Source organism: [Muricauda] lutisoli (nom. illeg.) (assembly GCF_017313105.1).
In the GTDB taxonomy this organism is placed as follows: Bacteria; Bacteroidota; Bacteroidia; order Flavobacteriales; family Flavobacteriaceae; genus Flagellimonas; species Flagellimonas lutisoli.
Genome location: NZ_JAFLND010000003.1, coordinates 552,222 through 634,323, shown reverse-complemented (window position 1 = coordinate 634,323; position 82,102 = coordinate 552,222). Strand labels below are relative to the sequence as shown.

The 82,102-nt window shown below is 41.7% G+C and carries 83 protein-coding genes and 1 tRNA gene (1 of these 84 running past the window's edge); 43 read left to right on the top strand and 41 right to left on the bottom strand.

The window, feature by feature from the left end; genetic code table 11:
- The 5 genes from J0X13_RS13760 to J0X13_RS13740 all read left to right on the top strand — a co-directional run.
- Positions 1-766: hypothetical protein (locus J0X13_RS13760; RefSeq protein WP_207071961.1), on the top strand; the 766-nt coding region annotated here is incomplete at its 5' end.
- A gap of 4 nt (positions 767-770) precedes the next feature.
- Positions 771-1,937, top strand: coding sequence for a T9SS type B sorting domain-containing protein (locus J0X13_RS13755; protein WP_207071960.1), 1,167 nt, complete (start codon positions 771-773; stop codon positions 1,935-1,937).
- A gap of 78 nt (positions 1,938-2,015) precedes the next feature.
- A complete protein-coding gene (locus tag J0X13_RS13750; protein ID WP_207071959.1) occupies positions 2,016-2,750 on the top strand; it encodes a M15 family metallopeptidase in 735 nt (244 codons plus the stop codon).
- Between the two features lie 38 nt (positions 2,751-2,788).
- On the top strand, positions 2,789-3,553 hold the full coding sequence (locus J0X13_RS13745; RefSeq protein ID WP_207071958.1) for a M48 family metalloprotease: 765 nt from the start codon (positions 2,789-2,791) through the stop codon (positions 3,551-3,553).
- A gap of 113 nt (positions 3,554-3,666) precedes the next feature.
- Positions 3,667-3,834, top strand: coding sequence for a DUF6747 family protein (locus tag J0X13_RS13740; RefSeq protein ID WP_207071957.1), 168 nt, complete (start codon positions 3,667-3,669; stop codon positions 3,832-3,834).
- Positions 3,835-3,936: 102 nt separating this feature from the next.
- On the opposite strand, the gene J0X13_RS13735 is transcribed toward J0X13_RS13740, so the two are convergent.
- Positions 3,937-4,329, bottom strand: a complete 393-nt coding sequence (locus J0X13_RS13735; protein WP_207071956.1) for an ankyrin repeat domain-containing protein — start codon at positions 4,327-4,329, stop codon at positions 3,937-3,939.
- A 207-nt stretch (positions 4,330-4,536) separates the two neighbouring features.
- Here J0X13_RS13735 and gpmI point away from each other — a divergent pair, with 207 nt between their 5' ends.
- The 4 genes from gpmI to J0X13_RS13715 are packed head-to-tail and all read left to right on the top strand — an operon-like array spanning position 4,537 to position 8,133.
- Complete coding sequence (gpmI, locus tag J0X13_RS13730; protein ID WP_207071955.1) at positions 4,537-6,054, top strand: 2,3-bisphosphoglycerate-independent phosphoglycerate mutase; 1,518 nt, start codon at positions 4,537-4,539, stop codon at positions 6,052-6,054.
- Positions 6,055-6,098: 44 nt separating this feature from the next.
- Positions 6,099-6,917, top strand: a complete 819-nt coding sequence (gene map, locus J0X13_RS13725; RefSeq protein ID WP_207071954.1) for a type I methionyl aminopeptidase — start codon at positions 6,099-6,101, stop codon at positions 6,915-6,917.
- Positions 6,918-6,966: 49 nt separating this feature from the next.
- Positions 6,967-7,341: a GxxExxY protein gene (locus J0X13_RS13720; protein WP_207071953.1), complete on the top strand. Its 375-nt coding sequence runs from the start codon at positions 6,967-6,969 to the stop codon at positions 7,339-7,341.
- A gap of 27 nt (positions 7,342-7,368) precedes the next feature.
- Entirely contained in the window at positions 7,369-8,133 is a 765-nt protein-coding gene (locus J0X13_RS13715; protein WP_207071952.1) for a class I SAM-dependent methyltransferase, read from the top strand.
- Here J0X13_RS13715 and J0X13_RS13710 read toward each other — a convergent pair whose 3' ends face one another.
- The 8 genes from J0X13_RS13710 to J0X13_RS13675 form a co-directional block, all read right to left on the bottom strand.
- On the bottom strand, positions 8,134-9,138 hold the full coding sequence (locus tag J0X13_RS13710; RefSeq protein ID WP_207071951.1) for an FAD:protein FMN transferase: 1,005 nt from the start codon (positions 9,136-9,138) through the stop codon (positions 8,134-8,136).
- Positions 9,139-9,498 carry a DUF8840 domain-containing protein gene (locus J0X13_RS13705; protein ID WP_207071950.1) on the bottom strand — a complete coding sequence of 120 codons (360 nt, stop codon included), beginning with the start codon at positions 9,496-9,498 and terminating at the stop codon, positions 9,139-9,141. It abuts the gene before it with no gap.
- A gap of 87 nt (positions 9,499-9,585) precedes the next feature.
- Positions 9,586-10,896, bottom strand: a complete 1,311-nt coding sequence (nqrF, locus tag J0X13_RS13700; RefSeq protein WP_207071949.1) for an NADH:ubiquinone reductase (Na(+)-transporting) subunit F — start codon at positions 10,894-10,896, stop codon at positions 9,586-9,588.
- A 6-nt stretch (positions 10,897-10,902) separates the two neighbouring features.
- On the bottom strand, positions 10,903-11,643 hold the full coding sequence (nqrE, locus tag J0X13_RS13695) for an NADH:ubiquinone reductase (Na(+)-transporting) subunit E (protein WP_207029828.1): 741 nt from the start codon (positions 11,641-11,643) through the stop codon (positions 10,903-10,905).
- Positions 11,644-11,654: 11 nt separating this feature from the next.
- A complete protein-coding gene (locus J0X13_RS13690; RefSeq protein ID WP_207029829.1) occupies positions 11,655-12,302 on the bottom strand; it encodes an NADH:ubiquinone reductase (Na(+)-transporting) subunit D in 648 nt (215 codons plus the stop codon).
- 1 nt (position 12,303) lies between these two features.
- Positions 12,304-13,053, bottom strand: a complete 750-nt coding sequence (locus tag J0X13_RS13685; RefSeq protein WP_207071948.1) for a Na(+)-translocating NADH-quinone reductase subunit C — start codon at positions 13,051-13,053, stop codon at positions 12,304-12,306.
- Between the two features lie 2 nt (positions 13,054-13,055).
- On the bottom strand, positions 13,056-14,303 hold the full coding sequence (locus J0X13_RS13680; protein ID WP_207071947.1) for an NADH:ubiquinone reductase (Na(+)-transporting) subunit B: 1,248 nt from the start codon (positions 14,301-14,303) through the stop codon (positions 13,056-13,058).
- Between the two features lies 1 nt (position 14,304).
- Positions 14,305-15,657, bottom strand: coding sequence for a Na(+)-translocating NADH-quinone reductase subunit A (locus J0X13_RS13675; RefSeq protein ID WP_207071946.1), 1,353 nt, complete (start codon positions 15,655-15,657; stop codon positions 14,305-14,307).
- 148 nt (positions 15,658-15,805) lie between these two features.
- Here J0X13_RS13675 and J0X13_RS13670 point away from each other — a divergent pair, with 148 nt between their 5' ends.
- From J0X13_RS13670 to J0X13_RS15670, 6 genes are all read left to right on the top strand, one after another.
- Complete coding sequence (locus J0X13_RS13670) at positions 15,806-17,053, top strand: type IX secretion system plug protein (protein ID WP_207071945.1); 1,248 nt, start codon at positions 15,806-15,808, stop codon at positions 17,051-17,053.
- 30 nt (positions 17,054-17,083) lie between these two features.
- Positions 17,084-18,334, top strand: coding sequence for a DUF3667 domain-containing protein (locus tag J0X13_RS13665; RefSeq protein WP_207071944.1), 1,251 nt, complete (start codon positions 17,084-17,086; stop codon positions 18,332-18,334).
- 5 nt (positions 18,335-18,339) lie between these two features.
- Positions 18,340-18,726, top strand: coding sequence for a Co2+/Mg2+ efflux facilitator ApaG/CorD (gene apaG / locus J0X13_RS13660; RefSeq protein WP_207071943.1), 387 nt, complete (start codon positions 18,340-18,342; stop codon positions 18,724-18,726).
- A 71-nt stretch (positions 18,727-18,797) separates the two neighbouring features.
- Positions 18,798-20,426 carry an L-glutamate gamma-semialdehyde dehydrogenase gene (pruA, locus tag J0X13_RS13655; protein WP_207071942.1) on the top strand — a complete coding sequence of 543 codons (1,629 nt, stop codon included), beginning with the start codon at positions 18,798-18,800 and terminating at the stop codon, positions 20,424-20,426.
- Between the two features lie 73 nt (positions 20,427-20,499).
- Positions 20,500-21,264 (top strand): creatininase family protein, encoded by a 765-nt coding sequence (locus tag J0X13_RS13650; RefSeq protein ID WP_207071941.1) that lies wholly within the window; start codon positions 20,500-20,502, stop codon positions 21,262-21,264.
- A gap of 148 nt (positions 21,265-21,412) precedes the next feature.
- Positions 21,413-21,535: a hypothetical protein gene (locus tag J0X13_RS15670; RefSeq protein WP_262896931.1), complete on the top strand. Its 123-nt coding sequence runs from the start codon at positions 21,413-21,415 to the stop codon at positions 21,533-21,535.
- 1 nt (position 21,536) lies between these two features.
- Here J0X13_RS15670 and rsmG read toward each other — a convergent pair whose 3' ends face one another.
- Positions 21,537-22,172, bottom strand: a complete 636-nt coding sequence (rsmG, locus tag J0X13_RS13645; RefSeq protein WP_207071940.1) for a 16S rRNA (guanine(527)-N(7))-methyltransferase RsmG — start codon at positions 22,170-22,172, stop codon at positions 21,537-21,539.
- Between the two features lie 113 nt (positions 22,173-22,285).
- Between rsmG and J0X13_RS13640 the strand changes: the two genes are divergently transcribed.
- On the top strand, positions 22,286-23,389 hold the full coding sequence (locus J0X13_RS13640; protein WP_207071939.1) for a fatty acid desaturase family protein: 1,104 nt from the start codon (positions 22,286-22,288) through the stop codon (positions 23,387-23,389).
- 13 nt (positions 23,390-23,402) lie between these two features.
- Positions 23,403-24,587 (top strand): pyridoxal phosphate-dependent aminotransferase, encoded by a 1,185-nt coding sequence (locus tag J0X13_RS13635; protein WP_207071938.1) that lies wholly within the window; start codon positions 23,403-23,405, stop codon positions 24,585-24,587.
- 80 nt (positions 24,588-24,667) lie between these two features.
- Here J0X13_RS13635 and J0X13_RS13630 read toward each other — a convergent pair whose 3' ends face one another.
- Positions 24,668-26,158 (bottom strand): TrkH family potassium uptake protein, encoded by a 1,491-nt coding sequence (locus J0X13_RS13630; RefSeq protein ID WP_207071937.1) that lies wholly within the window; start codon positions 26,156-26,158, stop codon positions 24,668-24,670.
- Positions 26,158-27,507, bottom strand: a complete 1,350-nt coding sequence (gene trkA / locus J0X13_RS13625; RefSeq protein ID WP_207029843.1) for a Trk system potassium transporter TrkA — start codon at positions 27,505-27,507, stop codon at positions 26,158-26,160. The genes J0X13_RS13630 and trkA overlap by 1 nt, the downstream gene beginning before the upstream one ends.
- A gap of 195 nt (positions 27,508-27,702) precedes the next feature.
- Here trkA and ubiE point away from each other — a divergent pair, with 195 nt between their 5' ends.
- Together ubiE and porT are read left to right on the top strand one after the other, a co-directional pair.
- Positions 27,703-28,431 (top strand): bifunctional demethylmenaquinone methyltransferase/2-methoxy-6-polyprenyl-1,4-benzoquinol methylase UbiE, encoded by a 729-nt coding sequence (ubiE, locus tag J0X13_RS13620; RefSeq protein WP_207071936.1) that lies wholly within the window; start codon positions 27,703-27,705, stop codon positions 28,429-28,431.
- Positions 28,432-28,435: 4 nt separating this feature from the next.
- Entirely contained in the window at positions 28,436-29,134 is a 699-nt protein-coding gene (gene porT, locus J0X13_RS13615) for a type IX secretion/gliding motility protein PorT/SprT (RefSeq protein ID WP_207071935.1), read from the top strand.
- 1 nt (position 29,135) lies between these two features.
- Here the strand turns inward: porT and J0X13_RS13610 are convergent, their stop codons facing one another.
- Entirely contained in the window at positions 29,136-29,855 is a 720-nt protein-coding gene (locus J0X13_RS13610) for a TrmH family RNA methyltransferase (RefSeq protein WP_207071934.1), read from the bottom strand.
- 24 nt (positions 29,856-29,879) lie between these two features.
- Here J0X13_RS13610 and tamL point away from each other — a divergent pair, with 24 nt between their 5' ends.
- From tamL to J0X13_RS13560, 10 genes are all read left to right on the top strand, one after another.
- Entirely contained in the window at positions 29,880-32,465 is a 2,586-nt protein-coding gene (gene tamL, locus J0X13_RS13605) for a translocation and assembly module lipoprotein TamL (RefSeq protein ID WP_207072066.1), read from the top strand.
- A 52-nt stretch (positions 32,466-32,517) separates the two neighbouring features.
- A complete protein-coding gene (gene fbaA, locus J0X13_RS13600; RefSeq protein WP_207029846.1) occupies positions 32,518-33,585 on the top strand; it encodes a class II fructose-bisphosphate aldolase in 1,068 nt (355 codons plus the stop codon).
- 27 nt (positions 33,586-33,612) lie between these two features.
- On the top strand, positions 33,613-34,473 hold the full coding sequence (gene accD / locus J0X13_RS13595) for an acetyl-CoA carboxylase, carboxyltransferase subunit beta (protein WP_207029847.1): 861 nt from the start codon (positions 33,613-33,615) through the stop codon (positions 34,471-34,473).
- A gap of 167 nt (positions 34,474-34,640) precedes the next feature.
- On the top strand, positions 34,641-34,910 hold the full coding sequence (gene rpsO, locus J0X13_RS13590; protein ID WP_207071933.1) for a 30S ribosomal protein S15: 270 nt from the start codon (positions 34,641-34,643) through the stop codon (positions 34,908-34,910).
- A gap of 221 nt (positions 34,911-35,131) precedes the next feature.
- Positions 35,132-37,354 carry a polyribonucleotide nucleotidyltransferase gene (locus J0X13_RS13585; RefSeq protein WP_207071932.1) on the top strand — a complete coding sequence of 741 codons (2,223 nt, stop codon included), beginning with the start codon at positions 35,132-35,134 and terminating at the stop codon, positions 37,352-37,354.
- Positions 37,355-37,510: 156 nt separating this feature from the next.
- Positions 37,511-38,374, top strand: coding sequence for a sigma-70 family RNA polymerase sigma factor (locus tag J0X13_RS13580; protein WP_100817395.1), 864 nt, complete (start codon positions 37,511-37,513; stop codon positions 38,372-38,374).
- Positions 38,375-38,561: 187 nt separating this feature from the next.
- Positions 38,562-39,221 carry a ribulose-phosphate 3-epimerase gene (rpe, locus tag J0X13_RS13575; protein WP_207071931.1) on the top strand — a complete coding sequence of 220 codons (660 nt, stop codon included), beginning with the start codon at positions 38,562-38,564 and terminating at the stop codon, positions 39,219-39,221.
- Positions 39,221-40,207, top strand: a complete 987-nt coding sequence (locus tag J0X13_RS13570) for a YpdA family putative bacillithiol disulfide reductase (RefSeq protein WP_207071930.1) — start codon at positions 39,221-39,223, stop codon at positions 40,205-40,207. The genes rpe and J0X13_RS13570 overlap by 1 nt, the downstream gene beginning before the upstream one ends.
- 82 nt (positions 40,208-40,289) lie before the next feature.
- Complete coding sequence (locus tag J0X13_RS13565) at positions 40,290-40,715, top strand: DoxX family protein (RefSeq protein ID WP_207071929.1); 426 nt, start codon at positions 40,290-40,292, stop codon at positions 40,713-40,715.
- Between the two features lie 5 nt (positions 40,716-40,720).
- Complete coding sequence (locus tag J0X13_RS13560) at positions 40,721-41,194, top strand: glutathione peroxidase (RefSeq protein ID WP_207071928.1); 474 nt, start codon at positions 40,721-40,723, stop codon at positions 41,192-41,194.
- A gap of 6 nt (positions 41,195-41,200) precedes the next feature.
- Here the strand turns inward: J0X13_RS13560 and J0X13_RS13555 are convergent, their stop codons facing one another.
- The 4 genes from J0X13_RS13555 to J0X13_RS13540 all read right to left on the bottom strand — a co-directional run bounded on the left by J0X13_RS13555 (position 41,201) and on the right by J0X13_RS13540 (position 43,945).
- Positions 41,201-42,241 carry an ATP-grasp domain-containing protein gene (locus tag J0X13_RS13555; protein ID WP_207071927.1) on the bottom strand — a complete coding sequence of 347 codons (1,041 nt, stop codon included), beginning with the start codon at positions 42,239-42,241 and terminating at the stop codon, positions 41,201-41,203.
- A gap of 5 nt (positions 42,242-42,246) precedes the next feature.
- Positions 42,247-42,963: an NRDE family protein gene (locus J0X13_RS13550; RefSeq protein ID WP_207071926.1), complete on the bottom strand. Its 717-nt coding sequence runs from the start codon at positions 42,961-42,963 to the stop codon at positions 42,247-42,249.
- The gene (locus J0X13_RS13545) at positions 42,951-43,436 is read right to left on the bottom strand and encodes a DinB family protein (protein WP_207071925.1); all 486 of its coding nucleotides are present in this window, start codon (positions 43,434-43,436) and stop codon (positions 42,951-42,953) included. The genes J0X13_RS13550 and J0X13_RS13545 overlap by 13 nt, the downstream gene beginning before the upstream one ends.
- A 65-nt stretch (positions 43,437-43,501) precedes the next feature.
- Entirely contained in the window at positions 43,502-43,945 is a 444-nt protein-coding gene (locus J0X13_RS13540) for a YHS domain-containing (seleno)protein (RefSeq protein ID WP_207071924.1), read from the bottom strand.
- A 242-nt stretch (positions 43,946-44,187) separates the two neighbouring features.
- Here J0X13_RS13540 and J0X13_RS13535 point away from each other — a divergent pair, with 242 nt between their 5' ends.
- Positions 44,188-46,587 (top strand): hybrid sensor histidine kinase/response regulator, encoded by a 2,400-nt coding sequence (locus J0X13_RS13535; RefSeq protein WP_207071923.1) that lies wholly within the window; start codon positions 44,188-44,190, stop codon positions 46,585-46,587.
- 488 nt (positions 46,588-47,075) lie between these two features.
- Positions 47,076-47,636 carry a hypothetical protein gene (locus J0X13_RS13530; RefSeq protein ID WP_207071922.1) on the top strand — a complete coding sequence of 187 codons (561 nt, stop codon included), beginning with the start codon at positions 47,076-47,078 and terminating at the stop codon, positions 47,634-47,636.
- 120 nt (positions 47,637-47,756) lie between these two features.
- Here the strand turns inward: J0X13_RS13530 and J0X13_RS13525 are convergent.
- From J0X13_RS13525 to J0X13_RS13455, 15 genes are all read right to left on the bottom strand, one after another.
- A tRNA-Arg gene (locus J0X13_RS13525) sits at positions 47,757-47,830 on the bottom strand.
- Positions 47,831-47,841: 11 nt separating this feature from the next.
- A complete protein-coding gene (locus J0X13_RS13520; protein WP_207071921.1) occupies positions 47,842-48,294 on the bottom strand; it encodes a GatB/YqeY domain-containing protein in 453 nt (150 codons plus the stop codon).
- Between the two features lie 99 nt (positions 48,295-48,393).
- Positions 48,394-50,415 carry a cell division protein FtsZ gene (ftsZ, locus tag J0X13_RS13515; RefSeq protein ID WP_207071920.1) on the bottom strand — a complete coding sequence of 674 codons (2,022 nt, stop codon included), beginning with the start codon at positions 50,413-50,415 and terminating at the stop codon, positions 48,394-48,396.
- 27 nt (positions 50,416-50,442) lie between these two features.
- A complete protein-coding gene (gene ftsA / locus J0X13_RS13510; RefSeq protein ID WP_207029861.1) occupies positions 50,443-51,774 on the bottom strand; it encodes a cell division protein FtsA in 1,332 nt (443 codons plus the stop codon).
- A gap of 3 nt (positions 51,775-51,777) precedes the next feature.
- Positions 51,778-52,497: a cell division protein FtsQ/DivIB gene (locus tag J0X13_RS13505; RefSeq protein WP_207071919.1), complete on the bottom strand. Its 720-nt coding sequence runs from the start codon at positions 52,495-52,497 to the stop codon at positions 51,778-51,780.
- Positions 52,487-53,836: a UDP-N-acetylmuramate--L-alanine ligase gene (gene murC, locus J0X13_RS13500; RefSeq protein WP_207071918.1), complete on the bottom strand. Its 1,350-nt coding sequence runs from the start codon at positions 53,834-53,836 to the stop codon at positions 52,487-52,489. The genes J0X13_RS13505 and murC overlap by 11 nt, the downstream gene beginning before the upstream one ends.
- Positions 53,833-54,921: an undecaprenyldiphospho-muramoylpentapeptide beta-N-acetylglucosaminyltransferase gene (gene murG, locus J0X13_RS13495; RefSeq protein ID WP_207071917.1), complete on the bottom strand. Its 1,089-nt coding sequence runs from the start codon at positions 54,919-54,921 to the stop codon at positions 53,833-53,835. The genes murC and murG overlap by 4 nt, the downstream gene beginning before the upstream one ends.
- Positions 54,908-56,113, bottom strand: a complete 1,206-nt coding sequence (locus tag J0X13_RS13490; protein ID WP_207071916.1) for an FtsW/RodA/SpoVE family cell cycle protein — start codon at positions 56,111-56,113, stop codon at positions 54,908-54,910. Before J0X13_RS13490 ends, murG begins: the two co-directional genes overlap by 14 nt.
- A gap of 3 nt (positions 56,114-56,116) precedes the next feature.
- On the bottom strand, positions 56,117-57,451 hold the full coding sequence (gene murD, locus J0X13_RS13485) for a UDP-N-acetylmuramoyl-L-alanine--D-glutamate ligase (RefSeq protein ID WP_207071915.1): 1,335 nt from the start codon (positions 57,449-57,451) through the stop codon (positions 56,117-56,119).
- A 2-nt stretch (positions 57,452-57,453) separates the two neighbouring features.
- Positions 57,454-58,674: a phospho-N-acetylmuramoyl-pentapeptide-transferase gene (mraY, locus tag J0X13_RS13480; protein WP_207071914.1), complete on the bottom strand. Its 1,221-nt coding sequence runs from the start codon at positions 58,672-58,674 to the stop codon at positions 57,454-57,456.
- 8 nt (positions 58,675-58,682) lie between these two features.
- The gene (locus J0X13_RS13475) at positions 58,683-60,146 is read right to left on the bottom strand and encodes a UDP-N-acetylmuramoyl-L-alanyl-D-glutamate--2,6-diaminopimelate ligase (RefSeq protein WP_207071913.1); all 1,464 of its coding nucleotides are present in this window, start codon (positions 60,144-60,146) and stop codon (positions 58,683-58,685) included.
- On the bottom strand, positions 60,143-62,152 hold the full coding sequence (locus tag J0X13_RS13470) for a penicillin-binding protein (RefSeq protein WP_207071912.1): 2,010 nt from the start codon (positions 62,150-62,152) through the stop codon (positions 60,143-60,145). Before J0X13_RS13470 ends, J0X13_RS13475 begins: the two co-directional genes overlap by 4 nt.
- Positions 62,152-62,469 (bottom strand): FtsL-like putative cell division protein, encoded by a 318-nt coding sequence (locus J0X13_RS13465; protein ID WP_207029870.1) that lies wholly within the window; start codon positions 62,467-62,469, stop codon positions 62,152-62,154. The genes J0X13_RS13470 and J0X13_RS13465 overlap by 1 nt, the downstream gene beginning before the upstream one ends.
- Positions 62,470-62,559: 90 nt before the next feature.
- A complete protein-coding gene (gene rsmH, locus J0X13_RS13460; RefSeq protein WP_207071911.1) occupies positions 62,560-63,462 on the bottom strand; it encodes a 16S rRNA (cytosine(1402)-N(4))-methyltransferase RsmH in 903 nt (300 codons plus the stop codon).
- A complete protein-coding gene (locus J0X13_RS13455; protein ID WP_207029872.1) occupies positions 63,455-63,910 on the bottom strand; it encodes a division/cell wall cluster transcriptional repressor MraZ in 456 nt (151 codons plus the stop codon). The genes rsmH and J0X13_RS13455 overlap by 8 nt, the downstream gene beginning before the upstream one ends.
- Positions 63,911-64,176: 266 nt before the next feature.
- Here J0X13_RS13455 and J0X13_RS13450 point away from each other — a divergent pair, with 266 nt between their 5' ends.
- The 5 genes from J0X13_RS13450 (at position 64,177) to J0X13_RS13430 (ending at position 67,862) form a co-directional block, all read left to right on the top strand.
- Positions 64,177-64,941: an alpha/beta fold hydrolase gene (locus J0X13_RS13450; RefSeq protein WP_207071910.1), complete on the top strand. Its 765-nt coding sequence runs from the start codon at positions 64,177-64,179 to the stop codon at positions 64,939-64,941.
- A 108-nt stretch (positions 64,942-65,049) separates the two neighbouring features.
- Complete coding sequence (yihA, locus tag J0X13_RS13445) at positions 65,050-65,667, top strand: ribosome biogenesis GTP-binding protein YihA/YsxC (RefSeq protein ID WP_207071909.1); 618 nt, start codon at positions 65,050-65,052, stop codon at positions 65,665-65,667.
- A gap of 88 nt (positions 65,668-65,755) precedes the next feature.
- A complete protein-coding gene (locus J0X13_RS13440; RefSeq protein WP_207071908.1) occupies positions 65,756-66,484 on the top strand; it encodes a pirin family protein in 729 nt (242 codons plus the stop codon).
- Positions 66,485-66,617: 133 nt separating this feature from the next.
- Positions 66,618-67,283 (top strand): SH3 domain-containing protein, encoded by a 666-nt coding sequence (locus tag J0X13_RS13435; protein WP_207071907.1) that lies wholly within the window; start codon positions 66,618-66,620, stop codon positions 67,281-67,283.
- A gap of 99 nt (positions 67,284-67,382) precedes the next feature.
- Positions 67,383-67,862 (top strand): hypothetical protein, encoded by a 480-nt coding sequence (locus tag J0X13_RS13430; protein ID WP_207071906.1) that lies wholly within the window; start codon positions 67,383-67,385, stop codon positions 67,860-67,862.
- A gap of 29 nt (positions 67,863-67,891) precedes the next feature.
- Here the strand turns inward: J0X13_RS13430 and gldC are convergent, their stop codons facing one another.
- Together gldC and gldB are read right to left on the bottom strand one after the other, a co-directional pair.
- A complete protein-coding gene (gene gldC / locus J0X13_RS13425; protein ID WP_207029878.1) occupies positions 67,892-68,227 on the bottom strand; it encodes a gliding motility protein GldC in 336 nt (111 codons plus the stop codon).
- Entirely contained in the window at positions 68,228-69,217 is a 990-nt protein-coding gene (gene gldB, locus J0X13_RS13420) for a gliding motility lipoprotein GldB (protein WP_207071905.1), read from the bottom strand.
- Between the two features lie 66 nt (positions 69,218-69,283).
- Between gldB and nadE the strand changes: the two genes are divergently transcribed.
- Together nadE and J0X13_RS13410 are read left to right on the top strand one after the other, a co-directional pair.
- Positions 69,284-70,072 carry an NAD(+) synthase gene (nadE, locus tag J0X13_RS13415; RefSeq protein WP_207071904.1) on the top strand — a complete coding sequence of 263 codons (789 nt, stop codon included), beginning with the start codon at positions 69,284-69,286 and terminating at the stop codon, positions 70,070-70,072.
- 157 nt (positions 70,073-70,229) lie between these two features.
- Positions 70,230-70,859 (top strand): response regulator, encoded by a 630-nt coding sequence (locus J0X13_RS13410; protein WP_207071903.1) that lies wholly within the window; start codon positions 70,230-70,232, stop codon positions 70,857-70,859.
- A 66-nt stretch (positions 70,860-70,925) separates the two neighbouring features.
- On the opposite strand, the gene dnaG is transcribed toward J0X13_RS13410, so the two are convergent.
- Positions 70,926-72,899, bottom strand: a complete 1,974-nt coding sequence (gene dnaG / locus J0X13_RS13405) for a DNA primase (protein WP_207071902.1) — start codon at positions 72,897-72,899, stop codon at positions 70,926-70,928.
- Positions 72,900-73,028: 129 nt separating this feature from the next.
- On the opposite strand from dnaG, the gene J0X13_RS13400 reads away from it, so the two are divergent.
- The 4 genes from J0X13_RS13400 to J0X13_RS13385 all read left to right on the top strand — a co-directional run bounded on the left by J0X13_RS13400 (position 73,029) and on the right by J0X13_RS13385 (position 76,505).
- Entirely contained in the window at positions 73,029-74,858 is a 1,830-nt protein-coding gene (locus tag J0X13_RS13400; RefSeq protein ID WP_207071901.1) for a Xaa-Pro dipeptidyl-peptidase, read from the top strand.
- Between the two features lie 3 nt (positions 74,859-74,861).
- A complete protein-coding gene (locus J0X13_RS13395) occupies positions 74,862-75,566 on the top strand; it encodes a hypothetical protein (protein ID WP_207071900.1) in 705 nt (234 codons plus the stop codon).
- An 85-nt stretch (positions 75,567-75,651) separates the two neighbouring features.
- A complete protein-coding gene (locus J0X13_RS13390; protein WP_207071899.1) occupies positions 75,652-76,185 on the top strand; it encodes a flavodoxin domain-containing protein in 534 nt (177 codons plus the stop codon).
- A gap of 8 nt (positions 76,186-76,193) precedes the next feature.
- Positions 76,194-76,505 carry a phosphoribosylpyrophosphate synthetase gene (locus J0X13_RS13385; RefSeq protein ID WP_207071898.1) on the top strand — a complete coding sequence of 104 codons (312 nt, stop codon included), beginning with the start codon at positions 76,194-76,196 and terminating at the stop codon, positions 76,503-76,505.
- Here the strand turns inward: J0X13_RS13385 and J0X13_RS13380 are convergent, their stop codons facing one another.
- The gene (locus J0X13_RS13380) at positions 76,506-77,135 is read right to left on the bottom strand and encodes a 2OG-Fe(II) oxygenase (protein ID WP_242535732.1); all 630 of its coding nucleotides are present in this window, start codon (positions 77,133-77,135) and stop codon (positions 76,506-76,508) included.
- Between the two features lie 108 nt (positions 77,136-77,243).
- Between J0X13_RS13380 and J0X13_RS13375 the strand changes: the two genes are divergently transcribed.
- Positions 77,244-77,486, top strand: a complete 243-nt coding sequence (locus tag J0X13_RS13375; RefSeq protein ID WP_207071897.1) for a zinc-ribbon domain-containing protein — start codon at positions 77,244-77,246, stop codon at positions 77,484-77,486.
- 49 nt (positions 77,487-77,535) lie between these two features.
- Here the strand turns inward: J0X13_RS13375 and J0X13_RS13370 are convergent, their stop codons facing one another.
- The 5 genes from J0X13_RS13370 to rlmN form a co-directional block, all read right to left on the bottom strand.
- Positions 77,536-78,606, bottom strand: a complete 1,071-nt coding sequence (locus tag J0X13_RS13370) for a hypothetical protein (protein ID WP_207071896.1) — start codon at positions 78,604-78,606, stop codon at positions 77,536-77,538.
- 85 nt (positions 78,607-78,691) lie between these two features.
- On the bottom strand, positions 78,692-79,423 hold the full coding sequence (locus J0X13_RS13365; protein ID WP_207071895.1) for a hypothetical protein: 732 nt from the start codon (positions 79,421-79,423) through the stop codon (positions 78,692-78,694).
- Positions 79,424-79,428: 5 nt separating this feature from the next.
- Positions 79,429-80,004, bottom strand: coding sequence for an RNA polymerase sigma factor (locus tag J0X13_RS13360; protein WP_207071894.1), 576 nt, complete (start codon positions 80,002-80,004; stop codon positions 79,429-79,431).
- Between the two features lie 111 nt (positions 80,005-80,115).
- Positions 80,116-81,090 carry a polyprenyl synthetase family protein gene (locus J0X13_RS13355; protein WP_207071893.1) on the bottom strand — a complete coding sequence of 325 codons (975 nt, stop codon included), beginning with the start codon at positions 81,088-81,090 and terminating at the stop codon, positions 80,116-80,118.
- A gap of 199 nt (positions 81,091-81,289) precedes the next feature.
- Positions 81,290-82,102 carry the 3' portion of a dual-specificity RNA methyltransferase RlmN gene (gene rlmN / locus J0X13_RS13350; RefSeq protein WP_207071892.1) on the bottom strand. Its footprint extends 228 nt past the window's final position, so the window shows 813 of its 1,041 coding nt (coding positions 229-1,041); its start codon lies beyond the right edge, outside the window — the gene reads right to left on this strand; its stop codon occupies positions 81,290-81,292.

The window sequence follows — 82,102 nt, the reverse complement described above, 5'->3', positions numbered from 1 at the left end:
CAGCATTGGAGGCGCGGGAACACCGAACCAAACAGTGGAGGTCGCCATATCCGGAGGCACGAACGCACTTGTGGATATCCGTGACGGGGATTCAGACCCCACAAATGAAAACCAGACGGTTTCTGCGAGCACGGGAATATCAGTGTCCCAAACTGGACAGGACTTCCAGGTCACAAATACAGCACCCGACCAAACTGTTTCCCTTGCAGATGGAGGAAACGGAAATGTTACAATAGGAGGGGCCTATCCAAACTTTACAATCGATGTGCCTGACAATACCGACAGTCAGAACCTCAGCATTGGAGGCGCGGGAACACCGAACCAAACAGTGGAGGTCGCCATATCCGGAGGCACGAACGCACTTGTGGATATCCGTGACGGGGATTCAGACCCCACAAATGAAAACCAGACGGTTTCAGCCGGTAACGGAATGACAGTGACCCCATCTGGCCAAGATTTTGAAGTTGCTGTTACGAACCCTGTTATTGCCATGGGAAGGTTTGGTCTTAGTGGAAGTCAAAATACTGTAGGATCGAGTATATCAACAATTGGTTCAGGTCAGTATAGAGTCACCTTGACTTCGACTCCCTTACCTGCAGATTATATTGTCCAACTTACAATATTAAACCCCGGAACACCAGGACCTTCTAATTTTAGAACTATTCAAGTTATTGATCAAACTGCTAACTATTTTGACGTCCAAGTATATAACTCAAGTGGATCAGCTGCACCATCCGATTGGTATTACACTGTAACCGCATTTTAAATTAATGAAACCCCTCCTCCACATAGCGTTTTTATTGTCGGTCAGCTTTGCTGTGGGCCAAACCGGGCTGTTCAACAACGGTAACCTGCAAATGCACAACAATGCCAACCTGGGGCTGCACACCGACTTTATCAACAATGCCAGTTTTGAACAGACCTCGGGATTGGTCGGATTTTACGGTAACGGTGTCATAATCGTTTCCGGAAGTTTCTCACCAACCTTATGGGATACGGAAATTATGAACAGTAGCAATGTATTTTTACAAAATCCTGTACTCGTTCGAAACAACGTAAATTTTATCGATGGTGATTTTTTGACCCCATCAAACAACCAAGCAGTATACCTCAACTTTATGGGCCAAGGCTTTTTCACCGGCGAAAGCAATACCTCCAAGATCACGGGTTTTGCTGCGGTGAACGACCGGGATGTATTTTCATTTCCCGTAGGGGACCAACAACAATTAAGGCCTTTGACATTGCTTTCGCAAAGCACTACCCCTTTGGCCATCTGTGCCTATTTTTTTGAGGACCCTTCCAACCCATCCTCCATCTTGGAAGGCTTTGATACGGACGAGAAAGAACAAGAGATAGGCACGGTATCAGATCGCGAGTTTTGGATTATTCAGAGCGATGTTCCCGCCCAAGTCACCATATCTTGGAACCCACGTAGTGCCCTGGCCGCCATACCCAATGCCACACCCGAATCCGTTATTGTGGTCGGATGGAGCAAAGCAGCAAACGAATGGGTGATTATTGGCAATTCGGCACAAAGTGGGGATCTCACCCAAGGTTTTATTACTTCAGAAACTTTTTTACCTAGCGATTATGCTGCCATTACCTTTGGTACCATCCCGCTGCCAAGTGATACTTTTGCCGTGAACAATCCCACTTTGGGCAATTATTTTTTGAGTCCGAATGGCGATGGAACCAACGATTTTTGGATTATTGACGGTTTGGAGGAATCGCCCAATAACAGTGTCCGTGTTTTTAACCGATATGGACAAAAGGTGTTTGAACAGATCAATTACACCAACGAGTTCAAGGGGATTGCCAATACCGGAACCCTTATTACAAACCAAAGTGCTGGACTACACGAAGGCGTCTACTTTTACCTAGTTACCATGGACGACCTGGAGCTGGAATATTCCGGTTTCCTGTTCTTGGACCGATAGCATTCGGCGGAGTTCTTCCCTCAATTTTCAAATTCAAGAATTAAAAATACTTCTTAACTTGGGACAAAAATTTGTTTCATGAAAAGAAGGACTTTTATCAAAACTGCTTCTGTGTCGGGCCTGGCCTGTACCATCCCCCCTATTTTCCCCAACCTTTACGATCTTGATTATTCAACAGCCGAACTTATGGGCAAAGCTGATATCGAACTTTTTGGGGAAGGCATCAATCTAAGGGAAGAAGCATACGAATCCTTCTTGGCCATGAAAAAAGCGGCCTATTCGGATGGTTTTGATATAAAGCTGATATCCAGTTTCCGTGATTTTTATCATCAGGAACGCATTTGGGAGCGCAAATACCTAAGTTTCACGGAAGATGAAGGACTGACCCCTTTGGAGGCCATAGACAAAATCATTGAATATTCCACGATACCTGGAACAAGCAGACATCATTGGGGCACCGACATTGATATTATCGATGCAAACCCAAAAGTCTCTGGAGATGTTCTTGAGGCCGAAAAATTTGAAGCTGGTGGCCCTTTCGAAGGATTAAAACTTTGGTTGGATGAAAATTCCGAGAAATATGGGTTTTATTTAGTGTATACCGACAACTCCAGACGAAGGGGCTTTAAATACGAACCATGGCACTATAGCTATGCGCCAATTTCCATCCCCATGCTGACCGCGTACCGAAAACTCAATATGCTAAAGCTTCTGCAAAAGGAACAGTTTTTAGGGATTGAACACTTTACCAATGGCTTTGTAAAGACCTACTTGCAGGACAATATTTTGGATATCAACCCAGTACTGCTATAGCGTTTTTTTGTATCTTCAACTATACAGAACACTAACCCATGAGACGAGGAAGTTGGAGAATACGTATCCTTATAGGTTTGGCCATCGTTGCCTTCGCTTTTGTTCGTAGGTGCAGTAACCAAGAGGAAAATCCATATACCGGCAGGACCCAAAACATCAACATGACCGCCGAGCAAGAAATTGCCATTGGGTTGCAAAGCGCACCAGAAATGGCACAACAACATGGTGGTCTGTATCCCGACGAACGCATGCAGGCATTGGTAGATGCCGTGGGCAATAAATTGGTGCAAAAAAGTATAGCTCGGGAAACCCCTTATCCATATGAATTTCATTTATTGGCCGATGACAGCACCATCAATGCATTTGCGCTGCCCGGAGGTCAAATTTTTATAACCTATGCCCTCTTCTCCCAACTGAACGAACCACAACTGGCCGGGGTTTTGGGCCACGAAATAGGCCATGTAATCGGCAGACACTCCGCAGAACGGATTGCAGAGAGTAATTTTTGGCAAACCCTCGCAACGGGTGCTTCCGTAGGAGTAGATATGGGAAATTTAGTCGCTGGAATAGGTCAGAACACACTGCTTAAAAATGGCAGGGGCGACGAATTGGAAAGTGATGAATTAGGAGTTTTGTTTATGATTCAATCCGGGTACGACCCCTACGAAATGATAGCGGTGATGGAAATCCTAAAGGCTGCTGCGGGGCCCAACAGCGTTCCTGAGTTTCAGAGTACACACCCCGACCCCGAGAACAGAATAGATAAAATCAAAGAAGCGATACAACAATATTCAGGTCGATAGAATTGACTGTTTATCGATTAAACAAGGCAGTTGACTTAATTTCTGTACCTTTGGACTAACCCCGAATCCTACTTGTTCCCTTAATCTTTTTATGCGGTAAAAAGAGAGAACATATGGGAACACTATTACATTTTAAAAATCTCTATCTAGAGGCATTCGACGATTGCAAACCTAGCTTTGTAGTGCTCTTTTTAAAAGGGTATTCCATATTTTGTGCGGTTATGTTTTTTATGGCCGTGTATGGATTTTTATACAGAGCTTTTACGGGCTTTGAGTTCTAAGCCACGAGACACACTCTTTTGCAAGGACACTAAATATGTAAATGAGCAAAAAGGCCCATCCTTTCGGATGGGCCTTTTTCGTTAGACGAATAAACTCCTTTTCTATTTTTTCATAGCTGCTTTTAGCACCGCCATTGCATCTTTGGCATGGGAAAGTTCTGCATATTTCATCGCCGTCATACCGCCATCACAACGTTTTTTAAGGTCTGCACCATTATCGATAAGTACTTTCAAGACCTCGGCCTTGTTATATCGTGCGGCATAATGGATAGGTGCCTTACCAAGGGATTTTTGGTTGACATCCTCTCCAAGTTCAATGAATTTTTTTACGGTATCCACATCGCCCTGCATTACTGCTTTACAAAAAGCGCTAAGGTCATCCGGTGAAACCATTTCAATGGTTGCTTCTGTTTCAATGGTTTTCAGCTCGTTTGCAGAAATACCGCTTAGGGCCAACATGGATACAGCGGCCACTGTGAAGATTGTTTTTTTCATGATGATTGTTTTTGATTAATGAAATTACTTGTTATAAAAATAGACTTCTTAAAACAGTCGGTGTTACATTATTAACAGTTAAATAACTAAATTTTAACAAGTATTCAATTTTAGCTTAAAATTATTAACAACTTCATAATTAGAATTTTAACAAAAAACTAGGGCATCCAACCAGATCACTTTATTTTTGTAGTACAATATTTCGTTATGAGCAAAAAGGTTATTCTTATGATTTTGGATGGCTGGGGAAAATCTCCAGATCCAAATGTTTCGGCAATTGAAAAAGCCAATACCCCATTTATTGATTCACTTTACACCAAATATCCCGATGCGGATTTGCACACCGATGGAATGAACGTTGGTCTGCCTGAAGGGCAAATGGGAAACAGTGAGGTAGGCCATATGAACCTTGGCGCTGGTAGAATTGTCTACCAAGACCTTGCTAAAATCAATAAAGCCGTAAAAGAAGACACCTTAAAGAACGAGAAAGTACTCCAAGAGGCATTTGAATACGCCAAAGCCAACAACAAACCTGTCCACTTTTTGGGATTGGTCAGCGATGGAGGGGTGCACAGTCACATTGATCACCTCAAGGCATTGATAAAAGCCGCTGACGAAAGTGGTGTAGAAAATTCCTTTGTGCACGCATTTACCGATGGTCGTGATGTGGACCCTAAAAGTGGAAAAGGCTTTTTGGTAGATCTGGACAACTACTGTGCGGACAAAAAGACCCAATTGGCCACTGTGATCGGCAGATACTACGCCATGGATCGTGACAAGCGTTGGGAGCGTGTTAAAATGGCATACGATGTTATCGTGAACGCCGAAGGTGAAGCAACTCAAAATATCGGCGAAGCGATGCAAAAAAGTTATGATGACGGCGTTACCGACGAGTTCATCAAACCATTGGTGTTGACCGATTCAAATAACGAGCCCGTTGCCAAGGTCAAGGATGGCGACGTAATTATATTTTTCAATTTCAGGACCGACCGCGGCCGTGAATTGACACAAGCTCTGAGCCAACAGGATTTTCATGAGCAAAATATGCACAAACTGGATCTGTACTATGTTACCATGACCAATTATGATGAATCCTTTAAGGGTATCAAAATCATATTCAACAAAGAAAATATAAAAGATACCTTGGGCGAGACCCTTGCCAAAAACGGTAAAAAACAAATACGAATCGCGGAAACCGAAAAATATCCGCATGTTACCTTTTTCTTTAATGGAGGTCGAGAAGAACCTTTTGAAGGGGAACAACGCATTCTTTGCCCATCGCCGAAAGTGGCCACCTATGATCTTCAGCCCGAGATGAGCGCATACGATATCCGGGATGCCATTATTCCCGAATTGAAAAAAGGAGATGCCGACTTTGTATGCCTCAATTTTGCAAACCCAGATATGGTAGGGCATACCGGTGTGATGGAAGCCGCAATCAAAGCTTGTGAAACCGTCGATGAATGTGCAAAAGATGTCATCACCGCTGGATTGGAAAATGGATATTCCACGATTGTAATTGCAGACCATGGCAACTGCGACACCATGATAAACCCCGATGGCAGCCCTAACACAGCGCATACCACCAACCCCGTTCCACTTATTTTGGTGGACAATGATATCAAAGAGGTAAAAAGTGGCGTTTTAGGTGATATTGCACCTACCATTCTTAAATTATTGGGCGTTCCACAACCTGATCTTATGACGCAAAAACCATTGGTTTAAGCCAAATGTGCTTAAATCCATAGAATCAATTTATCTTTGCAGCTATGATTAAAGTAAAGACAGCTGAGGAAATTGAGTTGATGCGTGAAAGCGCTTTGGTTGTATCCAAAACTTTGGGCATGTTGGCCAAAGAAATCAAGCCTGGGGCCAATCCATTAAAGTTGGATAAGATGGCCGAGGAATTTATTCGGGAACAAGGAGCAGTACCTGGCTTTTTGGGCATGTACGACTTTCCAAATACTTTAAACTGGAGTCCGAACGCACAAGTAGTGCACGGTATACCTGGTAACGAACCTTTAAAGGAGGGTGATATTGTTTCAGTCGATTGCGGGGCCATTAAAAATGGATTTCACGGTGACCATGCTTACACATTTGAAGTTGGTGAAGTGGCAGAAGAAACCAAAAAATTGCTTAAGGTGACCAAAGAATCGCTTTATATAGGTATTCGAGAGTTCAAATTGGGCAATCGTGTGGGTGATGTCGGCTATGCCATTCAAAAATACACGGAAGACCATGGATATGGCGTGGTACGTGAATTGGTGGGCCACGGTTTGGGAAGGGAACTGCATGAAGACCCTCAAATGCCCAATTATGGGAAAAGAGGCCGTGGCAAAAAGTTTGTCAACGGTATGGTGGTAGCCATTGAGCCCATGATCAATATGGGCACCAAACGAATAAAACAGCTAAGGGATGGCTGGACCATACTCACTGCCGATGGCAAGCCAAGCGCTCACTTTGAGCACGATGTGGCACTTGTGGACGGAAAACCCGAACTCTTATCTACTTTCCAATATATTTATGAGGCTTTGGGAATCAAAAGCAACGAAGAAGATGAGTTCCGCAGCAAGAAGTTGGTGCTTTAGTGATCAGTAATTTTTATATTGACACAAATTTCACCAATTACTCAGATAAATGTCCCAAATCATTTATAAAAATGAGTCCTACTTTGTTATCGGTTTATGCATGGATATCCATAATGAACGTGGTAAAGGATTCAGCGAAGTAGTGTATAGCGATGCTCCAGAAATTGAACTAAAATCAAATGGCGTTCCATTTAAAAAAGAAGTCAAATTCGATATCATCTACAAAGGAAAGAAATTAAAGCATCATTATTATGCTGATTATTTAGTGGATGACAAAATTATCCTAGAACTTAAGGCAGTTGAAAAAATCAGTAGCGCTCATGTGAAACAAACATTGAACTACTTGGCCGCATCAAAGATGAAGTTAGGATTAAGCATAAATTTTGGCGAGGATAGTTTATCCTATAAAAGAGTAATATTGTAGATCAATTGGTAAATATTCGTTTAATCCGTGTCAAAACTCTTTAAGTTTTTTCTAAATCTAATTCCAAGGCCCTTGCTTATTAAATTAAGCTATTGGGTTCGACCATTGATTGCCTTTTCCCTAAAAGGAAATAAGTTTACGGACCCGATAGATGGAAAATCCTTCAGGTCCTTTTTACCCTATGGTTATGAAAATCCAAGAGAGAACGTACTCTCCCCCTCTACCCTATCGCTGGAACGGCATCGGCTGTTGTGGCTGTATTTAAAGAATGAAACCGGGTTCTTCAAACAGCCTTTAAAATTGCTCCACTTTGCTCCGGAACAAGCCTTTTACAATCGTTTTAAAAAGTTGGACAATTTGGAATACACCACCACCGACCTCAATTCGCCCTTGGCGGATGTAAAAGCGGATATTTGTAAGCTACCTTTTCAGGACAATACTTTTGACGTGATTTTATGCAACCATGTTTTGGAACATATCCCCAACGACACCAAGGCCATGCAAGAACTTTACCGAGTAATGAAACCAGGTGGATGGGGCATATTTCAAATTCCACAGGATTTGAAAAGGGAGAAAACATTTGAGGACGACTCCATTACCGACAGGAAGGAACGCTCCCGTATTTTTGGTCAGTACGACCATGTCCGCATCTATGGCAGGGATTATTTTGACAAGCTTCGCAGCGTTGGCTTTATGGTTGAAGAAGTAGATTACACCAATATACTTCCAAAGGAAATGGTTGAAAAATATCGCTTGGCCCAAGGTGAAATCATCCCCTTTGTAAAGAAATGATCAGTTTTTGATCAAAGCTTCAAAACCTGGCGTGAAAAATTCTTGGGTCGTCCCGTTTTCATCCAAATAAATAATATAGGCTTCCAGCTCATTATGGTCCTGAAGCACTTGTTTGGAATCCTCCAAATCCATCGCCATAAAAGTAGTGGCAAAAGCATCAGCTAAGGCACAAGTTTTTGCTACTACGCTTGTTGCCAAAACATTGGAATTTTTGGTGTACCCAGTTTTAGGGTTGATGGTATGCACATACCTCTCTCCTGTTTCTGGATCTACCCTAAATTTTCTATAGTTTCCTGATGAGGCCATGGCCATATCCTTCAAGGTTACAATTTGTTTGAGATGGCGACCTGTTTCCACTTGAGGATCGTCAATTCCAACGGTCCATTGCTTTCCAGAATCCAGATTGGTGCCTTTGGCCAGTACTTCACCCCCCACTTCCACCAAGTAGTTTTTAATCCCCTTTGCGTCCAACATGGCCCCCAATCGGTCTATGGCATAACCTTTGGCTACGGCATTAAAATCAAATCTGATGGATGGGTATGTTTTGGATATCGTATGATCATCATTAAGATGTACCTTTTCCCAACCCACATAATGCAACAAACTATCTACACGAAGGCTATCGAGTTCGATTTGTTCTCCTGGTCCAAATCCCCATGCATTGGCCAAAACACCAATGGTGGGGTCAAAATAACCCTTAGATGCTTTATGAACTTCACTTGAAACATCAAATACCTCTTTGAACATATCATCCACCACAACGGTAGAATCCCCCTCGTTGATCTTGGAGATATCGGAAGAGGGAATATAAGTGGACATGGACTGGTTGAGTACTTGAAAAACGGAGTCTATTTCCTTTTGATAGTCCAACTCCTCATCGGCAATGTAAATAATGGAATATGTGGTGCCCAGGGCATTGCCCCATGTTTGGTTTTTAACCTGTTCTTTCGGAGCACAGTGCAAAAACAATACCACCAATCCCAACAATAATGCTTTGTTATTCATTTATATTTCTATTAAACCTTGATAATCCACTACGTATTCTTCATCCAGGTACAATGGCTCTGTTCTATCCGCCGCATTGGAAAGACCGACTCCCGCAAAATAGGTGCGAGCCTCAAATTTCTCGGCATGATTCTTTACAGTTCGCATTAATTCTTCATCGTACTCTCTAGGATTTAGGGGAAATTCCACATTCCGCACCACAATAAAGTGGAGCACTTTTTCCTTGAGACATACATACTGTGGGTTTTTTTTGAGCTTACTGTTGATGGCCATGAACTCAAAACCATCGGCCTCCAGCTCTCGACCCACAATATTCATGGCCAAGTTGTGCAGTTCCTGTTCTGTTAGTTCTCTTCGCATAAGTAACAAAAAAACCGATGCAGAAGCATCGGTTTGGTTTTATTGATACCTCTCGACACTGCTCGAGGTGATTTTTATTTTTGGCTTTTATCCTCCAAAGTCATCAAACCTGATATTCTCATCTGGAATACCAAAGTCTTCTCCCATTTTTTGAACAGCTTTGTTCATCAATGGTGGACCACAAAAATAGAGTTCAATATCCTCTGGCGTTTCGTGATGGTCCAAATAGTTATCTATCACACAATTGTGAATAAAACCAACAAAACCATCGCCCTCTTCATCATTGATATCTTTCTTCACCTTCCAATTGTCCTCTTCCAATGGCTCGGAAAGTGCCATGTAGAACTTAAAGTTAGGGAATTCCTTCTCCAATTGTTTAAAGTGGTCAATATAGAAGAGCTCTCTCTTGGAACGTCCACCGTACCAATAAGTAACTTTTCTATCGGTCTTCAATGTTTTGAACAAGTGGTACAAGTGGGAACGCATCGGGGCCATTCCGGCACCACCACCTACGTAAAGCATTTCTGCATCGGACTCGTTGATAAAGAATTCACCGAATGGTCCAGAAATAGTTACCGGGTCTCCTTCTTTTAAACTAAAGATATATGAAGAGGCAATACCTGGATTTACGTCCATCCATCCATTTTTGGAACGATCCCATGGTGGGGTCGCAATACGAACGTTCAACATAATCTCTCTTCCTTCAGCTGGGTAAGAGGCCATAGAATAGGCTCTTTCAACAGTTTCAGGGTTTTTCATGACCAATGGCCACAAGTTGAATTTATCCCACTCCGCTTGGAACTTGTCCGGAGTTTCGTGCTCTTCTGGGTGAGCGGTAATATCAATATCGGAATATTTTACCTCGCAAGGTGGAATCTCAATTTGGATATATCCACCTGCCTTGTAGTTCATCTCTTCAGGGATTTCCACCACAAACTCTTTAATAAAAGAGGCAACGTTGTAATTACGCACCACTTTGGCATCCCATTTTTTGATACCAAATACCTCTTCTGGAATGGTGATTTCCATATCCTGTTTTACCTTAACCTGACAGGCCAAGCGTGCCCCTTCTTGCAGTTCCTTTTTTGAAAAGTGGGGAGTTTCCGTAGGCAATGCCTCTCCTCCTCCGGATAGTACGTGGCATTCACATTGGATACAGGTTCCACCACCACCACAAGCGGATGGCAAGAATATTTTTTGATTACCTAACGTTGACAACAAAGATCCTCCAGAACCAACTTCCAATTCCTTTTCACCATTAATGGTGATGGTTACAGGTCCTGATGGGGACAGTTTTTCTTTAGTGAACAGCAATAATGCCACCAACACTAACAACAAAACAAGAAATGCAACTACAGTAATTAAGATAGTACCTCCGGTACTTGCGGCTAATATCATCTTCTTCTATTTGTTTATGGCTTCGTTATAAGAGATTGCCTTTTCCTTATCCTCAATCTCTTTTTTGATTTCTTTTTCTTCCTGGTTTTCAACGGTAGTGTTCTGAGTATCCTCTGGTGGTTCGTTGTCTCCTGTGAGCATACCACCAAAACTTTGGAACCCGATTCCCATTAAACCTGTGATTATAAAAGTAATTCCCAAACCACGCAATGGTGCGGGAACATTGGAATATCTAATTTTCTCCCTAATGGCAGCTATGGCCAAAATGGCCAAGAACCATCCTATACCAGAGCTAATCCCATAATTTAAGGCCAGCCCAATGTTTGGGATTTCCCTTGTCTGCATAAATAGCGAACCACCAAGGATTGCACAGTTTACCGCAATCAAAGGCAAGAAAATACCCAATGAGTTGTATAGGGATGGGGAAAATTTTTCAACTACGATTTCTACCAATTGTACCATTGTTGCAATGGTGGCAATAAATAGAATAAAGGATAGGAAGCTAAGATCGTAATCCGCATACTCCGGACCTAACCAAACCAAAGCTCCATCTTGTAATAAATATTTATCCAATAACCAGTTCAACGGCACGGTAACACCCAAAACGAATATTACGGCAGCTCCCAAACCTACAGCGGTAGAAACTTTTTTGGATACGGCCAAATAGGAACACATTCCCAAAAAGACCGCAAACACCATATTGTCTACGAAGATTGATCTAAAAAATAGTTCTAAATGCTCTAACATGCTTCCTTAGTTTATGCTTCTTCAATTAATGCTCTGTTTCTGGAGCGTTGTACCCAAATGATGATTCCCACAACGATCAATGCTGCTGGAGGAATAATCATAAAGCCATTGTTCTCATATCCGATGGAGTACAATCCCGTTTTGCTTACAGGGTCTCCCAATACTTTCATTCCGAAAAGAGTACCTGAACCCAATAGTTCCCTAAAGAAACCTACAATTACAAGGATTACTCCATATCCCAATGCATTACCTATACCATCCAAGAAAGATTTCCAAGGACCATTACCCAAGGCAAAAGCTTCGAATCGTCCCATGATGATACAGTTTGTAATGATCAACCCAACGAATACCGATAGCGTTTTACTTAATTCATAAGCAAAGGCCTTCAATACTTGGTCCACAATAATCACCAAAGAGGCAACTACGACCAACTGTACAATAATTCGGATTTTAGCGGGTATGATATTACGTATGAGCGATATTACTACGTTACCCACACCCAACACGAACAATACGGATATTGCCATAACCACAGAGGCTTTAAGCTCTGCAGTAATCGCCAAGGCCGAACAAATACCCAATACCTGAATGGTAATAGGGTTGTTGTCCGCTAACGGGTCTTTTATCAGATTTGCATCTTTTTTTGATAGTAGCGCCATATTAATTGGATCTAATAGTTTGTAAATAAGGTTTGTAGAGTTTCAGGCTTTCTTTAATCATTGCGGTAACACCGTTACCGGTAATTGTAGCTCCTGCCAAAGCATCTACTTGATTATCTTCTTTATCGTTGTTCAAAGGATCATTGTTTCCTTTTGCCACCTCTACTCCTACATAAGAATTATCGTCCATAATGGATTCTCCTTTAAAGTCATCCATAAAAAAACGTTGCTTGATGTTGGCTCCCAGACCGGGAGTTTCTCCACGGTGATCAAAATAAACTCCTTTAATCTCCATGTTCTCGCCTACGGACATATATCCCCAAATAGCATCCCAAAGACCTTTACCGTACATTGGAATGATGTAGAATTTTTCACCGTCCTTTTCCCCGATCAACAATGGAAGCTCTGCTTTTTCACCACTTTTGGCCTTGGCCAATGCCTTTTCCACATTGATCAAGTAAGCATTGTCCTTCTCAACGGCCTCACTGCCTTCCAAAACCAACTGTTGCGTTATATATTGAGAGAATTCATCCTCTACCTCGGTAGTGGGAACAAAGGAAACATCACCATCTCCTTCATTTTCGTTTACTCCCATGGCATAAAGAATGTTCTGTTGCTTTTCAAAGCGTTCATTCTCATCGATCATTGGCTTAAGGCCAGATGCAACAAATGCCAATAACGATCCTACAACAATAACCATTAGGACTGCAAAGAGTACTGTGTAGCTATTTTTTTCTGTATTGACTGCCATAATTAAGCTGTTTCCGTTTTTAATTCAACCTCATCCGAAGATTTTGGATAAATGGTTGCTGTCTTAAATCGTTTCAATCTCTTTTTGATGTTACCTCTCACTACGTAGTGGTCAATGGTAGGTGCAAATACGTTCATTAGCAAGATTGCCAAGAAAACACCTTCTGGATACCCCGGGTTGAACACCCTGATCATTACCGAAAGGAATCCGATAAAGAAACCGTAGTACCATTTACCTTTATTGGTCTGAGAACCTGTTACAGGGTCAGTGGCCATAAATACAATACCGAAGGCCAAACCTCCCACCAACAAGTGCTGCCAGTAAGGGAAACTCATTAACGCATAGAACTTACTGTATTCCGGCAACCAACCAGCATCTATTATACCATTAAATATGAGTCCCATGGCCAATGCACCAATAACGGCGCTCACCATAATTCTCCAAGAGGCTATTTTTGAGAAAATCAAGAAAAGTCCTCCCAATATAATTAACAAGGTAGATGTTTCACCAACTGAGCCTGGAATAAACCCAAAGAACATATCGGCCAGTGAATAACTGTAATCTGAACCCTGAGCCAGTGAACCAAGCACCGTTTCACCAGAAATGGCATCTGCAGTTCCAGCTCTTTCCACTGCTTCATGCACCCATACCTTATCTCCACTCATCCAAGTAGGGTAAGCAAAGAACAAGAATGCACGGATCGTCAGTGCTGGATTTAATATATTCATTCCTGTACCACCAAAAACTTCTTTACCGATTACAACACCAAAGGCTACAGCTATCGCCAACATCCAAAGTGGCGTATCTACAGGGATGATCAAGGGAACCAACATTCCCGTCACCAAATATCCCTCTTCGACCTCATGGCCTTTGATCACGGCGAACAAGAATTCGATACCCAATCCAATTCCATAGGAAACGATGACCAATGGCAGTACCGTTGTGATCCCCACCAAAAAGTTATCCCAAGTCAAGAAGTCATTGATAAGGGAAAAATTTTCTGGAAATCCATTGATTGCCGAATAATGCTGATAACCCGCATTGAACATACCGAACAACAAACATGGCACCAAAGCCAAAATCACCGTGTTCATGGTACGCTTAAGATCATCTGCACCCCTCACATGCGCACCTGAGTGCGTTGTTTCATTAGGTGTATAAAGAAAAGTATGCAGCGCATTGAAGGCCGGAGCCATTTTTTTGCCCTGATACTTAAGTTTTAACTGATGTAATTTTTCTTTCATGCCCATATTATCCAAGTTCTTTTTGCAACAAATCCAATCCTTCCCTGATTATTTGTTGGTGTGGTTGTTTTGATATGCATATGAATTCTGTCAATGAGAAATCCTCGGGAGCCACTTCATAAAGCCCCAATTGCTCCATTTCATCCAAATCTTTCACCATACATGCCTTCAACAATTGAAGCGGGTAAATATCCATTGGAAAAACTTCTTCGTATTGACCCGTTACCACAAAAGCTCTGTGTTCACCATTAGTGTTGGTATCGAGGTCGTATTTCTTTTTAGGCTGCAACCAAGAAAATGTCAATGCCCTGGTTGTTGAGATTTTATCGAATACAGGTTTGTTCCACCCAAAGAACTCATAATCGTCGCCCTCTGGAATGGCAGTAACCGTGTTGTTATAAAAACCAAGATGTCCTTCAGTGTTGGTCTTGGTACCAGTAAGCACATCCCCATTGATCAACCTGAACCTATCCTCTTTTACGCCACTTGCATACAAAAAAGTAGAGATTTCGGCACCTATTTTGGTTTTGTAATACTTTGGCTCCTTTATCACCGAACCGGCCAATGCAACAATTCTTTCCGCATTGAACTTCCCTGTCAACAACAGCTCACCCAACATTACAAGGTCTTGCGGGGACAAGGTCCATACCACTTCGCCTTTGTTTACAGGATCGATCTTGTTGATCTGGGTTCCAACCAAACCGGCTGGATGCGGACCAGATATCCTGTGAAGCTCAACCCCCTTAAGGTCCCTAAGCGGAGACATACTCGATTTCTCGATTGTCACATGGATTTTACCGGGTGTCATTTTACCAAGCGCGATTACAGCTGCTTGAATCTCCTGTTCCTTATCCTTTAAAACAAAGTCAGGGTCTGCTGCCAAAGGTGCTGTTGCGTAGCCCGAAATAAAAATAGCTTTTGGGGTTGCATTTGGGTCAGCGATCACGTCATAAGGTCTTTGCTTGATGAAAGGCCATCCACCACACTGCAAGAGGTAGGATTTAATGGCTTCTCCATCCGCCGAATCCAAATCCGGCACCTTATTTATTGCGTAATCTTGTTCTTTATCGGCAAGAATCTTCAACGTTAAAATTTTTCTTCTTGCTCCCCTAACAATTTCGACAAGTTCACCACTCACGGGAGAAACAAAGTGCATAGCCTCATTGTTCTTATTGTAAAAGAGAGCTTCGCCCGCTTTTACCTCTTCCCCTTGTTTTATCAACATTTTTGGAGTGATTCCATGGAAATCATCTAGGTTCAGGGCATACACGTTACTGGTAACGGCTTTGGAAATAGTCTGCTCTGCAGCCCCGACGAGGTTGATGTTCAACCCCTTTCTAATCCGGATGTCTTTAGACATATTATTGTAGACCTTTTGTTATCAAAATCGGACGCAAAAATAGCACTAAAAGGATTGTTTTCATAATAATTAACCATAAAATTGGGATTATGGCGAGCTTAATTCAATAGGCATACTTTTTGTTTACCTTTACCTCAAATTGATACTATTGAAGCGCTTTACCTACATTCTGCTCTTATTAAGTTTCGTTGCCACCTCATCTTTTGGACAGGTTTTGGAAGAAGTAAATCCTCCCAATAATATAAAAACAGTGGTTTTTAAAGGTCCAACCGAAGACCAATTTCCCGTAGTACAACTTGGGGAATCAATGACCTTGGAGTTTGATGACCTAACTGCCAACGAACAGGATTACTACTACAAAATTATACATTGCGATTATGACTGGACCCCTTCCCAACTATTAAAATCCCAATACCTATCGGGATCGGACAACCAGAGAATAATAGATTACGAAAACAGCTATACCACCCTGCAGCCCTACTCCAATTATAGATTAACAATTCCGAACGAAAATGTTAAACTAAAAGTTACGGGCAACTACATCCTGGAAATTTACAATAGCTATGGTGACCTTCAATTCTCCAGAAGGTTTGTTGTATTCAGGGATGCAGTTTCCGTTGCCGGCACCGTAAAAAGATCTCGTGACTTCAATTTTATAAACACCAAACAGGTTGTACAGTTCAATATCAATACGGCCGGTTTCAATGTGGTCAACCCAAAAAAAGAAGTTAAAGTGGCCATTATCCAAAATCATCAATGGCCCTCAGCGCTTTACAACATCAAACCTCAATTCACCATTGGAAGGGAACTCGTGTACAAATACAATGAAGAAACCAGTTTTTTTGGAGGAAACGAATACCTGAACTTTGACACCAAAGACCTTCGCTCACCTACGTTTGCCATATCAAACATAGCAATGAGAGATGTGTACCACCACTACTTATTCAGCAGTGAATATAGGTACGACAAGGAGTACACTTATTTCCCGGACATCAATGGGGATTTTGTGGTAAGGACCCTCCAAGGAGAAGATGTATCCAGAGAGGCAGAGTATTCCAAAGTACATTTCAGCCTTCCATATTCCAATATGATCGGCCTGGACAATGTGTATGTTATTGGCAAGTTCAACAACTATGCATTGGAAGAAGAAAACAAAATGACCTTTAATGAAGAAACCGGAAAGTTCGAAACGACCCTTATAATGAAACAAGGTTTCTACAATTACAAATATGTTGTACAAAAAGAGGATGGAACCATCGAGCCCAATCTTGTGAGCGGAAACTTCCACTTTACAGAAAACAACTATTTGATTTTGGTCTATTACAGGGATTTCGGGGACATGTACGACAGTATTATAGGTATAGGGTCTGTTAACTCCAGAAATATCAGTAATTAATTATCTTTAGACCCAAATCCTTAAAAAGGTATGGGGAAAAAAGATGGTTTGATCACCAAAGGTCGCTACGAACTCAAGTTTAGAGGGGTAAAATGCCTAAACTGCGGCCACCCCTTGGATATTAGCGACAAGTATTGCCCAAACTGCTCTCAAGCCAACAGCACAAAAAAACTTACACTGAAAGATTTTTTTGATGAGTTTTTCTCCAGCCTCATCAATTACGACTCCAAGCTTCTAAAAACACTATACGCCCTTTTATTAAGGCCCGGTAGAATTACGGAGGATTATGTGAACGGAAAAAGAATAACCTATACCAACCCGTTTCGGTTTTTATTGAGTTTGGCCTTTTTATACTTTTTGATGTTCACGTACAACAACCGTTTTTCCAATTTGGATGAAGCCGCCAAAAATTTCAACGGCACCATATACAACGGCCCCATAAGCTTTGACTTAGGCTCTGGAGATTTGGAAGTGGACAGTGTAGCGCTGGAAAAACAATCTAAAAACGCCATGAAAAAATGGGATTCGTTAAAAAAGGAGAATCCCGATATTTTGGCAGGCTTCCAAAAGTTCGATTCCGTTAAAAATGATGACTCCGAAATGTCATCACAATTAAAATACCTGGATTCCTTGGGCGTATTGATGGAGGGTGCAAATGAAAAGACAAAACAAAAGGATTCTTTTATGAATGCCGACCCCGTGGCGTATTATAAGAGTATTGAAAAGGAATCGGGCATGGGTGCATTTTCAAAAAAAGCTGAATTTTTTGGGATGTACATTAAAAAAGATACCCTTTACAACTTTGAACAAGCGCAAGCCAAGTATAATATTGCAGGGACCACGACCAATAAAATGGCTTTCAATTTCTCCAACAGTATTTGGAAGGTAATGAGCCAACCGGGCACATGGCTTAACGACACCATATCCAAGCTTCCCTTCGTTATATTTTTCTTTTTGCCGGTGTTCACGCTGTTCATTTCACTGGTTTACATCAGAAATAACCATACCTACACCGATCATCTTATTTTTAGCTTTCACAATCAGTCACTCTTATTTATATTGCTCATCCTTAGCTTAACGGTGGATGCAATATTCGACACGAGCAGCGCGGGGATTTTCTTGCTCATATTTGGCTTCTACCTTTATAAGGCGATGCGAAAATTTTATGGACAGGGAAGATTTAAAACAATTGTTAAATACATCTTTCTGAACACTATTTTTATGATCCTGGCGTTTCTCACGATCATAGTAACGTTTACGGGAAGTGTCTTTACCTATTAATGGATATGTTTACACAGGTAACAAAAGGAATTAAAGTATCGGTGAGCACCTCTTTTGAAGGTACTTTCTTTAAAAACTACAAAGTCCACTATGCGTTTGGCTACACTATAACCATAGAGAACCAAAGCAAGGATACCGTACAACTTACCGCAAGGCACTGGGATGTGTTCGACGCCCTCAAAGAGATGGAAACCGTTGACGGAGAAGGCGTAATTGGCCGCAAACCTGTGATAAAGCCCGGCAAATCCCACACCTACAGTTCGGGTTGCTTGTTGGCTTCGCCCGTAGGCGCCATGCGCGGACATTATGATATGGTCAACTTCACCAATGCAGAAGAATTTAAGGTGGAAATTCCAACATTCAAGTTTATGGCACCCTTCGCCATAAACTAAGCCACATCATTTTATATTCCTTATTGGTTTCATTACCTTTGATAGAATTGTTAATCTTTAAAAATATTTCTATGGGAAAAGGATTTTTTCAAGTTCCGACCGCATACAACGAGCCTGTTTTGAGCTATGCTCCGGGTTCTCCAGAACGAGAAGAAGTACTAAAACAATACAAAGCGTTTTATAGCGATAAGGTGGATGTACCACTTTATATCGGAAGCGAAGAGATAAAAACCGGCAACACCAAGCCCATGTCCCCCCCACATGACCACAAGCATATTGTTGGACACTATCATTTGGCGGAGAAAAAACATGTTGAAAAAGCCATTTCCAATTGTTTGGAAGCAAGAGACGCCTGGGCCAATTTAACTTGGGAGCAACGCGCAGCCATTTTCTTGAAAGCTGCTGAACTCATCGCTGGACCTTACCGTGCAAAAATGAACGCGGCCACCATGATTGCCCAATCCAAAAATATTTATCAGGCAGAGATTGATTCAGCCTGTGAAATTGTGGACTTTCTGCGTTTCAACGTCGAGTATATGTCCCAGATTTATGGCGAGCAGCCGGAATCCTCCGAAGGAGTATGGAACCGCGTGGAATATCGTCCGCTAGAAGGTTTTGTATACGCCATCACCCCATTCAACTTTACCGCCATTGCAGGAAACCTTCCTGCCAGTGCCGCTATGATGGGCAACGTGGTGGTATGGAAACCAAGTGATAGCCAAGTCTATTCAGCAAAAGTAATCGTGGACGTATTTAAGGAAGCTGGTCTTCCCGATGGTGTTATCAATGTGGTTTATGGAGATCCTGTTATGATTTCGGACACCGTATTGGCGAGCCCCGATTTCTCCGGTATACACTTTACGGGTTCCACCAATGTATTTAAGAACCTTTGGAAACAAATCGGAAACAATATCCATAACTACAAAACATATCCGCGAATTGTAGGTGAAACAGGGGGCAAGGACTTTATCATTGCGCACCCGACCGCTAAACCTCAACAAGTGGCCACTGCGATCAGTCGAGGTGCTTTTGAGTTCCAAGGCCAAAAATGTAGTGCAGCATCCAGGGTGTACCTACCGAAATCAACAGCTGATGAAATTTTGGAATTGGTGAAAAAGGACATTGCCTCTTTCAATAAGCCAGGTTCACCTGAGGATATGAGCAATTTTATCACGGCTGTGATTCATGAAGGCGCTTTTGACAAGTTGGCCAAGTATATTGACCAGGCAAAGTCAGATGATGACGCTGAAGTGATCGCCGGAGGTAATTACGATAAATCCAAAGGGTATTTTATAGAACCAACTGTGATTTTGACCACTAATCCACAGTATGAGACCATGTACACCGAACTCTTTGGCCCTGTGGTTACCGTTTATGTGTACGAGGACAAAGATTGGAGCGAAACCTTAAAGTTAGTGGATGGAACATCCGAATACGGGCTTACAGGAGCTGTGCTTTCGGGAGATCGCTACGCTATCGATGAAGCAACTAAAGCATTGCAAAATTCCGCTGGTAACTTCTACATCAACGACAAGCCAACAGGAGCCGTTGTAGGGCAACAGCCTTTTGGTGGGGCAAGAGCTTCCGGGACCAACGACAAGGCAGGCTCCATGCAAAACCTATTGCGTTGGGTATCGCCAAGATTGATCAAGGAAACTTTTGTAACACCTGAAGATTATAGATATCCATTTTTGGGATAAACCCAAAATCACTTAATTTAAAAGCCGTCATCGAATAATGACGGCTTTTTTTATTAATCCTAACTTTTTTAACATGCCCAGACCCTACATTTTAGCTGAGACCAATTGGAAACACTTGAAGGATGAATCATTTGACCTGGCCATTTTGCCCTGGGGCGCTACCGAGGCCCACAATTACCATTTACCCTATGCTACCGATGTTATCGAGGGAACATCCATTGCAGAGGAATCGGCCAGAATCGCCTGGGAACAAGGGGGCAAAGTTGTAGTACTGCCAACCATTCCCTTTGGAGTGAACACGGGTCAATCAGACATATATCTGGATATGAACCTGAATCCGAGCACCCAATTTGCCATATTAAAGGACCTGATTACCGTATTGGACCGTCAAGGCATCAAAAAGTTTATGATCCTGAACAGTCATGGAGGGAACAACTGGAAGGCCATAGTTAGAGAACTTGGATTACTTTTCCCTGAAATGTTTCTCTGCGTTACCAACTGGTTTACTTTAGGTAGTGAATCTGGTGTTTTTGATTTTCCAGGTGACCATGCCGGTGAGATGGAAACCAGTCTAATTCTGCATTTGACCCCCGAATTGGTATTGCCCACACAGGATTGGGGCGAGGGTAAAGAATTTAAAAACAAAATCAAAGCTTTTTCCGAGGGGTGGGCTTGGACCGAGCGACCTTGGTCCAAAATAACGGAAGACACAGGGGTTGGTGACCCTAGTAAAGCTACCAAGGAAAAGGGTGAAGTATTTTTTAATCTGGTCTGCGCCAAAATGGGACAACTGTTCGCAGATATTGCCGAAGCGGACATGGACAATCTATATAAATAAACCATAAACACAACAATACCAACAGGTTATTTAAACACAAAACAACCAATAAGACACGCTGACCTATAATTTATATGTAAATTTAACGTTAACTAATTGTAAACTAAACGTAATCTAATTATATTTGTTATGTTAAAATCCATTAGTTATGACAGCACGAATCAATGCATGGTGGAGATTGATGATTAAAAAATATCAGCAATTATGGAAATTTGCCAAGGACTACGCCAGAAAGTGTAGATTGGTTTACAAGCGTATGTACAGCATATAATCTAGCCCTTATACTTCTGGGGTAAATACACTACTTTTTTAGTCTCGAAGAAATCCTCCTCAAAATACTCGTTTAAATCAAATACCTGAACGGTTTCGTAACCTTTCAGTTCTTCCGTAAGGTCCCCGCCTTTAAGGTAGAGTATGCCGTTTTTACGCTGATGTGCAGATTCTTTTTTGATTTTTCCCTTCGTCCAATGTACAAATGTGGGCATTGCAGCGACCGCACGACTAATAATAAAATCGAACTGACCAGGGATGTCTTCAACACGGGAGTGATGGGTCTCCACATTTTGTAGTCCCAAACCTTCGACCACCTCATTTACCACTTTTACTTTTTTTCCAATTGCATCTACAAGGGTAAATTTTACGTTTGGAAACAAGATGGCCAATGGTATGCCCGGAAAACCTCCGCCCGTTCCCACATCTAAGATTTCAGCACCTTCATTGAACACCTGTATTTGTGCAATACCCAGAGAATGAAGAACATGCCGCAGATACAACTCATCGATATCCTTTCTGGAAACCACATTGATTTTTTGGTTCCAGTCTTTGTACAACGCTTCCAATTTTTCAAATTGGGCCTTTTGTTCTTCGTTGAGCGTCGTAAAATATTTATAGATAAGTTCGGCTTTCATGTTACAAACATTATTTTTACAAAACTAATACTTTTGACGACCTTAACACCGTTCTAACAAAACCTTGTTAACTCTGAAGAAGCATTTTAGTTATCTTTGTAAAAACTTTTTTTATGAATAAGAATACCGTCCGGTTTTCAAGAAGAGATTCCGCACAATTTTTCAGAACACTGAACAAGAGAGTAAATGAATACTTTAAAGAAAACAACCTTAAGAAGACCGGGAACTGGAAACTTCACTTGAAAACCATTGTGATGTTTGCCATTTTTTTGACCCCCTACTTTTTAATGTTAACCCTTAATTTGCCTTTTTGGGGCTACTTGCTACTTTCCATTACCATGGGCGTAGGAATGGCCGGAGTGGGAATGAACGTGATGCACGATGGAAACCATGGCGCATACTCCAACAAAAAATGGGTGAACAAGATTATGGGAAGCAGCATCTATATCTTGGCTGGAAATGTTTACAACTGGCAAGTTCAGCACAATGTACTTCACCATACCTATACGAACATACACGAACACGATGAAGATATGGAGGCTGGAAGAATCTTAAGATTCTCCAAGCATGCTGAATGGAGAAAACACCATAAGTTCCAACATTACTACTCTATTTTTCTATACGGACTATTGACTTTTAACTGGGCCATTACAACGGATTTCCAGCAGATGTACCGTTACATGAAAAGAAAATTGAGCTACGGAAAACTACCGAACCCCGTTATCAATTGGAGTACATTGGTGATAACCAAAGCCATCTACTTGACCATTTGGATCGTACTACCCTTAATTTTTGTTGATATTGCTTGGTGGCAAGTGCTTCTTGGTTTCTTTATTATGCACTATGTGGCCGGGGTAATCCTAAGTGTGGTATTCCAATTGGCACATATTGTGGACCATGCCGAAACACCCTTGCCTGATGAAGAAGGGAACATGAAAAACACCTGGGCTATCCACCAATTGTTTACTACAGTGAATTTCGGTACTAAAAACCGAATTGTAAACTGGTTTACGGGCGGATTGAACCATCAGGTAGAACACCATATTTTCCCTAACATCAGTCACATTCATTACACAAATATTTCCAAAATTGTGAAACAGACTGCTCAGGAGTTCAATTTACCGTATCACGAGTATAAAACTACCAGAAAAGCTATAATTTCGCACTTCAAACACTTAAAGGAGCTGGGCAAAAAACCAGCACTTCAGTATCAGTAAAAACGAAGTACCAATGAGCAACCATCTATCTGACAGGATCAAGAATATGTCCACGTCAGCAACTTTGGCCATGGCCGCCAAAGCAAGGGAATTACGAAATGAAGGAAAGGATATTATTGGCTTGAGCTTGGGGGAACCCGATTTCAACATTCCTGATTTCATCAAAGAGGCCGCGAAGCAGGCCATTGACGAAAATTATAGCAGCTATACCCCTGTTGATGGATATGCAGACTTAAAAACTGCCATTTCCAACAAGTTCAAAAGAGACAACGATCTTACTTATGGATTAAACCAGATCGTGGTTTCCACTGGAGCGAAACAATCACTTTTTAATGTGGCCATGGTGGTTCTTAATCCCGGTGACGAAGTAATCCTTCCCGCACCTTATTGGGTAAGCTATAGCGACATCGTAAAATTGGCCGAAGGAGTTCCCGTAGAGGTTCTTACTCAAATCGACACAGATTTTAAAATGACACCCGAGCAATTGGAAGCGGCCATTACGCCAAAAACCAAAATGCTTTGGTTCAGTTCTCCTTGTAACCCCAGTGGTTCTGTGTACAGCAAGGAAGAATTGGAAGGTTTGGCTGAAGTACTTAAAAAACACCCCGATATTTATGTGGTGTCGGATGAAATTTACGAGCACATCAATTTTGCAGGCGGACATGTTAGTATAGCTGGTATTGATGGCATGTATGATAGAACTATCACCATAAACGGAGTATCAAAGGCTTTCGCCATGACGGGATGGCGAATCGGTTACATAGGTGCCCCTGAATGGATTGCCAAAGGATGTACCAAATTACAGGGCCAGGTTACCAGTGGCGCCAATGCCATTGCACAACGTGCCGTTATCACTGCACTGGAGGCTCCTGTGAGCAAGATCAAGTTCATGATCGATAAGTTTCATGAAAGAAGAGATCTAGTCCTTGATCTTTTGGGAGAAATAGAAGGATTTAACCTCAACGTACCAGAGGGTGCATTTTATGTGTTCCCCGATATCTCGGCGTTCTTTGGTAAAACACTGAACGGCGTCACCATCAACAATGCATCCGATTTTTCCCTTTACTTGTTGGAACACGCCAATGTTGCCACAGTTACAGGCGAAGCGTTTGGAAATCCAAATTGTATCCGTATATCCTACGCAGCATCGGAAAAAGAATTGAAAGAAGCCATTTCAAGAATAAAGGCCGTTCTTTAATTTATAAACAAACAGCTGAATTATTTTCAGCATCTCTTATTCATATGAAAACCTCTTGAAGCAAATTTCAGGAGGTTTTTTTACGTCTTTTTCCAGAAATAAGGTGTAAGCACGATCAGTACGGTAAAGAGCTCCAAACGTCCCAATAGCATTAAAAAGCTGCACCACCACTTTCCCGCATCTGGAAGGCTATTGTAATTGCTAACAGGGTTCAAACTACCTAAAGCCGGGCCAACATTTCCCAACGACGAAGCCGCCCCTCCTACCGCAGACACAAAATCCAAGCCCAAAAAGCCCAGCACCAACGAGCCAATAATAAAGAGCAACATGTACAGCACAAAAAAGGCGACTACATTATAAACAATATGCTCAGTTACTGTTTTTTGATTGTAGCGAACAGGTATTACGGCGTTGGGATGCAGTGTTCTTTTAAATTCCAGAATACCATTTTTAATAATCAATAGATGGCGCATAACCTTGATTCCTCCCGCCGTTGAACCAGCTGAACCTCCGAGGAACATCAAACCAAAAAAGAAAACGGTTAAAAATGGTGTCCAAGAGGTAAAATCCGCGGAAACAAAGCCTGTTGTAGTTATCACTGCTATGACCTGAAATAAAGTATGCCGAAAGGCACTTTCCGCCTCGCCCAATACCATCGGATGAAAATCCGACACAGGTACATCCGCCCTGTAATAAACACCTAAAGCGGCAATAATGGTAAATACAGCTATAAACCCAAAGTAATATTTAAACTCTTCATCCTTAAAAACACGTTTCACACGCCCTGTCAAGGCAAAATAACTGAGCACGAAATTACTTCCGGCCAAAAACATGAACAGAATGATGATATACTGAATCAAAGGTTGATCGTTCCAAAAGGCCAGACTTGCGTTCTTTGTGGAGAACCCCCCTGTTGACATGGTGGCCAATGCATGATTGATGGCATCAAAAAACGACATGCCCGCAAACTTCAACAATAAGGTTTCCAACACGGTATATCCAAAATAGATGAGCCACAGTCTTTTTGCGGTATCCGTAATCCTAGGATGCAGTTTATCACCGCCCGGACCTGGTGCCTCGGCAGCAAACAACTGCATGCCCCCAATCCCCAAAAGAGGTAAAATGGCAATGGCCAGCACAATGATTCCCATACCCCCAATCCAGTGGGTTAGGCTTCTCCAGAGCAGCACCCCCTCGGGAAGCGACTCAATATCGTCTAAAATGGAAGCTCCAGTAGTGGTATAACCGGACATGGTTTCGAAAAAAGCATCCGTGATCGAGGGAATTGCACCTGAAAAAAGATAGGGCAACATTCCAGAAATGGACATTACGATCCATCCGAAGGTAACAACGATATACCCCTCTTTCTTTTTGACCTCCTTTTTATGCCCTCTCGTGTAGAACATGGCCATCATACCAAAAAGCATGGTCACAATGGCCGCCAACATGATATCCAGTGTGGCCCCATCTTTATAAATGCCACTGGCAAGTGCCGCCAAAAGCATGAAAGACCCATTGCAAAGCAACAGAAGTCCCATGATGTGGATGATGATTCTGGTATTCAGCTTCATTACAGGAACAGCTTTTCAATCCGTGGAATGGCTTTGGGCAAACAGCAGACCACTACCTTATCCCCTTCGGCAATCCTAAAATCACCAAGGGCAATAATTCCCTCGCCATTTCGGATAACTCCGCCAATACTTGCCTCTCTTGGAAAGTTCAGTTCACGTATGATCTCTCCGTTCACCAATGAGGATGCTTTTACCTCAAACTCCAAAATCTCGGCATTCAAATTGTTCAATCGGGTAAGAGCAAGAACCTCCCCTTTACGGATGTACCTGAATATGCTATTTGCTGCAAGGAGTTTTTTATTGATCAGGGTATCCACCCCAATGGAATGTGACAATTGAAAATAGTCCATATTCTCCACCAAGGCGATGGTCTTTTTGATTTTTTTGTTTTTTGCGACCAAACAGGACATGATGTTGGTCTCGGAGTTCCCTGTTACCGCGATAAAAGCGTCCATGGACTCCAAATTTTCCTCATCCAAAAGCTCCACGTTTCTACCATCTCCATTTATGACAAGCGCATGTGGCAGTTCGTCGGCAATATCGAAGGCCTTTTCCTTGTTCTTTTCAATAAGTTTTACATTGAACTTTTTATTGCAAAGGTCACGGGCCGTTTTGTACCCGACCTTACTTCCTCCGAGAATCATCACATTTTTGATGTCCTGCTTTTGCATACCGGAAAGCTTGTAAAGTTCTTCGACCCCTTTGTCGGAAGTGATAAAATATACCTGATCACCTTCTTTAAATACGGTATCCCCTCTGGGAATCAAGGTGAATTGGGTTCCCGTGCGCTGTAATGCGATGGGCATAAAGTTTAGTTCCGGAAATATTCTCGCGGCCTCTTTTACCATCTTTCCCACAAAAGGTGCGGTCTTGGGCAGGATTACACCGAACATGGTCAACAGTCCTTCTTCAAATTGATAGGTGTCATTAAAGGCCGATTGATTAAGCATCAACTGTATTTCCATAGCTGCCAGGCGTTCAGGGGAAATAAGCTCATCAATACCCAACTCGTCAAACTTTATAAGCTCCCGATTGTCCATAAACTCTGTATTGGAAATTCGGGCCATGGTACGTTTACATCCCAATTGTTTGGCAAGAACACATAGGGTTAAATTGGTTGTTTCCGAAGCCGTAACCCCTATTACAAGATCAGAACCGGCCACTTGGGCATCCTGTAACACCTGAATGGATGTAGCATCGCCGCGGAGCACCCGAATATCCAAATGGTTATCTGCATAGGACAATCTTTCCTTGTCGGTATCGATCAAAGTGATATCCTGAGCTTCGTAAGACAGTAATTTTGCCAAATGAAATCCAACTTCACCAGCACCTGCAATTATGATTCTCATTGATTAGAATAGGATGTGTTCTTAAAAAAATTCAATTTGCACGCTACAAATGATACTAAGAATAGGTATGCGATATTTAAACTACATACTTTTAACCAAATAGGGGAAATAAATCCTCTTGAAGGGCAAAATTACACAAATATTTTTGTCTACATCCCTTTAGCTAAGTTGTATATTTGCCAGCAAATTAAAGCGATGTCGAAAAAGGTAACGCCCTACAAAGAATCTGAACTCGGGAAGAAAGAACAGGTAAAACAGATGTTCGATAATATTTCTGGAAATTATGATGGTCTCAACCGCGTGATTTCCTTTGGAACCGATGTTAAATGGCGTAAGCGCATTGTAGCTTTTTTAAAGGACAAGTCCCCAAATTCCATTCTGGATATAGCTACGGGAACCGGCGACCTTGCTATTGCCATGGCAAAAACAGGTGCCGAAAAAATAGTGGGGCTCGACCTGTCCCCGGGTATGCTTGAAGTGGGCAAGAAAAAAGTATCGAATAAAAACTTGCAAAGCACCATAGAAATGGTTGTTGGGGACAGCGAAAACCTCCCCTTCGAGGAAAATTCGTTCGATGCGATCACTGTTGCCTTCGGCGTTCGTAATTTTGAGAACCTGGAAAAAGGTCTGGAAGAAATCCATAGGGTCTTGAAACCAGGGGGGCATTTTGTGGTACTTGAAACCTCTGTTCCCACCAAAACCCCTTTTAAACAAGGCTATAAAATCTACACCAAGCATATAATGCCGGCCATTGGGAAACTGTTTTCCAAGGACAGGTCAGCCTATACGTATTTAAGTGAATCGGCATCAGTTTTCCCTCATGGGGAGGCTTTCAACAATATTTTGAGGAAAATTGGGTTTATAGGTGTAGAGAACAAACCACAGACCATGGGTGTAGCATCCATTTATGTCGCTTCAAAATAGATTAATGAAAAATCTCCTTATCCTTTTTGGACTGATTGTATTGTCGAACAACTTCGCAAACGCCCAGTTTGGTGGGGAACCCATTCTAAATCTTCAAAACGAGGATAAGAAATTTTTGAACTGGGGATATTATCTCGGATTTAACCAGTATGATTTTCAATTTGAATACAAAGAAGATATTGGCAGAGACATTTTGGTGGATAAAAGTTTTGGTTTTAATGTGGGTTTGATCGGTGAACTCAGAATCAATGAGTTTTTGGATGCCCGTTTTGAGCCCGGCTTGCTGTACACTTCGAGAACTTTGGGCTTTCCAGGTTTTGCTTCCGAAGCAGAAGCTATCCGGGAGGTTCGTTCAACCTATATCCGCTTTCCCCTATTGATCAAAGCTAGCACACGTAGAATTGGAAACTGGAAACCTTTTATCATAGGAGGGGTCTACACATCTATTAATCTAGGCAGCCAAGAAGACAGCTTGGATGACAATAGCAGTGGACAATTTAGGATGAAACAAAATGTTTACGGCTACGAACTGGGATTCGGAATTGATTTTTATACAGAATACTTCAAGTTCACACCATCCATACGCGGTGTTTTTGCCCTTACGGATGAATTGGTCCCTGATGCTGACCCTAACAGTCCTTGGACCGGAAACATCAATGCTATGCGAACCAGGGGCATCTTCATCAATTTTACTTTTGAATAAACTACCCCCTTCGTATTTCGTTAAGTAGAATCGCTGTGGCCGTAGCCACATTAAGACTTTCGGTCGTTGAACCTCCATATTGGGGAATGGAAATTTTTTCAGTAATAAATGCCCCCACTTCTTTAGAAATCCCATTGGCTTCGTTGCCCATTATCAATATGCCCTTATCTGGCAAATCCTTGCTGTGAACCGATTCACCATCCATATAAGCTCCATATATAGGAAGACTTGCTTTGCTCAAAAATTCCTTCAAATCAACATAGGAAATATGGACCCTGGCCATGGACCCCATTGTGGCCTGCAGGACTTTGGGATTATAACAATCCACGGTATCTGTGGAGCAAATGATTTGTTTTATCCCAAACCAATCACAAAGTCTAATAATCGTTCCCAAATTTCCGGGATCTCGGACCGCATCCAAGGCTACGACCCAATCATTGGCAACGCTGTCATGAAATTCGATCATATAAAAAACACCCAGTACACCATTGGGGTGTGTTAGGCTACTCATTTGTTTCAGATCCTTTTTGGATACCAGTGCAGCTTCTTTGAATTTTTCCATAAACCCGGGGTCGTCCACAAAAACCTGAAATGGTTTAATTCCCGCCAACAACAATTCATTCACCACCTTTTCTCCTTCCACCACGAAGAGTCCGTGTTGAGATCGGTACTTTTTTTGCTTTAAGCTAACAACTAGTTTAATTTGGTTTTTTGTAACCATCTAAATCGTGTATTTTTGGCGTCTATGAGGGGTTCTTTAGGTCTAATGTGCAACTGGGCAAAAATAGGATTATTGTTCCTTTTGCTAAGCATTTCGGGTTGCAATACCTTAAAAAAAGTTGGGGAGGATGAATTATTGCTCACTAAAAACTCCATTTTGGTCAACGATGAAAAAGTTGGCGACAGCGAAATCAAGGGACTTATAACGCAAAAACCCAATAGCAGTGTTTTGGGCTACCCTTTAAAATTGAACCTTTACAATCTCGCCAAGGAAAACCCCGATTCATCTTTTCAAGATTGGTTGCACCGAAAAGAAAAAAGGGAAAAACGACTCAACAACCTGCTTTCCGAAAAACAGGTCAATAGACTGAGTGAGTCATTTATGGTAAAAGGGTACAGCGAATTTTTAAAAAGAATTGGCGAACCTCCAGTTATAATAGATACTGCCGAAACCAATGAATCCATCAACAATCTTAAAGCTTATTATAACACTAAAGGATACTTTAACAATACAGGCTCTTATGAAATTATAAACGAAAAAAAGAAAAGGGCCAAGATCGAATACAGTATTACCCTGAACAAACCATATATAATAGATACGATCCAAAAAAACATTACCTCTCCGGAATTGGATTCGATCTACAAAAATGCTTCCAGACAAAGTTTTGTAAAAAAAGGGGAACAGTTCGATCTAGAGAAATTTACCTTGGAACGGGAACGCTTGACCACACTTTTCCGGAATTCTGGGGTTTATAATTTTCAGGAAAGCTCCATCAACTACGATATATTGAGGGACACAACGGTTGCTAGCAACGATAAATTAATGGATGTCCAACTAAATATTAAAAAGTTTAGGAGTACGAGCGACACTACGGAAACTGGCACCCCATATAAGGTAGCCCGGCACAAAAAAATTAATATTTATGCCGATTACAACATCAATGGCACCACCGACACCTTACAAAAGGAGGAATATGAACACTACAATATTTATTACAGTGACAAACTCAGATATAAACCCAAGGCTCTTGCCGATGCCATTTTCTTTGAAAAAGACAGCGTTTATAGGGATTTGGACAGGATACGGACCTACAGGCAAATCACCAACCTGAACACGTTTAAATACCCCAATATTGATTTTATACCCGACTCCACACAAACAGGATTGGAAACAAATATTTATTTGGCAGCAAAACCCAAATATTCGCTTAACCTCAATTTTGATGTAACCCACTCCAACATTCAGCAAGTAGGTACCGCCTTCAGTGCTTCCGTAATTACAAGAAATGTATTTGGAGGTGCGGAGACATTGAATGTAAGTGCCCGGGGATCCATTGGATTGCTGAGTGATGCCTCCCTGTCCAATGAAACCTTTACCTCTGAACTTGGTGGAGATATCAACATTACATTTCCTAGAATATGGTTGCCGTTCAACACCGAAAGAATAATTCCTCACTATATGTTGCCACAAAGTCGGTTATCGGCCGGTACCAACTTCCAACGAAACATTGGCTTGGACAAACAATCCCTTAATTCCATACTATCTTACAATTGGTCTCCCTCCGACCGCCTAAAAAATAATATTGAACTATTGAATGTGGAGTATGTTCGAAACGTAAACCCTGATAATTTTTATAACGTATATCGAAACACTTTTTCCAATTTGGACAATATAGCTGATGAGTTCCAGGACGACCCCCAATACGCCTCCTATTTTGAACCCATACAAGACGAAGGTGAAGACCCGCAACTAGATATTCCCACCGGAGCCAATGATTTTGCACGTGATGTTCTGAACGGCTCCATACAGGTAAGTGAAGAGCAATTTGACGAAGTAAACAGTATTGAGGAAAGGCGAAGAAGACTTACTGAGAACAACCTGATTTTTGCTACCAACTACACACATACCAAAAACAGCAAATCAGGGATAAACGATCTGGATTTTTACCAGTATCGTATAAAACTGGAAAGTGCTGGGGGCATGCTCTCAGTTATCAACAATATTTTACCTTTTAACAAAAACCCCGATGGGCAGAATCTAGTTTTTGGCGTTCCCTATTCTCAATATGTGAAAACCGAGTTCGATTATATCAGGCATTGGGAAATTGGAGGCTCCCAAGTGATTGCCTTCAGAAGTTTCTCGGGCTTGGCCATTCCATATGGCAATTCGGACAATATTCCTTTTGTTCGCAGTTATTTTGCTGGGGGATCCAATGATAATCGTGCCTGGAACGCATACGAACTGGGGCCCGGCAGAACCGACAATGTCAATGATTTTAATGAGGCCAATTTAAAATTGGCCCTAAACCTTGAATACCGATTCCCGATCGCAGGAGATGTGAAAGGGGCTCTTTTTGCAGATGCCGGCAATATTTGGAACGTATTTGACAATGAAACCAACCCAGAAGCCATCTTTAGCGGTTTTTCATCGTTAACGGACATTGCATTGGGCACCGGGGTTGGGCTACGGTACGATTTCACCTATTTCGTTTTTAGGTTGGATGTAGGCTTCAAGACCTATAATCCCGCTAAAGTTGGATCAGATCGGTGGTTCGATGGTTACAACTTCAAAAGAGCCGTGTTCAACATAGGGATCAATTATCCTTTCTAGAGCAAATATTTTATTACTTTTGTCTCCTATTTAACTCGAAACCAATATAACTATGTCCCACAATATAAAGCCCGGTGTTGCAACCGGTGATGAAGTACAAGCAATTTTCAATCATGCCAAAGAAAACGGATACGCGCTTCCGGCCGTAAACGTAATCGGTTCGGACAGTATCAACGCCGTAATGGAAACTGCCGCCACATTGAATTCTCCCGTAATCATTCAATTTTCGAATGGAGGAGCCCAGTTCAATGCAGGTAAAGGACTTTCAAACGATGGTCAAAAAGCCGCAATTCTTGGAGCTGTTGCAGGTGCTAAGCACGTTCACCAATTGGCGGAGGCCTATGGAGCAACCGTAATCCTTCATACAGACCATTGCGCTAAAAAATTATTGCCTTGGATCGATGGGCTATTGGATGCCAGTGAAGAGCACTACAAAGAAACTGGAAAATCTCTGTTCAGTTCGCACATGATCGACCTTTCCGAAGAGCCTATCGAAGAAAACATTGAAATCTGCAAAGGATATCTAGAGCGCATGAGCAAAATGGACATGACTTTGGAGATTGAATTGGGAATCACTGGAGGTGAGGAAGATGGTGTGGACAATACAGATGTTGACGATTCCAAATTGTACACACAGCCCGAAGAAGTGGCCTTTGCTTACGAAGAACTTTCAAAAGTTAGCCCAAAATTTACCATTGCAGCTGCATTTGGTAACGTACATGGGGTATACAAGCCTGGTAACGTAAAACTGACTCCGAAGATTCTTAAAAACTCTCAAGAGTTTATCACCGAGAAATACGGAGTTGAACACAATCATATCGATTTTGTGTTCCACGGAGGTTCCGGTTCCACTTTGGAGGAAATTAGAGAAGCCATTGGTTACGGGGTAATCAAAATGAACATCGATACCGATTTGCAGTATGCATTCTTGGAAGGTGTTAGGGATTATATCCAAGGTAAGGCCGATTACCTTCAAACACAGATCGGAAACCCTGATGGTGATGACCAACCCAACAAAAAATTCTACGATCCACGAGTTTGGCTCAGAGAAGGTGAAAAAACTTTCATCGCTCGTTTGAAAAAAGCCTTCGAGGATTTGAACAACGTTAATACTTTGTAAGCCTTTGTCTAACTAAATATTGATTGCATGTCGTCTTGGTTTAAAAGAAAGGAAAAAGGAATACAAACAGCTACAGAGGAGAAAAAAGATACTCCCAAGGGATTATGGTATAAATCTCCCACTGGCAAAATTGTTGAGGCCGAAGATTTGGCCAAAAACTTCTATGTAAGTCCAGAAGATGATTATCACGTTCGCATCGGTAGCAAAGAATATTTTGAGATTCTTTTTGATGATAACAAGTTCCGTGAACTTGACACAAAAATGACGTCCAAAGACCCCCTAAAGTTCGAAGACACCAAAAAATATTCAGACCGTCTTAAAGCTGCCCAGAAAAAAACAGGATTAAAAGATGCCGTGAGGACTGCCGTTGGCAAATCCCAAGGTAAGGATATTGTGGTTGCCTGTATGGATTTTGCCTTTATCGGAGGTTCCATGGGAAGTGTGGTAGGTGAAAAAATATCCCGCGCCATCGATGTGGCCAAAAGGAAAAAGATTCCATTTGTCATGATTTCCAAATCAGGTGGAGCACGTATGATGGAGGCTGCCCTATCATTGATGCAGTTAGCAAAAACCTCTGCGAAATTGGCCCAGTTGGCAGATGCAAAAATACCTTACATTTCGTTGTGTACCGACCCCACCACAGGAGGAACAACAGCTTCATATGCCATGTTGGGAGATATCAATATAGCCGAGCCGGGCGCATTGATCGGGTTTGCAGGACCTAGAGTTGTAAAAGACACAACAGGAAAAGACCTTCCTGAAGGTTTCCAAACATCCGAGTTCCTTAAGGAACATGGTTTCTTGGATTTCATCACCCATCGTAGAGATCTGAAGAAAAAAATCAATCTATATATAGATTTGATTACCAATCAACCCGTAAGAAATTAATAAAAGCCCCCTGTATTTGGGGCTTTTTTTGTTTTATCTATGTGAATCCATGAATCGGGCTGGCTTAAATGTTTATTTAATAAGCACATTAAATTCAAATAAAAGCATATCTTTGCACGCTGATTGAAGGTCAATCAATACATAAAAATCATTTAAATAATATTGGAATGTATTTAACAAAAGAAGTAAAAGCCGAAATCTTCAAGAAACACGGCGGCTCTGAGAGCAACACAGGTTCTACGGAAGGGCAAATTGCATTGTTCACACACCGTATCAACCATTTGACAGGACACCTTAAAAAGAACCACAAAGATTATAACACTGAGCGTTCTTTGGTGGCATTGGTAGGTAAAAGACGTAGTCTTTTGGATTACCTGAAGAAAAAAGATATTGAAAAATACCGTTCCTTGATCAAGGAATTGAATATTAGAAAATAAAAATATAAGGGGAGGCTTAGGCTTCCCCTTTGTTTTGGTTGAACTTGTTTCAACAACAAAAAGTCCCGGTTAATAATTGGGCAAACACAAAAAGCTACAAATAGTTTTTCATTGGTCAAGTGCCCCTAGGCACACACAACAACAACACAACCCGACCGCCCGGATGGCGGTAGACCAAATGTTTAACAACCCTTCCTAAAAGGTAGGGTAAGATTATTTTTATGATTCCAAAAACATTCAAAGAGGTCATAGACCTTGGTGACGGTAGGGAGATTTCTATCGAAACCGGAAAACTGGCAAAGCAGGCCCATGGCTCTGTTGTTGTCCAATCTGGCAAGTGTATGCTATTGTGTACAGTTGTCTCAAATTACAAAGCTGCGGATGTGGACTTTTTACCACTTACCGTGGATTATCGTGAAAAATTTGCTGCTGCAGGGCGTTATCCAGGCGGTTTCTTTAAAAGAGAAGCTAGACCAAGTGACGGAGAGGTGTTGACCATGCGTTTGGTGGACAGGGTATTGAGGCCTTTGTTCCCAAAAGATTATCACTCCGAAACACAGGTAATGATTCAGCTAATGTCCCATGACGAAGATGTTATGCCTGATGCTATGGCTGGATTGGCTGCTTCCGCTGCCATTCAACTTTCGGATTTTCCATTCGAATGTGCCATATCCGAAGTTCGGGTAGGTAGGGTCAACGGTGAGTTGGTCATCAACCCGACTAGAGCACAACTTAAAGAGTCCGACATCGACATGATGATTGGTGCCTCTGCAGATTCTGTGATGATGGTTGAAGGTGAAATGGATGAAATTTCCGAGGAGGAAATGGTAGAAGCCATCAAATTTGCCCACGAAGCCATTAAAGTACAATGTGCCGCACAGGTAAAATTGGCCGAAGCTTTCGGTAAAAAAGAAGTTCGTGAGTACGAAACTGAAGCTGAAGATGAAGATCTTCAGAAAAAAATACACGACATGGCCTACGATAAGGTCTATGAAGTGGCCAAAGCTGGTTCATCCAAGAAAGAACGTGGCGAAGCATTTGCTGCTATCAAAGAAGAAATTAAAGCATCTTTCTCCGAAGAAGAATTGGAAGAAATTGGTGATTTGGTTTCCAAATACTATCACAAAGCCGAAAAAGAAGCTGTTAGAAACCTTACTTTGGAAGAAGGGCTTCGTTTGGACGGACGTAAAACTACAGATGTAAGACCAATCTGGTGTGAAACCGATTATTTACCATCCGTACACGGTTCTGCCATATTTACCCGTGGTGAAACACAAGCTTTGGCAACCGTTACTTTGGGTACATCCAGAGAAGCTAACCAAATAGACATGCCATCTTACGAAGGTGAAGAAACATTCTATTTGCACTATAACTTCCCTCCTTTCTCAACAGGTGAAGCACGACCAATTCGTGGTACATCACGTAGAGAAATTGGCCACGGTAACTTGGCACAACGTGCTCTTAAAGGGATGATTCCAGAAGATTGTCCGTATACCGTACGTGTAGTTTCCGAAGTATTGGAATCCAATGGTTCATCCTCCATGGCTACCGTATGTTCCGGTACCATGGCATTGATGGATGCTGGTGTTCAGTTGAAAAAACCTGTATCTGGTATCGCCATGGGATTGATCACCGATACAGAAACTGGTAAATATGCCGTACTATCCGATATCTTGGGTGATGAAGACCACTTGGGAGACATGGACTTTAAGGTAACAGGTACCGAAGACGGTATTACCGCTTGCCAAATGGATATTAAGGTAAAAGGACTTTCGTACGAAATCTTGGTAAAAGCTCTAATGCAGGCCAAAGACGGTAGAATGCACATTTTGGGCAAACTTATCGATACCATTGCCGAGCCAAGACCTGAAGTGAAGTCCTACGCTCCAAAAATTGTCACCAGAATCATTCCTGGCGAATACATTGGGGCACTTATTGGAAAAGGTGGTGAAGTTATTCAAGAACTTCAAAAAACAACCAACACTACCATTGTAATCAACGAAGACCCGGATACCGAAGAAGGTATCGTGGAAATTCTTGGAACAGATCAGGATGGTATCGATGCCGTATTGGCCAAAATCGATGCCTTGATGTTCAAGCCTGAGGTCGGAAGTGTCTATGAGGTCAAAGTGATCAAAATGCTGGACTTTGGAGCTGTGGTGGAATACACCGAGGCACCGGGGAACGAAGTATTGCTTCACGTATCCGAATTGGCATGGGAACGTACAGAAAATGTATCCGATGTAGTGAACATGGGTGATGTTTTTGACGTGAAATACTTCGGTATCGACCCAAGGACCAAAAAGGAGAAGGTATCAAGAAAAGCCTTGTTGCCAAAACCTGAAGGTTACAAAGAACGTCCACCTAGAAATGATAGAGGTGACCGTAGAGGTGGTGGCGACCGCAGAGGTGGCAACCGCGACAGGAAACCAAGAAGGGATTAGTTTCAGCACAATCCTGAACTACAAAAACAACCCCGGGGTAAACACCTCGGGGTTTTGCTTTTAAAAAAAATGTAACCAAAATGTAACTTTTTGGTTTTTTGAACGTATAACCTAATGAGCTCCGGTTCACAAATTTAATTTGAAGGGATTTTTTAGATGAGACAGTTAAAGATTACAAAACAGGTTACCAATAGGGAAACCGCTTCGTTGGACAAGTATTTGCAGGAAATCGGTAAGGTGGATTTGATTACCGCCGATGAAGAGGTGGAGTTGGCACAGCGTATTAAAGCGGGAGACCAAGTAGCCTTGGAAAAATTAACTAAAGCCAACCTTAGGTTCGTGGTTTCTGTGGCAAAACAGTACCAAAACCAAGGATTGACACTTCCTGATTTGATCAATGAAGGAAACTTGGGGCTGATCAAAGCCGCACAGCGTTTTGATGAAACCCGTGGATTTAAATTTATTTCTTACGCCGTTTGGTGGATTCGCCAATCCATTCTACAAGCATTGGCAGAGCAATCCCGTATTGTACGTTTGCCCTTGAACAAGATTGGTTCCATCAACAAGATCAACAAAACATTTGCTTTCTTGGAGCAAGCGCACGAGCGTCCACCATCCGCAGAGGAAATTGCCAAAGAATTGGACATGACAGTGGAAGACGTGAAGCAATCCTTGAAAAACTCGGGCCGCCACGTATCCATGGATGCTCCATTGATCGATGGTGAAGATTCCAACCTTTACGATGTATTGCGCAGTGGTGAATCTCCAAACCCGGACAAGGAACTTTTACACGATTCCCTTCGTACCGAAATCGAGCGTGCATTGGAAACCCTTACCCCTCGTGAGGCAGATGTAATCAGACTTTACTTTGGTTTGGCAGGACAACATTCCATGACATTGGAGGAAATCGGTGAAACTTTCGATCTTACCAGAGAAAGAGTTCGTCAGATTAAAGAAAAAGCAATCCGTAGGTTAAAACATACCTCCAGAAGTAAGATTTTGAAAACATATTTGGGATAAAGTGTGAAAAACACCCTATAAATTACAGTTAAACTATCCTTAAATTTGATTTTTGGCAGGAAAGTTGTAATTTAGTAAGATATAACAGTTTATCATGACTGTTCGTTTTTTGATTGATGAATAAACTCCGGCTGATTACCGGAGTTTTTTTCGTTTAAGGATGGCCTTAATTGGCTAACTTTGTAACATGAACAAATCAATGATCGCTCCTTCGCTTTTGGCATCCGACTTTGCCAATCTTCAAAAAGAAATAGAAATGGTGAACCAAAGTGATGCCGACTGGTTTCATTTGGATGTTATGGATGGTGTTTTTGTTCCGAACATTTCCTTTGGAATGCCCGTGATACAAGCTATTGCCAAACATGCCAAAAAGCCATTGGACGCACACTTGATGATTGTTGATCCGGACAGATATATCAAAACATTTGCTGACCTAGGGGTGAATCATTTGACCGTTCACTATGAGGCATGTCCGCATTTGCACAGAACCTTACAAGCCATTAAAGCAGAAGGAATGAAAGCAGGAGTGGCCATTACCCCACACACATCTGTTAGATTACTGGAAGACACTATCCAAGATATAGACATTGTTATCGTAATGAGCGTTAACCCCGGATTTGGGGGACAATCCTTTATCGAGAACACCTATCAAAAAGTGGCCGACCTAAAAGAATTGATCAACCGCAAGAACACAAACACCTTAATTGAAATCGATGGGGGCGTAAATGCGGAAAATGCAAAGAAACTGATCGATACTGGAGCGGATGTTCTGGTTGCGGGCAGTTTTATATTTAAGAGTGCCAACCCGACCGAAACGATTAAAAAATTAAAAGAAGAAATAGCATAATGCAGCAATTTGATGTTGTCATCATTGGGGGCGGCCCTATCGGAATAGCATGTGGCCTAGAAGCCAAAAAACAGGGAATTTCCTATATCATTATAGAAAAAGGACCCATTGTGAATTCCTTGTTCAACTACCCTGTGAACATGCAGTTCTTCTCTTCTTCCGAAAAGCTCGAGATAGACGAAATACCGTTCATTAGCAAGGAGGCCAAACCCAAACGCAACGAAGCGTTGGAATATTACCGAAGGATCGTGACCTCGAACAAACTCAATATCCATCTTTTTGAAAAGGTATTGGATACCGAAAAACAGGGAGAAGTGTTTTTGGTCAAGACCGATAAAGATGAGTACCAAGCTAAAAATGTGGTTGTGGCAACCGGATTTTACGACCTCCCCAACAACATGGGGGTTCCCGGTGAGGATTTGCCCAAAGTATCCCATTACTACAACGATCCACACTTTTATGCAAGTCAAAAATTGGTAGTTGTAGGTGCCAGTAACTCCGCCATAGATGCCGCTTTGGAATGTTGGCGAAAGGGTGCAGAAGTAACCCTTGTTATTCGCGGTCCAGAAGTGGGTCCCCGCGTAAAATATTGGGTACGCCCCGATATCATCAACCGTATTGAGGAAGGCAGTATTAAAGCGTACTACAATTCCACTGTTAAGGAGATAAAACCCCATGAAATTGTCATCAATTCACCGGAAGGGGAAGTTACTTTGGAAAATGACTTTGTGCTGGCCTTGACAGGGTATCGTCCCAATTTTGCCTTTTTGGAAAAACTGGGAATCACTTTGTCAGACGACCCAAAAAGACTCCCTACCTACGACCCTGAGACCATGGAGACCAACATTGATGGACTATTTCTGGCAGGTGTCATCTGCGGCGGCATGGAAACCCACAAATGGTTCATAGAAAACTCACGCATCCATGCGCCAATTATCATGAATGCCATCAAGAAGAAAATGGGAATGGCAGAGGAAAAATCTTGATTTGAGTTAACATTTGTCGCTTTTAAAAAAAGGCTTCCCTTTAGATATGATTATATTTAAAGGAATCTGAAAAAGTTTTCAAATGAGCAACACTACAAGTTCCACTCAAAATTTATTTAGGGTTATCCTGGGCCTTTTGATGATGATGGCCGGTATTGGTCACCTCACCTTTCAACGCGAGGAATTTCAGGCCCAAGTGCCCCGATGGCTGCCTACAAGTGAAGCCTTTATGGATTTTGTAGTGGTGGCTTCCGGCGTTTTTGAGATACTTCTGGGGCTTGCTATGGTCTTTTTGGTAAAACACAAGGTAAAAGCAGGCATTGCACTGGCCATTTTCTATGTATTGATATTCCCTGGAAACATTTCGCAATACACAAACGGGATCGATGCTTTTGGACTGGACACTGACCTTAAAAGATTTATCCGTCTGTTTTTTCAGCCCGTATTGATACTTTGGGCATTATGGTCCACCGGAGCATTAAAATATCTTACAAACAAACAAAAATAGCAGCTATGGAATTCTACAAGTTTAAAGCGGAACGATTGGACGGTACACAAGAGTCCATGGAAAAATACACAGGCAAAACCGTTGTGGTTGTCAATACCGCCAGTAAGTGCGGATTAACACCCCAATATGAAGGTCTGGAATCACTGTATAAGACCTATAAGGACCAAGGGTTGGTCATTTTAGGTTTTCCATGCAATCAATTTGGAAACCAAGAACCTGGTAGCGCCGATGATATCCAAGAGTTTTGCCAAATGAATTATGGGGTCTCCTTTCCCATGTTTGCCAAAATCGACGTCAATGGAAGCGATGCCCATCCTATTTTCAAGTATTTGAAATCGGAATTGAGCGGCCTATTGGGTGGAAAAATCAAATGGAACTTCACCAAATTTGTGATTGATAAAACAGGAAATCCCGTAAAACGATTTGCGCCGACTACAGAACCCAGCTCTATGGAAAATTATATTCAGGATATCCTCTAAAACCTCCTAAAATTTCAGTTGTGACTGCAAGGCGCCCGTTTCCCTGAGCATGGTCCGGCCATCCTTAAAACTTAAATAAGTGTGGCCTGCCTTTTTATTGGCTATACTAATGTCACACAACATGCCCCAATGGCGGGCAACTTCCCGCCATGCCCAGAACAGGGAATGTTTGGGATCATAAATATGGGTGGCCTCCCCTCCTGCCCCGTTCACTTCAATAATGCTGAAGTTCTTTCCCTGGCAGAGCTCCTCGAATGTATGGTAAAGTACATCCAATCGTCCGTAATAAAACCCTTTCATTTGGGAGCAGATCCCATCAATGGTTTGCACCAACCCCTCATTGATCTTATGGCTTATATCCACAAACTTGGCTCCTCGGGTATGGCTTCCGTAAGGCACCAAGATAAATTGCTCTCCCTTTTCCAATACCTTTTGAAGCCTTTTGCCAAACTTCTGTTCCAGTACTTTTAACTGTAAGTGGCTTCGTGGATTCTTTTTGATAAGTTGCGACATGGTATGCCTACCATCGCCTGTGATGGATAAAAATTCCTTGGATACCACTCCCGTTATCTTGCCATGTGCTTCATTGGGCTGGCGAACATAAAATATGCCCACCTCTTTTTGATACGGAATCAGTTCTTGCACCAAAAAATGGGAAGGACTCCAATCCACATAGTCCCGAAACTCGTCCTTGTTGTGAATCTTTTCCACCCCAAAGGCCTTCATCCCTATGTTCGGTTTGGCAATAAAAGGAAAACTTATCCCTTGTTCCAATACACGTTCCAGCGCCGATTGAGGGGACTCATCTTTATCAATAAACAGTGTTTTGGGAATAAACCGATCGGGAATCATATTATAAATATCCATTTTGGATATCATGGCCATACCTCCATTTTTCATTCCCGGATTGGCAGCGTTAAAAAAGAAAAAGGAACGCGCCTTAATGGAATAGTACAACCACACAGGAAACATGGGATAATAAATCAGCCAAAACGGCCAATATTCCCAATGGGTAATTCGATGCCATATTAGTTTTAGCGAATCCATGGCAATTAAAAAGTAAGTTGGCTAGGTGAAAAAGGCACCTCAAAAAATTTGTCGTTCAACAGATCCAAGTGGCGCATCACAATTTCCTCACTATCCAAAATGGCTTGGGTTACACTAAAAGTTTTAAGACCCGAATCACGATCAATTATAAATCCGTTTTCAAAATCGTCATGGTTATTGGAATGAAAGTCGACCACTTCTTTTGCAGATATTTGGGTGTTTCCATCAATAAATCTCTGAAAAAGCTTTCTTCGATGTTCAATCACTTCATCTTTATAAAGCGTAGCGGAGGACCAAATATGGTTTTTTGTTGCATCCAAAGGTCTATAATATTTCTGATGGCCGTCCCATCTAAACTCCAACAAGCTACCATTGAACAACACCAAGGTGAAAGGTTCTATGTGAAGGAGTGGCATTTCCTGAAGCAGATCATAAGGTTGTTCGGATGCGATTACGTCCAAAAGCACCAAGCCCCGGCTACGGGCATAATTTCCAATTGATACGTGGTTGACGAAACCTCCGTTAAGAATCACGGCCACCGAACCATTTTCGTTAAGGGCAAACCAAGTGCCGCCCGCTTTTGGGTCCTTTGGAAAAAGTACCTTGACCGAACCTATGGTTTCCTCTTGGGGGCGCAAGGCCAAAGGTCTTGAAACATGTTCATCGCGGTTAGAGGTAATCAGTCGTCTACCACCTGAAGAAACAAAACTTACTGTGCACATGCCTTTCGGTATTGTAGGGTAGATGGTGCCACCCCAAAAGATTCTGGAATTTCTTGTTCGGAAAAATGCTTAATGCCCACTTTGATCAATGCCTGGTGATGGATGGTATGCTCCAAATTATACATGACTTCCCTAAAATAATTGGAATCCATACAGTTTTCCTCTCCTGCCAACTCATAAGTAATTTTGATGGCCTTATTCGGCTTTTTCAAATGCTCTTGAATGTATGTCAACCTATCCAGTGCATAATTCAAATCCTGTTCGATCTGTAGGTTGCGTTCCCTACGATCATAGGAAACATCCGAAAGCTCGTATCCATGTATCAAACAAAGATATAGCTCTATAATATGCCTGGTATGCTGCCCAATAGTGGCATTGGACAATATATGACATGATTGGGAATAACAATCTTTGGGCAGGTCGGCCAACACCTGCTTAAACTGCTCCAAAGTTTGCAAGGAAGATTTGAACATGATGTTTAGTTATTGGTTGTTTTATTCGTTTTTTGATGAATTTGAGTATAAGATAGAAAGAATATTCAATTCTTTATTTTCTCCCAATTTTTATCCGCTTGGGAAACCAACTCATTTGGAGAGGAGTTAAGCCAAAAATCCAGCGTATTATTTTTTCCCTTGTTGTAAAATAGGTAAAGTTTTCCTTCCCTAATTTCATAGGTCTTGGGGTCCACATTTACCTTTTTACCGTTTACGGCCATAGCATATGCACAATAGCCTCCGTATTTGGGCACATAATCAGATGGCGCATCCTTAAACGTATTCAAATTGTCCTGGTTATGGAACTTGAACATGGCTCCATCATAAATTGTAGAAAACTCCTTTTTTCCTTCCAATGGGATTCCATCAAAATACGATACCACGTCATAACCTTTCACAGCGTACCCATTCTTCGTATTGTAATCCGTGTTTTGGGCTAAGCCACATGTTCCCGTTACCAACAAAAGAACCACTAAAATTTTATTCATAACACTCGGTTTAATATGCTAAGGCATGTAAACAATTGCCCAAACAGATTAGTTTAGTCACGAAGAATGTGGATTCCTTTCAATATTTTTTGCCTTTCATCGAGGATTTTTTCAATTACGTCTAAACATTGTTAGTTACCAATTTTATGGCGTACTAATCAACTAACTTGAACGTTAGAAAATTAAACCAACAAACAGGATTTCACTTTCCCAAAGAGTGATATCCATATAATGCCTACTTAATGCGCCAGATCATCCCCCATACATTGTACACGAGGATAGGTATCCTTTTGTTTCTGATCGTATCCACTAATTTTAATGCACATTCCCAGGAAAACACCAATAAACAAGATGTTATTTCGTTACGTCCAATAACTTCGGTTTTACTGGCAGGGCAAAAAGACTATAGTTTTGAAGAAGTCAGGAACAATCGCAAGCTGGAGTTTGTTCCATTGACAAGTTTAAAGGAAAACCTGGGATTTTCAAGTGACAACTATTGGCTGACCTTTTCCTTGCAAAACACAACGGACCGATACAAACAATATTATTTGGAAACCGCACGCCCCATAACAGATGTGGTAAACCTATTTCTTGTTGATGACACCAATACCGTTGAAAAACAATATAGCGGCGATAAAATTCCCTTTTCCAAAAAAACCATACAGCACAGAAAATCCATTTTTGACATAGGTCTTAGACCAGGTCAAAAAATACAGGCCTACATCCATCTAAAAAGTGATGGCGAAGTAGTAATGCTCCCGATGAAACTTTATCAAGAGGCGAGTTTTTTTAACCTCACCTATAAAGAGCAGGTATTTTACGGCTTCTTTTATGGTATTTTGATCTTGGCTTTCATCATATACCTATTTTTCTTTTTCGCCTTAAAGGACAAGGCATTTATTTACTATGCCCTCTATGTGCTCTTTATAGCCTTGATGCAATTTTCCCTGGATGGATTTTTTCACCAATACTTTACGCCACAAGGGGGTTGGCTTTCAGATAGATCTGTTTTGCTCACCGCATTTGTTTCGCTCTTTTTCTTTGGAAAATACGGGGATGCTTTTCTTAACCTAAAGAAAAACAGTCCGTTTTTACATAATGCGAATAAAATAATGGGATTGGCCATAGCCATTGGCGTTTTGCTTTTGGCCATACCATCCAATTTTGAATATTGCTATCCTTTGGCCAATGGGATTGGCATCTTGGTGCTGGTTCACATGATAGCCTCACTGGCCGTAATGAAGTTCAAAAAACAAAAGGTAGATATCTTCTTTGTGATCGGTATTTCCTTTTTGGTGCTAGGTTTTGTGGTTTTTATCCTGAACAATTTCAATACCATCGAAAACTCCTTTTTTACGAGCAACGGCACCAAATTCGGAATTGGTTTTGAAATTATATTCCTATCCATATCCATGAGCAATAGAATTCGAAATCTTCGGATGGAAAATGAGCAAAATCAAATGCTTGCGCTACAGCGTGCAGAGGATATGAACGAAATAAAATCGTCCTTTTTATCCAATATCAGCCATGAGCTTCGAACGCCCCTCAACTTGATCATGGGTGTAGCTACCTCATTACAGGAAAATAAAGATGAAGAAAATCTGGATGAAAAATGTAAGATGCTCCTTAGTTCCTCAAAAAACCTATTGGGCTACATTGAGGATATCTTGGACTTTACCGTAATTGAAAAAGGAGACCAAGAATTAAAAGAAGTCCCTTTTGATCTAAATGCTACGTTACAAAAGATTTTGACATTACAGGAAAAGAAGGCAACAGCAAAAGGCTTGGCTTTTAATACATTAATCTCAGATGATTTACCCGCCAGAATTGTTGGGGACAAAGCAAAATTGGCACAGATTCTCAACCATCTTTTGGACAACGCCGTAAAGTTCACCAATAAAGGAAGTGTAGCTATTGAGGTAGTCTGCAATAAAAAAGGTGACCGAGCTAAAATAGACTTCAGGATTAAAGACACGGGTATTGGGATTTCGGAAGAAAAAATGAGTACCATATTTGAATCCTTCACTAAAAAATCCTTTAGGGACAAGCGTGAGTTCAGCGGTTTGGGCTTGGGTCTTTATATCGTCAAAACCTACGTTGATCTCCAAAAAGGGACGATACACCTTAAAAACAACCCAAAACAGGGAACTATTTGTGAGCTGAGCTTAGGCTTTGAGATTGATGAAGATAAAGTATCTGTTCCAGACGAATCCCAAGAACCGATTTCCAAGGTACAAATGGAAACCGGAAACATTCTGTATGTCGAGGACAACAAAATGAACCAGACTGTCGTAAAACTTTTATTTAAAAAGAATTGGACCAAGGCCAACCTGACCATCGCGAATAATGGAAAAGAGGCACTGGAAATAATGAAAGAAAAAACATTTGATATGATTCTAATGGATCTTCAAATGCCAGAAATGGACGGTTTTGAAACAACTTCCATGATTAGAAGTGGCAAGGCCAACTGCGATACACAAATTCCAATTATCGTACTTACGGCCGACAACACCAGTCAAACCAGAAAAAAAATATTTAAACTGGGGGCAAATGATCTGGTTACCAAACCTGTAAATGGTCCGCTACTCTTTTCAAAAATGAATAAAAACGCAACTATCAAGGTTATTGGTAAAGTTGCTTAATATATAGCAGTACACGATTAGACAAAAAGCACATGCAGAAATGCATGTGCTTTTTTGTTGTTTATCATTTCTTTTCAATAAAGGTCACCCAACTCGCCTGCTCATTTTGATTGCAACCCAAAGGATTGTAACCCTCTTACACAAAAACCCAAACACCAGTCTTCCAATAGCTTATTGATTTAAAATATAAGATTTTTACTTTAATTGAAAATTCCGGGCCATTCCAAACAAATCATCCGTCAATCCAAAATAGGCATCCATCAATTACACCAAAATCAAACACATATCCCACCCTAATTTTGTCCCAATAATCGTTTTAATCATACCCATACTTGGAAACAAAAATATTGCTGTTGCGGTAAAGAAAAATGGTAGTCTTAATGTTATAACGGCAACTTAAAGTTAAAAGCAAAGTTGCTTTTAGCTACCACTTCAAGACCATCCTTACCAATACAAATAACCCATTATTAATCTTTAAACATTTAACTATGAAAACAACACCTTTAAATTTATGGAAACTAGTCTTTTACCTATTAATGGGCCTAACGATTACATTAACTTCCTGCTCTGGAAAAGATGGCGCTGATGGCGAAAGTATAAAAGGAGATCAAGGTCCCGCAGGGATAGATGGCAATGCTAACGTAATAACTTCGAATTGGAAGCAAATTCAATGGTCAGACCCTGTCCCATCCGAAGGGAACATGTATTTAGATGTCCCAGAAGTGAACTTAGCTGAGTTTGTGGAAACAGGTGGTCTAGTAATGATGTATTTCCAAGTTACATCTACGGAATCCGTAGTTACCTATGCACTCCCGTTTATGTATAAAACTGCTTCTCTATCTTTTTATACCCAAACAACAGATGTTGCTGACAATATCGTATTGAACATGAAAGACCCCGATGAACAAAGCATATACGATGTTCAAAACACTGAAAGCTTTAAAATACGCTATGTATTGGTACCTGCCAATGTAGCCGACCAAACAGGATTGGCCGATAATATTCCTCCAACTTTTGAAGATGCAAAATTCCTCTTAGGCATAGATTAATTAAAAGTACTCTCAAAAATCCAGGCCCAACAAGCTTTTTGCTTTGTTGGGTTTTTTATTGGTCAGTCCTTAAGTTTTGTGAAAATAAAAAAGTCTGCAAAAATTTGCAGACTTTTAATGTGACCCCTCAGGGATTCAAACCCCGAACCGCTGGAGCCGAAATCCAGTGCTCTATTCAGTTGAGCTAAGGGGCCAATGTACTTATTTATGAACTCAATTTAGCCTTTACAATAGTGGAAATGGTCTTTCCATCGGCCTGACCGGCCAATTCTTTGGAAACGATGCCCATTACCTTACCCATGTCCTGCATACCGGTAGCTCCCACAGAATCAATGGTCATAACAACCACTTTTTCAATTTCCTCTTCGGTAAGCTGTTCGGGCAAAAACTTTTCTATAACGGCAACTTGGGCCAATTCTGGCTCCGCCAAATCTTCTCTGCCTTGTTCCTTATAGATCACAGCGCTATCCTTGCGCTGTTTCACCAATTTTTGAACCAATTTGACTTCATCTTCTTCCGATAGCCCAGCACCACCGCCTTTATCGGTCTTTGCCAATAAAATGGCAGACTTAACAGCTCGCAAAGCTTCCAAGGCAACGGTGTCCTTTGCCTTCATTGCGGCCTTCATTTCTGTCATCACCTTTTCTTGCAAACCCATGTGTTCCAATTTAGTTCGCGAAGATAAAAAATAAACCCGAAAGTTTTTCTACTTCCGGGTTTATGGTTTCCATAAAATATGGAGTTAATTTAAACACTACTAATCAACATTATCGTGCAAAAAAGAGTTGTTGGACCGCAACTGTAGATCGTCGTTGCTGTCTTCTCCCAAGGTAGTCCTGGATACTTTCTGTTCTTTTGGAACATCATTGAGGTCCACCCCTTGGCGCTTATAAGCAGGCTCCTTTTCAATGTCGTCTATACTGCTCCTATTGTTCTGGAACTTGTAATTGAAGTTTTTCAACTTTCTCCTACGTTCATCGGCACGATCTTTTAAGATATCGCTGATGGAACTGTTCATGGGATCAAGGCTACTAGTAGTTTCCTCATTTTGACCTGAACCCTTATTTTCACTTTTTTCTTCAACCTCTACTGTTTTCTTCTCAAAAACAAGCTCATTCTCCACCATTTTTGGTTCATGGGTTTCTGCTTTTGACTTGGCACCAGTCAATTTTTCCTCCAACTCCATGTACTCTTCAAGGTCGTATCTGGTCTCTCCCTCTTTCTTGTATTCCAAAACAGGTTTTACCTCCACATAATCGTTCACTTCCACATCTCCTAAACCATCATCGTCCAAATTAAAGGTTACCGTATGCTCTTTCTCATCTTCATCTTCTTTGTCTTGGCTATTTAACGGCATATCAAAGCTTAAAGTGAACTGGTCCTCATTGCTTTTTGCCGGTACCTCCTCTGCATCAACTACATCTATATTGTTGATTACATTTTTGGCTTCAATGATTACAAAGTCATCTTCCACTTGCTCAGCAACCACTTCTTCGTAGAATACATTAAAGTTTCTGATGTAACTTGTTGTTGGGATCAAGTCTGGGTCCTTTGCCTCTATTTTAGGGGCAGTTTGCTCTTGTTCCTCCTCCATGTCCAAAGTGTGTTTTACCACTTGGGCTTCTGGTTCGGAGATTGGCTCTGGCTGTGGCTCGGGTTCGGGGGCTGGAGTTTTATCCATTTTAACCTCCTGTACCGATGTGGACTCCGGTGTTAAATCCTGCTCAGCGGTTTGCTCATCTTCCAAGGTGTAAAAAACCTTTTTGGACTCGGTGTTTACAATATTGTCCTGTTGGTCAACATTAAAGCCCGTGGCGATAACTGTTACGGCAATGGCTTCGCCCAAGCTTTCGTCTTCACCGACACCCATAATAATATTGGCTCCATGTCCTGCTTCAATCTGGATATGATCATTGATCTCACCGATTTCATCGATGGTGATTTCCTGAGAACCTGAAACAATGAGCAACAATACGTTTTTGGCGCCGTTGATCTTGTTATCGTTCAACAATGGCGAATCCAATGCTTTCATAATGGCCTCGGTGGCCCTTGCTGAACCAGATGCTGCTGCAGAGCCCATAATGGCAGTACCACTATTGGAGAGCACGGTCTTTGCATCCCTAAGGTCAATATTTTGTGTGTAATGATGGGTTATCACCTCTGCAATACCCCTTGCCGCAGTGGCCAAAACTTCATCTGCTTTAGAGAAACCGGCCTTAAACCCAAGATTACCGTATACTTCCCTAAGTTTGTTGTTGTTGATAACAATCAAGGAATCCACGTTGGCACGCAATTTCTCAATCCCCATTTGCGCCTGTTTGTTACGCATGGCTCCCTCGAACTGGAACGGCATGGTAACGATACCAACCGTAAGAACATCCATCTCCTTTGCGAGCTTTGCGAGTACAGGAGCAGCACCTGTGCCGGTTCCGCCACCCATTCCAGCAGTAATGAAAGCCATTTTGGTATTGTGCTCCAACATAGCTTTTAAATCGTCCATACTCTCCAAAGCGGCCTGTTCACCAATTTCTGGGTTGGCTCCCGCTCCCAATCCCTCGGTAAGGGATACACCTAATTGAATCTTATTGGGAACGGCACTGTTTTGCAATGCCTGTGCATCGGTGTTGCAGATTACAAAATCCACTCCGTTGATACCGGCCTGGAACATGTGATTGATGGCATTGCTGCCACCGCCTCCTACTCCGATAACTTTAATTACGTTGCTTTTGTTCTTGGGCAAATCAAAAGCGATGTTGTCAAATTCAGTGTTCTTACTCATGACAGTTGTGTTTCTCTATTGGGGTTATTATTCTGCATTGTCCAAAAAGTCCTTCAACTTTTCTGACCATTTGTCAAAAATGGATTTTCTCTCCGTATGGGTAGCGGCTGCACTTGCTTTGGCACCCATATCGTTTTCTTGGCCAACCAAAACCTCTTCTTCATGCGCCTCCTCTTGGTGCGCTATCCGGTCTTTCTTTTTGGCCTCCAAGGAATTCATCAGCAATCCAACAGCTGTAGCGTACAACGGGCTAGCAACTTCCTCGTCGGAGTCTCCGGCAAGGTGCTCATTGGGGTAACCGATTCTTGTGTCCATACCGGTAATATATTCCACCAATTGTTTTAAATGTTTCAATTGGCTACCACCACCCGTAAGTACAATTCCTGCGATCAATTTTTTCTTTTGTTCCTCGTGTCCGTAGTTTTTTATCTCCACATATACCTGCTCCACAATCTCCACAACACGGGCGTGGATAATTTTGGAAAGGTTTTTCAATGTGATTTCTTTGGGCTCACGGCCCCTTAGTCCAGGAATGGAAACGATTTCATTGTCCTTGTTCTCTCCTGGCCAAGCGGAACCAAATTTTATTTTCAATAGTTCGGCCTGCTTCTCTATAATGGAGCAGCCTTCTTTAATATCCTCGGTAATTACGTTACCTCCGAATGGAATTACGGAAGTGTGACGGATAATTCCATCCTTGAAAATGGCAAGATCAGTGGTTCCACCACCTATGTCGATCAAGGCTACACCCGCTTCTTTTTCTTCTTGGCTCAAAACTGCATCTGCGGAGGCCAAAGGTTCCAACGTGATGTTCCCTAGATCCAATCCTGCACTTTTGATACACCTTCCAATATTTTTAATGGACGACACCTGCCCTACTACTACATGGAAATTGGCTTCCAATCGCCCACCGTACATACCAACGGGCTCTTTTATTTCGGATTGACCGTCCACTTTGTACTCCTGTGGCAATACATGGATGATCTCCTCTCCGGGAAGCATTACCAGTTTATACACTTGGTTGCACAATTTGTCCAGATCCTCATTGTCTATAACTTCCTCAGAATTTGGCCTAGTGATATAATCGCTATGGTGCAGGCTTCGGATGTGCTGTCCCGCAATACCAACGACAACGGAACCAATTTTGAGTCCCGAATTTAATTCGGCCTGTTCCACCGCTTGTTGAATGGATGATATGGTCTGTGTGATATTGTTGACCACTCCACGGTGAACACCCAAACTTTTTGATCGTCCGGTGCCCAAAATCTCAATTTTCCCATACTCATTTTCCCTACCGATGATGGCTACGATCTTGGTAGTTCCAATATCCAATCCAACTGAATAATTACCTTGTTCCATAATTTAAATTTTGGTGCAAACCACTTGATTGTTGAATTCCAAACTAACTGTTACATAATCTTCCAAGGATTTGTCCTTGGCCGCCTTTGCATAAAAGGCCATAAAATTTTTGAACTTCTTGTTCAAATTGTCCACTCCGCCCAAATTCACCACAAAATTTTCCATGCGGAACTTGAGCTGATATTTCCCTTCGTCCTCAATATGTATCCCAATGACATTCTTCCTCAGAAAATCATCATGGTTGATATAGTCCAAAATCACATAGGCATCCTCGAGGGTTTTTCCTGTAATTTTTCCTGTAATTATAGGGACCCTTGCTGAATGATGTTTTGATAATGGCATGCGTTCGCCCTGATCATCCAAATAAAATTTGGAGACACCCTCTATTCTTCCAATTGGCTTTCGCTGAACTATCTTGGATACAAGTTCCCCGTTTACAGTAAGATAGACCTGGGCATTTTTGACCATATCATTGGATAGTATAATCTCCTCTATGGTATTCAAAACTAACTGTTCTTTGAGCGTGTTCTCTAGGGGTCCGTATTTTTGTATTAACAATTTATTAACCGCATCCTCAGTTAAATACAAATTGTCCTCACCAACGAATCTTACAGTGACATCATTCACCTTTTTCTTTTGGTTTCTTTGATCGGCAAAACCGTAAAGCGCAACTACGGTTACCGACAAAAATGCCAGTTTTATGTAATCCCAATTAATGCGCATAACTCAATTCTTTTTTGATTTTTGGTACTTCCAATCCAATATCCCCTGCACCAAGAGCAACCAATACCCCTGATGTACAGTTACTTACCTCTTTCAATAATGCTGATTTAGAAATCAGTTTTTTATTCGGGTTCTCTATTTTTTCCAAAAGCCATTGGGAGGTGACCCCTTCGATGGGCTCTTCCCTGGCAGGGTAAATGTCCAGCAAGATGATTTCATCAAAATCGGAAAGACTTGCTGCAAAATCATCCGCAAAATCCTGTGTACGTGAGAATAGGTGTGGTTGAAAAATCACCGTCACCTTTTGCCCTGGATGCATTTCACGAATCGCCTGATGCACTGCACTGATTTCTGTTGGGTGATGGGCATAATCATCGATAAACACAAAATCCTTTTCCTTGATTTGGTAGGAAAACCTGCGCTGAACACCTTTAAAAGTACCCAAAGCTTTGGCAAGGCGGTGTGGTGGGCAGCCGGTTTGCACCGCCATCGCAAAAGCAGCTAATCCATTGAGCAAATTGTGCCTTCCAGGTTTGTGGAACTTCACGTTCTTGATTATCTCAGAAGGCGTTACGAGATCAAATATGTAGGCTCCATGTTCAATTTCTATATTCTCTATGCAGTAATCTGCACCATCATCAATACCAAAGGTGGTTCCTTCCAAGGGAAGCCCTTTGTGTATAAATAATTTTCCCCCAGGTTTGATTCGATCCACAAATTGGTTGAACGAATGCTCCAATTCTTCTTTGGTGCCATAAATATCCAAATGATCGGCATCCATCGATGTGATGCAGGCAACTGTTGGCGTTAATCGTAAAAAAGAACGATCGAACTCATCCGCCTCCACGACCGAATATTCGGTGCCGTCCAATACAAAGTTGCTATTAAAATCTTCGGAAATACCGCCTAAAAAAGCAGTCATTGGCAATTCGCATTCCTTGAGCAGATGTGCCAAAATACATGTTGTGGTCGTTTTACCATGTGTACCTGCAACGGCCAGACAGAACGAATCTTTTGTTATAATTCCGAGAACCTCGGAACGCTTTTTAATTGCAAATCCTTGGTCCTTGTAATATTGAAGTTCCGCATGTGTGGATGGTACTGCGGGGGTATAAACCACTAAGGTGTTTGGATGTTTGAAGGTATCGGTAATCAAATCAACATTATCTTCAAAATGCACAGAAATACCCTTTCCCATCAAGTCATCGGTGATAGGTGTCGGCGTGCGATCATAACCTGCCACTTCTTTGCCCACAAATTTGAAATAGCGTGCCAGGGCAGACATACCTATGCCTCCAATGCCAATAAAATAAACGCTATGGATATCCTTCAAATTCACTTCAACAACTTTTCAATTTCGTCCACAATATGTTCCGTGGCCTTGGGCATGGCCATTTTTTTGATGTTTTTTCCCAATTTCTGCTGGGTCTCTTCTGATTTCATCAATTCAGAAAAACTGTGTTCAAATTCAGTATCCAACTCATTTTCCCGCAGCATAATTGCAGCATCTTTGGCTACCAATGCCTTCGCATTTTGCGTTTGATGGTCCTCTGCAACATTGGGCGATGGAATAAAAATCACCGGTTTGCCCACCAAACAAAGCTCGGAGACCGATCCTGCGCCAGCCCTTGAGATAATCACATCCGCAGCTGCGTAGGCCAAATCCATTCGGTTGACAAAGGCCAATACCTTGATCGTATCCGACTCGTATTTTTTGTATTCCTCGTGATACAGTTTGCCACATTGCCAAAGTACTTGCAACCCTTGACTTGCAAAAAAGTCAAGCTCCTTTTCAATCAACTGGTTGATTCTTCGAGCACCAAGGCTACCTCCTAGCACTAAAACCGTTTTTTTGTCATCATCAAGCCCAAAAAAGGCAGCTGCTTTTTGTTTTCCTTCCTTTATCGTTACCAAATCGGTTCGGATAGGGTTTCCAGTTTTCACGATCTTTTCTTTCGGAAAAAAGCGATCCATGCCATCATAGGCCACGCAAATCTTCTCCGCTTTTCCCGCCAATAGCTTGTTGGTGATTCCCGCAAAGGAATTCTGTTCTTGCAGCACGCAGGGAACACCCACGCTTTCGGCCATCCGCAATAATGGCCCACTTGCAAAACCTCCCGTACCAATGGCCACATGGGGCTTGAACTGTTTCACTATTTTGCGCGCTTCTAACAAACTACTTATCAGTTTAAATGGAAACATGAGATTTTTCAATGTCAGCTTCCGTTGTATTCCACTTATCCACAAGCCCTTTATTTCATATCCTGCTTGAGGTACTTTTTCCATTTCCATTTTATCCTTGGCTCCCACGAACAAAAACTCTGCATCTGGATATCTCCTCTTCAACTCGTTCGCAATGGCCACGGCCGGATAAATATGTCCCCCCGTTCCTCCTCCAGAAAGTATAAACCTATATCTGTCCACTTAATACTTCTAAAGGGTTTGTTTCATCTATTCCATGGGATTGCTCCTCTAAATTTTCTTTTTTATTGCTGGCACTCAACACAATTCCAATGGCCATACAAGTCATCCAAATAGATGTCCCGCCCATACTGATCAACGGCAAAGGCTGACCCGTAACCGGAAACAACTGTACCACAACGGCCATATTGATGAACGCCTGAAATACAATGGGCAGCCCGACACCAATCACCAATAATTTTGAAAACACCGTTTTGGACGAATGTGCGACGACCACGATACGGAACAGCAGGAGTAGATAGAAAAAGAGCAAAGCTCCACCTCCCAACAATCCATACTCTTCAATAATGATTGCAAAAATGAAATCGGACGTACTCTGGGACAACATGTTCTTCATCACACTTTTTCCCGCTCCTTTGCCCACAATGCCACCTTCGGCCACAGCAATCTGGGCCAAGGTCAATTGGTGCAGATCATCCTTATCCGCTTGTTCCGGATGGATAAAAGTTTCTATTCTCGATTTCCAGGTTCCGGCACGTTGTGGCAATACTTCGGGCGCTTTGAACAGCACAAACAGAAACATGCCTGCCAGCACGATTCCAGTCCCGACCATGACGAACAAATATTTTAAGGGGTATCCGCCCAAAAAGCACAACACCAACGCCATAAAACTGATAATGGCCGCCGTTGAGAAGTTTTCGGGCAAAATCAAGAGCACCACCAAAGCCACGGGCAACCATAAAGGCAGAATACTTTCTTTGAAAGTTATCTTTACATCTTTGATCTTGGTAAGATACCTGGCAATCCAAATCATTAGAACTACCGCGGCCAATGTCGATGTCTGGAAGTTGACCCCGACCAATGGAATTTTTATCCAACGGTTTGCCGTTACGCCACCAATCCGTGTTTCCACAGTCAAAGTGTAAATCAACAATAGAATAACGATGGGCATGGCAATAATGGAAAGCCCTTTAAAATAATGCGTAGGTATCCTATGCACGGCATAGATTATACCGAAGCCCAAAAACAGCAATACAGCATGCTTAACCAAATGTCCCAAAGTGGTCCCGTCACCGTTAACATAGACCAAATTGGTACTGGCACTGTACACCGGCAAAAATGAGAAAAGTGCCAAAAGGGCCACTACGCCCCAAATAGCTTTATCACCTTTCAGATTTTTGAAAATTGCCAACACGTTTTACAGGTTTTTTATCGCGTTTTTAAATTGATCTCCTCTATCTTCATAATTTTTGAAAAGGTCGAAACTTGCGCAGGCCGGGGACAACAAAACAGCATCTCCCCGCTCTGCAACTTTGTAGGCCACCTTTACGGCTTCTTCCATGGAATAGGTCTCCACCATCAGGTCGATAACATTTCCAAAGGCATCTATCAACTTGGAGTTGTCCACTCCCAGGCAAATGATGGCCTTTACCTTTTCCCGCACCAGTGCCATCAACTCGGAATAATCGTTTCCCTTATCCACTCCGCCGGCAATCCAAATAATCGGCTTTTTGATACCGTCGAGGGCATAAAAAGTCGCATTAACGTTGGTTGCTTTGGAGTCGTTGATGTACTCCACATGGTTTATCTTCAACACATTCTCCAGTCTGTGGGGCACGCCCTGAAAAGACTGAATACTCTGGCGAATCGTCTCTTTTCTGACCTTAACCAGCATGGCAGCCATACTTGCAGCCATGGTGTTTTTTACGTTGTGCTGACCTTCCAAGGCCAAAATATCTTCACTCATTTCCAAGGTTTTATTTTCTAATTTTATTGTTATCGTTTTATCTTTCAACCAAGCCCCTTCCTTCAATTCCCGCTTTAGCGAAAAGGGCAATAATTTGGATTGAACCGGGTGTTTTTTCAACCAATCCTGAATCACTTCATCATCGGCATCATAAATCAGATAATCATCTTCATCCTGATTCATGGCGATTCTGAATTTGGATGCGATATAGTTTTCAAATTTGTACTCATACCTATCCAAATGATCGGGCGTTATGTTGGTTATCATCGCGATGTGTGGTTTAAAATCCACAATACCATCCAACTGAAAACTGCTTATCTCCAGGACATAGTGGTCAAAGTCTTGTTCGGCCACCATTTTAGCATAGCTATCACCAATGTTTCCAGCCATACCCACGTTCAGCCCTCCATTTTTTAAAATATGGTAGGTCAACATGGTTGTCGTTGTTTTTCCATTACTGCCCGTGATTCCAATAAGGGTCGAATCTGTATAATTTGACGCGAACTCTATCTCTGAAATCACTGGAACACCTTTTTGAACCAGTGTTTTCACCAAAGGCACGTTATCTGGAATACCTGGACTCTTCATTACCAAATCGGCATTCAAAATTTTGGCTTCGGTATGTTCACCAGACTCCCATTCAATCTCAAAATGTTCAAGAACCTTTTTATATCTATCTTTTATTTCGCCCTTATCCGAAACAAAGACCTCAAATCCTTTTTGCCGACCTAAAATGGCGGTTCCAACGCCACTTTCCCCTCCTCCAAGTATCACCAAGCGGCCCATTTTTATCGAATTTTAAGTGTAACAATGCTGATAATGGCCAGCATGATTCCTATAATCCAAAAACGGGTTACTATTTTACTCTCGTGATATGATTTTTTCTGGTAATGGTGGTGCAATGGAGCCATCAAAAATATGCGCTTCCCTTCGCCATATTTTTTCTTGGTATGCTTAAAATAACCCACTTGCAACATCACCGACAGTGACTCTGCAAAGAAGATTCCGCATAAAATAGGGATCAACAATTCTTTCCTTACAATAATGGCAATTACGGCGATAACGCCACCAATGGTCAAACTACCCGTGTCTCCCATAAATACCTGGGCCGGATAGGTATTGTACCATAAGAATCCGACCAATGCCCCAACAAAAGCGGCAATAAACACCACTAATTCCCCAACTCTGGGCAAGTAGAAAATATCCAAGTAGTCCGAGAATTGAATATTGCCCGACACCCAAGCAAAAATTCCCAAGGTCAGCACAATTATGGCCGACGAACCAGCCGCGAGACCATCTATCCCGTCCGTTAAATTGGCACCGTTGGATACGGCGGTGACGATAAGGATTACAACGGGTATAAAAATGAGCCACGCGTACTCTTCGGCACCTTCACCGATCCATGAAATAAAATCTGCATAATCGAGTTCGTTGTTCTTAAAAAAGGGCACATTGGTTCGGACAGCTTTGGTCTCCTCACCAAACACTCTTTCTACTTTAAAATTTTCGGTAATTGTAGATGTATCCTTCTCCTTGATGGTCACCGCTGGATGAAAGTAAAGGGTAATTCCAACAATCAATCCAAGTCCTACCTGACCCATTACCTTAAATCTACCTTTGAGACCCTCTTTATCCTTCTTGAAGATTTTGATGTAATCGTCGATAAAGCCGATAATCCCCATCCAAACTGTGGTAACGATCAAAAGAATTACATAAATATTTTTGATGTCTGCGAAAAGAATGACGGGCAACAAGGTGGACATAATGATAATAAGCCCTCCCATGGTGGGTGTCCCCGCTTTTTGCTTTTGCCCTTCCAGACCAAGGTCGCGGATACTTTCACCAATCTGTTTTTTCTGTAGAAACTGAATAATTCGCTTTCCGTAGACCATGGCGATCAATAGGGACAACAATACAGACATTGCCGCTCTGAAGGTTAGGAACTGAAAAAGTCCGGCACCTGGCAGTTGGTATTGCTTCTCTAAATATTCGAACAAGTAGTATAACATGGACTACACTATTTTTTTAGGCTCTCCAGAGCTTCTTTTACTTCTTTAAAATCATCAAAATCCACCCTGACACCGTTGGTCTCCTGATAGGTCTCATGGCCTTTTCCCGCCACGAGAATTATATCGTTGGCCACAGCAAGTTTACATGCTGTTTTTATGGCCTGTTTTCTATTTTCGATGGACAATACCTTTCGAACATTTTGAGCCTCCACTCCTGCTTCCATCTCTTCAATAATGGCAGTAGGCGATTCTGTTCTCGGGTTATCGGATGTGAAAATGGCCTGGTCGCTCATTTCCGAAGCGATATGACCCATAACCGGACGCTTAGACTTGTCACGGTCACCACCACACCCCACTACGGTGATGACCTTTTCATTTCCAGTCCTCAATGCATTGATCGTAACCAATACATTTTTAAGTGCGTCCGGCGTATGGGCATAATCAACAATAGCCGTTATTTTATCTTTTGATATGTAATATTGAAACCTACCATCCACGTTCTCCAACTCGCTCATCAGTCTGAGGATTTCCATTTTTTCGAGACCCAAAATATCGGCAGTGGCGTAAATGGCAAGTAAATTATAAGCATTAAAATCCCCAATAAGTTTGGTCCACAACTCATTGTCATCAACCTTTAACAATTGACCGTTGAATTGCTTTTCCAAAATCTGTGCCCTGTAATCAGCAAAGGATTTTAAAGCGTAGGTATATTTTTTGGCCTTGGTGTTCTGTAACATCACCAAACCATTTTTATCGTCTATGTTGACCAAGGCAAAAGCAGTCTTGGGCAATCCATCGAACAATTTCTTTTTGGTATCCCGATATTCGGCAAAGCTTTTATGGTAATCCAAATGATCGTGGGATAAATTGGTAAAGATGGCCCCTTCAAAATGTAGTCCTTCCGCTCTTTTTTGATGGATTCCATGAGAACTCACTTCCATAAAACAGAACTCCACCCCAACATCGTTCATGATGGACAAATAATTGTTGATGGTAAGCACATCCGGCGTGGTGTGGGTAGCTTTATATTCTTTGTCATCTACCAAAACTTTAATTGTAGAGATCAACCCAACTTTAAACCCGGCCTTTTTAAACAGATTATACAACAGCGTGGTTACCGTGGTCTTACCATTAGTACCTGTAACACCGACCAATTTTAGATTTTTGGAAGGGTTATCGTAAAAGTTGGAAGCGATCACGGCCAAAGCACTATTGCAATTATCGACCTGCAAGTAGGTGACCCCATTGACCATAATTTTCGGAAGCTCCTCGCACACAATGGCCCTTGCTCCCAAATCCACCGCTTTTTGGATGAATTTATGCCCATCGGTAACAGTACCGCGAATGGCAACGAACACATCATCCATTTCGACCTTTCTGGAATCGAAATGAACATTGTTCACCATTACGTTGGTATCTCCGCTCACCGCTGAGAGACTTACTCCATACAATATATCCTTCAATAACTTCATGAAAGCTCCAACACTATTTTTTTGACCTGTTTGATATTGGTCCCTTGGTTTACCGATTGATTTTTAACCTTTCCATTGCCGTGCACCTCCACTTCGATTCCCAAATTTTCCAAAAGGGAAACGGCATCCATTCCACTCATGCCCTTTACATTGGGCACGGTGCTATATTTTTTCTGGACTTTGGCATAGTACTGCTGGTAGTCTTTATCCAAATCCTTGTCTTCCATAATTCTGCCATCTACCTCATCCACCATTGGTGAAATGGCGTGTATTTTTTGTGCCATTGATTTAAAAACAGGACCGGACACGTCAGCTCCGTAATACCCTTCATCCTTGTCTGGTTCATGAATGACCACTATGCACGAATATTTGGGATTGTCCGCGGGAAAGTACCCAGCGAACGAGGAGATATAAGCCAATTTATCCGGGTTTTTCTCCACGTAGTTTTTTTGTGTGGTTCCCGTTTTACCCGCCATGGAAAAATTTTTGGAATACATCCTATGCCCCGTGCCATAATCCTTCTCCACCACATCCTTCAATAATTGCTGTGCCTTTTTAACGGTCTCATCGGAACAAATGGAGGGATTTAAAACTTCTTTGTCAAACCGCTTCAACACCTTGTTGCCCTCTCGTACTTCTTGAATCAATCGGGGTTTTACATATTCCCCATCGTTGGCAATGGCATTGTAAAAGGCCAAGGTTTGAATCGGTGTCAGCGACACTTCGTAACCGTGCGACATCCAACCCAAGGAAATTCCTGACCAACCTTTATCCCCGGGGTAACGGATCACAGGGTCACCTTCACCAATAATAGGTAGACCTAATTTTTTATGAAGTCCCATATTCATCAAGCGATTGACAAATTTTTCAGGTTGCTCCTTATAGTTTTCATTGATGATTTTTGCAAAAGCCGTATTGGATGAAACCGCAAAAGCTTTGGCTACCGTAATCTCCCCATAACCGCCCCATTTGGAATCCTTTACGACACCATCATAAATCCGGTACCTTCCTTTTTCGGTATCGATGACCGTACTGGTGTCCACAACCTTATCTTCCAAAGCGGCCACCATGGACATCAATTTAAAAGTGGAACCAGGCTCATGGGATTCACCTACCGCATAGTTCAGTTTTTCATAATATTTTCCTTCGGAAGTCCTGCCCAAATTGGAAATCGCCTTAATTTCACCGGTTTCGGTTTCCATTACCACCACACAACCATGATCGGCCTTGTACCGCTCCAATTGTTTTAATAATTCGTGATGGGCGATATCCTGAATATTGACATCGATGGTCGAAACCACATCCAATCCATCTTGCGGCTCTACTATATTATCCAGACCTACAGGCTTCCACTGCCCCTTGGCTATTTTCTGCTTTAATCGTTTACCTTCCTTACCGCGCAAATAAGATTCCCCAAAAGCACCGTCCAATCCTACGCGAGTGTAGTATCCGTTTTCGTCCACACGCTCGTAACCAATGCTTCTGGCCGCCATTTTACCCAAAGGATATTCGCGAACCACACGATGTGTCCCAATAAAGCCTCCTTTATAAGGTCCTAGATTGAACAATGGAAATTGTTTGATCCGCACATAATCCAAATACCCCACATTACGGGCCACCAACTTGTATCGATTACCATTGGCTCTCGCTTTACGGAACAATTGTCTGTAATAGGAGGATGGCCTATCGAACAATTTGCCCAAGGAATCGGATAGTGCGGCCACATGGTTCTCAAAGTTTTCCTGAGAAACGGTCTTAGCGTCAAACCTGATTTCATATTTAGGAACGGATGCCGCCAACAAACTGCCATCTTCGGAATATAGGTTTCCACGATTGGGCTCAATGGTGAACATCTTTTCGGTCTTGCTCAGCGCAAGCTCCTTATACTTTTCGCCCTGCACCATTTGAATATCCACCAACTTGACCACAACGGCAATGGCCAACACAAGAAGGCCTCCCGCTACGAGGTAAAGTCTGTTCATGATATTTTTTTCGGTAATGGCCACTATTCCGCTGATTTTACTTTTATTTTTTTTGGTGGGTTTTGCGATGGCGTCAATCCTTTTTCGGCGACCACCTCGCGCAAGGTAGATTCGAGTTTCAGTTGCTGAACATTTGAACGAGCCTCAAAAAATTCACTTTTAAGTTTTCGCACTTCCTCGTTCAACTCGGCAATCTCCAAAACTTTTTTATCGGCATTATGGCTGCTGGAAATCATCAGAGCAGCCAAGAAAGAGGCGAACAACAAAAACATCCAGTTCTTGGGAGCATCTCCGCTCACCAAAAACTTTCCTTTTAGTATGTCCAATAATCCTTTTCTCATTTTGCGTTCCTTTTGTCATTCCCGTGCAAACGGGAATCTATCCTTCAATCATCTTTCGACAGCGCTCAAGATGACATTTCAACTACACCTTTATATTTTTTCCGCAATGCGGAGTTTTGCACTTCTAGCTCTATTGTTACGGGCTATTTCTTCTGCTGATGGAACAATCAACCCTCCCACTTTCTTTAAAGGAACTTTGATATTCCCATAAAAATCCTTTTCTGGCTCGCCGTCAAACTTACCGGCACGGATAAAGCGTTTAGCCAATCTGTCCTCTAAGGAGTGATAACTGATCAAACTCAAACGACCCCCCTCTTTCAACACTTCGGGCACTTGTTCCAAAAACTCCTTGAGCACCTCGATTTCTTGGTTTACCTCTATCCTAATGGCTTGATAGATTTGCGCCAAAATTTTGTTCTCCTTCATTTTTGGCAAAAACTTGCCCAGTACCTTTTTAAGGTCGTCTGTTGTTTTGATGGGCTCTTCCGATCTGGCCGCAACTATTGCTCTGGCCATGGCTTTTGCATTTCGCAATTCACCATACTGAAAAAGAACCGACGCTAAATCTTCTTGGGAATAGGTGTTCACCACCTTATAGGCCGACAATTCGTTTTTTTTGTCCATCCGCATATCCAAATCCGCATTGAAACGAATGGAGAAGCCGCGCTCGGCTTCATCGAACTGATGGGAGGAAACCCCGAAATCCGCCAAGATTCCATCAACTTTCCGAATGCCATAGAACTTTAAAAACTGTTTGAGGTAGCGAAAATTCTGATTGATCAACTGAAACCTTTCATCATCCAATGTATTATGAAGGGCATCCTCATCTTGATCAAATGCGAACAACTTTCCGCCATCACCCAATCTTTTCAAAATTTCTTTGGAGTGCCCGCCGCCACCAAAGGTGACATCCACATACACTCCATCTTCTTTTATATTCAACCCATCCACCGACTCTTTCAGCAACACTGGGTTGTGATACGCACTACTCATCGTCATCAAAAATCTCCTCGGCCAGGTCAGCATAATCCTTTTCACCTTCGGCCAAGACTTTCTCGTACATATCCTTGTTCCAAATCTCGATTTTGTCAAAAACCGCATTCAGAACAACCTCTTTCTCGATCCCAGCAAACTCCACTAAGTTTTTCGGAATCTGTAATCTTCCAGAATCCCCGTCAATACTGACTTCCTTCATTCCCGCAACAAAATTTCTCACAAAAGCATCGTACTTTCGATTGATTTTGCTTTTCTTCATCACTTTCTGCATAAGAACATCGAACTCAGCTTTGGGATACAATTCCAAACATTGCTGAAAAACAGACCGCTTGATCACAAACCCATCCTTTAAAACAGGCAAAAGCTGGTTCTTCAAAGAAATGGGCAATAACACCCTTCCTTTGGAGTCCGCTTTACAATCATGTTGTCCTATGATATGGGTCACTAGAAATCAATTGGTTAGTTAATACAACTCAAATATATAGATTTTATTTCCACATTTCTCCACTTAACACCACTTTTGTTAATAAATTATCCACTTTTGGACGAAATACCGATGTTTGGACCCTCAAAATGGAACTTGAGATCGATGTACTGATATGAGACAAGATTTGACTCGAATGAAAAAACTTGCACCAGTTATATCAAAACCTGAAATCTTTGTGATATGAAATTCCTATATTTGCGCCTCTTACTACCAACTGACTATAGATGGAAGAGCATTTAATTGAGGATGGCAAATACCGATATATAGAAAAGGGAGAAGGCACTCCCATGATCATATTGCACGGTTTGATGGGAGGCTTGAGCAACTTCCAAGGGGTATCCGAATATTTTCCACCTAAAGGATATCAAGTATTGATTCCCGAATTGCCTATTTACGATATGCCATTATTAAAGACCACGGTAAAAAACTTTGCCACGTTCTTGGAAGGGTTTATTGAGCACAAGGGTTTGAAGGATGTCATCTTGCTTGGAAATTCCTTGGGCGGACACATTGGGCTTTTGCATACCAAAATGTTCCCTGAAATGGTCAAGGCCTTGGTAATCACTGGAAGTTCAGGACTTTACGAGAGTGCTATGGGTGATGGATATCCGAAGCGTGGTGATTACGAATTCATTAAAAAGAAGGCCGAGGACGTATTTTACGACCCAAAAGTAGCCACCAAAGAAATCGTGGACGAGGTTTTTGCAACGGTCAACGATAGAATGAAGTTGGTAAAGACTTTGGCCATTGCCAAGAGTGCAATTCGCCACAACATGTCCAAAGACCTGCCCCACATGAATACACCAACATGTATTATTTGGGGAGAAAACGATACGGTAACCCCGCCGAATGTGGCCAAGGAATTCCATGAGTTGTTGCCCGACTCCGATTTATATTGGATAGAGAAATGTGGCCATGCCCCTATGATGGAACACCCTAACGACTTTAATCGTATTCTGGAAGCTTGGTTGGAAAAAAGGGGATTTTAGATTCTAGAGTCCAGTATTGAGATAGTGGACCGGAAATGATCACATCCATATTTCCATATAAAGATTTAGATAGGACTTCTATAATCTAGCAGCTAACATCTATTTAAAATGAAAATTACCTCAGCCGAATTTGTGATGAGCAACTCCAATGTTGCCAAATGTCCTAACGAGCCATTACCTGAATATGCATTTATTGGCAGGTCCAATGTAGGTAAATCATCGTTGATCAATATGCTGGTAGAACGAAAAGCATTGGCCAAAACCTCGGGCAGACCAGGGAAGACGCAACTCATTAACCATTTTAAAATCAACAACAATTGGTTTTTGGTAGATTTGCCCGGTTACGGTTATGCACGGGTTTCCAAAAAAGACAAAAAAACCTTTCAGAAATATATTACGGATTATTTCCAAAAAAGAAAGCAATTGGTATGTGGTTTTGTATTGGTGGATATCCGCCATGACCCACAACCTGTGGACTTGGAATTCATGGAATGGTTGGGCACGAACCAGATTCCGTTCGCCATAATTTTCACCAAGGCGGACAAGCTTAAACCCAACGCCATAGAAAGGCAGACAAACGCCTATCTCCAAAAATTATTGGAAGGTGCCTGGGAGGAAGCTCCTCCACATTTTACCACTTCATCCAGCAACCGTATGGGGAGAGAGGAACTTTTGGAATTTATAGACGGCATAAACCAGGAGTTTTTCCAAAACAATTCCAAATAACAAATACCTGCTTTCTTGATCGACGAAAAAAGGTAAGGTTATATTGATTTTTACGACTAAAGCACACCTAAAAACAAAAACCTATAAAATGAAATCTGTATTGCACAAAGCAGGAACTCGCGGACACGCTGACCATGGTTGGTTGAATTCTTATCATACCTTTAGTTTTGCAGGATATCATGACCCTGAACGTATGCATTTTGGAGTATTGCGGGTTCTTAATGATGACCAAGTAGCTCCCGGTAGAGGTTTTGGAACACACCCGCACGACAATATGGAAATTATCTCCATTCCTTTAGAAGGTGATTTGGAGCATAAGGACAGCATGGGCAATACCACAACCATTAAAGAAGGAGATGTACAGGTGATGAGTGCCGGCACCGGTATTCAGCATAGTGAATACAATAAAAACAACGACCAAGAAGTGAAGTTTCTTCAAATTTGGGTCTTCCCGAATCAAAGAAACGTTGAACCCAGATATGATCAAATATCCATTCGGGATATTGAAAAGAAAAACGCTTTTTATCAAGTGTTATCCCCGAATCCCGAGGACGAAGGAGTTTGGGTACATCAAGATGCTTGGTTCCATTTGGGGAAATTTGATGCAGGCACTTCAGATTCCTATCGAATAAAAAAAGAGGGTAACGGCGTTTATGCTTTTATCTTGGATGGAGAAGTTGAGATTGATGGCCAAAAACTTGAAAAAAGAGATGGTTTTGGCATTTGGGATACCGATTCGTTCAATTGTAAAGCAACAACAGACAGTAGGATCTTACTTATGGAAGTCCCTATGAGTCTGGACACTATTGGAAGATGATTTATTCAACTTATTTTCGTTAAAAAAGCCCCGATTCGGGGCTTTTTTTATTTGTGAAAGGTCCATAAAATTAAACGTATCGCACCATATCATGATTTTAGGTATTTTTAAAACCACTAAATACCGTCGACACATGATTAAAAATATCTGTTTGGGAATCCTTTGTTTTATTTCCGTACAACTATCGGCACAAGGCGAATTTTACCCACCAAAAGTTGAAATATCCGATTATACGCTATCCAAGTTTTTAACCGAACTCACTTTGGCCGTTGGAAAAAAGGACAAGGATTTTATCCTCGAACATTTGGACCCGAACATCCTCAATAGTTTTGGAGGCGATGGAGGTATCGAAGAATTTAAGATGTATTGGGACTTTAACGCGGAATCCACCAACTTCTGGGAGGTCATGGAAAATATCCTTTTAATCGGCGGCCCAAGTTTTGATGCTTCAAAAGATAAAAACAGCTACTATTTACCCTTTACATTTACGGATTGGCCAGATCAGTACGATGCTTTTGAACACTACTTGGTTTTGGGCAACAATGTAAACGTAAGGAACAAACCGACCACCGAAAACTCAGAGGTTCTTGGGCAACTCAGCTATCAAATTGTGAAAATATCCGATCCCGATGGCGAAATACTTTCAGAAAATAACGACTGGCTCAACATAACTACGGTGGACAATGGCCTATCTGGATATGTTTATGGTAAATTTTTGATATCCCCCATTGGCTATCGGTTAGGGTTGATCAAAACCGAAAATGGCTGGAAAATCAATATGTTGGTGGCAGGGGATTGACCTGAACATGCACCAATACATCAATTGAAACTTCACATTCGTCAATTACCAATCGTTATAGTGCTTAGCCTTTCATTATTTTGAATAAAACACCACAAAATGAATGATAGCAAAAGTGAAATTTCTGGTTTTTTTAAAAGAATCAACTTGATACATAAAGCCATAATGGCTAGTCCAATTACTCTTGGTACAATGTTTTACTTTATGACAAACAACCCATATTTGTTAATTCTGAATACCAGGGATATGTTATTGGTAATTGTAATTCCCGTTATTATTCTTGGCATATATTTAAGTGACCTGCTCTTTAAAAAAAAACTTTCAAGTATTGCAGCGGACCTATCGCTACCTAAAAAACTTGAGAGGTTTCAAACTGCTTTTTTATTGAAGATCGTATTTCTGGAAATACCTGCACTCTTTAGTGCAGCAGTTTTTTATTTGACCCAAAACCTACTATACCTCATCATTACTGTAGGAATGGTATTTTATATGAGCTTACAAGCACCAAAGAAAGAACATATAATTCGCGCCTTGGATTTGCGGGGAGCGGAAAAATATAAAATGAATCAAGTCGATTAATGACCCAAATCCAAAGAAGTTTAAAACCTTTATTTCTTCAATTCCAACTTCTCTGCAAAGTAATCGCAAAAGTCCTTCATGGTAGCGGTCATTTTTTCATCCTGAGTTGCCTTGAAAAAAGTATCCGCCATGGTAACCAATGTCTGATGAAAAAACACTTTCATTTCGTCTACGGGCATATCCTTGGTCCAAAGATCGATTTTTAAGGATTCTTGGTTTTTGCTATCCCAAACGGACAGCATCATGGCTTTGGCCTCTTCTTCATTAATACCACCGTCCTGTGCCGACCATTTTAATTCTTCGGGCACTCGGTTCTCATCCAATCCAACCTTTAAGGTTATCTCCGAAGTGTGTTCTACTGCCATTTATCTTTTTGGTTTGTAATTTGATTGTTTTAAAATTTCATCTGCGGGCATCCCTAACATCTGTTTCAGGCCTGTATCCGTTTTTTCCATAAAGGCCCTCACAATTTGCCAACCCATGTATCTTCCCAATCTTGGAGGTGATTCGTTGTCCAGTTCCAACCCAAACTTGGAAAAAGGCGCTGGATCCAAAAATTTTCTATCTAAGCCTGCGTCTGTACTGTAGAGCAATTCCCGCTCTACAAAATATTTCCACATTTGCTCTTCGTTGGCCCTTGCCCACTCTATTTCTTCTTCTGAGTATCCGATTTTCTGTGCATCCGTAGCGGAGGGAATCAGTTTGTCTTTTAGGTAAAGTTCTTTTCCAAAGTATACCATACGGGAAAGGAGGGTTCGGTTGCGCGGATAGCTGAGTACTTTTTTGGCAAAGGCACTTGTCACATCGGAAGTCAAAAACTTTTTGTCCAAATTTGATGCAATGTACCGTTGCAGTCCTTCATAAAAATGATGGTCTTTACCCAGGTAATTGTCCAAGCCAATGAGCAACAATGAATCCGTCAGTATAATTCGATTATCGTACCTAACATCCGAAGTAAGTGTTACCACATGGGGTGTTTTTGTTTCTGGGAAATAATATTTTATATGTTTGAAGAGGGACTCCAAATCCGCAGATTCTTCCTCAAAATCGCCAAAAGCTTTGGCTACCTCTTCCGATAGTTCAACTTGAATGGTGTCCGTAAGTTTGGCGACCCAAACACTATCTGGAAACTGCTCCGGGAACAAGTACGGGTATTTCTCCTTTAAAGCGGGAATTTCATTTGGCGCTGCATTGGCGAATTCCCTATCAAACCTTGAAATCTGTAAATCAACAGTAACCTTATCAATTTCTTCTTCCGTCTTATCTGTTTCCTCACAGGATGAAAGCAACAAAACCATCACTAAAACAAAACTTCTGAACACGGGAATAGTAAAGTATTTGAACAACCACTTCATTTTTAAGGGCACAGGGTTTAAATTTACAGGGCACAAAGGTAATTTATAGAATCTAAATAGTAAGATATGCAGACAGAAAAGGTAATCGACCATATTGTTAATTGGCTAAAAGAGTATGCCAAAAATGCAAAATGCAAAGGTTTTGTAATTGGAGTTTCAGGCGGAATCGATTCTGCAGTGACCTCAACACTCTGTGCAAAAACCGGATTGGACCTTTTATGTTTGGAAATGCCGATACATCAGGGAAAAAATCAAGTGACCCGAGCTGACAGGCATATTGATTGGTTGATTGAAAACTTTCCAAATGTTTCAAGGCAACCAGTAAATCTAACACCGGTTTTTGATAGCTTGGTAGACGCTTTCCCAAAAGTAGAAAATGAAGAAGATCGTTTTATGTCACTCGCCAATACTAGGGCCAGACTACGGATGACCACCCTATACTATTTTGCGGCCCTAAAAGGATATTTGGTGGCCGGAACAGGAAACAAAGTGGAGGATTTCGGGATTGGATTCTATACTAAATATGGGGATGGTGGTGTTGACCTTAGCCCGATTGCCGATTTGGTCAAGACCGAGGTTTATGAATTGGGCAGGGCCCTTGGGGTGAACCAGGACATTATGGATGCCGCACCTACCGATGGGCTATGGGGAGATAGCCGAACCGATGAAGATCAAATAGGAGCATCCTACCCAGAATTGGAATGGGCCATGGAAATGGATGACCAAGGAAAGAAAGCTGATGATTTTTCTGGCAGGGAAAAAGAAATATTCTCCATATATAAAAGATATAATTCTGCAAACAAACATAAGATGGTTCCCATACCTATTTGTGAGATTCCGGATGGGCTAAAGTAGCGGTTTAACTGAAAAACCCCAGTTTAAGACGAAAAATACCCCAGAAAAACTATGGTTTTAAGAAAAAAGTTACAGTTTTACATTATTAAATCATTATCTTGCTCGCTATACTTTTAGTATTTAGCAGCTAACCATTAATTAAAATAAACCAAAACAAATGATAAAAGTATTGATTGCTGACAACCATCCTATTGTTAGGCTTGGTATTAGACAGGTACTTGAATCTAGCTCCGAAATTGAAGTTATCGCAGATGTTTCAACTACTGAAGAGCTTTTTACTACATTGAAAACCGTAACTCCCGATGTAGTGATTTTAGAGATGGACATTCCAGAAATAAACGGTATTGCCACCCTTAGAAAAATGAAATTGGAATTTCCAGACATTAAGACCTTAATGTACAGCGGTCAATCCGAAGACGTTTATGCCCTAAGTACCATCCGTGCCGGAGCATTTGGATACTTGTCCAAAACTGCCGATTTGGACTATATTGTTTCCGCAGTCAAAAAAGTAAGCGAAGGCAACATGTTCATCACAAACGAACTGGCCCAACGTCTTGCTTTTGACGAAGGGACACAAAAACCACGCAGGTTCTTTAGAAAACTTTCTTCAAGAGAGGTTGAAGTACTGAAACTACTGGCCAGTGGAAAAAGAAACAAAGAGGTAGCTGAAGGATTGAATCTAAACGAAAAAACAGTAAGTACCTACAAAGCCCGTTTGATGAAAAAATTAAATGTGGATAATTTAGTGGACTTGCTACAACAGGCCAAAGCCTTGGAACTATATTAGAAATACCCAACCAAACCAACTATTGTGGAAACCCCTTTCAATTTCAATTGGAAGGGGTTTTATATATTAAGATAGTACACGGTTCAATTTGGCATTCAACAGTTTATTAAGTTGAAGGTAATTCACTATTTCCTCTAAAACCTCCGTATTGTCCCCCGGCGTATCCTGAGTTCTTTCCTGTAATTTTTCGATTCGATTTTTGATCAAGTTACATCGCAGGGTTAAAATGGTCTCTCCAACCAACTGCGCAACGCCTATCTGTTTTTCTTTTGGGTAAATGTCCCTTCGCTCCCAATCGTGCAACACATACTGCTCTTCTTCCATCAAAATTGAAGATACCTGCGATACCGTTTCTTGATCCAAATCCGATAAAAAAGTGTTGATCGAAAACTCCGAATCCTCGTTCAACCTCTCGATTAATTTATAATAAATGGTTTTGAACTGCTCATTCGTCAGCTCGATTTCATCATCCTGAAGATCCAAATACACTTTTTCGTAGACCTTTGCCTCAACGACCTCGGGCTCTAGCACCAGTTCTCCCTCATCATTTTCTTTGAGCACCAAATCCTCAAACTCCTGCTTTTGGTTCCCGTAAAGCAACAGCACCTCAATGATCTTTCGTTCCAATTCGTACTGTACATCAACTTTCTCTACTACGGCGTCGTTCTTTACCACCTCAAAGGCCTTATGTTCTTTCTTTGCCTTTTTGGAGATATCGGTTTGATGTTTTTTATCGATCTGGGCCAAGGTATTGTACAGTACATCCTCGGAAATCTGCATGATTTTTGCACACTCCTGCACGTAGATTTCCTGTCGAATACGATCTGGTATTTTACTGATACTGTTTACTATATCACGTACCGTATCCGCTCGTTTTATGGGGTCGTTGGCAGCTTCTTTGGCCAATAGGGAGGTCTTGAACTGAATAAAATCCTTGGCATTTTCCCCCAAGTACTGCACCAGATCTTCGTAGGTGTTGTTTTTGGCAAAACTATCGGGGTCTTCGCCTTCTGGAAACGTACAGACCTTAACATTCATGCCCTGTTCCAAAATAAGGTCGATACCGCGTAAGGACGCACGAAGACCTGCGGCATCACCATCAAACAGAACGGTAATATTTTTTGTGAGCCGGTTAATGAGTCGAATCTGCTCAGGCGTTAAAGCCGTTCCACTCGATGACACTACATTCTCCACCCCTCGCTGGTACATTTGGATGACATCGGTATAACCTTCTACCAAATAGCAGTTATCTTCTTTGGCGATGGCCTGTTTGGCATAGTGAATCCCATACAGCACCTTGCTTTTGTGATAGATCTCGCTTTCCGGCGAGTTTAGATATTTTGCTGCTTTTTTATCGTTGGTCAATATTCTACCACCAAATCCGAGCACACGACCGCTCATGGAATGGATAGGAAACATTACACGTCCCTTGAACCTATCAAATTTTCGATTTTCGCCACCGACCTGTTCCTTAACAATGGTGAGGCCCGTTTTCTCCAGAAACTCGAGCTTATATCCGTTATCCAAAGCTGTTTTGGTAAAAGCTTCCCACTCGTCCAAACTATAGCCGAGCCCAAATTTCTTGATAGTCGCATCAGTAAATCCACGCTCCTTAAAGTATGTCAGTCCAATGGCTTTTCCGGGTTCAGATTCCCAAAGTGTTTCGGTAAAATACTTTTGGGCATACTCAGAGACCAGATACATGCTCTCACGCTCATTGGCCTGTTCTTTTTGCTCATCCGTTTGCTCGGTTTCCTCTACCTCTATATTGTACTTTTTAGCCAAGTATTTTATGGCTTCGGGATAGGTAAAATGTTCGTGCTCCATCAAAAAAGCAACCACATTGCCCCCTTTACCACTACTAAAATCCTTCCAAATCTGTTTTACTGGAGATACCATAAAACTAGGGGTGCGTTCATCAGTAAATGGACTCAGACCCTTAAAATTGGAACCTGATTTCTTCAACTGGACAAAATCACCGATCACCTCCTCCAAACGGGCGGTTTCATATACTTGGTCTATGGTGGTTTTTGAAATCAAGGCGTTCTGTTAAAATAGCTGTTAAAGGTAAATAAAAACAAAGTTTTGGTGAATTCAAAAATCAAATCCCTGTTTAAGATTTAGTATCTTGGGAACTTCATTACTTCATTTAGAAGAATAAAAAAAATCATGATACAGCGAAAATTTAGACATTATTGGACACTTGCCACGTTTTTAATTGCCTTTGTTTTTATCGGCCAGGGCCAAATGGCGAAAAAAGCCGGTCCGGTCATAGAAAATGGCGAGGCCCAGGTGGTCGAGGCATTTTCCGACCCCAGCCAATGGATACGCCATGATCTTTGGGTAGAAACCACTTTTGATTCCGATGGTGATGGTAAACTGGACCGCATGCATGTAGATGTTACACGCCCAGAGCAAACGGACACAGAAAATCTAAAACTTCCTGTTATCTACGAATCCAGCCCGTATTATGCCGGAACAGCTGGATTGGACAAAGGTATTTTTTGGGATGTACAGCATGAGCTCGGTGAGCCAGCGAAACCCAGAAACCACCCCGAAGTTACCCGTGTAGGTGAACGCCCAATCATATCCAATTCACAAATTATGACATGGGTTCCAAGAGGGTATATTGTAGTACACTCTTCTTCTCCCGGTACTGGACTTTCCGATGGTGCCCCAACGGTCGGTGGCGACAACGAGTCCCTCGCACCAAAAGCCGTAATAGATTGGCTCAATGGAAGAGCAAAAGCATATACAGAACGGAATGGCGACATAGAAGTGAAAGCTTATTGGTCTACAGGAAAAGTGGGCATGACTGGCACCTCCTACAATGGAACTATTCCACTGGCCGCAGCTACCACGGGAGTAGATGGTCTTGAGGCCATTATCCCCATTGCACCGAACACCTCATATTATCATTACTATCGTTCCAATGGTCTAGTGCGTTCGCCAGGAGGATACTTGGGAGAGGATATTGATGTCCTCTACGATTTTATCCACAGTGGTGATGAATCCAAAAGAGCAAGGAACAATGAGGTTGTTCGTGATACGGAAATGAAGAACGGACAAGATCGTATAACGGGAGATTACAACGATTTTTGGGCCGGTAGGGATTATCTGAACGACATGAAACCCATGAAAGCCGCCCTTTTAATGTCCCACGGTTTTAATGATTGGAACGTAATGCCCGAACACAGTTATCGTATTTACAAAAAAGCTAAAGAAATGGGACTGCCGGCACGAATTTACTACCATCAAAACGGACATGGTGGGCCACCCCCCATTTCCATGATGAACCGATGGTTTACCCGTTATCTGTATGGAGTGGAAAACGGAGTGGAAAACGAACCAAAAGCATGGATTGTTCGTGAAAACGACAAAAAAAACAATCCCACACCTTACGAAGATTATCCCAATCCTGATGCAAAAGACATTCAACTATATCTTAGTACAGGAGCTCCCGCCAAAGGTCAATTGACGACAAGCAGACCCAAAAAACAAGGCACCGAGACCTTGGTGGACAACTATTCCTTTTCCGGGGCCAGTTTGGCAAAAGCTAAAACCACAGAACACCGATTGCTTTATGTTACCGCTCCCTTAACCGAAGATGTTCATATTTCCGGAGTACCAAAGATCAAGATTAAACTGGCCAGTAGCAAGCCTGCTGCCAATTTATCGGTTTGGTTGGTATCCCTTCCATGGACCGAGGCATTGAACACAAAAATTACGGACAACATTATTACCCGCGGATGGGCAGATCCCCAAAATCATAGCTCGCTAACAGAGAGCGAACCTTTGGTTCCAAACAAATTTTACGAAATGGAATTTGAGTTGATGCCAGATGATCAAATTATTCCAAAAGGACAACAAATCGGATTGATGATTTTTTCAAGTGATAAGGAATTCACGCTTTGGCCAAAACCGGGAACGGAACTAACGGTGGACTTGGATGCCACTGAACTCACATTACCTGTGGTGGGTGGAGAAATCAAATTTTAAAAAATGACTCGATGTATCTTATTACTGTGCTGCACAGTCTTTTTTTCTTGCCAGCCCAAAAAGAAAGACAATAAAGAACAAACCGAAAGCCAGCAGGGCACCATTCTAAAAACAATAACGCAAGAAGAACATATTCTAAAACCTATTTTCGAGTCTTTTGATTATCTAATATTGGGAAAAAAACCAGCCGAAATCATGGTTGTTCAAAATACAGCTATGGATAGCTTTCCCATTTACAATCAATTGGCCAGTTATGGAGATGACATTATCATGGGCAAAGATGTGGCTTACGAAGACGTTAGAATCTATAGAAAGTACAACCCCGATTCATCTTTTGAGGATTACAGCGTAGAAGTTTATGAAGGGGAATTGGCAGCGCCCGATTTTACCACCAATCCAGATGCAAAAAACTTTATTACCCGAATCAAACAGGCATGTTCGGAAGGCATCAATTTTGCTGGACATTACACTTTGGTTACCTGGGGATGTGGATCGCCCTGTCAAGCTGGGGTTATTGTTGACCGAATTACGGGAAAAATATACGATGGCCCTGTAACTTCTTTAGGTTCGGAATTTAAAAAAGACAGTAAACTCCTCATCAAAAATATTGGAGCTCTTGATACGGAGACCAACCTCATAGACGTATGTTCGTACTGCGAAGTCACCCATGAGGTTTGGACAGGCAATTCTTTTGAAAGAGTAGAATAAAAGTCGGGTGCAACTGACCAAAATCATAGAGATTTTCAAAAATATTACGTGACTTTAGGGTAGTGCAACAATCAAACCTATAGTCATGAAAATTTTGATAATCTACGGAACGGTAGAAGGCCAAACCCGAAAAATCGCAAGGTTTATGGAGAATGTTCTCCAAGAGAAAGGGCATCAAGTAGTTATAGCAAATGCTGTAGAAGACCCTCCTGTCCCAAACAATTTTGATGCAGTTCTTGTCGGCAGTTCAATACATATTCATAAATACAATACGCTGATCAAGGACTATGTTCAAGAAAATATTGATATATTAAACCAAAAGCCAAGTGCTTTTTTCTCTGTAAGCATGGCGGTAGCATCCGACATTAAGGAAGAGCACGAGGAAGCATCGCAAATTGCAAAGGACTTTTTAAAAGACACTACATGGAACACTAAAACCGTATGGCATATCGCCGGGGCTTTGAAATACACAAAATATAATTATTTTAAAAAGCTCATAATGCGTTCCATCGCTAAAAAAGAAGGAGGATCCGTTGATACCAGCCAAGATCACGAGTACACAGATTGGTCAAAGGTGAAAGAGGACGTCCTTCATTTTATAACTAATTTAAAAACATAAAAACACCTATGGACAAATATAGTTTTGACACGCTTTCCGAAGCAGTGAACACACTTACCCAAGAAGAAGGCTACAAAGAAGATTTTGAAGCAGATGAAACTTGCATAAAGGCATTGTATTCCAAAAAAGAATATCAGCCCAGCGAACTTAAGATCATCGATTCGTATCGTTTTGAAGGTATGACGAACCCTAGTGATGAATCCATAGTATTTACCATTGAGGCCAAAGATGGCACAAAGGGAACAATGGTGATGTCCTATGGCTCATCCACTGCACAAAATGAGAACCTTATTAAGCAGATTGAGCGCAAAAAGAAATAATCACACGAAGAGTTTACCTACTGACGAGGGTTGGTACAACAACCAACCCGTTAGGCTAAACCTACTTTTTCGGGCTTCCAAGACTGCATGGGGCACCTCTGCACTTTTGAACATGACACAGCGGGCAGCCAAGGGTTCCACCAAGAAACTTGAGTCGTCCTTTTCAAAAATTTCCAGTTCCCCTCCATCGCCGGGTTGCCAATCATCATTTAAATAAATGATCATGGAGATCATCCGGTTGTTACGGTTTTCGAACTGATCCAGGTGTTTATCGTAATGTCCCCCGAACGGATAATGTGCCAAATGGAACTCATACCCCGATAAACTTAAATAGCAATAGCGGTTGAAAATATGCATGGTCTCGTCAAGCAGATTCCAATAGGACTTTAAATGGGCATCGCGGTTTCTATCCAACCAATAGGTGAAATCTCCGCGAACCGCACTGTCTATCTGGTTATCGGAATGCGCACCTATCCCTGCCTCCTTAAAGTTGGGCAGTTTACCAAGAAAAAAAGATTTGATTTCAAAGTAGAGTTCTTCCCGAAGAAAGTTATCGATAATCACATAATCCTTACTGGAGATGTCGTCCATCCAGGACAACCAATCCTCCAAACCGTGGTAGGCGTTCAATGTTTCAAAAATGTGGGCGAATGTAGAAAATTTTTAAAAACGAAAATCATTTTTTTCATTAGCCCATGAAAGCTCTAACTTTGAATTGGAACAACAGCAATAAGAAAAATGATACTTTTCTTCGGAACAAGACCTGGTAAAAAAGAAACCAAAGTACTGAACAATGTTACCTGTCCTTACTGCAACCAAACAGGTACCTTGACCGCAGTGGCGCAACCCAACTATGCCCATTTGTTCTGGATTCCACTCTTTACCATCAACAACATTCGCTATGCGGAATGTTCCCATTGTAAAAAAGTGTACCACAAAGAGGACTTTACCCCGGAAATGGAGCGGGCACTATCGGCATAAAAAACGGCCAAGAAAGTCCTGGCCGTATTTGTTCAAGGTTCAAAAATGATTAAATGTCGAACCGAAGGCCTAGTGAAATATTGTTTTGTTTTACATCTGCATCTTTAAAAATCGGGTTCAGGTCGTATTTTAAATAAAGTAAAACACCGTCTATACCCATATATCCGCTCACCCCATAAATTAGGTCACTGCTGTTATAATCCCTTTTAAGTTTATCCTTTACATTATCACCATCTCGGTTGTATTTTAATTTTTGACGAGTACCCAGGCTAAATCCGCCATACCCTCCAAAACCTAACCTAAATTGGTCCCGTATTGAATAACGGATGCTTCGCTCTGTTTTCTTTAGGCGAGAGGGGCCAACCTCAAAATGAACTGGAAACACAAGATTGTCCATTCGAAACTTGGATTTATCCAAATCATACTCGAATTCCTGCAACACCGTTTGACCATCCTCTTGAACAAATATTCTATTTCCATCAGGCTTTAACCCATTGAACTGGAACGAAAACCCATAGTTAAAACGTAGCCAATTGGAATTCTTGAATACTCTGGTCCTCCATTGCCAGCCCATTTCAAAAAATCGGCTTCCGCCAATTTTATAGGGGGAATCGGAGAGTGACTGTCCCTCGATCAAGGCGTTGTTCAGCCCTATGGCCATCACAAAATCGGAATAGGTGCGTCTATCGTATTTGATTTCCCTATTTCTTCGTTTTGGTTTTAAAGTAAAGACTGGGTTTCCATCGATGAGCAGACCAAGCCGCACCCTATCACCATAAATGGTATCGGATGCTGTCAATGTCAAAACATCACCTTTGTTTCGCTCCAATAAAGCGATCCTGTTCTCGATGATGGCTACACGGTTTTCAATGTTCAAGGCTCGTTGCTTCGCTACTTCCTCTTTAAGTATCCTTGCCTCTTTTTCAGTGATATCACCATTCTCTAGTCGCTTGTTGATATCCCTTACCTCAAACTTTAAAGCATTCTTCTCTTGCTCAACAATGCGTTGCTTTTCAATTTTTAAAGTCTCTATTTTCTTTTGATAGTCCTCTTGCCCAAATGATACTTGGGAAACCAAGAACAAGAATAAAACTGCGGAATAAAATGTAATTGTTTTCATGATTGTTTTGGATTATAAACCTCCCTCCTTCCTGCCCGAATGGAACAGGAAGTTGTAGAAGGTTTGTCTTGATTGATGAATAATTTTATTGATTTCTGTCTGCCACGGCGGTACGTAGTTTAAGGTAACCCGATTTTAAGGCATCAAAGATCTGGTCACGGAACGATTCGTCCAGCTCATCTTCTACTTCGGCCAATAGTGACATGGCATCCACGGACCCGCCATCGGCAAATAACTTATCGGTCAAAATCTGTCGTTGTGCCGCCCGTAAAAGGGAATCCACTTCGGCATCGGTAACATCCTGCTTTGCATTCTCCATGAGCTGTACCTGTGCCACCACTTCTTCTACCTTTTGTGCTATCAACTCATCAGAATTTATTTTGATATCATCCTGCAACGGTTCCTTCACCTCTTGTTTGGTAACTACTGTACTCGAAACTTGAGGCTCTGTACTGAACTCTCGAGTTTGGTCAGGCACAATGGATTCAGATTTGGTTTCTGCAACCTCGGTTTGATTTTGCTTTACCGATTTTTCAACGACCTTGTCCTTGGACTGAATTTGTGTTTCTTTATCTATTGTATTTTCGGTTTCTACCATCTGAACCTGATTTGTTTCAGGATCACCCTTGGTAAAATAGAAGACCGATACCAGCACGATCCCCACAACACTTGCGGCTATGGCATACGGGAACCACGTATTTCTTTTTCTTGGTGCTGGCTCCTTTATCTGCGAAGCGATTTTGTCCCAAGTTCCTTTTGATGGGGCAATGGTACGCTCCTGCAACTTCTCCTTGATGTGTTTTTCCAGTTTATCCATACCCTCTATTTTTTGCTCGCCGATCTTGATTTGGGCGACATTCCTTTTAAACTTAAATTCTCTTGGAGCATCTTTCGAGCCTTGAACAATTGCGATTTTGAAGTTCCTTCGGATATTTCCAACAACTCCGCAATCTCTTTATGGCCGTAACCTTCGATAGCATAAAGCAAGAATACCGCTTTATAGCCCTCGGGAAGTTCATCGATCAGATGTTGCACATATTCAACATCCAAAAGTCCATCGTTGGAAGTTGAAACTTCTCGTTTTACTTCCATGGCTTCATCATCGTAGACCACAAACTGCCTTTTGCGCAAATACGAAATACTTTCCCGTACCATTATGGTCCTGACCCAACCTTCAAAGCTACCTTTATGCTGATAGGAACCCAAGTGGTTAAAAACCTTAACGAAACCGTTGATCATTACATCTTCCGCAAAATGAAGGTCTTTGATGTACTGCCTACACACCCCTAACATCTTTGGGGAAAATTTATCGTACAACAATCGTTGGGCCTGTTGGTCCCCTTTGATCGATTTTTTGATCAATTGTTTTTCGTTGCTATGTAGCGTGATGATCTTCAAAAGTTTGGTTTACAAAAGTGCTTCTATTTAAATAGACGGAATCTAAACACAAAGAGTTGCCTGAAAAATAAAAATTTTCAGTATCAAATTGATATTCAGTTTTTTAAATTTCTATTTTTTACGATCTACCACGTAGTTGACCATAAGGATGAGGGCACTTTTGTACTCTGAATCGGGATAATTGTCCAAAATGGCCAAAGCTTCGTCCTTAAACTCCAGCATTTTGACCACGGCATAATCCAGTCCGCCCTTTTCTTTGACGTAGGCAATAACTTCCTTAACCCGTTTTTTGTCCTTGTTGTGCTTTTTGATGGAGTTGATCAACCATTTTTTCCTTTCCTTATCGCTATTGTTCAATGCGTAGATCAACGGAAGGGTCATTTTCTGTTCCTTGATATCGATTCCCGTAGGCTTTCCAATTTTTTCCGCACCGTAATCAAAAAGGTCATCCTTAATTTGAAAGGCCATTCCACAGAGCTCGCCGAACTTCCTAAAAGTTTCCACCTCTTCTGAATCGGGTCTAACAGAACAAGCGCCCATACTGCAACAGGCTGCTATCAAGGTTGCTGTTTTTTGTCGGATGATGTCGTAGTACACCTCTTCTGTAATATCCAACAATCGCGCTTTTTCAATCTGAAGCAATTCCCCTTCGCTCATATCACGGACCGCATTGGAAATAATATGAAGCAAATCGTAATCCTTGTTTTCCAAGGAAACCAAAAGTCCTTTGGAGAAAAGAAAATCGCCTACCAAGACAGCAATTTTGTTCTTCCACAAGGCATTGATGGAGAAAAAGCCTCTGCGCTTGTTACTATCATCCACCACATCATCATGCACCAAACTGGCGGTATGTATCAATTCGATGATGGAAGCTCCTGTATAAGTCCGTTCATTGACCTCCCCATTCAATAATTTGGCGGTCAAGAAAACGAACATAGGGCGCATTTGCTTGCCCTTTCGGTTAACAATGTAGTAGGTGATCCTGTTGAACAATGCGACTTTGGAGGACATGGACTTGAGGAATTTTTCCTCAAAAAGCTGCATCTCATTTTCTATGGGCTCCCTTATCTGCGAAACGATCTTCAACGTAACGGTGTGGTGTTTGGTTTTGAAACCCTAAAAGTAGGGAAAATGCAAGAGTTGTTGGAATGAAATCGAAGTTTTAAGATACAGTCCTAAAAGTATCGATGATTTGCAGGGGAAGTGGTATTCTGTTGAAGAGTGAAGGGTAAAGGATGAAGGGTGGATTGTAAAACCGTTTATTGCTGATTGAACATTGAAAAACCTAGCTTTTATTGGCCAGTTGTCCACATGCGGCATCAATGTCCTTTCCGCGAGATCTACGTATGGTCACCGTAATACCATTTCGCTCCAAAGTATTCTGGTACATTTCAATAGCACTATTGGGAGCTTGCTGAAACTCACCGTTATCAATGGGGTTGTATTCAATGATATTGACCTTTGACGGAGCAAACTTGCAGAATTTCACCAAAGCGTCGGCAGCTTCTTGTGTATCGTTGATGCCTTTCCAAACTACGTATTCGTAGGTAATCCTGTTCTTGGTCTTGCTGTACCAATATTCCAGTGCCTCACGAAGATCTTTTAATGGAAATGTGGCATTGAACGGCATGATGGAGGTACGCACCTCATCTATAGCGGAGTGAAGGGACACGGCCAAACCAAACTTCACCTCCTCATCTGCCATTTTTTTAATGATCTTGGGCACTCCGGAAGTGGACACCACAATTCTTTTGGGGGACATTCCCAATCCTTCGGGAGAGGTTATCTTGTCGATGGCCTTGAGCACATTGTTATAGTTCATCAAAGGCTCGCCCATACCCATAAATACAATATTGCTCAACGGTCTGTCAAAATACAAACGACTCTCATTGTCGATGGCCACCACTTGATCATAAATCTCATCCGGATTCAAGTTTCGCATACGCTTTAGGCGGGCGGTAGCACAAAACCTACAGTCCAAACTACACCCTACCTGACTGGACACACAGGCAGTTGTTCGGGTTTCGGTTGGAATCAAAACGGATTCAACGACCAAACCATCGTGTAATCGAACGGCATTTTTAATGGTGCCATCCGA

Excerpts from the sequence above, each read along its gene's own strand:
- ubiE (WP_207071936.1), top strand. The coding sequence starts at position 27,703 with ATGTCGAAAAAGGTAACGCCCTACAAAGAATCTGAACTCGGGAAGAAA.
- J0X13_RS13550 (WP_207071926.1), bottom strand. The coding sequence starts at position 42,963 with ATGTGCACAGTAAGTTTTGTTTCTTCAGGTGGTAGACGACTGATTACC.
- J0X13_RS13530 (WP_207071922.1), top strand. The coding sequence starts at position 47,076 with ATGAAAACAACACCTTTAAATTTATGGAAACTAGTCTTTTACCTATTA.
- gpmI (WP_207071955.1), top strand. The coding sequence starts at position 4,537 with ATGAGCAAAAAGGTTATTCTTATGATTTTGGATGGCTGGGGAAAATCT.
- apaG (WP_207071943.1), top strand. The coding sequence starts at position 18,340 with ATGTTTACACAGGTAACAAAAGGAATTAAAGTATCGGTGAGCACCTCT.
- J0X13_RS13585 (WP_207071932.1), top strand. The coding sequence starts at position 35,132 with ATGATTCCAAAAACATTCAAAGAGGTCATAGACCTTGGTGACGGTAGG.
- J0X13_RS13400 (WP_207071901.1), top strand. The coding sequence starts at position 73,029 with ATGATACAGCGAAAATTTAGACATTATTGGACACTTGCCACGTTTTTA.
- J0X13_RS13465 (WP_207029870.1), bottom strand. The coding sequence starts at position 62,469 with ATGAGAAAAGGATTATTGGACATACTAAAAGGAAAGTTTTTGGTGAGC.
- J0X13_RS13535 (WP_207071923.1), top strand. The coding sequence starts at position 44,188 with ATGCGCCAGATCATCCCCCATACATTGTACACGAGGATAGGTATCCTT.
- J0X13_RS13545 (WP_207071925.1), bottom strand. The coding sequence starts at position 43,436 with ATGTTCAAATCTTCCTTGCAAACTTTGGAGCAGTTTAAGCAGGTGTTG.
- J0X13_RS13385 (WP_207071898.1), top strand. The coding sequence starts at position 76,194 with ATGGACAAATATAGTTTTGACACGCTTTCCGAAGCAGTGAACACACTT.
- porT (WP_207071935.1), top strand. The coding sequence starts at position 28,436 with ATGAAAAATCTCCTTATCCTTTTTGGACTGATTGTATTGTCGAACAAC.
- J0X13_RS13555 (WP_207071927.1), bottom strand. The coding sequence starts at position 42,241 with ATGGATTCGCTAAAACTAATATGGCATCGAATTACCCATTGGGAATAT.
- mraY (WP_207071914.1), bottom strand. The coding sequence starts at position 58,674 with ATGTTATACTACTTGTTCGAATATTTAGAGAAGCAATACCAACTGCCA.
- J0X13_RS13745 (WP_207071958.1), top strand. The coding sequence starts at position 2,789 with ATGAGACGAGGAAGTTGGAGAATACGTATCCTTATAGGTTTGGCCATC.
- tamL (WP_207072066.1), top strand. The coding sequence starts at position 29,880 with ATGAGGGGTTCTTTAGGTCTAATGTGCAACTGGGCAAAAATAGGATTA.
- murD (WP_207071915.1), bottom strand. The coding sequence starts at position 57,451 with ATGGGCCGCTTGGTGATACTTGGAGGAGGGGAAAGTGGCGTTGGAACC.
- J0X13_RS13705 (WP_207071950.1), bottom strand. The coding sequence starts at position 9,498 with ATGCGAAGAGAACTAACAGAACAGGAACTGCACAACTTGGCCATGAAT.
- J0X13_RS13390 (WP_207071899.1), top strand. The coding sequence starts at position 75,652 with ATGAAAATTTTGATAATCTACGGAACGGTAGAAGGCCAAACCCGAAAA.
- J0X13_RS13505 (WP_207071919.1), bottom strand. The coding sequence starts at position 52,497 with ATGCGCATTAATTGGGATTACATAAAACTGGCATTTTTGTCGGTAACC.
- J0X13_RS13450 (WP_207071910.1), top strand. The coding sequence starts at position 64,177 with ATGGAAGAGCATTTAATTGAGGATGGCAAATACCGATATATAGAAAAG.
- J0X13_RS13580 (WP_100817395.1), top strand. The coding sequence starts at position 37,511 with ATGAGACAGTTAAAGATTACAAAACAGGTTACCAATAGGGAAACCGCT.
- J0X13_RS13680 (WP_207071947.1), bottom strand. The coding sequence starts at position 14,303 with ATGGGCATGAAAGAAAAATTACATCAGTTAAAACTTAAGTATCAGGGC.
- rpsO (WP_207071933.1), top strand. The coding sequence starts at position 34,641 with ATGTATTTAACAAAAGAAGTAAAAGCCGAAATCTTCAAGAAACACGGC.
- J0X13_RS13565 (WP_207071929.1), top strand. The coding sequence starts at position 40,290 with ATGAGCAACACTACAAGTTCCACTCAAAATTTATTTAGGGTTATCCTG.
- J0X13_RS13520 (WP_207071921.1), bottom strand. The coding sequence starts at position 48,294 with ATGGGTTTGCAAGAAAAGGTGATGACAGAAATGAAGGCCGCAATGAAG.
- nqrF (WP_207071949.1), bottom strand. The coding sequence starts at position 10,896 with ATGATATTAGCCGCAAGTACCGGAGGTACTATCTTAATTACTGTAGTT.
- J0X13_RS13370 (WP_207071896.1), bottom strand. The coding sequence starts at position 78,606 with ATGAAAACAATTACATTTTATTCCGCAGTTTTATTCTTGTTCTTGGTT.
- nqrE (WP_207029828.1), bottom strand. The coding sequence starts at position 11,643 with ATGTTAGAGCATTTAGAACTATTTTTTAGATCAATCTTCGTAGACAAT.
- map (WP_207071954.1), top strand. The coding sequence starts at position 6,099 with ATGATTAAAGTAAAGACAGCTGAGGAAATTGAGTTGATGCGTGAAAGC.
- J0X13_RS13640 (WP_207071939.1), top strand. The coding sequence starts at position 22,286 with ATGAATAAGAATACCGTCCGGTTTTCAAGAAGAGATTCCGCACAATTT.
- rpe (WP_207071931.1), top strand. The coding sequence starts at position 38,562 with ATGAACAAATCAATGATCGCTCCTTCGCTTTTGGCATCCGACTTTGCC.
- J0X13_RS13690 (WP_207029829.1), bottom strand. The coding sequence starts at position 12,302 with ATGGCGCTACTATCAAAAAAAGATGCAAATCTGATAAAAGACCCGTTA.
- J0X13_RS13430 (WP_207071906.1), top strand. The coding sequence starts at position 67,383 with ATGAATGATAGCAAAAGTGAAATTTCTGGTTTTTTTAAAAGAATCAAC.
- yihA (WP_207071909.1), top strand. The coding sequence starts at position 65,050 with ATGAAAATTACCTCAGCCGAATTTGTGATGAGCAACTCCAATGTTGCC.
- nadE (WP_207071904.1), top strand. The coding sequence starts at position 69,284 with ATGCAGACAGAAAAGGTAATCGACCATATTGTTAATTGGCTAAAAGAG.
- accD (WP_207029847.1), top strand. The coding sequence starts at position 33,613 with ATGTCGTCTTGGTTTAAAAGAAAGGAAAAAGGAATACAAACAGCTACA.
- ftsZ (WP_207071920.1), bottom strand. The coding sequence starts at position 50,415 with ATGAGTAAGAACACTGAATTTGACAACATCGCTTTTGATTTGCCCAAG.
- fbaA (WP_207029846.1), top strand. The coding sequence starts at position 32,518 with ATGTCCCACAATATAAAGCCCGGTGTTGCAACCGGTGATGAAGTACAA.
- J0X13_RS13635 (WP_207071938.1), top strand. The coding sequence starts at position 23,403 with ATGAGCAACCATCTATCTGACAGGATCAAGAATATGTCCACGTCAGCA.
- J0X13_RS13755 (WP_207071960.1), top strand. The coding sequence starts at position 771 with ATGAAACCCCTCCTCCACATAGCGTTTTTATTGTCGGTCAGCTTTGCT.
- J0X13_RS13675 (WP_207071946.1), bottom strand. The coding sequence starts at position 15,657 with ATGTCTAAAGACATCCGGATTAGAAAGGGGTTGAACATCAACCTCGTC.
- J0X13_RS13475 (WP_207071913.1), bottom strand. The coding sequence starts at position 60,146 with ATGAAGTTATTGAAGGATATATTGTATGGAGTAAGTCTCTCAGCGGTG.
- rsmH (WP_207071911.1), bottom strand. The coding sequence starts at position 63,462 with ATGAGTAGTGCGTATCACAACCCAGTGTTGCTGAAAGAGTCGGTGGAT.
- J0X13_RS13630 (WP_207071937.1), bottom strand. The coding sequence starts at position 26,158 with ATGAAGCTGAATACCAGAATCATCATCCACATCATGGGACTTCTGTTG.
- rsmG (WP_207071940.1), bottom strand. The coding sequence starts at position 22,172 with ATGAAAGCCGAACTTATCTATAAATATTTTACGACGCTCAACGAAGAA.
- J0X13_RS13440 (WP_207071908.1), top strand. The coding sequence starts at position 65,756 with ATGAAATCTGTATTGCACAAAGCAGGAACTCGCGGACACGCTGACCAT.
- J0X13_RS13435 (WP_207071907.1), top strand. The coding sequence starts at position 66,618 with ATGATTAAAAATATCTGTTTGGGAATCCTTTGTTTTATTTCCGTACAA.
- J0X13_RS13685 (WP_207071948.1), bottom strand. The coding sequence starts at position 13,053 with ATGGCAGTCAATACAGAAAAAAATAGCTACACAGTACTCTTTGCAGTC.
- J0X13_RS15670 (WP_262896931.1), top strand. The coding sequence starts at position 21,413 with ATGACAGCACGAATCAATGCATGGTGGAGATTGATGATTAAAAAATAT.
- J0X13_RS13750 (WP_207071959.1), top strand. The coding sequence starts at position 2,016 with ATGAAAAGAAGGACTTTTATCAAAACTGCTTCTGTGTCGGGCCTGGCC.
- J0X13_RS13560 (WP_207071928.1), top strand. The coding sequence starts at position 40,721 with ATGGAATTCTACAAGTTTAAAGCGGAACGATTGGACGGTACACAAGAG.
- J0X13_RS13375 (WP_207071897.1), top strand. The coding sequence starts at position 77,244 with ATGATACTTTTCTTCGGAACAAGACCTGGTAAAAAAGAAACCAAAGTA.
- J0X13_RS13740 (WP_207071957.1), top strand. The coding sequence starts at position 3,667 with ATGGGAACACTATTACATTTTAAAAATCTCTATCTAGAGGCATTCGAC.
- J0X13_RS13710 (WP_207071951.1), bottom strand. The coding sequence starts at position 9,138 with ATGAATAACAAAGCATTATTGTTGGGATTGGTGGTATTGTTTTTGCAC.
- J0X13_RS13395 (WP_207071900.1), top strand. The coding sequence starts at position 74,862 with ATGACTCGATGTATCTTATTACTGTGCTGCACAGTCTTTTTTTCTTGC.
- J0X13_RS13720 (WP_207071953.1), top strand. The coding sequence starts at position 6,967 with ATGTCCCAAATCATTTATAAAAATGAGTCCTACTTTGTTATCGGTTTA.
- J0X13_RS13610 (WP_207071934.1), bottom strand. The coding sequence starts at position 29,855 with ATGGTTACAAAAAACCAAATTAAACTAGTTGTTAGCTTAAAGCAAAAA.
- J0X13_RS13570 (WP_207071930.1), top strand. The coding sequence starts at position 39,221 with ATGCAGCAATTTGATGTTGTCATCATTGGGGGCGGCCCTATCGGAATA.
- gldC (WP_207029878.1), bottom strand. The coding sequence starts at position 68,227 with ATGGCAGTAGAACACACTTCGGAGATAACCTTAAAGGTTGGATTGGAT.
- J0X13_RS13365 (WP_207071895.1), bottom strand. The coding sequence starts at position 79,423 with ATGGATAAACTGGAAAAACACATCAAGGAGAAGTTGCAGGAGCGTACC.
- J0X13_RS13410 (WP_207071903.1), top strand. The coding sequence starts at position 70,230 with ATGATAAAAGTATTGATTGCTGACAACCATCCTATTGTTAGGCTTGGT.
- pruA (WP_207071942.1), top strand. The coding sequence starts at position 18,798 with ATGGGAAAAGGATTTTTTCAAGTTCCGACCGCATACAACGAGCCTGTT.
- J0X13_RS13665 (WP_207071944.1), top strand. The coding sequence starts at position 17,084 with ATGGGGAAAAAAGATGGTTTGATCACCAAAGGTCGCTACGAACTCAAG.
- gldB (WP_207071905.1), bottom strand. The coding sequence starts at position 69,217 with ATGAAGTGGTTGTTCAAATACTTTACTATTCCCGTGTTCAGAAGTTTT.
- J0X13_RS13650 (WP_207071941.1), top strand. The coding sequence starts at position 20,500 with ATGCCCAGACCCTACATTTTAGCTGAGACCAATTGGAAACACTTGAAG.
- J0X13_RS13735 (WP_207071956.1), bottom strand. The coding sequence starts at position 4,329 with ATGAAAAAAACAATCTTCACAGTGGCCGCTGTATCCATGTTGGCCCTA.
- J0X13_RS13540 (WP_207071924.1), bottom strand. The coding sequence starts at position 43,945 with ATGAATAAAATTTTAGTGGTTCTTTTGTTGGTAACGGGAACATGTGGC.
- ftsA (WP_207029861.1), bottom strand. The coding sequence starts at position 51,774 with ATGGAACAAGGTAATTATTCAGTTGGATTGGATATTGGAACTACCAAG.
- trkA (WP_207029843.1), bottom strand. The coding sequence starts at position 27,507 with ATGAGAATCATAATTGCAGGTGCTGGTGAAGTTGGATTTCATTTGGCA.